The 115,343-nt window shown below is 48.8% G+C and carries 93 protein-coding genes (2 of these 93 running past the window's edge); 84 read left to right on the top strand and 9 right to left on the bottom strand.

Translation table 11 applies throughout. The features are described from left to right. Positions 1-354: the start of an aminotransferase class I/II-fold pyridoxal phosphate-dependent enzyme gene (locus tag DW769_RS03750; RefSeq protein WP_118749980.1), read on the bottom strand. Its footprint begins 1,182 nt before the window's first position; the window shows 354 of its 1,536 coding nt (coding positions 1-354); the start codon lies at positions 352-354; its stop codon lies off the left edge, out of view. A gap of 309 nt (positions 355-663) precedes the next feature. Here DW769_RS03750 and DW769_RS03745 point away from each other — a divergent pair, with 309 nt between their 5' ends. Further along, a complete protein-coding gene (locus tag DW769_RS03745; RefSeq protein WP_158579788.1) occupies positions 664-1,986 on the top strand; it encodes an APC family permease in 1,323 nt (440 codons plus the stop codon). 22 nt (positions 1,987-2,008) lie between these two features. Further along, complete coding sequence (locus tag DW769_RS03740) at positions 2,009-3,388, top strand: MATE family efflux transporter (protein ID WP_118749978.1); 1,380 nt, start codon at positions 2,009-2,011, stop codon at positions 3,386-3,388. Positions 3,389-3,564: 176 nt separating this feature from the next. On the opposite strand, the gene DW769_RS03735 is transcribed toward DW769_RS03740, so the two are convergent. After that, positions 3,565-3,969 (bottom strand): ACT domain-containing protein, encoded by a 405-nt coding sequence (locus tag DW769_RS03735; protein WP_022461391.1) that lies wholly within the window; start codon positions 3,967-3,969, stop codon positions 3,565-3,567. Between the two features lie 321 nt (positions 3,970-4,290). Between DW769_RS03735 and DW769_RS03730 the strand changes: the two genes are divergently transcribed. The 3 genes from DW769_RS03730 to glgD all read left to right on the top strand — a co-directional run bounded on the left by DW769_RS03730 (position 4,291) and on the right by glgD (position 9,550). Continuing rightward, positions 4,291-6,906 carry a glycoside hydrolase family 3 protein gene (locus DW769_RS03730; protein WP_118749977.1) on the top strand — a complete coding sequence of 872 codons (2,616 nt, stop codon included), beginning with the start codon at positions 4,291-4,293 and terminating at the stop codon, positions 6,904-6,906. Positions 6,907-7,205: 299 nt separating this feature from the next. After that, positions 7,206-8,414, top strand: a complete 1,209-nt coding sequence (locus tag DW769_RS03725; protein WP_118666484.1) for a glucose-1-phosphate adenylyltransferase — start codon at positions 7,206-7,208, stop codon at positions 8,412-8,414. Then, the gene (glgD, locus tag DW769_RS03720) at positions 8,408-9,550 is read left to right on the top strand and encodes a glucose-1-phosphate adenylyltransferase subunit GlgD (protein WP_117801747.1); all 1,143 of its coding nucleotides are present in this window, start codon (positions 8,408-8,410) and stop codon (positions 9,548-9,550) included. The genes DW769_RS03725 and glgD overlap by 7 nt, the downstream gene beginning before the upstream one ends. 231 nt (positions 9,551-9,781) lie before the next feature. On the opposite strand, the gene DW769_RS03715 is transcribed toward glgD, so the two are convergent. Next, positions 9,782-11,545 (bottom strand): Na/Pi cotransporter family protein, encoded by a 1,764-nt coding sequence (locus tag DW769_RS03715; protein ID WP_118600565.1) that lies wholly within the window; start codon positions 11,543-11,545, stop codon positions 9,782-9,784. Between the two features lie 283 nt (positions 11,546-11,828). Continuing rightward, on the bottom strand, positions 11,829-12,257 hold the full coding sequence (locus DW769_RS03710; protein ID WP_022461386.1) for a hypothetical protein: 429 nt from the start codon (positions 12,255-12,257) through the stop codon (positions 11,829-11,831). A gap of 180 nt (positions 12,258-12,437) precedes the next feature. Between DW769_RS03710 and DW769_RS03705 the strand changes: the two genes are divergently transcribed. The 11 genes from DW769_RS03705 to DW769_RS03655 all read left to right on the top strand — a co-directional run bounded on the left by DW769_RS03705 (position 12,438) and on the right by DW769_RS03655 (position 24,346). Continuing rightward, a complete protein-coding gene (locus tag DW769_RS03705; RefSeq protein ID WP_118749985.1) occupies positions 12,438-13,871 on the top strand; it encodes a glycoside hydrolase family 32 protein in 1,434 nt (477 codons plus the stop codon). Positions 13,872-13,875: 4 nt separating this feature from the next. Next, entirely contained in the window at positions 13,876-15,294 is a 1,419-nt protein-coding gene (locus tag DW769_RS03700; protein WP_118749976.1) for a GH32 C-terminal domain-containing protein, read from the top strand. A 190-nt stretch (positions 15,295-15,484) separates the two neighbouring features. Beyond that, positions 15,485-16,360 (top strand): methionyl aminopeptidase, encoded by an 876-nt coding sequence (locus tag DW769_RS03695; RefSeq protein ID WP_022461385.1) that lies wholly within the window; start codon positions 15,485-15,487, stop codon positions 16,358-16,360. Positions 16,361-16,449: 89 nt separating this feature from the next. Continuing rightward, positions 16,450-17,358, top strand: a complete 909-nt coding sequence (locus tag DW769_RS03690) for a radical SAM protein (RefSeq protein WP_242991110.1) — start codon at positions 16,450-16,452, stop codon at positions 17,356-17,358. A 136-nt stretch (positions 17,359-17,494) separates the two neighbouring features. Beyond that, a complete protein-coding gene (locus DW769_RS03685) occupies positions 17,495-18,697 on the top strand; it encodes a class I SAM-dependent rRNA methyltransferase (RefSeq protein ID WP_118749975.1) in 1,203 nt (400 codons plus the stop codon). Positions 18,698-18,812: 115 nt separating this feature from the next. Next, entirely contained in the window at positions 18,813-18,989 is a 177-nt protein-coding gene (locus DW769_RS03680) for a DUF6472 family protein (protein ID WP_226906373.1), read from the top strand. Positions 18,990-19,067: 78 nt separating this feature from the next. After that, positions 19,068-19,589, top strand: a complete 522-nt coding sequence (locus tag DW769_RS03675) for a nitroreductase family protein (protein WP_022461381.1) — start codon at positions 19,068-19,070, stop codon at positions 19,587-19,589. Between the two features lie 135 nt (positions 19,590-19,724). Further along, positions 19,725-20,396, top strand: a complete 672-nt coding sequence (locus DW769_RS03670; RefSeq protein WP_117509267.1) for a response regulator transcription factor — start codon at positions 19,725-19,727, stop codon at positions 20,394-20,396. 23 nt (positions 20,397-20,419) lie between these two features. Further along, positions 20,420-21,439, top strand: a complete 1,020-nt coding sequence (locus DW769_RS03665; protein ID WP_199688469.1) for a sensor histidine kinase — start codon at positions 20,420-20,422, stop codon at positions 21,437-21,439. 146 nt (positions 21,440-21,585) lie between these two features. Continuing rightward, complete coding sequence (locus tag DW769_RS03660; RefSeq protein ID WP_055219485.1) at positions 21,586-22,353, top strand: ABC transporter ATP-binding protein; 768 nt, start codon at positions 21,586-21,588, stop codon at positions 22,351-22,353. Next, positions 22,346-24,346, top strand: coding sequence for an ABC transporter permease (locus DW769_RS03655; RefSeq protein WP_118749974.1), 2,001 nt, complete (start codon positions 22,346-22,348; stop codon positions 24,344-24,346). The genes DW769_RS03660 and DW769_RS03655 overlap by 8 nt, the downstream gene beginning before the upstream one ends. A 117-nt stretch (positions 24,347-24,463) precedes the next feature. Here DW769_RS03655 and DW769_RS17165 read toward each other — a convergent pair whose 3' ends face one another. Then, positions 24,464-25,003: an FKBP-type peptidyl-prolyl cis-trans isomerase gene (locus tag DW769_RS17165; protein WP_330425650.1), complete on the bottom strand. Its 540-nt coding sequence runs from the start codon at positions 25,001-25,003 to the stop codon at positions 24,464-24,466. A 327-nt stretch (positions 25,004-25,330) separates the two neighbouring features. Between DW769_RS17165 and DW769_RS03645 the strand changes: the two genes are divergently transcribed. From DW769_RS03645 to DW769_RS03600, 10 genes are all read left to right on the top strand, one after another. After that, positions 25,331-26,803 (top strand): vWA domain-containing protein, encoded by a 1,473-nt coding sequence (locus DW769_RS03645; protein WP_118749973.1) that lies wholly within the window; start codon positions 25,331-25,333, stop codon positions 26,801-26,803. Positions 26,804-26,890: 87 nt separating this feature from the next. Then, on the top strand, positions 26,891-28,330 hold the full coding sequence (locus DW769_RS03640; RefSeq protein WP_118749972.1) for an ATP-binding protein: 1,440 nt from the start codon (positions 26,891-26,893) through the stop codon (positions 28,328-28,330). A 105-nt stretch (positions 28,331-28,435) separates the two neighbouring features. Continuing rightward, a complete protein-coding gene (gene truA, locus DW769_RS03635) occupies positions 28,436-29,173 on the top strand; it encodes a tRNA pseudouridine(38-40) synthase TruA (RefSeq protein WP_117509425.1) in 738 nt (245 codons plus the stop codon). 106 nt (positions 29,174-29,279) lie between these two features. After that, positions 29,280-30,608, top strand: coding sequence for an electron transport complex subunit RsxC (rsxC, locus tag DW769_RS03630; RefSeq protein WP_118749971.1), 1,329 nt, complete (start codon positions 29,280-29,282; stop codon positions 30,606-30,608). A gap of 13 nt (positions 30,609-30,621) precedes the next feature. Then, positions 30,622-31,578 (top strand): RnfABCDGE type electron transport complex subunit D, encoded by a 957-nt coding sequence (locus tag DW769_RS03625; protein ID WP_118749970.1) that lies wholly within the window; start codon positions 30,622-30,624, stop codon positions 31,576-31,578. Further along, positions 31,575-32,213, top strand: coding sequence for an FMN-binding protein (locus DW769_RS03620; RefSeq protein WP_118749969.1), 639 nt, complete (start codon positions 31,575-31,577; stop codon positions 32,211-32,213). The genes DW769_RS03625 and DW769_RS03620 overlap by 4 nt, the downstream gene beginning before the upstream one ends. Continuing rightward, positions 32,210-32,914 carry an electron transport complex subunit RsxE gene (gene rsxE / locus DW769_RS03615; RefSeq protein ID WP_118749968.1) on the top strand — a complete coding sequence of 235 codons (705 nt, stop codon included), beginning with the start codon at positions 32,210-32,212 and terminating at the stop codon, positions 32,912-32,914. The genes DW769_RS03620 and rsxE overlap by 4 nt, the downstream gene beginning before the upstream one ends. Continuing rightward, a complete protein-coding gene (rsxA, locus tag DW769_RS03610) occupies positions 32,911-33,486 on the top strand; it encodes an electron transport complex subunit RsxA (RefSeq protein WP_118749967.1) in 576 nt (191 codons plus the stop codon). Before rsxE ends, rsxA begins: the two co-directional genes overlap by 4 nt. A 13-nt stretch (positions 33,487-33,499) precedes the next feature. Then, a complete protein-coding gene (locus DW769_RS03605; RefSeq protein ID WP_118640218.1) occupies positions 33,500-34,294 on the top strand; it encodes an RnfABCDGE type electron transport complex subunit B in 795 nt (264 codons plus the stop codon). Between the two features lie 191 nt (positions 34,295-34,485). Further along, entirely contained in the window at positions 34,486-34,986 is a 501-nt protein-coding gene (locus DW769_RS03600; protein ID WP_022461366.1) for a heme-degrading domain-containing protein, read from the top strand. A gap of 113 nt (positions 34,987-35,099) precedes the next feature. Here DW769_RS03600 and DW769_RS03595 read toward each other — a convergent pair whose 3' ends face one another. Further along, entirely contained in the window at positions 35,100-35,990 is an 891-nt protein-coding gene (locus DW769_RS03595) for an RluA family pseudouridine synthase (RefSeq protein ID WP_055219470.1), read from the bottom strand. A gap of 257 nt (positions 35,991-36,247) precedes the next feature. On the opposite strand from DW769_RS03595, the gene ftsH reads away from it, so the two are divergent. The 37 genes from ftsH to DW769_RS03405 all read left to right on the top strand — a co-directional run bounded on the left by ftsH (position 36,248) and on the right by DW769_RS03405 (position 83,712). Continuing rightward, positions 36,248-38,107: an ATP-dependent zinc metalloprotease FtsH gene (gene ftsH / locus DW769_RS03590; protein WP_117509257.1), complete on the top strand. Its 1,860-nt coding sequence runs from the start codon at positions 36,248-36,250 to the stop codon at positions 38,105-38,107. 219 nt (positions 38,108-38,326) lie between these two features. Then, positions 38,327-40,024, top strand: coding sequence for a hypothetical protein (locus DW769_RS16355; RefSeq protein WP_158579787.1), 1,698 nt, complete (start codon positions 38,327-38,329; stop codon positions 40,022-40,024). A 61-nt stretch (positions 40,025-40,085) separates the two neighbouring features. Continuing rightward, a complete protein-coding gene (locus DW769_RS16350) occupies positions 40,086-40,478 on the top strand; it encodes a TIGR04086 family membrane protein (RefSeq protein ID WP_158554962.1) in 393 nt (130 codons plus the stop codon). A gap of 133 nt (positions 40,479-40,611) precedes the next feature. Then, the gene (scfA, locus tag DW769_RS03580) at positions 40,612-40,752 is read left to right on the top strand and encodes a six-cysteine ranthipeptide SCIFF (RefSeq protein WP_022461131.1); all 141 of its coding nucleotides are present in this window, start codon (positions 40,612-40,614) and stop codon (positions 40,750-40,752) included. Between the two features lie 116 nt (positions 40,753-40,868). Next, positions 40,869-42,227, top strand: coding sequence for a thioether cross-link-forming SCIFF peptide maturase (gene scfB, locus DW769_RS03575; RefSeq protein WP_117509255.1), 1,359 nt, complete (start codon positions 40,869-40,871; stop codon positions 42,225-42,227). A 24-nt stretch (positions 42,228-42,251) separates the two neighbouring features. Continuing rightward, a complete protein-coding gene (secD, locus tag DW769_RS03570) occupies positions 42,252-44,531 on the top strand; it encodes a protein translocase subunit SecD (RefSeq protein ID WP_117509424.1) in 2,280 nt (759 codons plus the stop codon). Positions 44,532-44,610: 79 nt separating this feature from the next. Next, positions 44,611-46,335, top strand: coding sequence for a single-stranded-DNA-specific exonuclease RecJ (recJ, locus tag DW769_RS03565; RefSeq protein ID WP_117509254.1), 1,725 nt, complete (start codon positions 44,611-44,613; stop codon positions 46,333-46,335). 131 nt (positions 46,336-46,466) lie between these two features. Then, positions 46,467-46,991 carry an adenine phosphoribosyltransferase gene (locus DW769_RS03560; RefSeq protein ID WP_117509253.1) on the top strand — a complete coding sequence of 175 codons (525 nt, stop codon included), beginning with the start codon at positions 46,467-46,469 and terminating at the stop codon, positions 46,989-46,991. Positions 46,992-47,038: 47 nt separating this feature from the next. Beyond that, positions 47,039-49,336 carry a RelA/SpoT family protein gene (locus DW769_RS03555; RefSeq protein ID WP_117509252.1) on the top strand — a complete coding sequence of 766 codons (2,298 nt, stop codon included), beginning with the start codon at positions 47,039-47,041 and terminating at the stop codon, positions 49,334-49,336. Positions 49,337-49,351: 15 nt separating this feature from the next. Beyond that, a complete protein-coding gene (locus DW769_RS03550; protein ID WP_243105418.1) occupies positions 49,352-49,975 on the top strand; it encodes an MBL fold metallo-hydrolase in 624 nt (207 codons plus the stop codon). Next, on the top strand, positions 49,947-51,446 hold the full coding sequence (gene hemZ, locus DW769_RS03545) for a coproporphyrinogen dehydrogenase HemZ (protein ID WP_117804366.1): 1,500 nt from the start codon (positions 49,947-49,949) through the stop codon (positions 51,444-51,446). The genes DW769_RS03550 and hemZ overlap by 29 nt, the downstream gene beginning before the upstream one ends. Beyond that, positions 51,443-52,123 (top strand): HD-GYP domain-containing protein, encoded by a 681-nt coding sequence (locus DW769_RS03540; RefSeq protein WP_117804367.1) that lies wholly within the window; start codon positions 51,443-51,445, stop codon positions 52,121-52,123. The genes hemZ and DW769_RS03540 overlap by 4 nt, the downstream gene beginning before the upstream one ends. Beyond that, positions 52,056-53,312, top strand: coding sequence for a histidine--tRNA ligase (hisS, locus tag DW769_RS03535; protein WP_055227609.1), 1,257 nt, complete (start codon positions 52,056-52,058; stop codon positions 53,310-53,312). Before DW769_RS03540 ends, hisS begins: the two co-directional genes overlap by 68 nt. A 92-nt stretch (positions 53,313-53,404) precedes the next feature. Beyond that, positions 53,405-55,213, top strand: coding sequence for an aspartate--tRNA ligase (gene aspS, locus DW769_RS03530; RefSeq protein ID WP_055227607.1), 1,809 nt, complete (start codon positions 53,405-53,407; stop codon positions 55,211-55,213). A 223-nt stretch (positions 55,214-55,436) separates the two neighbouring features. Next, positions 55,437-55,700, top strand: coding sequence for a hypothetical protein (locus DW769_RS03525; protein WP_022461142.1), 264 nt, complete (start codon positions 55,437-55,439; stop codon positions 55,698-55,700). Between the two features lie 222 nt (positions 55,701-55,922). Beyond that, a complete protein-coding gene (locus tag DW769_RS03520) occupies positions 55,923-57,353 on the top strand; it encodes an efflux RND transporter periplasmic adaptor subunit (RefSeq protein WP_118595166.1) in 1,431 nt (476 codons plus the stop codon). After that, entirely contained in the window at positions 57,350-58,033 is a 684-nt protein-coding gene (locus DW769_RS03515) for an ABC transporter ATP-binding protein (protein ID WP_022461144.1), read from the top strand. The genes DW769_RS03520 and DW769_RS03515 overlap by 4 nt, the downstream gene beginning before the upstream one ends. Beyond that, positions 58,030-60,426 (top strand): efflux RND transporter periplasmic adaptor subunit, encoded by a 2,397-nt coding sequence (locus DW769_RS03510; RefSeq protein ID WP_118749966.1) that lies wholly within the window; start codon positions 58,030-58,032, stop codon positions 60,424-60,426. The genes DW769_RS03515 and DW769_RS03510 overlap by 4 nt, the downstream gene beginning before the upstream one ends. An 11-nt stretch (positions 60,427-60,437) precedes the next feature. Beyond that, positions 60,438-61,688: an ABC transporter permease gene (locus DW769_RS03505; RefSeq protein WP_117760814.1), complete on the top strand. Its 1,251-nt coding sequence runs from the start codon at positions 60,438-60,440 to the stop codon at positions 61,686-61,688. Positions 61,689-61,963: 275 nt separating this feature from the next. Further along, a complete protein-coding gene (locus DW769_RS03500; protein WP_022461147.1) occupies positions 61,964-62,431 on the top strand; it encodes a CBS domain-containing protein in 468 nt (155 codons plus the stop codon). Between the two features lie 22 nt (positions 62,432-62,453). Then, entirely contained in the window at positions 62,454-64,220 is a 1,767-nt protein-coding gene (gene argS / locus DW769_RS03495) for an arginine--tRNA ligase (protein ID WP_022461148.1), read from the top strand. A 142-nt stretch (positions 64,221-64,362) separates the two neighbouring features. Further along, positions 64,363-65,970: a serine/threonine protein kinase gene (locus DW769_RS03490; RefSeq protein ID WP_118749965.1), complete on the top strand. Its 1,608-nt coding sequence runs from the start codon at positions 64,363-64,365 to the stop codon at positions 65,968-65,970. Beyond that, a complete protein-coding gene (locus DW769_RS03485; RefSeq protein ID WP_118749964.1) occupies positions 65,967-67,418 on the top strand; it encodes a hypothetical protein in 1,452 nt (483 codons plus the stop codon). The genes DW769_RS03490 and DW769_RS03485 overlap by 4 nt, the downstream gene beginning before the upstream one ends. Positions 67,419-67,508: 90 nt before the next feature. Beyond that, positions 67,509-69,128, top strand: a complete 1,620-nt coding sequence (locus tag DW769_RS17160; RefSeq protein WP_118749963.1) for an HAD hydrolase-like protein — start codon at positions 67,509-67,511, stop codon at positions 69,126-69,128. A gap of 178 nt (positions 69,129-69,306) precedes the next feature. Then, positions 69,307-70,038 (top strand): 30S ribosomal protein S2, encoded by a 732-nt coding sequence (rpsB, locus tag DW769_RS03475; RefSeq protein ID WP_022461152.1) that lies wholly within the window; start codon positions 69,307-69,309, stop codon positions 70,036-70,038. Positions 70,039-70,158: 120 nt separating this feature from the next. Next, entirely contained in the window at positions 70,159-71,097 is a 939-nt protein-coding gene (gene tsf, locus DW769_RS03470; RefSeq protein WP_022461153.1) for a translation elongation factor Ts, read from the top strand. Positions 71,098-71,351: 254 nt separating this feature from the next. Continuing rightward, positions 71,352-73,031, top strand: coding sequence for an FMN-binding protein (locus DW769_RS03460; protein ID WP_022461155.1), 1,680 nt, complete (start codon positions 71,352-71,354; stop codon positions 73,029-73,031). 175 nt (positions 73,032-73,206) lie between these two features. After that, positions 73,207-73,614 carry a hypothetical protein gene (locus DW769_RS16765; protein WP_243105417.1) on the top strand — a complete coding sequence of 136 codons (408 nt, stop codon included), beginning with the start codon at positions 73,207-73,209 and terminating at the stop codon, positions 73,612-73,614. 157 nt (positions 73,615-73,771) lie between these two features. Beyond that, positions 73,772-76,510 carry a translation factor GTPase family protein gene (locus tag DW769_RS03445; protein WP_118595169.1) on the top strand — a complete coding sequence of 913 codons (2,739 nt, stop codon included), beginning with the start codon at positions 73,772-73,774 and terminating at the stop codon, positions 76,508-76,510. A gap of 1 nt (position 76,511) precedes the next feature. Beyond that, the gene (locus DW769_RS03440; RefSeq protein ID WP_055219430.1) at positions 76,512-77,216 is read left to right on the top strand and encodes an IspD/TarI family cytidylyltransferase; all 705 of its coding nucleotides are present in this window, start codon (positions 76,512-76,514) and stop codon (positions 77,214-77,216) included. Further along, positions 77,213-78,226 carry a galactitol-1-phosphate 5-dehydrogenase gene (locus DW769_RS03435; protein WP_118595170.1) on the top strand — a complete coding sequence of 338 codons (1,014 nt, stop codon included), beginning with the start codon at positions 77,213-77,215 and terminating at the stop codon, positions 78,224-78,226. Before DW769_RS03440 ends, DW769_RS03435 begins: the two co-directional genes overlap by 4 nt. Positions 78,227-78,232: 6 nt before the next feature. After that, positions 78,233-78,904 carry a ribulose-phosphate 3-epimerase gene (locus tag DW769_RS03430; RefSeq protein WP_118595171.1) on the top strand — a complete coding sequence of 224 codons (672 nt, stop codon included), beginning with the start codon at positions 78,233-78,235 and terminating at the stop codon, positions 78,902-78,904. 80 nt (positions 78,905-78,984) lie between these two features. Further along, entirely contained in the window at positions 78,985-79,545 is a 561-nt protein-coding gene (locus DW769_RS03425; RefSeq protein ID WP_055219426.1) for a manganese efflux pump, read from the top strand. A 139-nt stretch (positions 79,546-79,684) separates the two neighbouring features. Continuing rightward, a complete protein-coding gene (locus DW769_RS03420) occupies positions 79,685-80,449 on the top strand; it encodes a glycosyltransferase family 2 protein (protein ID WP_117804423.1) in 765 nt (254 codons plus the stop codon). After that, entirely contained in the window at positions 80,449-81,846 is a 1,398-nt protein-coding gene (locus tag DW769_RS03415) for a sugar transferase (protein ID WP_118595172.1), read from the top strand. Before DW769_RS03420 ends, DW769_RS03415 begins: the two co-directional genes overlap by 1 nt. Then, positions 81,839-82,714 (top strand): LicD family protein, encoded by an 876-nt coding sequence (locus DW769_RS03410; protein WP_118741696.1) that lies wholly within the window; start codon positions 81,839-81,841, stop codon positions 82,712-82,714. Before DW769_RS03415 ends, DW769_RS03410 begins: the two co-directional genes overlap by 8 nt. Positions 82,715-82,731: 17 nt before the next feature. Then, positions 82,732-83,712: a glycosyltransferase family 2 protein gene (locus tag DW769_RS03405; RefSeq protein WP_055219419.1), complete on the top strand. Its 981-nt coding sequence runs from the start codon at positions 82,732-82,734 to the stop codon at positions 83,710-83,712. 58 nt (positions 83,713-83,770) lie between these two features. Here the strand turns inward: DW769_RS03405 and DW769_RS03400 are convergent, their stop codons facing one another. Continuing rightward, positions 83,771-86,017 carry a hypothetical protein gene (locus tag DW769_RS03400; RefSeq protein WP_158578799.1) on the bottom strand — a complete coding sequence of 749 codons (2,247 nt, stop codon included), beginning with the start codon at positions 86,015-86,017 and terminating at the stop codon, positions 83,771-83,773. A gap of 199 nt (positions 86,018-86,216) precedes the next feature. Between DW769_RS03400 and DW769_RS03395 the strand changes: the two genes are divergently transcribed. From DW769_RS03395 to DW769_RS03375, 5 genes are all read left to right on the top strand, one after another. Next, positions 86,217-87,284 carry a DUF6077 domain-containing protein gene (locus DW769_RS03395; protein ID WP_118595175.1) on the top strand — a complete coding sequence of 356 codons (1,068 nt, stop codon included), beginning with the start codon at positions 86,217-86,219 and terminating at the stop codon, positions 87,282-87,284. 12 nt (positions 87,285-87,296) lie between these two features. Beyond that, on the top strand, positions 87,297-88,133 hold the full coding sequence (locus DW769_RS03390) for a hypothetical protein (protein WP_118595176.1): 837 nt from the start codon (positions 87,297-87,299) through the stop codon (positions 88,131-88,133). Positions 88,134-88,149: 16 nt separating this feature from the next. Next, a complete protein-coding gene (locus DW769_RS03385; RefSeq protein ID WP_055265337.1) occupies positions 88,150-88,500 on the top strand; it encodes an EamA family transporter in 351 nt (116 codons plus the stop codon). Next, a complete protein-coding gene (locus tag DW769_RS03380; protein WP_022462983.1) occupies positions 88,493-88,831 on the top strand; it encodes an EamA family transporter in 339 nt (112 codons plus the stop codon). Before DW769_RS03385 ends, DW769_RS03380 begins: the two co-directional genes overlap by 8 nt. Before the next feature lie 95 nt (positions 88,832-88,926). After that, on the top strand, positions 88,927-90,057 hold the full coding sequence (locus DW769_RS03375) for an acyltransferase family protein (RefSeq protein WP_055227568.1): 1,131 nt from the start codon (positions 88,927-88,929) through the stop codon (positions 90,055-90,057). A gap of 117 nt (positions 90,058-90,174) precedes the next feature. Here the strand turns inward: DW769_RS03375 and DW769_RS03370 are convergent, their stop codons facing one another. Continuing rightward, the gene (locus tag DW769_RS03370) at positions 90,175-92,124 is read right to left on the bottom strand and encodes a sulfatase-like hydrolase/transferase (RefSeq protein ID WP_243001857.1); all 1,950 of its coding nucleotides are present in this window, start codon (positions 92,122-92,124) and stop codon (positions 90,175-90,177) included. Between the two features lie 305 nt (positions 92,125-92,429). Here DW769_RS03370 and rfbC point away from each other — a divergent pair, with 305 nt between their 5' ends. From rfbC to DW769_RS03325, 9 genes are read left to right on the top strand one after another with little or no spacing between them, the layout of a single operon-like run. Then, positions 92,430-92,990, top strand: a complete 561-nt coding sequence (rfbC, locus tag DW769_RS03365; protein WP_022462980.1) for a dTDP-4-dehydrorhamnose 3,5-epimerase — start codon at positions 92,430-92,432, stop codon at positions 92,988-92,990. Positions 92,991-93,006: 16 nt separating this feature from the next. Beyond that, positions 93,007-93,807, top strand: a complete 801-nt coding sequence (locus DW769_RS03360; RefSeq protein ID WP_117801716.1) for an ABC transporter permease — start codon at positions 93,007-93,009, stop codon at positions 93,805-93,807. A gap of 9 nt (positions 93,808-93,816) precedes the next feature. After that, positions 93,817-95,148, top strand: a complete 1,332-nt coding sequence (locus DW769_RS03355; protein ID WP_117801715.1) for an ABC transporter ATP-binding protein — start codon at positions 93,817-93,819, stop codon at positions 95,146-95,148. A 28-nt stretch (positions 95,149-95,176) separates the two neighbouring features. Further along, entirely contained in the window at positions 95,177-96,100 is a 924-nt protein-coding gene (locus DW769_RS03350) for a class I SAM-dependent methyltransferase (protein WP_055227563.1), read from the top strand. 4 nt (positions 96,101-96,104) lie between these two features. After that, a complete protein-coding gene (locus DW769_RS03345; RefSeq protein ID WP_117804383.1) occupies positions 96,105-97,481 on the top strand; it encodes a hypothetical protein in 1,377 nt (458 codons plus the stop codon). A gap of 2 nt (positions 97,482-97,483) precedes the next feature. After that, the gene (locus DW769_RS03340) at positions 97,484-98,455 is read left to right on the top strand and encodes a glycosyltransferase family 2 protein (protein WP_022462975.1); all 972 of its coding nucleotides are present in this window, start codon (positions 97,484-97,486) and stop codon (positions 98,453-98,455) included. An 18-nt stretch (positions 98,456-98,473) separates the two neighbouring features. Next, the gene (locus DW769_RS03335; protein ID WP_227093573.1) at positions 98,474-99,715 is read left to right on the top strand and encodes a rhamnosyltransferase WsaF family glycosyltransferase; all 1,242 of its coding nucleotides are present in this window, start codon (positions 98,474-98,476) and stop codon (positions 99,713-99,715) included. Next, complete coding sequence (locus DW769_RS03330; protein WP_117509230.1) at positions 99,696-101,129, top strand: ArnT family glycosyltransferase; 1,434 nt, start codon at positions 99,696-99,698, stop codon at positions 101,127-101,129. Before DW769_RS03335 ends, DW769_RS03330 begins: the two co-directional genes overlap by 20 nt. Positions 101,130-101,159: 30 nt before the next feature. Then, positions 101,160-103,364 (top strand): glycosyltransferase, encoded by a 2,205-nt coding sequence (locus DW769_RS03325; RefSeq protein ID WP_055265468.1) that lies wholly within the window; start codon positions 101,160-101,162, stop codon positions 103,362-103,364. 194 nt (positions 103,365-103,558) lie between these two features. On the opposite strand, the gene DW769_RS03320 is transcribed toward DW769_RS03325, so the two are convergent. Further along, positions 103,559-104,866 (bottom strand): D-alanyl-D-alanine carboxypeptidase family protein, encoded by a 1,308-nt coding sequence (locus DW769_RS03320; protein WP_118640230.1) that lies wholly within the window; start codon positions 104,864-104,866, stop codon positions 103,559-103,561. 251 nt (positions 104,867-105,117) lie between these two features. On the opposite strand from DW769_RS03320, the gene DW769_RS03315 reads away from it, so the two are divergent. The 7 genes from DW769_RS03315 to DW769_RS03285 all read left to right on the top strand — a co-directional run. Beyond that, positions 105,118-106,953, top strand: coding sequence for a glycosyltransferase family 2 protein (locus tag DW769_RS03315; protein ID WP_055219403.1), 1,836 nt, complete (start codon positions 105,118-105,120; stop codon positions 106,951-106,953). Then, entirely contained in the window at positions 106,941-107,915 is a 975-nt protein-coding gene (locus DW769_RS03310) for a glycosyltransferase family 2 protein (protein ID WP_117801713.1), read from the top strand. Before DW769_RS03315 ends, DW769_RS03310 begins: the two co-directional genes overlap by 13 nt. Before the next feature lie 150 nt (positions 107,916-108,065). After that, positions 108,066-109,475: an undecaprenyl-phosphate glucose phosphotransferase gene (locus tag DW769_RS03305; RefSeq protein WP_117801712.1), complete on the top strand. Its 1,410-nt coding sequence runs from the start codon at positions 108,066-108,068 to the stop codon at positions 109,473-109,475. Between the two features lie 18 nt (positions 109,476-109,493). Continuing rightward, positions 109,494-110,690: an LCP family protein gene (locus tag DW769_RS03300; protein ID WP_117801711.1), complete on the top strand. Its 1,197-nt coding sequence runs from the start codon at positions 109,494-109,496 to the stop codon at positions 110,688-110,690. A 22-nt stretch (positions 110,691-110,712) separates the two neighbouring features. After that, positions 110,713-111,666 (top strand): glycosyltransferase family 2 protein, encoded by a 954-nt coding sequence (locus DW769_RS03295; RefSeq protein ID WP_118595184.1) that lies wholly within the window; start codon positions 110,713-110,715, stop codon positions 111,664-111,666. Between the two features lie 173 nt (positions 111,667-111,839). Continuing rightward, positions 111,840-113,666, top strand: a complete 1,827-nt coding sequence (glmS, locus tag DW769_RS03290) for a glutamine--fructose-6-phosphate transaminase (isomerizing) (RefSeq protein ID WP_118749962.1) — start codon at positions 111,840-111,842, stop codon at positions 113,664-113,666. 145 nt (positions 113,667-113,811) lie between these two features. Next, a protein-coding gene (locus tag DW769_RS03285) for a trypsin-like peptidase domain-containing protein (protein WP_118749961.1) crosses the window boundary here: on the top strand, positions 113,812-115,343 show its 5' portion. 190 nt of this gene lie beyond the right edge of the window; only the first 1,532 of its 1,722 coding nucleotides appear in the window; it begins with the start codon at positions 113,812-113,814; its stop codon lies off the right edge, out of view.

Genomic DNA, 115,343 nt, shown 5'->3' with positions numbered 1-115,343 from the left:
GTCTAGTTTCGATGATTTTTTAAATTCTCGCATAGGGGAACCTCCTGTTTTTGTCTGGAAAAGGGAAGCGGCAGATGGATCAGAACAAGATTCTGTCGAATCAGAAACCGTATCTGCCGTATAGTTTACTGTGGAATCTTTTGCAAGCAGCCAGTCGGGATCGACCTGGAGCACATCGGCCAGAAAGTGAAGAATGTCGGAGCGCGGAACCGTTTTTCCGCTGACATACTGGCTGACATGGCTTTTCCCAAGCTTCACACCGCGCCGCTGGGCCGCTCGGATCAAATCGACCTGCTTGAACTGTTTCGCCTGCATGGCCAGTTTCAGACGGTCGGAAAAGGTTTCATTTGTCATAGAAAATCTCCTTAAGATAGAATACAAAATAAAAAAAAGTTCAAAACTGTACTTATTGTAGCATGGACAAGAAAAAAGTTCAATAGAAAAACTGAAATTTGTAAAAATGTTAAAAAGTTCAAAATTAAAGCGAAACAAGTTCAATTATAATATTGTCTATTCTGTACAGGTAAAGCGTTAAACCTTGCGCATTTTGCAAATTGACAAACGATGAGATTTCGGTAGAATAAAAAATAGGATGCTATGCGTTTCTGTTGGGATCCGCCAACAGAAACGAGAGTACATTGGGAGAAAAAGGGAGGAAAATGTATGGGGGAAGGTCATAAAAAATTGAATATTTCCGACTGTATGGGACTTGCGATCGGACAGATCATCGGTTCAGGCATCATGGTACTGACAGGAATCGTCATCGGTCTGACAGGACATGGCATTGCCGCAGCGTTTATTTTAGGCGCCGTGCTTGCCATTATCACCTGTGCACCGTTTATTATCCTGACGTCCGCAATCCCGTCATCAGGCGCCGGATTTACCTATATCCGACGTTTGCTGGGCGAAAAAGCCGGATTTATGTACATTGCGATGTTTGTCTTAAGCCAGGTTCTGATCGCAACGTACGCGAAAGGCTTTGCAAGCTATTTCTGCTCGATTTTTCCGCAGTTTGGCGAGTCGGCTGTCGCAATGGCAGCACTTGTTATCTGCACCGCCATCAATCTTATCGGACTGAAATCGAGCGCACTGGTGCAAAAGGGCATGGTTGTGCTGCTGCTTTTGAGCCTGTTCTTATTTATTGTATTCGGACTGCCCAAAGTAAGCTGGGATGCTCTGAAACCGACGGTATCCAACCTGATGCCGAACGGTCCGAAGAACTTTTTCACAGGTGTAGCACTTTTGAGTTTTGCGTGCGGAGGCGCAAAATTCGTTGCGGAGAACGGTGATGATATCGTGGAGCCGTCCCGCACGATTCCAAAGGTTATCGTGCTTTCCACGAGTATCGTTGCTGTATTCTACGTGCTGATCGGTATCGTGGCAGGCGGCGTGCTTCCGGTCGAAACGGTCGCATTTCAGAACCTGACGCTTGTCGCGCAGGAGATTTTTCCAACCTGGCTGTACCTGTTCTTCGTGTTCGGCGGTGCTGTATTTGCACTGCTCACCACCCTGAATGGAACCTTGAGCTGGGTGACGCGAGGACTGCAGGCGGCCGCAAAACAGGGCTGGCTGCCGGAAAAAACTGCGGAGGAGAATAAAAACGGTGTTCCGGTGATCCTTCTGATGGTCTTTTTCCTGATGGGCGCTATTCCGATCCTTACGGGAATGGATCTGACATTGATTTCAAACATGGGTGTCGGAACCGATATGGTGACGGAGTTTATGGTGCTGCTGGCCTGCTGGCGTCTGCCGGATATCTTCCCGGAAGAGTATCAGAAGTCTGCGTTTTGCATGAAAAAGCGGACACTTCACATTCTGCTGTTTTTCATCGGCATTCTGATGATCGGAACCTCGTATGTCAATCTGTCGGATCTTACCGTTCCAGCGGCGATCGCATGCGGCATCTATATTCTGGTGATGTTTGTTTACACGCAGGTCCGATATCCGTATGTGAAGGCAAAACAGGAAAAGAAAGAAAACAGATAAAGAAGAGAAATGGAGAAGAAACATGAGGGCAACAACAAAAGAGCAGGGCTTTTACAGCCAGATTTTTAAGCTGGTTCTGCCGATTGTGATTCAGAATCTTTTAAGCGCGGCAGTCAACTCTGCCGATGTCGTGATGCTGAACTACGTGGGACAGTCCGCTATTTCCGCGGTATCCCTGGCATCCAACTATGCAAATGTATTATTTATGGTTTATTACGGACTGGGAACAGGAGCAACACTTCTGTGTGCCCAGTACTTTGGAAAGGGCAATATGCGCGCAATTCAGACTGTCGAGGGAATCGCACTTCGATTCTCTGTCATCATCTCCGTTGTTGTGGCAGGAATTGCTTTTACCATGCCACAGATGATGATGCGTCTGTTTACAGATAATGCGGAGCTGATCCGGATCGGTGCTTCGTATCTGCGCGTCATGGGTGTGACCTACCTGTGCTGGGGTATTACGGAGATCTATCTTGCGGTGCTTCGAAGCCTCGGCCGTGTGACGATCAGCATGGCGATGAATATGATGGCATTCGCACTGAACGTATTTTTCAACGCATGCTTCATTTTTGGCCTCTTCGGATTTCCGAAGCTTGGAGCAACCGGTGTTGCAATCGCAACGGCGATGTCGCGTGTCATTGAACTGATCGGCTGCGTGATTGTGTCGATTATGAGTAAGGATATCAAGCTCGATCTGCGGTACATGTTCATCCGCAACAAGCTGCTGTTTTCCGATTTTGTGAAGCTGTCACTTCCGGCGCTTGGAAATGATCTTTCCTGGGGCGTTGCATTTTCGATGTATTCTGTGATCCTGGGGCATCTGGGAAGCGATGCGGTAGCGGCAAACTCGCTCGTTGTCGTTGTAAGAAATATCGGAACTGTGCTGTGCTTTGGTGTGGCAAGTGCGGGCGGTATTCTGCTTGGAAATGTTATGGGAGAAGGAAATCTGGAAAAGGCGAAGGAATATGCGTCTAAACTGCTGAAGCTGACGGTTGTTACCGGAGCTGTGGGCGGACTGGTTGTACTGGGTATCACGCCGTTTGTACAAAAGTTTGCTTCTTTAAATGAGACCGCGATGCATTATCTGAAATATATGCTGCTGATCAACACCTATTATATTATGGGGACGGCCGTCAATACAACGCTGATTGCCGGAGTATTCCGTGCCGGAGGTGACACAAAGTTCGGATTGATCTGTGATACCATTGATATGTGGTGTTACGCAGTGCCGCTTGGATTTATTGCAGCGTTTGTCTTCAAGCTTCCGGTTCTCTGGGTTTATTTCCTGCTGTGCACAGATGAGTTTGTAAAATGGCCGTGGGTTCTGAAACGGTATAAGAGCGGACTGTGGGCAAAAAACATTACGCGGGATCATCTGTTTGAGGATGAAGAAAAAGAATAGATGATATAGAAAAAGACATCTGCAGAGGTGAAAAATCACTTCGTCAGATGTCTTTTTCAAACACGCTCTAACTGTGCTGCAAGAGTCAAAGAAACAACAGCGGAAAGTCAGAATGGTTATAGCATAGCGGATCGGAAACGGGTATGATCAGACCGTAAAAGGATAGTGCAAAAGTTTTAAAGAACGGTATATCCTTTGCTCTTTAAGCTTGCTTCTGTCTCGTACACATCAGGTACATGGAACACCATGATCGGGCAGCCGGACTCGCGGTTGAAAGAGAGATAGATATAGTCGATGTCGATATTTGTCTCAAGCAGTGTTTTCAGAAGGGAATTTAAGTTACCCGGCTGATCAACTACCTCGACACCGAGTACATCCGTCTGGCGTGTCATGTAACCGGCAGCCTGAAGCGCCTGCTCTGCTTTATCCGGATCGGAAACGACCATGCGGACAATGCCGTACTCTGCGCTGTCGTTGTTGACAGAACCTAAAATATTGACGTCGTTTTCAAACAGAATCTGTGTGATCTGCTGCATCGTGCCTTTTTTATTTTCTGCGAAAATAGAAAGTTGTTTTAACATAATGGGGCCTCCTAAAATTGATCTCTGATTCCATTATACTGCCAAAATCAAACGCGTCAACGAATTTTGTAAAAGAAGACGAAAAAAAGGTAAAAAAGCGTATCGTTTACAGAAAATCAATAGAATAAAAACATCAATATAAAAAAATAAAAAAAGAAATCAATGAGCGAAAAAAAGACAGAAAAGTCGGATAATAAGAGAAAATGCACAAAATACAAATAAAATATGAGAAAACGGGTGAAAAAACTTTTGCATAATGACGAAAAATGCGTTACAATAAAAGCGCTATATGTGAATTTATTATTGGGAGGTATTAGAATTATGGCAACATTTTATGCATCAAAAACAGGAGAAGTATCTGCTAGAGAAAAAGAACATTCCGCGCTGGTACGTGAACTGGCCGGTGAGTGTATGACACTTCTTGAAAACGACGGAACCCTGCCGCTTGCCGGTGCAGGAAAAGTCGCAGTTTATGGTAACGGCGTCCGCCACACGGTAAAAGGGGGTACCGGTTCCGGAGACGTTAACACAAGAACGGTTGTTACGATCGAACAGGGCTTAAAAGAGGCCGGCTTTGAAATTCTGACTGGTAAATGGCTCGATGAATATGACAAAGTGCTTGCAGATGCGCAGGCTGCATATCAGGCAGAGCTGGCAAAAAAAGCAGAGGAGCTTCACGTTCCGATTTTTGCTGTTATGTTCTCGGAAGTATTTGCACAGCCTGACGTGCCGGTAATTACCGAAAAAGAGGACACCGATACCGCTATCTATGTTCTGTCAAGAAACTCCGGTGAAGGTGCAGACCGCTATAACAGAGCATGCGATTATCTGCTCGGCGAAAACGAGCTCGCTGACATTGCCTATCTGGCAGAGCATTATGAGAAAACAGTTTTAATTTTGAATATTGCGAACCTTGTAGACACCACAGAGTTAAAGAAAATCAAAGGACTGAATGCAATTCTTCTTGCAGGACAGGCCGGAAATGCAACCGGAAACATCGTTGCAGACGTTGTTCTCGGAAAGAGCATCCCATCCGGAAAGCTGACTGATACATGGGCTGCTTCCTATGAAGACTATCCGTCCTCAAAAAATTTCAGCCACAACAACGGCGACACCAACGATGAGTATTACAGCGACGGCATTTATGTCGGCTACCGTTATTTTGACACCTTCAACGTAACCCCGAACTACTGCTTCGGCTACGGCAAAGGCTATACCGATTTTGAGATGGAAGTAAAGGGCGTGGAGGCAGACGCCAAGAACGTTACCGTTACCGCATCCGTAAAGAACATTGGTGATACATTCGCCGGAAAAGAAGTCGTACAGGTTTACTATTCCGCACCGGAGGGAACGATTGAGAAACCGTATCAGGAGCTTGGCGGCTTCGGAAAATCCGATCTGCTCTCGCCGGGTGAGTCCCAGACGATTACCATTTCCTTCCCGACGAGATCTATGGCTTCCTACGATGAGAAAAAAGCAGCATGGGTACTCGAGGCAGGAACGTATTACATCCGTGTCGGCAACAGCTCCAGAACAACGAAAGTGGCAGCAGCCCTAAATCTCAAAGAGACCGTTGTTACGGTTCAGGGAAAGAACCTCTTCCCGGCAGATGACGCTCCACAGGAACTCTCCAAAGCAGGCGTAACACCGTACAGCTATGAAGGTGAGGCAGAAGAAAAAGCAGCTGCAAAACAGATCGATATCTGCAGCAAATGCATCAAGACGGAGACTGTTGTCTACAGTGAGACGCCGGAAGCATTCCCGGCTTATGAGGGAGAGAAGCTGACAGCGGCAGATGTAAAGAGCGGAAAAGCGACGTTAAAAGATCTCGTATCGCAGCTGACCGTAGAGGAGATGGCTGCCGTCTGCAATGGTACTGCAGACGGACTTGGCCAGGAAGGATTTATCGGATCTTCTTCCGATATGGCGCCTGGAGCAGCGGGAGATACAACTTCCATTCTTCTTGAGGACAGAGGTATTTACAATACGATTCTTGCAGACGGTCCGGCCGGTCTTCGTCTGATTCCGCACTTTGTCGTTGATGCAGACGGAAAGATGGTATCCTCCGGAAATCCTCTGGAAGATGCGTTTAACAAAAATGAAATCGAAGTTCCGGAAGGCGGCACGGAGTATTTCCAGTACTGCACCGCAATCCCGGTAGCAGCGCTTCTTGCGCAATCGTGGAACATGGATCTGATCCGGAAATGCGGTGATATCGTCGGAAAAGAGATGGAAGAATTCCACATTTCCGTATGGCTGGCGCCTGGCATGAATATTCACAGAAATCCGCTTTGCGGAAGAAATTTCGAGTACTACTCGGAAGATCCGCTGGTGGCAGGTATGTGTGCCGCAGCCGATACCAGAGGAATCCAGTCCCATGCCGGAATCGGAACCAGTATCAAGCACTTTGCAGCCAACAACCAGGAAGATAACCGTATGTACGTCAATGAGCACATCAGCGAGCGCGCAATGCGTGAAATCTATCTGAAGGGCTTTGAAATCGCAGTCAAGACAGCACAGCCGATGACGATCATGTCTTCCTACAACCTGGTAAACGGTGTGCATACTGCCAACAGCCACGACCTCCTGACCGCAGCAGCAAGAGATGAGTGGGGCTTCGCAGGCTATGTCATGACCGACTGGGGAACCTCAGAGGACATGAGCGGATTGTTCGCTTACAAATATAACCTGAAATATGGACATTCCACTTCAAGAGAGTGTGTTCTTGCAGGAAACGATCTGCAGATGCCTGGCCAGCAAGGAAACCGTCAGGAAATTGTAGCATCTGTTGCAGACGGAACTCTGCCGCTTGGACAGCTTCAGACCTGTGCATACCGCATTCTGAATGTTGTTCTGCAGTCCCTCGCCTATGATGACTGCAAACCATACGGTGATCAGTTCGATCTCGAAGAGGCAGTTACCGTTACAAAAGCATAAAAAATCAAAAAACATAGAAGCAGCCCCGCAGACCTTTACCATAAGGCTTTGCGGGGCTGCTTTTTGTACGGTCAAAGGAGCAAGGCTGTGACTGCAAGAGATAAGCGATTTCCGCAATCTGCAAGCCCAGCTTGGTGGCATAAAATGTAAAAAGCTCACGAAAGAACTGTAAAACTGGAGAAAAATACAGAATAAAATCGGTAAAAAAATAAAAAATAGTGAAAAATGCACAAAAAGATTGTCCATAGAGCAAATAGTGTGTTATAATGAATGCATCTATTAAAACAGGGGGATAGATTATGGCAAAAGAAATGATAGCAATGCTTCTTGCCGGAGGTCAGGGATCTCGCCTTTATGCGCTGACCGAGAAGCTTGCAAAACCGGCAGTTCCATTTGGCGGAAAATATAGAATCATCGATTTCCCACTTTCTAACTGCGTAAATTCCGGAATTGATACCGTAGGTATTCTGACACAGTATCAGCCAATGGTGTTAAATGAGTACATAGGAAACGGCCAGCCGTGGGATCTGGACCGCCTCCATGGAGGTGTTCACGTGCTGCCTCCTTATCAGAAAGCCTCAGGTTCTGACTGGTATAAAGGAACTGCAAATGCCATCTACCAGAATATTCCATTCATCGAGAGCTACGATCCGGAGTACGTCATCATCCTTTCCGGAGACCAGATCTGCAAACAGGACTACAGCGATTTCCTCCGCTTCCATAAGGAAAAGGGGGCAGAGTTCAGCGTTGCGGTTATGGAAGTACCGTGGGAGGAAGCATCCCGTTTCGGACTTATGGTAGCAGATGAAAATGACAAAATCACCGAGTTTCAGGAAAAACCAAAACAGCCGAAATCCAATCTGGCATCCATGGGTATCTACATTTTTAACTGGGATATCCTGAAAAAATATCTGATTGAGGACGAGGCAGACCCGAATTCTTCGAATGATTTCGGAAACAACATCATCCCGAATCTTTTAAAAGACGGACGCAATATGTACGCTTATCACTTCAGCGGATACTGGAAAGATGTAGGAACCATCTCCTCCTTGTGGGAGGCAAACATGGAAATCCTCGATCCGGAACACAGCGGAATCAACCTGTTTGACAATAACTGGAAGATTTACAGCCGAAACAGCGGAAAAACAGGCCATAAGATCACCGAAACCGCTGTTGTGGAAAACTGTATGATCACCGATGGCTGCCGTATTGCAGGTCATGTCAAACATTCGATTCTGTTCTCCGGCGTAAAAATCGCAGAGGGCGCAGAAGTAGAAGATGCCGTTATCATGGGAGGAACCGTGATCGAATCCGGAGCAGTCGTGAAACACTGTATTGTTGCGGAAAACGTTGTGATTGGCCAGAATGCCGTGGTAGGAGAAATGCCGCATGACGGTGAAAAAGGTGTTGCCACCATCGGATCCGGAATCCATATCGGTGAGCGTGCCAAAGTAGGACCAAATGCAATGGTAAATGCAAATGTAAAGGATGGTGAAGAAGAATGGTAAACGCAAATGCAGATGCACTGGGCATCATTTTCCCAAACAGTTATGATGAGCAGGTACCGGATCTGGTAAACGAGCGTCTGATGGCCTCCATTCCTTTTGCCAGCCGTTACCGCATGGTGGACTTTATTTTATCCAGCATGGTAAACTGCGGAATCGGAAATGTATCCATTATCGTCCGCAAAAATTACCATTCGCTGATGGATCATCTCGGCTCCGGACGTGAGTGGGATCTCGCCAGAAAAAAAGGCGGCTTAAACATTGTTCCGCCTTATTCCGAGAAGAAAATTCAGGTGTATTCCGGAAGAGTGGAAGCACTGGCAAATGTTCTCGATTTTCTGAAATGGCAGAAAGAAAAATATGTTGTTATGGCGGACACCAACATTGCCTGCAATTTTGATTTCAAAGAGATGCTGAATCAGCATATCGAAAGCGGCGCAGATGTTACTGCAGCTTATACCAAGCAGCCGATTCCGGAAGGCGTCAGAAGCTCTTACGAGAAAACCAATTATCTGCACTACACCTTCTCCATGGCAGGACAGAAGATCAGCAAGATCTTTGTAAACTCGGAGGAAAACGGAGTACAGAATGTATCGATGAATATCTACGTGATGGAGCGTCAGCTTCTGATCGACGAAATCAAAAAAGGCTTTGTCCTTGGAAATAAATTCTTTGAGCGTGATGTCCTGGCACCGCAAACGGAGAAACTGAACATTCAGGGATATGAGTTTACCGGTTATCAGGCAAGAATTGATGATATGAAGAGCTATTTCGATGAGAACATGAAGCTCTTAAAAGATGAGAATCTCGATAGTCTCTTCTCCGGCAACCCGATCTATACCAAAGTCCGCGACGACAATCCGACCCGTTATATCAACGGATCAAAAGCGAAAAACGTGATGGTAGCAGACGGCTGTGTGATCGAAGGCGAAATCGAAAACAGCATTTTGTTCCGTGGTGTCAAGGTAGCCAAGGGAGCAAAAGTAAAGAACTGCATTCTGATGCAGGATACTGTGATTGAAGCAGGCGCTGAGATTGAGTACGTTGTTTCTGATAAATACGTTACGGTATCTGAAGGAAAACAGCTCAAAGGAACCGATTCCTTCCCGGTATTTATTGCGAAGGATCAGGTGGTATAAAGAAAAGAATAGAATGAAATAGAATGAAATAGAAATACCGACTGCCAATGTAGAATATATCAATATTGATGGACAGTCGGTATTTTTTGGAAAAATTCAGAGAAAAATAGTAGATTGAGTAATGCATCTGTGATATGGTAATAAAACAAAACCGTGACAGCCTAAGGAAGGGAAGATTCTTACCATAAAAATTCCCGGTTGTACAGCTTATGGTTACAGTACAGTCTGTTTTTAGGCTTTCAGCGTTGGCAGCTGATACTGTTTTTTCAGCTCTTTATATTCTGTCTCAAATTCTTCTTCTTTCTTTAATGCATGCAGATACTCATGTGTATCGAAGGATCCGCTGTGGATCTGGCTGACGCAGACGGCGATGTTGGAGCAGTGGTCGGAAATCCGTTCAAAGTCGGTCATAACATCGGAAAGGATAAAACCAAGCTCGATCGTGCATTTTCCACTCTGGAGCCGTTCGATGTGGTGGTTCTTCAGGCTGGAATTCAGGCTGTCAATCACCTGCTCGAGTGGTTCCACTTCATTTGCTTTTTTTACATCCTCATTGTTGAAAACGGAGAAGGTCAGGCTGACAATATCTTTGACTGCTTTTCCATAAACAGCAAGCTCTGCGGCTCCGTCAGAAGAGAACTGCAGGTTCTTGTCATGCATCTCTCTTGCAGCTTTCATGATGTTGACGGTGTGATCGGAAATTCGTTCGAAATCGCCGATGCAGTGCAGAATCATGGAAAGTGTCTGGCTGTCCTTCGGGGAAAGCTTTTCGCTGGAAAGCTTCACCAGATATGTGCCGAGGGCATCTTCAAAATGATCCACCTTTTTCTCAAGAATATCTACATTTTCCGCATCCGCCTCGTTGTAGGAGGCCATCAGGTCAACAGAAGTAACAAGGCCGGTTTCGGTCAGTTCTGCCATTTTTGCGGCTGCAACTTTACACTGCTGCAGAGCAAAAGCCGGGCTGTCGAGGAAACGGGTATCGAGCATCTGAACAGCTTCGTCTGCTTTTTCTTCCGGTCCGTCCGGAATGGTCAGTTTCGCAAGTTTGACCAGTCCGTCTGCAAACGGGAACAGGATCAGTGTTGCGAAAATATTGAAGCCGGAGTGAACGATTGCGATGCCGGCTGCATTTGCCGAGGTTTCCAGGAATGGAAAATGTACAAAGGCATTGATTCCATAGAAGAGAACCAGGAAAAGAACAGTACCGATAATGTTAAAATAAAGGTGAACCATTGCAGTACGGCGTGCATTGCGGCTTGTACCGATGGAGGAGAGCAATGCGGTGATACATGTACCGATATTCTGTCCCATGATGATCGGGATCGCTACGGCGTAGCTGACGGAACCGGTTGCGCAGAGTGCCTGGAGAATACCGACAGAAGCAGAGGAACTCTGGATCACGGCGGTCAGAATGGTTCCGGCAAGAACACCGAGCACCGGAATTGAGAATTTTACGAGAAGTCCCGTGAATTCCGGTACATCTGCGAGCGGTGATACAGCGCTGCTCATGGTGTGCATACCAAACATCAGAATGGAAAAACCGGTTAACAGGGTACCGACATTTTTCTTTTTATCGCTCTTTGCCAGCATCAGCATAAAAACGCCGATGATTGCAAGAATGGGGGAAAAGGACGACGGGTTCAGCATTTTAATGAATACATTGTCGCCCTGAATGCCGGTAAGACTTAAGATCCAGGAAGTGATGGTGGTACCGATATTGGCGCCCATGATGATGCCGACTGCCTGGTTCAGCTTCATGATGCCGGAGTTTACGAATCCGACAACCATAACAGTAGTTGCAGAAGAGGACTGGATAACTGCGGTAACACCGGCACCTAAAAGAACTGCCATAATCCGCTTTGATGTCAGCTTTTCCAGCAGGTATTCCAGTTTACCGCCGGAAAGTTTGGTCAGGCCATCGCCCATGGCACTCATGCCGTATAAGAACATGGCAAGGCCACCGACAAAGGATAACACTCCAAAAATGTCCATAATTTCTCCCTTTACGTAATTTTCTTTTTCTTTTCGTGGTTTTAACAATAGATACACGTTTTGCAGGTCTTACTCGAGAAAAAACCTACATTTAGAAGATAACACATCTAAAAACAGTTTTGTGTTAAATGTATGTAAAGTTTGTAAAACGGTCAAAACAACTCAAAATCCGGTGCGGCACTGTTTTGTGCCGGTACCGGATCGTTTCTCGATTCCTTTGCATCCGAAAGAAGCTGCCACTCGCAGGATCTGCAGATGCGGGTAGTTTGGCTGAATATGATTTTCATAAGAAATCTTTTAACTTTTCCATGTTGTATTCTTCAAATTTTCGCAGCTTATCCATCAGATCCCGGATTTTGGGATCCGCGTCCTCATACTGGCGGTACTTCTGGATTGCCTCGACGATGCCCATGCTGCTTCCGGTAATCAGCATGCTGGCAATGTGTGAGACGGACGGATCCGTCATAGTCTGCAGGTTTATCATAAAATACGTGCGTGCTTTTTCCATTATGCCAAGGCCTTTTTCATCGTAGCCGTGTTCATTCAGCAGCTCCTTTGCCGCCTGATGAAATTCCTCATAGCCCTGAAACTGGGTTTTCAGATGTTCTTTTAAGTCTTTGTCCTCAACGACTCCAATGAGCTGCCGGATCGTGTCGACACCCATCTGGGAGTTCTGGTAAATAAAGTTTAAAAGCTCTGCATCTCCACTCATCGTGCATCTTCCTTTCTTACTTTCTTTGGTGGTTTCATGAAAAAGTATTGCCGGAAATCGGGGCAAATATACCTGATTTTAATTGTAATTTTACAGGGAAAAAAGTATAATAAAAGCATCGGAAAAAGAGTACGAAAAAGCGGGAAAAACCGCAGAAAAACAGAAAGGAGAAGAAAAAATATGCAGTTATTTTATACCCCGCAGCATGCTCGTGTCGGCGATGTGATTCCTTATTATGAAGATGGGAAATTCCACCTTTTTTATCTGAAAAACTGGAATCCATATTTCGGCAGCGACAGGAAAGACGGCTGGCATCTGCTAAACACAAAAGATATGGTGCATTACGGGCCGGAGACGGCGATTGGGATTCTGGGAGGAACGGGATCTGTCATCAAGGCAGATGGGATTTACCATTTATATTACTGCGTCTTTGAACAGAATCCGCAGCGGCAGTACGTCTGCCACGCGACGAGCCGTGATCTGGACAGTTGGACGAAACACGAAGAAGAAACATTCGGACCGGACGAAACGATCTATCTGCCGACCGACTGGCACGATCCATACGTGTTCTGGAATGAGGAAGAAAACTGCTGGTGGATGCTGCTGTGCGCGCAGAGCCAGGGAAAAACAGGCCGCCGCGGCTGTGTAGGCTTATGTAAATCTGCCGATCTTCACCACTGGGAGTGCTGTGAGCCGCTGTATGCACCGCATGCGAGCATGGCTGCGTACGAGTGCCCGGACATGTTTTACGAAAACGGCTGGTGGTATCTGATCTTTTCACAGTTCACAGACCGTTTCCAGACCATTTACCGCATGAGCCGTTCCTGCCATGGACCGTGGAAACGCCCGAAAACAGATTCCTTTGACGGTCGTGCGTTCTACGCGGCAAAAAGCTGCGGGGATGGAAACCACCGGTATCTGTTCGGCTGGAATCCGACAAGGACACAGAATACCTGGAATTTCGACCCGGATCCGAACCACGAGGGATACGATTACAAAACATATGACTGGGGCGGTACGCTGATTCCGCATGAAATTTATGCACGGGAGGACGGCACACTGGCGGTAAGACCAAATCCGGCGCTGAAAGAGGTTCTGACCATTCAAAATGACGTAAAGTGGGCACCGATGAACGGCGCGTGGGAGATTGGTGAAACATCTGCCGTTGTTGATACGCCGTATGCTTATGCGTCTGCACTCAGTGAAAACGATGTTCCGCATCAGGGCTGTCTGGCATTTGATTTCACGTTTTCGGAAGGAACAGAGCGTTTTGCCGTGGCACTGCAGGTGGATGAGGAGTTTGCGAGAGGCTACTATTTCTACTTAGATCCGAAGCGGCAGCGTCTGGAGTACAAGAGCGCAATCCGTATGCATGAGCAGGGCGGATGGACGTTCCAGTACGATGTCGAGCTGGAGCGGCCGCTGGAACTGATTCCGGGGAAAACGTATTCCATGGAAATTTATATCGATGAGTCTGTGATGGAAGTCTATGTGGGCGGAACAACGGCTCTCAGTGTGCGCGCGTATGACTTGCACGACCGGAAGTTTGGTCTTGCTGTATCTGACGGAAAGGTGCGCTTTGAAAATATTCAATTGACAACGATGGGAGGGTGAGCGGATGAGTCTTTATTTTCGACCGGAAAAGGCAGTGCTGGGTGATGTGATCCCCTATTATGACAATGGTGTTTTTAAACCGTTTTATCTTCGCAATTACCGTGCGAACCGGGATGAACAGCATCAGGACAGCTGGGTGATGCTGAGCACGACAGATCATATTCATTATACGGAGCATGATACAAAAATTGTGGGCGGCACGGGTTCTGTGATCAAAGTGGATGGCCTGTATCACATGTTTTACTGTACCTTTCAGAAGCTGCCAGAGAAGAACTACATGAATCACGCCGTCAGCACCGATCTGGATGTGTGGACGGAAATCCCGGAGGACCGCTTCGCATCGGATGATGTGATCTATGAGCCGATCCACTGGAGGGATCCGTTTGTTTTCTGGAGTGAGGAGGAAAACTGCTGGTGGATGATTTTTGCGGCGCAGAAAAAAGGAAAAACGACGAGGAGAGGCTGTGTGGGTCTGTGCAAATCGAAGGATCTGCATCACTGGGACTACTGCGAGCCGTTCTATGCTCCGATGAATGCACAGTGTGCGTTTGAGTGCCCTGACTTTTTCCGGATGGGAGACTGGTATTATCTCGTCTTTTCTTCGTATGCGGACCGCTATCAGACGATGTACCGGAAGAGCAGAAGTCCGTATGGACCGTGGCAGACGCCGGAAATTGATACGTTCGACACGCGTGCTTTTTATGCGGCAAAGACGGGAAGTGATGGCGTTCACCGATACGTTTACGGCTGGAATCCGACAAGAGAAGTCAACGAGCACAATTTTGATCCGCCGGGATATCCCGGAAAAGACTGTAATACATGGGACTGGGGCGGCAGTCTGGTGGTGCATGAGCTGTGGCAGGATGAGAATGGCGATCTTTTTGTGAAGCCGATTCCACAGGTGCTGGAAGCCGTGGGATGGGAAGAACCGCTTCAGATGCAGGCACTGACAGGAGAGTGGAAGCTGGAAAAGAACCAGGCAGAGGTTGATGCACCGTACGATTTTGGTGCGCTGCTGCTGAATCCGGTGGGGGAAACGAGCCGTCTTTCCTTTGACGTCGAAGTGGACGGGGATTGTCCGAGCGTTGGAATTGCCGTGCATGTCGAAGAAACATTTACGGTCGGTTATTATCTTCTGATTGATTTTGGCCGCCGCCGGATCGAGTTTAAATCCGGAGTCCGCATGACAGAGCGGGGCGGACAGATGTTCCCATATGAGGTGGAACTGGAACGGCCGCTGCCGATGTCGACAGGAAAAAGTTTTCATGTCGATGTGATTGCAGACGGTACGATTCTGGAAGCTTATGTGGATGGCAAAATTGCGCTTGGAACACGGATGTATGATCAGACGGGCGGATGCTTCGGGCTGTATGCATCGGATGGGAAAGCGGTATTTCGGGATATAAAAGTTTTTCACGCATGATAACCTTACTGCACACGCCGTCCGCATGCGGAATCCGGCGGAGGGTCTCTTTTGAGAGAGTTATTCATTTGGGAACTTTTGCTTGCAGTTTTGCCGGAGTGTGGTAAAGTAGTAGAGGAGTTATATGAATTTCAGCGGGGGACAGAAAATCGGATCTGTCATTCCGCGTTCAGAAAGAGGATAGAACATTATGCTGAAAAAAATTGGAAGAAATGATCCCTGCTGGTGCGGCAGCGGGAAGAAGTACAAAGACTGCCATCTGGCGCTGGATGAGAAAATCAATTCTTATAAATTAAAGGGATGGAAAATTCCGCCGAAGAAAATTATCAAAAGACCGGATCAGATCGATGGGATTCGTGAAAGCGGTCTTGTCAATATTGCAGTTCTGGATTATGTGGCCGAAAACATTCATGCAGGCATGAGTACGGAAGACATCGACCGTCTGGTCGCAGAAAAGACAAAAGAACTCGGCGGAATTGCAGCACCGCTGAATTATGAAGGCTTTCCGAAGAGCGTGTGTACCTCCATCAACGATGCGGTATGCCATGGAATTCCGAACGAAGAGGAAATTCTGCAGGACGGAGATATCATCAATGTTGATGTTTCTACCATTTATAAAGGATATTTTTCCGACTCTTCCCGTATGTTTTGTATCGGTGAGGTAGACGATGTTTCAAAGAAGCTGGTGGAAGATACGTTAAAAGCCGTACAGCTCGGACTCTCCGAAGTACGTCCGTTTAACCGGCTTGGCAATGTCGGCGCGGTGATCAATGAATTTGCCCAGAGCCAGGGCTATAAAGTTGTCCGTGACATCGGTGGCCATGGCGTCGGTCTGGAGTTTCACGAGGATCCGTTCGTCAGCTATGTCACAAGACGAGATACCGGAATGCTGCTCGTACCGGGCATGGTATTCACCATTGAGCCGATGATCAATCTCGGAACGGATGAGATCTTCATCGACTCCGACAACGACTGGACTGTCTACACTGAGGACGGCGCACCGTCAGCCCAGTGGGAGGTTACGGTTGCGGTAACAGAAGATGGATATGAAATTCTGGCATATTAATTGACGCATAGAAATATGAAAGCTGTGTCTGTGGAAGAACTATTTTCCGGAGACACGGCTTTTTTCTAAAGAGAAAAGGGAGAAATACGATGCAGGATTTGGAACTGGAGATGAGCCGGTGCCGGGTTTGTCCGCGGAAGTGCGGAGCGGACCGGGAGCATGGAAAGACGGGATATTGTAAGGCGCCCTCCGGGGTTGCGGCGGCGCGGGCGGCGCTGCATTTCTGGGAGGAGCCGTGTATTTCCGGGACGACGGGGTCAGGGACGGTTTTCTTTTCCGGGTGCAATCTGCGGTGTGTCTACTGTCAGAACCATCATATTGCGGAGATGGAAAGCGGAAAAGTGATTTCGATCGGGCGGCTTTCGGATATTTTTCTGGAACTGCAGGCACAGAATGCAAACAATATCAATCTTGTGACACCAAGCCACTACGTGCTGCAGATCCGGGAGGCACTTTTTCAGGCAAAGAAAAAGGGACTTACCGTGCCGGTTGTGTATAACTGCGGCGGGTATGAGAGCGTGGAAGCCCTGCAGGCCCTGGATGGGCTGATCGATATTTATCTGACAGATTTTAAGTATATGGACTCCTCCCTTGCAAAAGTGTACTCGCGGGCAGAAGATTACCCGGAAACAGCAAAACGGGCGCTGGCGGAAATGGTGCGTCAGACAGGAGAGGCTGTATTCGATGAGAATGGTCTGATGAAAAAAGGTGTGATTGTGCGCCATTTATTGCTGCCCGGTGCTGTAAAAAATGCAAAAGCTGTGGTAAAATACGTCTATGAGACGTACGGCGATACCGTCTGGCTGAGCCTCATGAGCCAGTACACGCCGCTTCCGCAGGTGGAAAACATAAGTCCGCTGAACCGGAAAACGACAAAGCGGGAGTATGAGCGTCTGCTGGACTATACGTTTTCCCTCGGCGTCACCAACGCCTTTTTACAGGAAGGCCCGGTGGCCGAGGAGAGCTTCATTCCGGAGTTTGACGGAAGAGGAATCTGACGTTATAGTTCACTCGTGCAAAAAGGAGCTGTGCAGCAGCAAAAAGCGCTGGAAGCGCGGTTTTGTGAATGCAAGCAAAACACATTTGTCTATGATTAGATATGACTAACTATATTGTTTTAAGGAGGAAAAACTTTTGAGCAACGCAGTTGTAACACTGAAAAAAGGAGAGGGCCGCGCCTTAAAGCAGGGCGGAGCCTGGATTTTTGATAATGAGATCGCTTCGATTTTAGGAGCATATGAAAACGGAGATATCGTGCTGGTGCGCGACTTCGACGGATACCCGATGGGACGAGGTTTCATCAACGAGCATTCCAAAATCCGCATCCGTATGATGACAAGAAATATCGACCAGGAAATCGATGAAGCATTTTTGAGAAAAAGAGTGCAGGATGCTTGGGAATACCGCAAAAAAGTGACAGACACATCAAGCTGCCGCCTGATCTTTGGCGAGGCAGACTTCCTGCCGGGACTCGTAGTGGATAAATTCTCCGATGTGCTGGTCGTTCAGTCACTGGCACTTGGTATCGACAAAATGAAAATGACGATTATCCGCCTGTTGGAGGAGGTTCTGGCAGCTGACGGGGTTAAGATCCGCGGCGTGTTTGAGCGAAGTGATGCAAAAGTGCGTGAGCAGGAGGGCATGGAGCGTGTGAAAGGATTTCTCTCCGAGCCGTTTGACACCAGCGTGGAAATCGTCGAGAATGGTGTCCACTATCTCGTCGATGTCAAGGACGGCCAGAAAACTGGTTTCTTCCTGGATCAGAAATACAACCGTCTGGCTGTGCAGAAGCTCTGCAAGGACGCGAGAGTGCTCGACTGCTTTACCCATACCGGGTCGTTTGCACTGAATGCGGCATATGCAGGAGCAAAGGAAGTTATCGGCGTTGATGCATCAGAGCTCGGTGTAGAGCAGGCACGGAAAAACGCAGCCTTAAATGGTCTGGAAAACGTAGCATCTTTCGTGTGCGAGGATGTCTTTGAACTGTTGCCGCGTCTTGAAAAAGAGGGAGAAAAATTCGACGTCGTTATCCTTGACCCGCCGGCCTTCACAAAATCAAGAAACTCTATCAAAAACGCAATCAAGGGATATCGTGAAATCAATCTGCGCGGCATGAAACTGGTCAAAGACGGTGGCTATCTGTGCACCTGTTCGTGTTCCCACTTTATGGACTACGAACTCTTTACAAAAACCATCAACCAGGCGGCTCACAACGTCCACAAACGTCTCCGTCAGGTAGAATACCGCACCCAGGCTCCGGATCACCCAATTCTGTGGGCGGCGGATGAGTCCTATTACCTGAAGTTCTACACTTTCCAGGTTGTGGATGAAAAATAGAAATTCTTCCTCTGCCGGAAGCGCCGAAACGGAAAAGCGAAGTGTAAGAAATGGGAGGAATTGCCATATGATAGAACCAACACCCCATGCACAAAAGAAAAAGCACTCCCGCCAGATGGCCACAAGCTGTGAGTCGTGCGGTAATTTTGTGTATGATGAGGATTATGAGTGCTACACCTGCGAGGTGGATCTCGATGAGGATGAGATGGCACGTTTTCTGCAGGATAAATTTTACAACTGTCCGTACTACCAGCTCGGCGACGAGTATCGGATTGTGCGGAAACAGATGTAGGCAGGCAATGCGTCCGGTATACAAAGCTGCGGCGTTTGCGATAAAATACATATATAAAAGAACAGGAGGATTTTTACCATGAACAACGAAGTATTAAATGCAATCAAAACAAGAAGAAGCATCCGCAAATACAAAGCGGAGCAGATTACCGATGAGCAGCTCGATGCAATTCTGGAGGCCGGAACGTATGCGGCAACCGGCATGGGAAAACAGTCGCCGGTGATTGTTGTGGTACAGAAACCGGAGCTGATTGCAAAGCTTTCGAAAATGAATGCGGCTGTTATGGGTACAACATCCGATCCGTTCTACGGCGCTCCGACCGTTCTGATTGTGCTTGCTGACCCGGAGCGCGGAACTTATGTGGAGGACGGCTCTCTTGTCATGGGAAATCTGATGCTGGCAGCACATGCCGTTGGTGTGGATTCCTGCTGGATCCATCGTGCAAAAGAAGAGTTCGCGAGCCCGGAGGGAAAAGCCCTCTTAAAAGAGTGGGGACTTTCCGAAAATTATGTTGGCATCGGCCACTGCATCCTCGGCTATCGCGACTGTGAGTACCCGGAGGCAAAAGAAAGAAAAGCAGATTATATTGTAAGAGTATAATTATCTGCGAAAACGGCTCCGGGAGCGGCTGTGCGTTGAAAACACCCGCCCGGAGTCTATATTTTTAACCGAATCAAGCAAGTAGCGAAGCGGATTGCGAATATCCGCTTTGCTAGAGACAACAGAGGAACAGCCATGTATCGAATTATGATTGTAGAAGATGATGAAGTCATCGCCCGCGCCGTGCAGCAGAGCCTGGTTTCCTGGGGCATGGATGCGTTCTGCGTACAGGATTTTTCCAGTGTTCTCGCTGAATTTGCCGTGAAAAATCCGCAATTAGTGCTGATGGACATTCATCTTCCCTTTTTTAACGGATTTCACTGGTGCCAGGAGATTCGAAAAGTCTCTAAAGTGCCGGTGATTTTTCTTTCTTCTGCATCGGACAACATGAACATCATTATGGCCGTTAATATGGGCGGCGATGACTTTATCGCGAAGCCGTTTGATTTAAGTGTCCTGACCGCCAAAGTCCAGGCGATGCTCCGCCGCACCTACGAATTTGCCGGAGAAACGAATTTCCTCGAGCACCGCGGTGCCATGCTCGATACGGGAAGTGGTGTGCTGAATTACCGGGGAAAGCGGATTGAGCTGACAAAAAATGAGTGGCGCATTCTGCAGTCCCTTCTCGAAAATAAAGGAAAAGCCGTCAGCCGCGATATGCTGATGATGCATCTGTGGGAGTCGGACAGCTTTATAGATGACAACACGCTGACCGTCAACGTCACGCGCCTGCGGAAAAAACTGGAGGAGGCAGGACTTACAGACTTTATCCAGACGAAAAAGGGTGTCGGCTACCTGATCGCATGACGGAAGCAGAACAGGAGAAAAGGATGGAACAACAGAAAGAGGGAATCCGGCAGGAGTTTATGCTTCTTAACTGGTATTTGAAAGAGCATCTTGCATCGGCCGTGCGGATTGCCGCTTTTATAGGAGTATTTTCACTCCTCTGTTTTCTGCGCAATGTGCCGCAGGATGTCACCGTTTATATGATCGTGCTGATGGCTGCTGTCGGAGCCACAGGTTTTTGCTTTCATTATGGGAAGTACCGGAAACATCATCTGGTCTTAGCACTCCTTGCCGCCGAACCGCAGGGCAAAACAGAAGCGCTTCCGGAGGCGGACGGGCTTCTGGCGCGGGATTACCAGCAGATCATCGCATCCTACGAGCGGCAGTTTCAGGAAGAACAGATTAAGATGGAGCAGAAATACCGCGATATGATGGAGTATTACACGATGTGGACCCATCAGATCAAAACGCCGATTGCGGCGATGCGGCTGCTTCTGCAGGAGGAGGATACGCCGCTTTCGCGTGAAATGCAGAGCGAACTTTTCCAGACGGAGCAGTATGTGCAGATGGCGCTGCAGTACCTGCGCATGGAAAAAATGACATCGGATCTTGTCTTTGCAAGGTACGATTTGGATGCGCTGATCCGCCAGGCTGTGCGGAAATATGCTCCGCTTTTTATCCGCCGGAAGATTATCCTTTCCTACGAGCCGGTGCACTGCGAGGTGCTGACAGATGAAAAATGGCTCGTCTTTGTGCTGGAGCAGATTCTGTCAAATGCGCTGAAATACACGAAAAGTGGAAGCATTCACATCTATCTGTCACCGGATGCACCAAAAACGCTGGTGATTGAGGACACCGGCATCGGTATTGCGCCGGAGGATCTGCCGCGGATTTTCGAAAAAGGCTACACGGGCTGCAACGGCCGCGCAGACAAGCGGTCAACGGGCATCGGACTGTATCTGTGCCGCCAGATCATGGAGAAACTTTCGCATACCATCCGCATCGAGTCGGAGATGGGAGTGGGAACGAAGGTGTATCTTGGGCTGGATACCGTATCCCTGTAGTACATAGAGAGCTTCGCCGGGAATCTTACAGAAATGTAAGGTTGCCGGTCTTTTTGTAAGATGATCCTAAGGCAGAAGAGGGCGCGGACGGGTATAATAAGCCTTGTCAATTAAGAAAACAGTTCAGACAGAAAGGAAAATGTGACATGGCAATTCTGGAAGTAGAACATCTGAAAAAAACATATACCACGCGCCTTGGCAGCAACCGGGTGGAAGCGTTGAAAGACGTTAATTTTACAGTGGAACGGGGCGAATTTGTTGCAATCATGGGCGAATCGGGAAGCGGAAAAACGACGCTTCTGAACCTGCTCGCAGCACTAGACAAGCCAACCGGCGGACAGGTGCGGTTAAATGGAAAGAATCTCGGCGAATTAAAGGAGAAGGAGATTGCCGGATTCCGCCGCGAAAATTTAGGTTTCGTGTTCCAGGACTTCAACCTGCTCGATACCTTTTCCCTGCGTGACAACATTTATTTGCCGCTCGTGCTGGAAGGAAAAAAATACGAGGAGATGAGTCTTCGGGCAGAGCCGATTGCGAAAAAACTCGGCATCACCCAGATCCTCAATAAATACCCATATGAGGTGTCCGGCGGACAGAAGCAGCGTGCAGCCGTTGCGCGTGCGCTGATTACCAATCCGGAGCTGGTTCTTGCGGATGAGCCTTCCGGCGCGCTTGATTCCCATGCAGCGGATGGCCTCATGAAACTGTTCGGGGAGATCAACGAGGAGGGCCAGACGATTGTTATGGTAACGCACAGTGTGAAGGCGGCCTGCTCGGCGAAGCGTGTGCTGTTCATCAAGGATGGCGAGGTCTTCCACCAGCTGTATCGCGGTTCTTTAGGGCGCGATGAGATGTATCAGAAGATCTCCGATACGCTGACAATTCTTGCGACGGGTGGTGAACGGGATGAATAATCTGCTGTATGCCAGACTGGCAAAAACAAATTTGAGCAAAAACCGTCAGAATATTCTTCCGTATCTGCTGTCATGCATCGGCACGGTGGTGATGTTTTTTATCATGGATACACTGGCGCAGGGAAGTGGCTTTGATTCCATGATCGGAAAAGATACGATCCTGACAGTGATGGGGATGGGAACCTATATCATTGGCCTGTTCGCGGTGATTTTTCTGATTTACAGCAACAGTTTTCTGGCAAAAAGAAGAAAAAAAGAGTTCGGTCTGTTCCAGATTCTCGGCATGGAGAAAAAGCATCTGGCGAAGATCCTCTTTTTTGAGAGTCTGTATCTGTGGGCGGCATCGCTTGGAATCGGTATTCTGCTCGGTGTGTTGCTGTACCGCCTGCTGTTTCTGGTGCTGATGAAGCTGACCGGACTGAACGGAACAATTGGTTTTGCGTTCAGTGCAAAAGCCATGGGAAGTACGATGCTGCTGTTCGGCCTGACTTTTGTGATCAATTTTCTCTTAAGCCTTCGCCAGATCCACGTCTCACAGCCGGTCGAACTGCTGCACGGCGGCGCGCAGGGTGAGCGGGAACCGAAAACGAAGCTTTTGACGGCGGTTCTTGGATTCATGCTTCTTGGTGTTGGCTATTATCTGGCTCTGACCAGCCAATCCTCGATGGACGCACTTGATAAGTTTTTTAATGCAATCGCCTTGGTTATGGTGGGAACGTACTGCCTGTTTTCTGCTGGAAGTATTGCATTTTTGAAAATTCTGAAGAAAAACAAGAATTACTATTACCAGACACGCCATTTTACAAGCATTTCGGGCATGCTGTACCGCATGAAGCAAAATGCGGTCGGTCTTGCGAATATCTGTATTCTGTCAACGGGTGTGCTTCTGGTTATCTCCATCAGCACATGTTTGTGGACGGGAATTGAGGAGGTTACCTATACGCGGTTTCCACATCAGATTTCGATCGAAGCAAATACTGGCGTGAGCGGCATTATGAAGACGGTGGAACCGGTCAGTCAGAAGATGATAGAGAAAGTGAAAACTGGGATTGATCAGCATCTGGAAGAAAAGCAGCTCAGAAAAAAGTATGAAAGTGATCAGAGATACTATGTTATGCTTGCTGCTGTAGATAGAAACAAAGTAGAAAAAACACAGTCAGATGATGCTGCGGCGAGCACACTGATAAAAATCATGGAAGAGTCGGAGTACAATCAGGTAACCGGCGAACAGGTAGAGCTGGAACCAGGGCAGGCTCTGGTTTTTCAGGCAAAACAGAAAAATTATGGATATGACACGATTGAACTGGGAAATCAGATGTATGAAGTAAAAAAATGGAATACCAATAAAAAATCGTACATTCTGGATGAGAAGACGCAGGTGTATGAGACAATGACGGTGGTGACGCGGAACCATGAAGCAAAGGAAGCGTATGCGGCTGTGCAGGGAAAGGAGCCAGAAGGATACAGTTGGGAATATGCTCTGGATCTTATCGGGGATGCCGGCGAACAGATCACTGTTGGAGATGAGATTGAGACGATACTGACGGAATCATCTTTTAACGGATGGGTGGAAGTGCGCGAAAAAGAGCGCAATACGGTTTACAGTCTGTATGGTTCACTTCTGTTTTTAGGTGTTTTCGTCGGCGCGCTGTTTTTGATGGGTGCTGTTATGATTATCTATTACAAGCAGGTTTCAGAAGGCTTCGATGACCGAAAAAGGTTCCAGCTTATGCAGAAGGTCGGCATGAGCCGCAAAGAAATCCGTCAGACGATTCAGTCACAGGTGGTAACGGTCTTTTTCATGCCGCTCGCGGTGGCCGTGGTGCATACAATGGTAGCGTTTCCATTGACCAAGCGTATCATGGCAATGCTGAATTTCCCGGACAGCAATCTGTTTCTGGCTGCAACAGCAATTACGATTGCGGCGTTTGCCGTGGTTTACCTGATCGTCTATGTGCTGACGGCGCGGGCGTATTACAAAATTGTGGAATAAAAAGATGTACTTTTTTTAAAACATCAGCGCGGCTTTGAAAAAAACTTAACAAAAAACGATGAGAAAAAGACATCCGGCGCAGACGGAAAATCTGTGGAGGATGTCTTTTTTGCTGTTCTATTTATAAATGCCGTTGACGGTAACTTTGAAAAGAGCTTCTTTTCCGTTGAGTTCGTCTTTTCCATAGTCTTCCGGGAAAGTGACGGTTACATCTACGCTGTCGCCCGGGTGATGACCGATGAGCTGTTCTTCAAAGTCATCGATGTAAGTATGAGAACCGATCACAAGATCAGCGCCGTTTCCTTTTGTGTTTCCTCCCTGGAATTCCACGCCGTCAATGGAGCCGACATAGTCGATATTGACGGTATCACCGTCCTCAATGGTGAGGGAAGTGTCGGTCTGCAAAGAGGCAGAAGCCGAAGTGGAGGCTGATGAGGCGGATGCGGCCGATGAGGCTGTGGAGGTATCCTCCGAGGCACTTTTGACAGAGAGTCGTTTGGAATCGAGTACGCTGGCAATAATAAGGCCGACGATCACAACGACAATCAGAGCTGGTCCGGCCCAGCTCCAGATCTTTTTGTAATGCGCTACTTTCGCTTCGTGCTCCCGCTCTTTGGCACGCCGTTCCCTGGCAGCTTTTCTGTTTTCTTTGTTCATAAAAAGGATCTCCTTTGCGCTTTTACGACTGCAATCGTATTTTATAATATCAAGTATATCATAAAAATATGGTAAAAGTGTGAAAAAAATAACACGATCCAACATTGTCAATGCTCAAAAATGACGATATAATGAGTGCAAGTGAGTCAAATGAAAATTTATTTTCAGTTGACGAACGACGAATGTCGCTTACGCGGCAGCGTAAGATTGAGTGCAAGTGAGTCAAATGAAAATTTATTTTCAATTGACGAACGACGAATGCCGCTTACGCGATAGCGTAAGATTGAGTGCAAGTGAGCCAACGCGGCGAGTAAGGGAGTGAATAAAATGGATGACTGGAGTAGTTTCAGAACGACGACATCCGAACAGCAGCGCCTCCGGGCTGCACTTTCCGGCTTTTGTGAATTGCAGGATCTTCCGGAAGAACAGCGAGCCGCATATACCGCATACCTGCGGAAACGCATCCGTCCCGCTGTCGAAATGCTGATTCGTGAGGATGATTTTTCAAAGCTGGAACGTATTCTGCAGACTGGATGGCTGTCCGATGCAGACCGAAAACGTTTTCTCAACCTTGCTGCCGACCAGCAGAAATGGCAGGCCTTCCGCATTCTCCTGAACCGGAGCTCACAGGATCCGATGCAGGAGAATACGGAAAGCAGAAAAACAGAAGCTGCGATTCAAAAAGAAAAGCCTACAAAAGAAAAAGAAGCGCTGGCGCTCCGGCTTTTCGAAGAAGCCCGCAAAAACCTCTGCTGGCTGTACCCGGAACTTGGTGAAGCGATTCTTTTCTTTCAGCATCAGCCATCCGACAGGACAAAAGCCATCACATCCGACGGTCATACGATATATTTTAACTCCGATTTTGTACTCCGTATGTGTACCGAAAATTCATCGTTCCTCAAGGAAGGCTATCAGCATCTGCTGCTGGAATGCATCCGCCGGTTTGGAAAAGAAACACCGGAGCCGGAAAAAGAAGAACAGTCCCCGGTTTCATGGCTGATGCCGGAAAAAGAAGAACAGTCTCCGGTTTCATGGCTGGTGCCGGGAAAAGAGCCGGAACTTATCGAGTCTTTTCAATCAGTCTGGAAACGTGCTTCCCGCAAGTTGGAGGAAAACTACGGCACCGGCGGCCTGCGGCGAGGTCAGAACTGCGGTGGGAAAAAAGAAACTCTGTCCGGGATCGAAAAAAGAGCGTACGATTACCGCCGCTTTCTGAAACGCTTTACCGTTACCCGCGAGGAAATGGAGCTGGATCTCGACAGCTTCGATCCAGTCGCTTACCATTATGGGCTTATGTATTACGGAAATTTCCCTTTCATCGAGCCGCCGGAGACGCGCGAGGGAAACCGTCTCGAAGAGCTGGTTATCGCGATCGACACATCCGGTTCGTGCAAAAGAGAAATTGTAGCAAAATTTCTCGTTGAGACGCGCAGCATTCTTGAAGAAAAAGAAAACTTCTTTTCTCGATGGAACGTCTGCCTGATCCAGTGCGACAGCTTCGTGCAGGATGTCACGATGATCCATTCCCCGAAAGAATGGGAAGCTTACCGTGAAACAATTACCATCAAGGGCCGAGGCGGAACCGATTTCCGTCCTGTCTTTCAGAAAGTGGAAGAGTTGCGGGAACAGCACGTATTCCGAAACTTAAAAGCGTTGATCTATTTTACCGACGGAGACGGAATTTATCCCGAACAAAAGCCCGATTACGAGACGGCATTCGTCTTTGTCAGACAGACCGAAAAAATGAATCTTGTCCCCAAATGGGCAAAAAAACTGCTGACAGAAGAATGTACTCTTTGAACACAACTGACAAAAAAGCATCTCGCAAAATCAAAAACAGAAAGATTTCGAGAGTACATAAAGAGTGCACAAGATAAGAGAGAACATATGAACATACAAGAAGCAAAAGAGACAATTGAAAAAGCCCTGCGCGCATACTTTGCAAGAGATGAAATTGGTTTTCCGCTGGTTCCGCTCCGGCAGCAGCGTCCCATTCTCCTGATCGGCCCGCCGGGCATCGGAAAAACGGCAATTATGGAGCAGATCGCAGAAGAGTGCGGTGTGGGGCTTGTCGCCTACACGATGACACACCATACGCGTCAGAGTGCCATGGGCCTTCCGGAGATCTGCACACGTGGAATCGAAGGGAAAATGGTACATACAACGGAATACACGATGAGCGAGATCATCGCCTCGATCTATGACTGCATGGAGCAGACCGGAAAGAAGCGGGGTATCCTCTTTCTCGATGAAATTAACTGCGTCTCCGAGACCCTCGCTCCGGTAATGCTGCAGCTTTTGCAGGACAAAAAATTCGGCAATCAGCACATCCCGGATGACTGGCTGATCGTGGCCGCCGGAAATCCGCCGGAATATAATAAATCTGTGCGGGAATTTGATGTGGCAACGCTTGACCGTGTGCGGAAGATCGAGGTGCTTCCCGAGCTTTCCGTGTGGCTTTCCTATGCAGAGAAAAATCAGATCCACAGCGCCGTGACAACGTACCTTATGGCACACAGTGACCATTTTTATTCTGTTTCGCAGGAAGCGGATGAGAAGCGTTTTGTGACAGCACGCGGCTGGGAGGATTTGTCGGCAGTGCTGAAAAGTTATGAAATCCTGCATTTTCCGGTCGACGAAGCACTGATCGGACAATATTTGCAGGAAGAAAAGACGGCGGAGGAATTCAGCTCGTACTACAGGATTTACGAAAAATATGGACAGGATTACGGTGTAGAGGAGATTCTGACCGGTGCATTTTCCGGAAAAATCATGGCAGAAAAACAGAAGATGGCGGCAAATGGTTCCGCAGAAGAGCGATCTGTACTGCTGTCTCTGTTTCATGCGGCACTTCAGAAAGAGGCATCCGGCTGCCAGAAGCAGGAGCACACGGCAAAGGAGCTCTCCGAGTGCTTTCGCCAGTTTACCGGGCTTTGCAGGCAGAAAAAAGATGAGACATACGCATCCTGGCTACAACAGAAAGAGCAGGGATTTGCAGTGTGCAAACAGCAGGGACTGCTGAAAAAGGGCGAGGAAGAAACGAATGCGCGGGTCTTGAAAAAGTTAAAAAAACTCGAGGAGACCGCTAAAAAATGTCGCAAAACCGATTCAGATCAGATGAAAGAGCTTTTTGAAACGGTATGTGAACTGGAACAGGAAAAAGTGGAGAAGGAAGTAAAGGATGTGAAACTGCAGATCCGCCGTGCTGCTGAATTTTTACAGAACAGCTTTCCGGGCGGAGCAGAAGTGGTGCTGTTTGAAGCAAATCTGGCGCGAAGTCAAGCGTTACGGAGCTTTTTGATTGAGAAAAGCATGGATGCCGAATGATAAGCGGCCACTTTGGAAAGAAGAAAATGGTTCTGAAAAGCCCATTTCTGGAGAAAAATGATTTGAAAGGAAGAGGAAGAACAGGACAGAGGAAGGAAGAAAAAGATGAATTATAAAATGATCCTGCAGTACGATGGCACGCGCTATAACGGCTGGCAGAAGCAGGGAAATACGGACAACACGATTCAGGGCAAGCTCGAAACGCTGCTGTCCAGAATCGCAGGAGAGCCGGTGGAGATCCACGGCGCGGGCAGAACCGATGCCGGCGTCCATGCGGCGGGACAGGTCGCAAATGCAAAGTTCCATACGGATCTATCCGATGAAGAACTTCTGCAGACAATCAACCATTATCTGCCGGAAGACATCGAAGTCACCAGCCTCGCGCGGATGCCGGAGCGCTTCCACAGCCGTCTGAATGCGGTGGACAAAACATACGAATACCGTATCGTGATCGATGGCAGAAAGCATGTTTTCGAGCGGAAATACGTGTATTTTCCGGAAGCACCGCTCGATGTGGAAAAAATGAAAGAAGCATCGAAAGCGTTTATCGGAACGTATGATTTCAGGAGCTTCTGTGCCAACAAACGTATGAAAAAATCGACAGTACGGACGATTACCGGAATTGATTTCTGCGAGAAAGACGGGATTCTTATCATTTCCTATACCGGAACCGGTTTTCTGTACCACATGGTGCGGATCCTGACCGGAACACTTGTGGAGGCCGGGATGGGAAAACGGGATATCGCATCAATGATGGAGCTTCTCAAAGCAAAAAATCGCGAAAGTGCGGGTTTTCTTGCACCGGCATGCGGACTCCTGTTAAAAGAAGTCCGATATGAATAACCGAAATAATCAGGGCAATGCACCAGCCTTTTTTGCATAAAAAACCGAAAAAAGGCTGTGAATTGATAAATGCAGCATAGAAAAGAGAAAGGATGAGGTGAAAAGCATGTTTCAGAAGAAAAGAAATACTTTTCATGGCGGCGTTCACCCGTACGAGGGAAAAGAGCTCTCCAAGGACAAACCGATTGTCAAAGCGCAGCCGGGCAACTTATTGTATTACGCAGTGTCACAGCACATCGGAGCGCCTGCTGTGCCGACCGTACAAAAAGGCGACCATGTAAAAGCGGGACAGAAAATCGCAGAAGCGGGAGGATTTGTTTCGGCTCCTGTTTACGCATCGGTTTCCGGCATGGTAAAAGGAATTGAGAAAAAAGTTTCCGCGGCCGGTTCTCCGGTGGACTGCATCGTTGTGGAGAACGATGGGATGTATGAAAAAGAAGCATTTGAGGAGTGCCCTCATTGGGAAAAACTCGACGCAGATACGATCCGGAAGAAGATCAAAGAAGCCGGAATCGTCGGAATGGGAGGTGCGGGTTTCCCGACACACGTCAAGGTATCACCGAAAGATCCGTCAGCGATTGACCACATTCTTGTCAACGGTGCCGAGTGCGAACCATATCTGACAAGCGACTACCGCAGAATGATCGAGAAGCCGGAAAAGGTGATCGGAGGTTTAAAAATTATGCTGCATATGTTCCCGAGGGCAAAGGGAGTCATCTGCATTGAAGACAACAAACCGGACTGTATCGTGAAGTTCCGTGAGCTGCTGCTTCCGGAGGATAACATTGAGGTTCTGGAACTTAAAACGAAATACCCGCAGGGTGCCGAGCGTATGCTGATCTATGCAGCAACGGGGCGAAAGGTAAATTCCTCCATGCTGCCGGCGGACGCGGGCTGTATCGTGGACAACATCGACACCGTAACCGCTATTTACCAGGCAGTCCGCTTCGGCGAACCGCTGATGAGCCGTATCGTTACCGTGACAGGAGATGCCGTACAGAATCCGTGCAACTTTGAAGTGCCGGTCGGCATGCTCTTATCCGAACTTTTAGAGCAGGCAGGTGGTCTGAAAAACGAGGCATCCAAGATCATCTGCGGCGGTCCGATGATGGGAAAAGCCCTGTTTACAATGGAGGTTCCTGTAACCAAGACAACATCTGCACTGACCTGCCTCACCGAGGATGAAGTATCTGCGCTGGCACCATCTGCCTGCATCAACTGCGGACGTTGCGTTTCCGTCTGTCCGGGTCAGATTCTTCCGGCCCGCCTTTCCGTTTTTGCGGAGCACGGAGAGGAAGAGAAGTTCCTGAAATACGGCGGAATGGAGTGCTGTGAATGTGGCTGTTGTTCCTTTATCTGCCCGGCAAGACGTCCGCTGACGCAGGAAATCAGCTCAATGCGTAAAGTGCTTCTGGCAAAGAGAAAGAAGAAATAGGGGGATCTTACATATGAATGGATTATTACACGTATCATCTTCCCCACACGCGCGGTCCAAGGTGACGACAGACAAAATCATGTTTGCCGTCCTGCTTGCCCTTGCCCCGGCAGCCTGCGTGGGAGTCTGGAATTTCGGCCTTCGGGCACTGCTTTTGATTGTGATTTCGATGGCAGTCTGTCCCCTGACGGAATATCTGTATGAAAAAGGAATGAAGAAACCGGTGACGATTGCCGACGGCAGTGCACTGGTAACCGGCCTTCTGCTGGCCATGAACATGCCGGTGCAGGCGCCTCTTTGGATGCCGGTGATCGGCGGTGTGTTTGCAATTCTCGTCGTAAAACAGCTTTTCGGCGGTCTTGGCCAGAACATTATGAACCCGGCGCTTGCAGGAAGATGTTTCCTTTTGATTTCCTTCCCGGGTCATATGACAAACTTCGCTGCCCCGGCAGCCGCACACCTCGTGGATACCGTATCCGGTGCGACACCGCTCGCCGCAGCAAAAGCAGGAGAGCAAGTGAATCTGCTGTCTATGTTCCTTGGAAATACGACCGGAACGATCGGTGAGACTTCCGCACTGGCACTTCTGCTTGGCGGCATCTTCCTTGTCTGCATTCATGTGATCGACCTCAATATTCCGCTCATCTACATTGGAACAGAGCTTTTATTTGCCCTGATTTTCGGCGGCCACGGTTTTGATATCAATTTCCTTGGCGCGCATCTTTTTGGCGGTGGTCTGATGCTTGGCGCATGGTTCATGGCAACCGATTACGTTACCCGCCCGATCACAAAGAAGGGACAGTATATCTACGCGGTCATTTTAGGACTTCTGACTGGCGTATTCCGTATCTTTGGAAATTCGGCAGAGGGCGTTTCCTATGCCATCATCTTTACCAACCTTCTGGTTCCGCTTATTGAGCGCGTGACCGTGCCGGTTGGATTCGGAAGAGGAGGCAAGAAGAAAGCATGAATAAAATAGTAAAAAATGCACTGATTCTTGCGGCGATTACGCTGATCGCCGGCCTGCTTCTCGGTGCGGCCCACCAGGTAACCTTAGAGCCGATCCAGAAACAGCAGGAAAAAGAAAAACAGGAATCCTGCCAGAACGTATTCCCGGAGGCAGTTTCCTTTGAAGAAGTAACAATGAGCGATGCAGAACAGGCAGAGCTTACGGCAGCACTGATCGGCCACGGTTTTGAAGCACAGACGATTGACGAACTGCTGCTTGCAAAAGACGCATCCGGCGCGACGATCGGCCTGGTTGAGATCATCTCCACAACCGAAGGCTATGGCGGCGGCATGCAGTTCTCGATGGGAATTGCATCGGACGGAACGACAAAGGGAATCTCTTTCCTGTCACTTTCCGAGACGGCCGGCCTTGGTATGCGTGCCGACACAGACGATTTCAAGAATCAGTTCAAGGATAAAAATGTAGAAGCATTCTCCTACACAAAATCCGGCGCATCCGCGGATGATGAAATCGATGCGCTGAGCGGAGCAACTCTGACAACGAACGCTGTAACAAACGGTGTCAATGCAGGAATCTGCTGTTTTAACTACTGCAGTGAATCCGGTCTGCTTTCCGGAGAGGGAGGGAACTCATGAGAAAAGATACGCCGCTGGAACGGCTTTATAATGGTATCATAAAAGAAAACCCGACCTTCGTCATGATGCTGGGTATGTGTCCGACGCTTGCGGTTACCACTTCTGCAAAGAACGGTATCGGCATGGGCCTTGCGACGATGGTCATCCTGACCGCCTCCAACCTGATGATTTCCCTGCTTCGGAAAATCATCCCGGACGGCGTGCGTATGCCAGCATACATCGTTGTTGTGGCATCGTTTGTAACCATCGTGGAATTTTTGATGGAAGGTTTTATTCCGGCACTCTATTCCGCCCTTGGCATCTACATCCCGCTGATCGTTGTAAACTGTATCATCCTGGGACGCGCCGAGGCATATGCTGGAAAACATGGTCCGATCCCGTCTTTATTTGATGGTATCGGCATGGGCCTTGGATTTACCGTCGGCCTGACCCTGATCGGTATGTTTCGTGAGCTGATCGGAGCCGGAACCCTGTTCGGTATCCAGGTAATGCCGAGTGCTTACGAGCCGGTCAACATCTTCATCATGGCGCCGGGTGCATTCCTTGTGCTGGCAATGCTCGTTGCGATGCAGAACCGCATCAAACGCCAGAAGTCAGAGAGAACCGGAAAACCGGCAGTCCCGGCAGAAGAGACCGGCTGTATGGCATGCGCCAATAAGGCATACTGCCAGGCTGTGAAAGGAAAGGAGGAAGCGAAATGAAAGAACTGATTTTAATTGCGATCGGTGCGGCGCTGGTGAACAACGTTGTCTTAAGCCAGTTCCTCGGCATCTGTGCTTTCCTCGGTGTTTCCAAAAAGATGGATACGGCGGCCGGTATGGGCGGAGCGGTTATTTTTGTCCTCACGATTTCTTCATTTGTGACAGGTCTGATTTACAAATTTATCCTGGCACCGGCAGAACTTGATTATCTGAAAACGATCGTTTTCATTCTTGTCATCGCGGCGCTGGTACAGCTCGTTGAGATGTTCCTGAAAAAGACGATTCCGTCTCTGTACCGAGCGCTCGGCGTTTACCTTCCGCTGATTACAACAAACTGCGCGGTACTCGGTGTGGCACTCATCAACGTACAGAAGGATTACACGATTCTGCAGGGTACGGTTTACGGTCTGGCAACCGCAATCGGCTTTACAATTGCCATGGTGCTGATGGCCGGCCTGCGGGAAAAGATGGAGTACAACGATATCCCGGAGTCATTCAAAGGAATGCCGATCGTTCTTCTTACGGCTATGCTGATGTCAATGGCATTTATGGGATTTTCCGGAATGATCTAGGAGGGATGAAGAGATGAATGGTATTTTAGCAGCCACCCTGATGGTGGGTGGAACCGGCCTTTTGATTGGTATTCTCCTTGGAATTGCCGGAAAGAAGTTTTATGTGGAAGTGGACGAGCGCGAGACGAAGGTCCGTGAAGCGCTGCCGGGCAACAACTGCGGCGGCTGCGGTTACCCGGGCTGTGACGGAGCGGCGGCTGCAGTGGTAAAGGGTGAAGCCCCGATTTCGGTCTGTCCGGTCGGCGGAGCGCCGGTTGCGGCAGCGATCGGTGCCATTATGGGACAGGAAGCCGGAGCACAGGAGCGCAGAAAAGCAGTGGTACGGTGCGCCGGTACGTGTGACGTGGCAAAGAACAAGTATGAATACACGGGTGCAAGGGACTGCTCCTACGCTGGTTTTGTACCGGGCGGCGGTCCGAAGAGCTGCGGAAACGGATGTCTTGGTTTTGGAAACTGCGTGAAGGCATGTAAGTTTGATGCGATCCATATTGAAAACGGCATTGCCGTTGTGGACGGCGAAGCGTGCAAGGCATGCGGTGCCTGCGTGAAGGCCTGTCCGAGAAATCTGATCGACCTGATTCCGTATGAGCAGAAGATCACGGTGAAATGCCGCTCAACCGAGAAGGGCAAGGCGGTGATGGCAGCATGTGAGATCGGCTGTATCGGATGTAAGAAGTGCGAGAAGAACTGCCCGTCGGATGCAATTCACGTTGTGGACCAGCGCGCCGAGATCGACCCGGCAAAATGTACAGGCTGCGGCCTCTGCGCGGAGAACTGCCCGCGGAAGTGTATTATGGTAGAAAAATAAAAATGAGAAATTCCATGCTGTGGGAGGGAACTTCTGCGGCGTGGAATTTTTGCTTTTCGGTGATATCGTGTTAGCCAATGCCGGGGGTGGCTGGCTTGACTTGAATTTGGGAAAATGATAAACTGAAAGTCAGAAAACGAGGGGCGAAAAGCTAAAAAAATATAAAATGGCAGAAAGGACGGGGCAAAAGTATGACAATGACAATGGATGAACTGATGAAAGTGCTCGATATGCAGGAGGATATTCTGCAGTTTACGCATTTTACAAATGCAGACGCATGGGAACTGGGAACGATGATCCTGATGGAGGCAAGACGGCGCGGAGCGCAGGTTGGCATCATGATCCGCAGAAGCAATGGAGAAGTTGTATTCCAGTATTGTGATAACGGCATTACGCCGCACAATGTGGAGCTGATGAGACGGAAGAGCAATTCGGTGCTTCTGACGGAGCGGAGTTCGCTGCAGCTCTACATGGCAGCGACGAATGCGCCGGAGAGCGTAAAACAGATGGTACTGGACCCGAAGGAATACGCAATGCTGGGCGGAGGTTTTCCGATCTGCGTGGAAGAAGTCGGCGTTGTGGCAACCGTAGCAGTGTCCGGCATGGGACAGGTTTCGGATCATGATGTGATTGTGAAATGCATCAGCAAATATTTGCATATCGATGAAGTACCGAGAATCAGAACTGTATGAAAATGATGATTGAAACTAAATTTTGTGTATGATACAATGTCACCGGCAAAAAGACATGACAGTTTCATCAGGGACAACAAAACCCCCGTGAGCGGCAACTCACGGGGGGTGGTTTATGTCAGCAGGTTTTGCATATCTTCCGGCAGTGGTGCGTGGAAGTTTAAGGGTTCTCCGGTGATCGGATGGACGAAGGAGAGCGATGCAGAGTGAAGTGCCTGGCGGGGGAAAGTGCCGGGAGTTTTGTTGTAGAGGGTATCGCCGAGCAGCGGATGGCCGATGTAAGCCATGTGGACGCGGATCTGGTGGGTGCGGCCGGTTTCGAGATTGAGTTCGAGATGGGAGAAAACGGAGCAGTGCGCGAGGGTGCGGTAATGGGTTACGGAGCGCTCGCCGGAGGCAAAGTCGACGGTGCGCTGGATGAGGGAGCCGTTGAGGCGGGCGATCGGTGCGTCGATGGTGCCGGATGCAGCGGTTTCGCCGAGGGCGAAGGCCTGATACGTGCGGTGGATTTCGCGGGAGCGCATGGCCTGGGAGAGAACGGCGGCGCTTAAGGCGTGCTTGGCGAGCACGATAAGGCCGGTGGTGTCGCGGTCGAGGCGGTTGATGCAGCGGTAGACGAAGGGTTCACCTTTCTGTTCAAAATACCATGCAATGCCGTTTGCCAGCGTATTTTCATAATTTCCAATCGACGGATGAATCGGCGTATCAGCGGGTTTATCCACAACGAGGATGTCGTCATCCTCATACACAACCGAAAACGGAACCGGCCGCGGCAGAATTCCGTCGGAGGGTTCTGTTTCGACAAGGTGCGTTTCGATCACATCCCCGGCGTGCACGGCCTGGCTCGTCCAGGCGCGGACGCCGTTTCGGAAAATGCCGTCCTCTGTGCGTTTTAAGCCCGTAATAATATGGCGCGAATATCCATGCCGGCGGAGAAACCATTCCACAGTCAGATTTTCCCGTTCCTCCTCCGGCGAAACCACATATGTAAACCTGTGTCCCATACACAAAACCTCCGTTTCTATAGCTTTTTTATCGAATGAACCCCGTCATTTCGGGGCAAAATTTCAAAAAGAGACTTTCCCAGTCTTTCGCAAGTATAGCCGAAAACAGATGGAAAAGCAAGAAACTTACCTTTCTATAGCGAAAATATAAAAAAGTATAAAAGTTTCATGAAATGTCAGAATTTGATTGATTTTAGCGAAAGAAAAGTTTATGCTACTAAAAAAGAAAGAAAATCAAGAAACAGGAGGGGATACAGATGAAACAGGTGCAAAAACCGAAAAAACCCATAATTTTTTATTATGTGATTGCGCTGATCGTCATTCTGCTGTTAAATCTTCTGCTTTTCCCGAGACTTCTCGAGCCAAAAGTAACAGAAGTTGATTACGGAAAATTTTTGCAGATGGTAGATAACAACGAAATCAGCGAAGTCCAGATCCAGTCAAATGAGATTATTTTCAGCGACAAATCAAGCCCGGCGAATTATTATAAGACGGGTGTGATGAATGATTACAAGCTGGTAGATCGTTTATATGAGGCAGGTATTACCGAATTCGGAACGCCGATCATAGAGCAGATGTCGCCACTCATGGAATTTCTTTTAACATGGGTAATACCGATCGTTGTGATGGTTGCGCTCGGACAGTGGCTGATGAAACGCATGACGAGCAAGATGATGGGCGGCATGGGAAATGCGATGAGCTTTGGAAAGAGCAACGCCAAGGTTTATGTACAGTCCGAAACCGGCATTAAATTTGCAGATGTTGCCGGAGAGGATGAGGCAAAAGAAATTTTACAGGAGATTGTTGACTTCCTGCATAATCCCAAAAAATATGAAGAAATTGGTGCAAAAATGCCGAAAGGAGCACTGCTTGTCGGCCCTCCAGGAACCGGTAAAACGCTGCTTGCAAAGGCAGTAGCCGGAGAGGCAAATGTTCCGTTCTTCTCCATTTCCGGTTCTGAGTTTGTCGAGATGTTCGTCGGCATGGGAGCTGCGAAGGTGCGTGACCTGTTCCAGCAGGCAAATGAGAAAGCACCGTGTATCGTCTTTATCGATGAGATCGATACCGTCGGCAAAAAACGTGACGGCGGCGGATTCTCCGGAAACGACGAGCGTGAGCAGACCCTGAACCAGCTGCTTGCCGAGATGGATGGATTCGATGGAAAGAAAGGCGTTGTCATTCTGGCAGCGACGAACCGTCCGGATTCCCTGGACCCGGCACTTCTTCGTCCGGGCCGTTTCGACCGCCGTGTGCCGGTTGAACTGCCTGACTTAAAAGGCCGTGAGGAAATCCTGAAAGTCCATGCGAAAAACATCCGCGTGGGCGACAATGTCGATTACAATGCGATCGCACGTATGGCATCCGGTGCTTCTGGTGCAGAACTTGCCAATATGATCAACGAGGCAGCACTCCGTGCCGTCCGTGATGGAAGAAAATTCGTCACCCAGGCGGATCTGGAGGAGAGCGTTGAGGTTGTCATCGCCGGATACCAGAAGAAGAATAAGATCATGACCGACAAAGAGAAACTGATCGTTTCCTACCACGAGGTCGGCCATGCACTCGTCGCAGCACTGCAGAGCCATTCCGCTCCAGTTACGAAGATCACCATTATCCCGCGTACGTCCGGCGCCCTCGGCTATACGATGCAGGTGGATGAAGATGAGCACAACCTGATGAGCCGTGAAGAGCTGGAAAACAAGATTGCAACCCTGACCGGCGGCCGTGTGGCAGAGGATCTGGTGTTCCATTCCATCACGACAGGTGCTTCGAACGATATCGAGCAGGCAACGAAGGTGGCAAGAGCCATGATCACCCGCTTCGGTATGAACGAGGAATTTGGTATGGTTGCATTTGAGACGGTAACGAACCAGTACCTCGGCGGTGACACTTCCCTGGCATGCTCCGAATCGACAGCAGCACAGATTGATGAGAAGGTTGTTGCAGCAGTCAGAAAACAGTACGACAAAGCAGAGCAGCTCTTAAAAGATAACATGCCGAAACTCCACGAGCTGGCAAAATATCTGTATGAGAAAGAGACGATCACAGGTGATGAGTTTATGGAAATCCTGAATTTATCCCCGGATCAGCTCACGACAACGAGAATGGAAACAAACTAAAAAGCGATAAAAGCAGATGAGAATCCCGCGTTACTGTTCACCCAGCAGTGAAACACTTGCTGTTTCACTGCGTAAGAAAGTGATTCACGAATCCCGCGTTTCAAGGCGACTTCAGCCTTGCGCGGGATTCTTTCTTGTGCTATAATGCTGTAATGCGAAATTATGACACAAAAAGACAGATTTTTTAGGATAGACCAAGAGAACATAAGGAGAAACGCAATGAAGAAAAAACAGGCATGGAAAGTGATGGGTGCTGTCCTTGCGGGCACACTGGTATTTTCCGATGCAGTTCCGCTCCGTGCCAGCGCATCGGCAGGAACGGAAAAAAGCGCAGTACAGAACGAAACTGTCTCCGGAACGGAGAACGGTACAGAGACAAAACGGGCAGCCGTTTATGTGAATCTGAAAACCGGCGATGATACGGCAGACGGTACAACGGCAGAGACAGCAGTAAAAACCGTGGAAAAAGCACAGGAGCTTCTTGCAGTTGCAGCGGCAGAACTGCAGGCGGACGGGAAAACAACCGAAAAAAACACTGCTGCAGATACCAGCAAAACGGCAGCGGAGGAAGCAGCAGAAAAATATCTGGTATTCGTCGGAATGGATGAAAAAGAGCTGGAAACGTATCGAAAGAAACAGCAGAAAACAGACTTCAGGGGAAGAGTAACAGATACCGTTTTTGCGGCAGATGAAATCGTGGTGACAGAAGCCGGATATGAGGCTGTTCTGGCAGCAGAAAAAGCAAAAGAAACGGTTTCGGAAACACCAACGCTTGCGCCAGGCGAGTCTCTGGCACCGGATGCGGCAGAAGATACCGTAACACCAACTCCGGGTCCGACGGAAACGCCGGATGCAGAGCCAACCGCAGAACCAACGGTGACCCCGGACGCAGAACCGACGGAAACGCCGGACGCAGAGCCGACCGTAACGCCGGCGGAGGAACCAACGGCAACTCCGACACCGGATGCGGACAACGGAGAAGATACAGGGGATACACCAACGGCAGCGCCGACACCGGATGCGGAACCGACCGTAACGCCGGAAGTAACTCCGACGACAGCACCGGGCGAGAATACCGATGACAGTGAAAATCCGGAGAATCCGGAAACTCCGGCAGAAGATCCAACCGTGACACCTGCCCCGGATGATACAGCAAAAGACGATCCTGCAGCAGATGATACAAACCAGGACGATACAAACCAGGATAACCAGAACGGAACGGGAAATGATGCATCATCGGACCAGTGGAAACAGGATGAAAATCTGGATGACCTTGTAAAAGATGAAATTCAGAAAGAAAACGAAACCGTAAAAAATTTCGATGAAATTTCCAATCCATCCGGTACGGACAGCACAGAAGACGGCTATCTGATCTCCAATGTCTCTCTTTTGATCCAGCCGGTGGCAGTAAGTCTGTCCAGAAGCCTTGTATCAGAGGAGCAGACGAAAACAGCAGAAGCTGAGACGGCGGACGAAGGCGAGCATGAACTGCTTGCAGCTGCAGAGCAGAAATCCAACCTGAGTGCAGGTGAAATGACAGCAAGTGCAGCCGATGACGTAAGTACGCTGCGTGCCGCAGGAACGATCCTTGTAGGACCGGACAACTACGGAACGAATAAGACATCCACTCCGACTCCGACAGCCACACCGTCGAAGAGCAGCAGTAACAACAGCTCTTCCAATTCCAGTACCGGAAGCACAAAGATTCCGCAGAAGAAGACACAGACCACTGTAAGCATCCGCAGCATCCCGGTCAACACCGGCGATGAGACGATGGTGCTTCCGCTGGCGATCAGCTCCGCACTTTCTGCAGCCGTTATGTTCTGCATGGCATTCCTTCAGATGCAGGCGAAACGCGCAAAGAGCATGGCCGCATGGCTGGAATTCAAAAAGAATCATCCGTTTGACGAAGAATAAAGAAACAGGCATATCCGGAAAAGCCATTCCATACATTTACAGTATGGGAGGGCTTTTTCTTATGGAAGAAAAGAAAACATGGGCGGTGGGTGCGGGCAGCGGGATCAGCTGGCTGAAGGCTCTTCTCGTTTCCTATCTGATCTCGGTGCTTCTTCTTTTGCTGCTGTCTTTCCTGCTCTGGAAATTTTCCTGGAAGGAAAGCTGGGTGCAGGCGGGCATTGTGGTGATCTATCTGGCATCAAGCTTTTCCGGCGGAAGAATGGCAGGAAACATGGCGGGAAAACGGCGGTTTCTCTGGGGCATCTGCTTTGGAATCGTGTATTTTGCCATTCTGATCATCGTCTCCGCAGTCTTCCTGCCGGGCGGATTTGCCGGAGCCGGAAGACTTCTGTGGGCGGCAGCAGTCTGTGCCGTCGGCGGAATGGCAGGCGGAATGACGGCACACGGCAGATAAAAGCGGACAAAACAGAACATTTTTTCAAAAAACAGACTTTTAAATTTGAAAAACCTATGCTATAATGGGAAGAGCTAATGGCCGAAGACTATAAAAAAGTCGCGCGTCAACTACAATGAAGGAGGAATGTGCCATGAAACACATCAAAACTTTAAATACAAAAAGCTTACAGAACACTGTAAAAAAAGGTGGATGCGGTGAGTGCCAGACATCCTGCCAGTCCGCATGTAAGACTTCTTGCACCGTAGGCAACCAGAGCTGCGAGCATAAGTAAAAGTAATCCATAAGGACGAGTAAAAGGTGTTCCCAGAACCGGTTTCGCCGGATTTGGGAACATTCTTTTTGCCAGGCACATCAAAAAAAGAGAGAGTTATAGAAAGGAATACCACAGTGATACATTTATATAAAAGCAATGGCTTCAACATGGTGCTGGACGTCAACAGCGGCTCCGTCCATGTTGTGGATGACTGCGTATACGATGTCCTTTCCTGCATGAACGAAGGAAAAAATGCAGAAGAGGCAGCAGAGGCGCTTAGCAGTAAATATGCCGAGCAGGACATCACCGAAGCCAGAGAAGAAATTCAGGAACTTACAGATAACGGCATGCTCTTTACAAAAGACATTTACGAAAACGCAATTGATCAGTTTTCCAACCGTCCGACCGTCGTAAAAGCACTCTGCCTCCACATTGCACACGACTGCAACCTTGCCTGTCGTTACTGCTTCGCAGAAGAGGGCGAGTATCACGGAAGACGTGCACTGATGTCCCTGGAAGTCGGCAAAAAAGCGCTTGATTTCCTGATCGCAAACTCCGGCAGCAGAAGAAACCTCGAGGTAGATTTCTTCGGCGGTGAACCGCTGATGAACTGGGATGTTGTAAAACAGCTCGTAGCCTACGGAAGAGAACAGGAGAAGTTACATAACAAGAACTTCCGTTTCACCCTGACCACCAACGGTGTTCTCTTAAACGACGAGGTCATGGAGTTCTGCAATAAAGAGATGGGCAACGTCGTATTAAGTATCGACGGAAGAAAAGAAGTTCACGATCACATGCGTCCGTTCCGCAAAGGTGCCGGAAGCTACGATCTGATCGTGCCGAAATTCCAGAAATTCGCTGAGCTTCGTCATCAGGATAAATACTATGTGCGCGGAACCTTCACGCATTACAACACAGACTTTGCAGCTGATGTTCTCCATCTGGCAGACCTCGGCTTCAAGCAGATCTCGGTTGAGCCTGTTGTAGCGCCTCCGACCGAGGACTATGCGATCCGTGAGGAAGACCTTCCGGTGATCTTCGAACAGTACGACATTCTGGCAAGAGAGATGATCAAGAGAGAAAAAGAAGGAAGAGGCTTCAATTTCTTCCACTTTATGATCGATCTGACCGGCGGACCATGTGTTTATAAACGTCTTTCCGGCTGCGGTTCCGGAACCGAGTACCTTGCGGTAACACCGTGGGGCGATTTCTATCCGTGCCACCAGTTCGTAGGACAGGAAGATTTCTGCCTTGGAAATGTTTACGAAGGCGTGAAAAAGACAGAAACGGTCAACGAATTCAAAAAATGCAACGTTTATTCCAAAAAGGAGTGCAGCCAGTGCTTTGCACGGTTCTACTGCAGCGGCGGATGCGCGGCAAACTCCTACAACTTCACAGGTAAGATCAACGATGTTTACGAGATCGGCTGTAAGATGCAGCAGAAGCGGATCGAGTGCGCATTGATGATAAAGGCAGCTCTGGCCGAAGATTAAAGAAAAGAGGAAAATCGCGACATGATGAAAAAGAAACAGAGTATCATCGCGCTCGTCCTGGCAGCCATTGTAACAGTGCTTCTTGGATGGACGATGATCAAAGGATGGGGTCCTACCGGAACCGGTTCGATGAAGAACATCAACCTGGGTCTGGATCTGTCCGGCGGTGTCAGCATTACCTACCAGGCCGTAAAGGACAACCCGACAGACGAAGAAATGTCAGATACCCGCTACAAGCTGGAACAGCGTGCGCAGCAGTACAGCGAAGAGGCACAGGTATATCTGCAGGGCGACAACCGTATCACCATTGAAATCCCGGGTGCAACCGATGCAACCACCATTCTGGAAGAGATGGGTAAACCGGGAAGCCTGTATTTCATCAAACAGACCAACGATGACGGAACAGAAAACTACACCTACGACAGCTCGACCGGCGAGTACGTTCTGAACGGAAAAACTATCGAAGAGCTCGAGGAGGACGGCTCCGTCGTTCTGACCGGTAAAGATGTGGAGAGCGCAGAAGCCATGCATCAGCAGAACTCCACCACAAAAGCAACCGAGAGCGTCGTTCAGCTGAAAATGACCGACGAAGGAAAACAGAAATTTGCAGACGCAACCCAGGAAGCCTACAGCGCAGGAAAGAGCATCGGTATCTATTATGATGAAAAATTCGTCAGTGTACCGAGTGTAAACGCTGTGATTTCCGATGGTACTGCAGTCATCTCCGGCGGAAACATGGACTGGGATGAAGCAACCAGCCTGGCATCCACCCTCCGTATCGGTTCCCTTTCCCTGAAACTTGAGGAGATCAACTCCAGCGTCGTTGGAGCACAGCTTGGATCTGCAGCTGTTTCCACCAGCGTAAAAGCGGGAGCGATCGGCATTGTACTGATTATCCTTTTCCTTGCAATCGTATATCGCCTGCCTGGTATTGCTGCCGGATGGGCACTGCTCATCTATGTTGAGCTGAATCTGATTGCTTTAAATGCATTTGACCTGACATTGACCCTGCCTGGTATCGCAGGTGTTATCCTGTCGATCGGTATGGCGGTCGATGCGAACGTTATCATTTATGCCCGTATCGAGGAGGAGATCGGTGCCGGAAAGACGGTTCATGCGGCAATCCGCGACGGATTCAAGAAGGCAGCTTCTGCCATCCTGGACGGAAACGTGACGACCTTGATTGCAGCAGCTGTTCTGTATGCGCTTGCGAGCGGAAGTGTCCGCGGATTCGCCATGACACTTGCTCTTGGTATTGTTCTTTCCATGTTCAGCGCCATGGTTGTTTCCAGACTGCTGGTCAACAGCCTGTACGGTATGGGACTGAAGGATGCGAAATACTACGGAACCAAGAAAGAGCGCAAGGGATTTCCATTTGTGGAAAAGAGAAAGATCTTCTTCACGATCTCCTGCATTCTGCTGCTTGCCGTTCCAGCCAGCATGATTTTCATGCATCAGACAAAGGGAAGCGCACTGAACTTCGGCCTTGACTTCAAGGGCGGTACTTCCATCAACGTTCCGTTCAACGAGGATTACTCCATCGAAGAGCTGGACAAAGAGGTAGAGCCGGTTGTGGAAGGCGTGACAAAAGATTCCAATATTCAGATGACAAAGGTTGTCGGAGGCAACAATGTCATCATCAAAACACGTTCTCTGACTCTGGAAGAGCGTGAGCAGGTTTACCAGGCAATGGCAGACAATTTCGGTGTCGATACTTCTGAAATCACTTTCGACAACATTTCTTCTACTGTAAGTAAAGAAATGAGCCAGAATGCGATGAAAGCAGTTATCATCGCTGTAGTCTGCATGCTGCTGTACATCTGGATCCGTTTCCGCGACATCCGTTTCGCATCGAGTGCCATCCTTGCACTGATGCACGATATCGCCATTGTATTCGGATTCTATGTGGTATCCCGTATTTCGGTCGGCAGCACCTTTATCGCGTGTATGCTGACGATCCTCGGCTATTCCATCAACAGTACGATCGTCATCTTCGACCGTATCCGTGAGAATCTGCCGGAGTTAAAGAGAGAGCCGATCGAGTCCCTGGTTGACCGCTGCATCACGGACACCCTGACCCGAAGCATTTACAGTTCCCTCACCACCTTTATCACCATCTTTGTTCTGTTCGTGATGGGAGTTTCTTCCATCCGCGACTTTGCAGCACCTCTGATGGTTGGTATCGTATGCGGAGCTTACACTTCTGTCTGCATCACAGGTGCCCTGTGGTATGTGATGAAGCACGTTGGAAAAAACAAATATGTGCCGTCCAAAGCAGTACAGAATAAGACAAAAAATAAATAAAAGCAGCAAAAACCATAAAAAGAGAAACGCCGGACCGGAAAAGTCCGGCGTTTCCTGCTAACAGGAAAGAGGAGAACATATGAAGAAAGAACGCTGGGTAGTTTCGGCAAAACGCGCCGATTTCCAGGCAATTGCGGACCGGTTCGGCATCGATCCCGTCATCGCCCGCCTGATCCGGAACCGGGATGTGACCGGGGAGAAAGAGATCGAAGAGTATCTCTTCGGTGATCTGGAGCAGCTCCACGATCCGCTGCTGATGAAGGATATGGAGCGCGCGGCAGATCTGATCGCAGAAAAAATTCGGGAGAAAAAGCCGATCCGCATCATCGGGGACTACGACATCGACGGTGTTACGGCAACGTATATTCTGCTGACCGGATTAAAAGATCTCGGTGCCGATGCGGATGTGCGTATCCCGGACCGGATTGCAGACGGATACGGCTTAAATGAGCATCTTGTGCAGTTTGCCGCGGATGAGGGGCGGGACACGATCGTCACCTGTGACAACGGCATCGCGGCGGGCAGTCAGATCCGTCTGGCAAAAGAACTTGGCATGACGGTTGTTGTGACGGACCACCACGAGGTTCCGTTTGAGGAGGATGAAAACGGAGAACGCCGCTACATCCTGCCGCCAGCGGACGCGGTTGTCAATCCGAAACAGAAAGACTGTTCCTATCCGTTTCCGGGCCTCTGCGGTGCGGCCGTCGCATGGAAACTGATCCAGACGATGGAGGCAAAAGCAGGTATTCCAAAGGAGCACAGCTTCCGCTTTCTGGAATTTGTCGCCATTGCGACGATCGGTGATGTGATGGATCTGCAGGGAGAAAACCGGATTTTTGTAAAAGCCGGCCTTCGGGCGCTCCATAAAACGCAGAACCTCGGCCTGCAGGAGCTGATCCGTGTGCAGGGCATCGAGGCGGAAAACGTGACACCGTATCACATCGGCTTCGTTCTCGGCCCGTGCATCAACGCATCGGGACGGCTTGACACGGCGGAGCATTCGTTAAAACTGCTCTGCGCAAAGACACGTGAGGAGGCCGCAAAGCTTGCCGGGGACTTGAAAGACCTGAATGAAAGCCGCAAAGAGCTGACGCGCCAGGGTGAGGCGAAAGCAATCGAGCTCGTGGAAACCTCCCCGCTGCAGAACGACAAAGTCCTCGTCGTCTATCTGCCGGACTGCCACGAGAGCCTTGCCGGAATCATCGCAGGTCGCCTGCGGGAGCACTTCCACAAACCATCCTTCGTACTCACCAGAAGTGAGGAGGGCGTCAAGGGCTCCGGCCGCTCGATCGAAGCGTATTCGATGTATGAGGAGCTCTGCAAATGCAAAGAACTGATGACGAAATTCGGCGGCCACCCGATGGCTGCGGGCCTTTCCCTCGCAGGAGAGGAGATGATCGAACCGTTCCGCCGGGCACTGAACGATAATTCCACGCTGACGGAAGAGGATTTCGTCGAAAAAGTTGTGATCGATGTGCCGATGCCGATCACCTACATCACCAAAAATCTGATCCGCCAGTTAAGTCTCTTGGAGCCGTTCGGAAAAGGCAACACGAAACCGCTGTTCGCACAGAAAGGACTGACTGTATTAAATTACCGCATTTTTGGAAAGAATAGAAACGTGGTGAAAGTACAGCTTGCCGATGCGGGCGGATACCAGATGGATGGTGTCTATTTCGGCGAGGGAGAAGCGTTCGCCGCATACGTGGATGCACATCCGACCCTCTCGGTAGCGTACTATCCGTCGATCGATACGTGGAACGGACGCGACAAATTACAGATCAATATCCAGAGTTATTTTTAAAGATGCAGAAAAGCCGCAAATACCTGATTTTTCTGCCCTGTTTTCTATCGGAAACAAAATTGACGCAGAAGAATATTGATGCTATACTGTAAGGTGAATTGTCAAACCTTGACGAAACGGAGGAATATTTTATGAAAAAAGTAGAGGATTACGTAAGAAGTATTCCGGATTTCCCGGAACCGGGTATTATTTTCAGAGATGTAACGAGTATCCTGCAGGACGCAGACGGACTGCAGCTTGCCATAGATGAGATGCAGCATTTTGTAGAAGAAGTAGACTGTGATGTAATCTGCGGAACCGAGTCCCGCGGCTTCATTTTCGGTATGCCGATTGCTTACAATCTGCACAAACCGTTCGTGCCGATCCGTAAAAAAGGAAAACTTCCTCTGGAGACCATCGAGGAGAGCTATGACCTGGAGTACGGCAGCGCAACGATCGAGATGCACAAAGACTCCATCAAACCGGGCCAGAAGGTAGTCATCATCGACGATCTGATTGCAACCGGCGGTACCGTGGAGGCTTGTGCAAAAATGATCGAGCGCCTCGGCGGCGAAGTAACCAGAATCGTGTTCCTGATGGAGCTTGCCGGCTTAAAAGGACGCGAAAAACTGGCAAAATATGATGTAAAATCTGTCATCCGTTACGATGGCAAATAACGTATCCAACGAAACGCAGGGGTTAATCATGAGAGCGGAGGATACATATGGAAGAAGAGAAAAGAATCAGTGAAGAAGAATTAAAGAAGGATGTGGCGGCGGCAGAAGCCAGAATCCGCAAGACGGACGATTTTACAAGTCCGGAGGAATTATACGGGGAATTGATCGCTTCTGTGAAAAAATATCATCCATCGGACGATATTTCCCTGATCGAAAAAGCATACCGCGTGGCAGCGGATGCACATAAGGACCAGAAAAGAAAGAGCGGGGAACCGTACATCATCCATCCGCTCTGTGTGGCAATTATCCTGGCAGATCTGGAGCTCGACAAGGAGTCGATCGCGGCAGGCCTTCTGCACGACGTTGTCGAAGATACCGTCATGACCGAAGAAGAGCTGACCGAGGAGTTCGGCCCGGAGGTGTCCCTGATTGTAAGCGGTGTCACGAAGCTGGCACAGCTGAAATATTCTGCGGATAAGGTCGAGGAGCAGGCAGAAAACCTGAGAAAGATGTTCCTTGCGATGGCAAAGGATATCCGTGTTATTCTGGTAAAACTGGCGGACCGTCTGCACAACATGCGGACCGCACAGTACTGGTCGCCGGAGACGCAGAAGAAAAAAGCGCGTGAGACGATGGATATTTATGCCCCGATCGCACAGCGCCTCGGTATTTCCAAGATCAAGGTCGAACTCGATGACCTTTCTCTGAAATATCTGGAGCCGGATGCGTACTATGAACTGGTGCAGAAGGTCAGCATGAAGCGGGAGCAGCGGCAGGAGTTTGTCGATGCGATCGTAAAAGAGGTGACCCGTCATATCCACCAGGCCGGCATTGAGGCAGATGTCAACGGACGAATCAAGCACTTTTTCAGCATCTACAAAAAGATGGTCAACCAGCATAAGACGCTGGATCAGATCTATGACCTCTTTGCGGTCCGCATCATCGTGGAATCCGTCAAAGACTGCTATGCAGCGCTCGGTGTCATCCATGAAATGTACACGCCGATCCCGGGCCGTTTCAAAGATTACATTGCGATGCCGAAGCCAAACCGTTACCAGTCCCTGCATACAACCCTGATCGGACCGAACGGACAGCCGTTTGAGATTCAGATCCGTACTTATGAGATGCACCGGATTGCAGAATACGGTATCGCTGCACACTGGAAATACAAAGAGGCCTCCGACGGCAAGAAACCGGGACCGGAGCAGGAAGAGGAAAAACTGACCTGGCTGCGCCAGATTCTGGAGTGGCAGCAGGACATGGCGGACAACCATGAGTTCATGAACCTCTTAAAGAGCGATCTCGACCTGTTTGCCGACAATGTTTACTGTTTCAGCCCGGCGGGCGATGTCAAAACGCTTCCGGTCGGCTCCTGTGCCATCGACTTTGCTTATTCCGTCCACAGTGCGGTCGGCAACAAGATGGTCGGAGCGAGGGTCAACGGAAAACTCGTGCCGATCGAGACGGAACTTCACAACGGAGACCGCGTCGAGATCATCACCTCGCAGAACTCCAAGGGACCGAGCCGCGACTGGCTGAAAATTGCGAAGAGTTCCCAGGCAAAGAGCCGCATCAACCAGTGGTTCCGCCAGCAGAACAAGACGGACAACATCGTCAAAGGCAAGGAAATGCTCACCAGCTATGCAAAGCTGAAGGGCAAAAACCTTGGAATCTATACGAAACCGATGTACGAAGAGGCTGTCATGAGAAAGTACGGCTTCCGCGACTGGGATTCCGTTCTTGCGGCCATCGGCCACGGCGGCTTAAAAGAGGGCCAGGTCCTCAACAAGCTGATTGAGACGTACGAAAAGCAGCATAAAAAAGAGATCACCGACGAGCAGGTGCTCGAGGCGGCATCTGGAGAGAAAGTTCTGCCGGTTGGAAAGAGCAAGGGCGGCATCGTCGTGCGCGGTATCCACGATGTGGCAGTTCGCTTCTCAAAATGCTGCAATCCGATCCCGGGCGATGAGATCGTGGGCTTTGTCACAAGAGGACGCGGCGTGACCATTCACCGCACCGACTGTGTCAATGTCCTGAATCTGCCGGAATCTGAGCGGGTGCGCCTCATTGATGCTGAATGGCAGGCAGAGGACAACGGCGGCTCTCTCTATACCGTGGAGATCAGCGTTTACGCAAACAACCGTACCGGTCTTCTGGTGGATATCTCCAAGATCTTTACCGAGCGGAAGATCGACCTTGCGGCGATGAACGTGAGAACGAGCAAGCAGGGAACGGCTTCCATCGATGTGACGTTCGACGTGCACAACAACGAAGAGCTGAACAGCATCATCGAGAAGGTGCGCCAGGTGGAGAGCGTGATTGATATTCAGAGATCGAGAGGATAAAAAGGAGAAAAGCGTATGATAAAGGTAAATTACCGGGCACTTGGAATGCTCTCGACAAACTGCTACGTTGTGGAAAATCCGGACAGCCAGAAGGTGCTGATCGTGGACCCGGGCGATTCGCCGCTGGAGATTGCACGCCAGATCGACGAGATTGACGGCGACCCGGAGGCTATTTTGCTGACTCATGGCCATTTCGACCATATGCTGGCAGCGGATGCGTTGCGGAAAAAATACCATATTCCGGTCTATGTCCATGAAAAGGAGCAGCACCTTCTGGGGGATGCAAGGGAAAATCTTTCCGGCCTCTGGAGCGCGCCGTACACGATGCAGGCAGACAAAACGGTAAAAGAGGGCGATATTCTGCATCTGGCGGATTTTAAAATCCATGTGCTTGCAACACCAGGCCATACGGCAGGAGGCGTCTGCTATTATATTCCGGCAGAAAAAGCACTTTTTTCCGGCGATACGCTGTTTTGCGAATCATATGGAAGATACGATTTCCCGACATCCTCCGGAAGAGATCTGATTGCATCGGTCAAACGCCTGTTAAAAGAGCTTCCCGGGGATGTGACTGTGTATCCGGGCCACAACGATGAAACTACGATTGAACATGAAAAGAGGTACAATCCCCTTGCTTAATATCAGCCTTTGTTTTAACAGAAAAGATTTTGAATACGATGTGTATTCCCTGATCAAGGCATTCTATCCCGGCTGCGAGATCACCTCGTGGTACGAAGAGGATGGAGCGCCGGACGGGGAATTTGCATATTATGATAAGATCCTGTACGCGGCAGACCAGATCTGCTTTTCCATAGAAAATGAGAAGCACGAAGAGCTTTCTGCCGCGTGTGAGGCGGTGGAATATGAAAAAGACCGCCACGAAACGAAAAATGTCCTGAAACGGATGGTCTATCGCACGCTCTCGAAAGTGAGCGGAAAAGAACTTCCGTGGGGCGATCTCACCGGCATCCGTCCGACGAAAATTCCGATGAAGATGCTGGAAGAGGGCAAAACAAATGTAGAGATTGCGAAATACATGCGCGAGACCTACTACACCAGCCCGGAAAAGACGGCACTTGCAATCACGATTGCCAACCGGGAAAAGGATATTTTAAAGACGATCGACTACGAGCACGGCTACAGCCTGTACATCGGCATTCCATTCTGTCCGAGCATCTGTCTGTACTGTTCCTTCGGTTCCCATGTGTTAAGCCGCTGGGCCCATATGGTAGATCCGTATCTGGATGCGCTGATCAAAGAGCTGACCTTCATCAGCGAGCGTATGAAAGACTATACACTTGATACGATCTACATCGGAGGCGGAACGCCGACGACGCTGAATGCAGCACAGATGGAACGTCTGCTTTCGAAGGTGACAGAGCTCTTCCCGATGGATCAGGTGCAGGAGTTTACCGTGGAGGCAGGACGGCCGGATACGATCCATGAGGAGGTCTTAAAGGCCATCCGCAAATTCCCGGTGACTCGTATTTCGATTAACCCGCAGACGATGAACCAGGAGACACTGGATCTGATCGGACGCCATCATACGGTGGAGGAGATTGAAGAGAAGTTCCGCATGGCGCGTGACCTTGGTTTCGACAACATCAACATGGATCTGATCGTTGGTCTGCCGGGCGAGGACAGGGAAAAAGTGGCGCATACCCTGGAAAAAGTGGAGGCGCTGAACCCGGATTCCCTGACGGTCCATTCCCTTGCATTGAAGCGTGCGACGAGACTCAATTTGTTCAAAGACAAATATCAGGAAATCTCGTTTGAAAATTCCGCTGAGATCATGAAAATGACGATGGACAGCGCACATCGCATGGAGATGGGGCCGTATTACATGTACCGCCAGAAAAATATGGCGGGAAACTTTGAGAATGTAGGTTATTCCCGGGAAGGAAAGGCCGGTATTTACAACATTCTCATTATGGAAGAAAAACAGTCCATTCTGGCTGCAGGAGCCGGAGCATCCACGAAATTCGTGTTTGACCACGGAGAGCGCATTGAGCGGGTGGAAAATGTGAAGGATCTGAAAAATTATGTGGAGCGTATCGATGAGATGATCGAGAGAAAGCGTATCGGAATGGAGAAGTATCTGCCAAAATGAAAAAAAAATCCAGTCAGCAGCTTCACATGCTGCGATATACCCTGACCGAACAGCTCATCCACGGCATGGAAGTGAGTAATCTGGCTTACGATCTTGCGCGGGAACTGGGGTATGAAAAAGAAATTTGCTATGAGCTTGCAAAAGCGGGCGTTCTCCACGACATCGGAAAGGTTGTCCTGGAGAATTACGTAGAAGAACAGGATACGCTCGTTGTCGAGGAGATGCGCTTTGTGCGGACCCATCCCACACTGGGATATGAGCTGCTGCAGGGACGCGGATACTCCGATTTTGTGCTGGAGAGCATTCTGTACCACCATGAAAATTATGACGGAACAGGATATCCTGCGAATCTGGCAGGAGAAAAGATTCCGTTTGGGGCGCGTATTTTGCGTATCTGCGATGTGTACTGCGCACTGACCTCCGACCGCCCGTACCGGAGCGCGTTTACGCAGGAACAGGCGATGGAGCTTATGGCAGAAGAAGTCAAAAATTTCGATCTGAAAATGTTCCTGGCATTTCAGAGAGTGATCCACAGCGGCAGCCGGAAAGCGATCGAGCTTTCTGATGTCGATGAATTGATCCAGGAAATCATAAAGGAGAAAACAGAAAATGGCATTAAAGAAGAAACCGGTTACCGGAATGAAAGATATTTTACCGAAAGAAATGGCAATCCGTGACTACGTGATCCGTCTGATCAAGGAAACTTACGGAACCTTCGGCTTTACCTCCATGGAGACCCCATGCGTGGAGCACATCGAAAACCTGAACAGCAAACAGGGCGGCGAGAATGAGAAACTGATTTTCAAGATCTTAAAAAGAGGAGAGAAGCTGAAACTCGAGACCGCTGAGAAAGAAAACGATCTCGTAGACAGCGGCCTGCGTTATGACCTGACCGTTCCGCTCTGCCGTTACTATTCCAACAACGCAAACGAGCTTCCGTCCCCGTTCAAAGCACTTCAGATGGGAAATGTATGGCGTGCAGACCGTCCGCAGAGAGGAAGATACCGCCAGTTCATGCAGTGCGATATCGATATCCTCGGCGAGCCGACCAACCTCGCAGAGATTGAGCTGATCCTTGCTACCACCACACTGCTTGGAAAACTGGACTTCAAGAACTTTACGATCCGTATCAATGACCGCCGTATCTTAAAAGCAATGGCAGCCTACAGCGGATTCCCGGAGGAGTCCTATGACACCGTATTTATTATCCTCGATAAGATGGATAAAATCGGTTTTGAGGGCGTTGCCAAAGAGCTCGAGGAAGCCGGCTTTGCAAAAGAGTCCGTAGAGAAATACCTGAAAATGTTCGAGGAGATCACCCCGGATACCGCAGGCGTAGAGTACTGCCGTGAGAAACTTGAGGGATTCCTTGACAAAGAGTACGCAGACGGCCTGAAGACCATCATCGACAGTGTCAATGCCGTGAAGACCGCAGAATTCAAGATCGCTTTCGATCCGACTCTGGTGCGCGGAATGTCCTACTACACCGGACCGATCTTCGAGATCGCTATGGATGAGTACGGCGGATCTGTCGGAGGCGGCGGACGCTACGATGAAATGATCGGAAAATTCACCGGAAACCAGACCTGCGCATGCGGATTCTCCATCGGATTTGAGCGTATCGTTATGCTTCTGCTTGAGAGAGATTACCAGATCCCGGGCGCGCAGAAGAAAAAAGCGTACCTGATCGAGAAAAACATGCCGGCAGAGGGAATGCAGAAGATCATTCAGCAGGCGACAAAAGAGAGAAGTGAAGGCACGGCCATCAACATCGCCGTGATGAAGAAGAACAAGAAATTCCAGAAAGAGCAGCTTGCCAGCGAGGGCTACACTGAGATCGAAGAATTTTTTGTTGACAAAATGTAAGGAATATCCAATAATAGTAATCGCATGAAAAAACGATGTGCTGCGGATGCAGATTCTTTGTGTCCGCAGTTCCAAATAGGAGGAACAAGAAAATGGCTGAATCCATGAAAGGCCTGAAGAGAACCTGCCGCTGTGCGGAAGTCACAAAAGCAGATATCGGAAAAAAAGTAACCCTGATGGGCTGGGTACAGAAGAGCCGTAATAAAGGCGGAATTATTTTCGTCGATCTGCGTGACAGAAGCGGTATTATGCAGATTATCTTTGAGAACGGCCCGATCAGTGAGGAAGGTTTTGAGAAAGCAGCAAAACTGCGCAGCGAGTTCGTCATCGCCGTAGAAGGTGAAGTTATGGCCCGCTCCGGTGCTGTCAATGAAAATCTGGCAACAGGAGAGCTCGAAGTAAAGGCTGAGTCCTTACGCATTCTTTCCGAGGCAGAAACCCCGCCGTTCCCGATCGAGGAGGATTCCAAGACGAGAGAAGAGCTCCGTCTGAAATACCGTTACCTGGATCTGCGCCGCCCGGACATCCAGAGAAACCTGATCATGAGAAGCAAAGTGGCAATGCTCACCCGTGAGTTCATGTCCAAAGAAGGCTTCCTTGAGATCGAAACCCCGATGCTGACGAAATCCACACCGGAAGGCGCCAGAGATTACTTGGTACCGAGCCGTGTTCATCCAGGCAGCTTCTACGCACTGCCGCAGTCTCCGCAGCTGTTCAAACAGCTTCTGATGTGCTCCGGCTATGACCGTTATATCCAGATCGTAAAATGTTTCCGTGACGAGGACCTGCGTGCCGACCGTCAGCCGGAGTTCACCCAGATCGATATGGAGCTTGCTTTCGTTGATGTAGACGATGTTATCGATGTCAATGAGAGACTGCTGGCACACCTGTTCAAAGAGGTGCTCGGCGTTGAGGTACAGCTCCCGATCCAGAGAATGACCTGGAAAGAGGCTATGAACCGTTTCGGTTCCGACAAACCGGACCTGCGTTTCGGTATGGAGCTGGTTGATGTTTCCGAGACCGTAAAAGATACCGAGTTTGTTGTATTTAAGGGCGCGCTTGAAAACGGCGGTTCTGTCCGCGGTATTAACGCAAAGGGACAGGGCGCAATGCCGAGAAAGAAAATCGACAAGCTCGTTGAGTTTGCGAAAGGTTACGGTGCAAAAGGTCTTGCATACATTGCAATCCATGAGGATGGAAGCTGGAAATCTTCCTTCTCCAAATTTATGACAGAGGAGCAGATGGAAGCCCTCATCAAAGCCATGGACGGACAGGCTGGAGACCTTCTTCTCTTCGCAGCAGACCGCAACAAGATTGTTTGGAACGTTCTTGGCGCACTTCGTCTGGAACTGGCAGAGCAGATGGGACTGCTCGACAAGAACGAGTACCGTTTCGTATGGATTACCGAGTTCCCGCTTCTGGAGTGGTCCGATGAGGAGAACCGTTTCACCGCAATGCATCACCCGTTCACCATGCCGATGGACGAGGATCTGCCGCTTCTGGACACCGATCCGGGCGCAGTTCGTGCAAAAGCTTACGATATCGTCCTGAACGGCACTGAGATCGGAGGAGGAAGCGTTCGTATTCACCAGAACGATGTGCAGGAGAAGATGTTTGAGATGCTTGGTTTCACAAAGGAACAGGCACATGAGCGATTTGGTTTCCTTCTGGATGCTTTCAAATACGGAGTTCCGCCTCACGCCGGACTGGCTTACGGACTGGACCGTCTCGTTATGCTGATGGCAAAAGAGGACAGCATCCGCGACGTCATCGCATTCCCGAAGGTAAAAGATGCTTCCTGTCTGATGACCGAGGCTCCGTCACCGGTTGACGCAGTACAGCTGGAAGAGCTTGGTCTTGAGGTTGAGCCGCAGGCTGAGGAAGAGACAATAGAAGAGTAAAGAAAATTTTGTAATTTACAGGACAGACAATTTTGCAGAAGTGCAGCGTTGTCTGTCCTTTTTTAGGTTTCACTCGATCGGTGTAAAGAAAAACTTAAGAAATTCTTCCACGTCTTCCCCGTTGTTTTGCTGGAAAAAAGTGCTACAATATGGTTTGTAAGAAAGATACGGAAACATCCACAGCAAGTGGAACACATAGAGAAAAAGACAAGGAGGGATCACGATGTTAGTTACATTAGTCATGCTGGCAACCTGTTTTGGTCTGCTCTGCGGAATTGGAATTTTATTTGGGATCGTCGGACTGCTGCTGAAATTTGGAGGAAAAGTCCTCGGCGCATGCGCCACTATTCTTCTCCCGATCGGCGTGATCTGGCTTGGATTTAAAATCGTGTTCGCCGTCGTTCCGCTTCTGTTCAAACTGGTCTGTGCAGCGCTGATCTGTTATCTCGTATACCGCATTCTGCGGGAGATGAAACTTGTAGCATAAAAAATAAAATCTAACAGATTCGAAAGAAAACCTGCTTTCCGTCATAAACACGGAGGCAGGTTTTTAATGACAAAAACAAAAATCTATTTTCAGAAAAAGCCAGTATTTGCTAAAAAAAGAGTAAGGAAAAAGTAAGAAAACAAAAAACAAAATGTGATACGATAGAACTAACTTGGGAAAGCAGAAAATTAATTTGTAAAATAGAAAAGTGGGAGGAAGCATATGAAGAAAAAAGTAATCGCGATTGTGTGTGCAGTCGCAGTGCTTGCGGCAGCCGGAGGGGGAGTGACATGGCATTTCCTTGGAAACGGTACAAAAGAGGACGATAACGTCGTCTATGTCAATACTGTAAAAGCCCTGACCAATCTGGGAACCGGAAATGGAATGGAAAACCGCTATGCCGGTGTTGTGGAGTCGGAAAATACCTGGAAGGTAGAGAAAAACAGCGAGAAAAAGGTAAAGGAAGTTTATGTGGAAGTCGGTCAGGAGGTTCAGGTCGGAACACCGCTGTTCTCCTACGATACCGAGAAATTCCAGAGTGACCTCGAGCAGGCGCAGCTGGATCTGGAACGCATAAACAATGAACTTTCAAGTATGAATACCAATATCAACCAGCTTTACAAAGACAAAAAGCAGGCATCAAAAGACCAGCAGGCAAGCATCACACTGGAAATTCAGGAAGCGGAGCTGGATTTAAAGAAAAAAGAATATGAAGGAAAATCAAAACAGGCGGAGATTGATAAATTAAACGATAACATCACCAATGCGACCGTGATCAGCGAAATCGCCGGTGTTGTAAAATCAATCAACAACGATGACAGCAGCGCCGGCGCTTACTCCGGTGACAACTCCGACAATTCCTTCCTGACCGTTCTTGCAACGGGAGATTTCCGTGTAAAAGGCCAGATCAATGAACAGAATATGAGCGACGGTTCGATTACTGAAGGAAGCCAGGTGATCGTGCATTCTCGTGTAGATGAGAATCAGACCTGGACTGGAACTGTGACAAAGATTGATCGGGAAAATGCACGGACAGGAAGCAATAACGTTTACAGCAGTTCAGGAGACGGTATGACGCAGTCAAGCAACTATCCGTTTTATGTGCAGCTCGACGGAACGAACGGCCTGATGCTCGGCCAGCACGTTTACGTAGAGCCGGATATCGGCCAGCAGGAAGTCAAAACAGGAATCTGGCTGTCCGATTACTTTATCAACGATGTCGACAGCAACCCTTACGTCTGGGCCGATGATGGAAACGGCAAACTGGAAAAACGAAGCGTAACGCTGGGAACATACGATGAAAATATGATGGAATATCAGATCACTGATGGTCTCAAAGAGGAGGATGCCATCACCTTCCCGGAGGATGGACTGGAAGAGGGCATGAAGACCGTCGTTAGTACCGATGGTTCGCTGGGACAGAGCAATCCGGCCGGCGGCGAGGATGACGGTATGCTTGACAACGACGATGGAATGGTCGACGACGGTATGACGCAGGATGAAAACGGCATGGTCGACAATACCATGGACGGCGCAGAGTACAGCGGTGAGGAAGATACAACGAACGTGATCGGCGGCGCCGACAATGGTGAGGCAGAACCGGCAGACACACAGGAAGCCGGATCAGCAGATGACGGGGAGGTGCAGCCGTGATTCTGGAATTAGAGAATATCTGTAAAGAATATATGCAGGGCAAAATCCCGGTTCCGGTTCTGAAAAACATCAACTTCTCCATGGAAGAAGGCGAGTACGTTGCGATCATGGGTCCTTCCGGTTCCGGAAAAACAACACTGATGAATATTGTCGGCTGCCTCGACCAGGCGACGAGCGGACGGTTGATCCTCGACGGACAGGACATCAGCAAATGCAGTGACAATCAGATGTCGGACATCCGCCTGCAGAAAATCGGCTTTGTCTTCCAGAACTTCCAACTCCTTGCAAGACAGAGCGCAATGGAAAATGTATGCCTGCCGTTGACGTACGCGGGCGTGCCGAAAAAAGAGAGAAGAGAGCGGGCAGCGATTGCCCTCGAGCGGGTGGGGCTCGGCGACCGTATGAGTTTCAAACCGACCCAGCTCTCCGGCGGACAGAAACAGCGTGTGGCGATTGCAAGAGCGATTGTCAACCATCCGAAAATTCTGCTGGCTGATGAGCCGACCGGAGCACTCGACTCCCATTCCGGCGAGCAGGTCATGGAGCTGTTCCAGAGCCTGAACGACGAGGGCGTCAGCATCTTGATGATTACACATGACGCGGAGATCGCATCGATGGCACAGCGCACCGTGGAGATCCGCGACGGAATGATGAAATCGAAGGAGGTGGCTGAAACATGAAAAAAGGAAAAGCAGCAAAGAAAGCCGCGATTGCAGTTGTGACCGCAGTTGCCGTGGGCGGTGTCAGTGTCGGCGGTTATTACGGCATCCGCCAGGCGCAGAAGACGACCGTAAAAGTGTATCCGGTCAGTGACTTTACGAGTGGTTACTGGGGAGACAGCATGAACATGGAAGGCCAGATCACCTCGACGGCTTCCCAGAACATCTATCTTTCCGACAGCCAGACCATTTCCCAGGTTCTCGTCAAAGAGGGCGATGTGGTAAATGCCGGAGACACGCTGATGACATACGATACCAGCATGATCGAGCTGGATCTGGAAACGCAGCAGTTACAGCTTGCACAGACAAAGCTGAAAATCCAGCAGAGTGAAAAAGAACTGGAAAAGCTGAAAAAGACAAAACCGGTATCGGATACGCCGCTGAATCCGGTGGAGCCGGATTTCCCGGATTTCCCGGATTTTCCAGATGAACCCATCGATCCGGATTTCCCGGACGAACCGATTCCGACCCCAGAACCGGAGCCGACGTACGAGGATGCTGTTCTGTACAGCAGTACGAATAAGCTTGTATTTGGTTCCAAACCATACAAAGGAGAAGGAACGCAGGAAGACCCATACACCTATCTCTGCGCACCGGGAACAGTCCTAACAGGCGGATTCCTGAATCAGATGGCAGGATACGCGGATGAAAAGGGAACGAAAAAAGAAGAGGACAGCGAAGGATACTGGTTTCGCCTGGAGATTCATGAGGAAAACAAAGCCGCAGAGGCGCTGGAAACCGTGTGGGAGCAGGATGGAACGAAGATTGCGAAAGCATACGAGACTTCGTATGAAGCAGTCCTGAGTCTGAAAGAATCCGAATCGGTGGATGCACCGGAAATAAAAATCACCACGCCGCTTGCCAACACAGAGGTGGCAGAGGGCGGCGAGCTGAAGCTGAAAATCGGAATCAATGAGAAGAAAGATACCGAAGAGAAGCCGGATGAGAAAGCCGACGATAAAACGGATGATAGAACCGAGAGTCCGTCCGAGGACGATGTGACACAGCCGGGTGAAGCCGGAAATGGAAGCGGTGAGGCAGACGATTCCACGGAAAACACCGAAACGGATGTCACTTACACATACGTCTGGAAACACAACGGAAAGACAATCGACGGAGATTTTAAGGATACTTACACAAAAGAAAACATCACAAAAGAGGATGCCGGAATCTATACAGTAGAAGTGACAGCGAAAAATGACAAGGGTACTTCCATGGCAGTCAGCACTGCAAATGTGGCGGTAAAAGAAGGAACGATTACCCCGACACCAAGTGTAACTCCGACCCCGAGCGTTACGCCGGGACCGAGTGTAACTCCAGAGCCGACCGTCAGCCCGGAACCAAGTACAACACCGATTCCGACCACAGAGCCGGTTCCAACAGAAACTCCGGTGCCGAGCGAGACCCCAGTTCCGACGGAAACGCCGACGCCGACCGAAGCCCCGGCAGAACCGGAAGCGGAACCGCAGAGCGAAGATGCGCCGGAAGCAGTGCAGACGACAGCAAAAACCGTATTCTACGGTGAAAAAGCATCGGTACAGTCCCTCTTTACATCATCCACAGGAAGCAGCGCAAATAACAATACTTCTTCCGGTGATGATACCCAGATGACCTACACAAAAGATGAATTGAAAAAAGCCATCAGCGAAAAAGAAAGCCAGATCCGTAATCTGAAGCTGGATCAGAAGGAAGAGGAACTCAAAGTCAAAAATACGCAGAAATCCCTGGATTCCCAGACCGTAAAAGCGACGATCAGCGGTGTGGTAAAGAAGGTTGGAAATGCAGAAAACCCGTCCAACGACGGAAGCGCCTTTATCCAGGTCAGTGGAAACGAAGGTCTGTACGTGCGCGGCTACTTAAGCGAGACGTATCTCGATCAGGTAAAAGTCGGCGATGAACTCAACGTGACTTCTTGGTCTTCGGGTGCTTTTGCAGCGGCAACCGTAACCGAGATTTCTCCGTACCCGACAACAAGCTACATGTCGTACAGCGAGACACCAGCCTCCTTCTATCCGTTCACAGCCGTTATCCCGGAAGGCGGAGAAGGTTTTGAAAACGGTGACTGGATCGAGATTGCAATCACTGTCGGAAACGATGTAGAAAACGGCAACGGCCTGTACGTCAGCAAAGAATTCATCCGCGAGGAAAACGGACAGAAATTCGTTTATATCCGGGATGAAAATGATAAATTAAAGAAACAGAATGTGGTAACCGGAAAACTTCTGTGGGGCAGTTATTACGAAGTGAAGAGCGGTCTTTCCGAAGAGGATTACATTGCATTTCCGTACGGCAAAACCGTGGTGGAAGGCGCAGACACGAAGGAATCCAGTTCATCGGATTATTACAACAGTTAAGGAGGCGCATTATGTTAGAAAATGTAAGACTTTCCTTTCAGGGAATCTGGTCACACAAAATGCGTTCCTTCCTGACGATGCTGGGTATTATCATCGGAATTGCGTCGATCATCTCAATTGTCTCCACGATCAAGGGAACGAATGAGCAGATCAAACAGAACCTGATCGGAGCTGGAAACAACAACGTGACCGTCAGCTTAAAGCAGGGCGACGGTGATTACTGGATGGACAACGGACTGCCAAGCGGCGTGTCGAAACTGTCCGGTGATCAGAAAAAGCGGATCCGCGAGCAGGATCAGGTGGAAAATGCATCGTTTTACACCGAAAGAACGTATGTGAGCGGCATCGCAAAAGGAAACACAACACTGGACAGTGCGAAGGCGCTTGGAGTGGATGAAAATTATCTGTCGACGTGCGGATATCAGATTTATCAGGGACGCGGCTTTGTGGAGAGCGATTTCTCGAAGACCCACAAAGTTGTCCTCCTCGACGATACCGCAGTGCTGACACTCTTCCCGGATGAGTCGCCGGTCGGCAAAACGATCGAGATCATGGGAGAGCCGTTCACGGTGATCGGCGTGATCAAAAAAGCCGATTCGTTCCAGCCGGTCATCAATTCCAGAGATGACTACTATACGTACAATCAGGAATCCTATCCGCTGGTGCTGATGCCGGATGTCTGCTGGCCGATCGTATTCCAGTATGATGAACCGGAAAATGCCGTTGTGATGGCAAAAACGACCGAGGATATGAGCACGGTGGGAAAGACAACAGCGGATATCATGAACGAATCCGTGACCAATACAACTGATTCTCTTTCCTATCAGGCAGAGGATCTGCTGGAGAAAGCAAAGAGTCTGCAGGAGTTAGGCCAGAGCACGAACCAGCAGCTGATCTGGATCGCGAGCATTTCGCTTCTGGTCGGCGGTATCGGTGTTATGAATATTATGCTGGTATCTGTAACGGAACGTACAAGCGAGATCGGCCTGAAAAAGGCGATCGGAGCAAGAAAACGCAGAATTCTGTTCCAGTTCCTGACCGAGGCGGCGGTGCTCACCAGCATCGGCGGACTGCTCGGCGTGCTGGGCGGCATTATCATGGCACAGGTGATTTCGAGGGTATCGCAGACGCCTGTGGCGATCAGTATTCCGGCAATCATTTTCTCCGTGGTCTTCTCCATGGTGATCGGTATCGTATTCGGACTGCTGCCGTCGGTAAAAGCAGCGAACCTGAATCCGATCGATGCGCTGCGAAGAGAATAGAACAAAAAAGAGTTGAAAAATCCGTGCGGGTACAGCGTAGGTGCTGGATCCGTGCGGATTTTTTGTGCGGCGTGTGCGGATGAAACTTAAGATCTTTACTTTTTGCGGAAAGTCGGTTATACTGGAAAATAAGCGCAATTTGCGGCGCAGCAAAGAGGCATTCGAGTTTCGGATTCGGTATGTTTATGAAAATATAAGAAAGATTCAAAGACATTTCACATTCGTTTATGGTATAATCAAACAAGAGTATGACCAACGAAAAGGAGTATACGCGAATGAATATTTTGTTTTTTATCACACCGAAAAGTGAAACGGCTTATCTGTATGACGACTGCTCACTTCGGCAGGCCATCGAGAAGATCGAATATCATAAATACACGGCGGTTCCGGTACTGAACAAAAAGGGCTGCTACGTGGGAACACTGACGGAAGGAGATCTGCTCCGCATCATAAAAGAACGGTATCTGCTGAATTACCATGAAGCAGAGGATATCCCGCTCTGGCAGGTTCCAAAACGGTGGAATTATGAGTCCGTCAACATCAACAGCAACATCGAGGACCTGATCGAGATGTCCATGCGGCAGAATTTCGTTCCAGTTGTGGATGACGAGGGAATCTTCATCGGCATCATCCGAAGAAGAGATATCATCCAGTACTGTTATCAGAAAAGCGGCATCAAAGAAGAGGAAGAAGCCCGGCGCAGCGCGCGGAAACAAAACGCAGAACAGATGATTCTGCAGTAAAGAAGAAATTGAGGGAAACATTATGAAAAAACTGATCGATCTTATCCAGGAAGAGCTGGTAAAAGCCTTTACCGCTGCGGAGATGGACCCGTCCTATGCAAGGGTTTCCGTTTCCAACCGCCCGGATCTGTGCGAATACCAGTGCAACGGCGCAATGGCAGCTGCAAAAGCATACCACAAAGCACCGATCCAGCTGGCTGAAGCAGTTGTAGAAAAAGTGACCGATCACAGCGTGATCGGTGAAATTGAAGCCGTAAAACCGGGATTCATCAACCTGAAAATCAACCCGGAATTTCTGGCAGATTATCTTTCCAAAATGCAGAACGACGAAGATCTTTCTGTAGAGAAAGCAAAAAATCCGAAAACCATCATCGTAGATTACGGCGGAGCAAACGTGGCAAAACCGCTTCACGTCGGCCATCTCCGTTCCGCGATCATCGGGGAAAGCATTAAGCGTATGGGACGCTTCATGGGCCACAACATGATCGGTGACGTTCATCTTGGAGACTGGGGTCTGCAGATGGGACTGATCATCACCGAGCTGCAGGAGCGCCATCCGGAGCTTGTTTATTTTGATGAGTCCTTTACGGGAGAGTACCCGGAGGAAGCACCGTTTACGATCAGCGAGCTCGAGGAGATTTATCCTTGCGCAAGCGGCAAATCGAAAGAGGACGAGGACTATAAGAAACGTGCACTCGAGGCAACGAGAGAGCTGCAGCAGGGCAGAAGAGGATATCGTGCGATCTGGAAACACATTATGAACGTTTCTGTTGCCGATCTGAAAAAGAACTATGGAAACCTCGACGTTCATTTCGATCTGTGGATGGGTGAGTCCGATGCACAGGAGTACATTCCAGACATGGTAGATTACCTGAAAGACAATGGTTATGCACATTATGACCAGGGCGCACTCGTTGTTGATGTCAAAGAAGAGACAGACACAAAAGAGATCCCGCCGTGCATGATCTTAAAATCCGATGGGGCAGCTCTGTATGATACGACAGACCTGGCAACCATCATCCAGCGTATGAAACTGTACAAGCCGGACGAGATCTGCTATCTGGCAGACAAACGTCAGGAGCTTCACTTCGTACAGTGTTTCCGCTGTGCAAGAAAAGCAAAACTGGTGAATGATGATACCGTTCTTTCCTTTATCGGCTTTGGTACCATGAACGGAAAAGACGGAAAACCGTTCAAGACCCGTGAGGGCGGCGTTATGCGTCTGGAGCGTCTGATCGGCGAGATCAACGATGAGATGTATCAGAAGATCGTGGAGAACCGCAGCGTAAAAGATACGGATGCAAGAGGAACGGCACAGATTGTCGGACTGTCTGCTATTAAATACGGTGACCTGTCCAACCAGGCATCGAAAGATTATGTATTCGATGTTGAGAGATTTACTTCCTTCGAGGGAAACACCGGTCCGTACATCCTGTACACGATCGTTCGTACAAAATCCATCCTCGGAAAATATAAAGAAGAGGGAAATGAACTGAAGAAAGGCGCACTTCTGGCACCGAAGAGCGACAGCGAGAAAGCTCTGATGCTTTCCGTATCCCGTTTCAACGGCGTTGTGGAGAACGCATTCGAGGAGAAAGCACCGCATAAGATCTGTGCTTATATCTACGAGCTTGCAAACGAGTTCAACCATTTCTACCACGAGACCAAGATCTTAAGTGAGCAGGATGAGGCAAGAAAAGCATCTTACCTGGCACTGCTGGATCTTGTCCGCGAGGTACTTGAGACCTGCATCGACCTGCTGGGATTCTCGGCACCGGAACGGATGTAAGATTCGTCAAGAGGGAAAAAATAGATAAAAAACAGGCGATTTTTTTGGCAGCCGTCGGCTTCTGTAGTTCTTGCGGAAACGGCGGCTGTTGTGTTATACTTACATCACGATTTTTCATCCGCTTGGACATTCGTCCTGAAAAATCGATTCTATATTACTCTATCGAAGAGCCATTCGGCTCAATTTATATCCATGTACAAAAACAGAATATCGGACTGACAAACACTTTGACGTAAAAAGAGGAGGCGGGATCATTGGAAAAGTAGAACTTCCGGGAGGGAAGTATCGCCTGCTGTCAGTGCTCGGAAGAGGGGCAACGTCTGTCGTTTATCTTGCAGAGAAAACTGGATCCGGAAAGCGGTATGCAGTCAAGGTAAGTATATGTGACAGGAAAAAACTGCGCCGGGAAGCGTTTCTTTTACAGAAGTTTTCATATCCCGGGATTCCCTGTGCGGTGGAACTTCTGGAAAGTGGGACAAAAAGCTTTCTGGTGATGGAAGCTGTAAACGGAAAATCTATCGGACAGCGTATGCGTAAGGGAGAACGGTTTTCCAGCCGGGAAATTCTGAAAACGGGAATTGCCCTGAGCGGGATTCTCTGTTATCTCCATGCACAGAACCCGCCGGTTTTCTACCGGGATCTGAAGCCGGACAACGTGATGATAACAGAGTGTGGTGAAATATACCTTGTGGATTTCGGTGCAGCCGGAACAGAAGAAACGGGTGTGGAAGTCCGTTATGGAACCCGCGGTTATGCAGCGCCGGAGCAGTATGACGGGAAGTGTGACGCCCGTTCTGATCTTTATGCACTCGGCGCACTGCTTGCGGCAATGGCGAAGCATGCGAAAAAGCGGCAGAAAAGAGGACTCTGGCGGGTGATGGAAAAGTGTATGCAGAAAAAGCCGGAGGAACGGTATGCGTCTGCCGGAGAAGTCAAAAAGGCACTGCGGCGGCTGGAAAGAAAGCAAAAAGGCAGGAAGACTCTGCGGATCTTTGCAGTTTTTGCTTTTCTGACAGGAGGAGCGGCTGCAGTTGCCAGCAGGATGCCATGGGGGCAGTTTCCGGCGGCAGACGAATGGGAGGAGCAGGGAGATCTCTGGTTCTGCGGAAATCCGGTGGAAGAAGGCAGTCTGCCGAACTACCAGAAAGCGCGGGAAGCGTTCTTAAAGGCAGACCATCTCAGTCAGGCGGGGCGTGTGGAGCAGGAACTTGTGGAATACTGTCTGGCGGATGATGCGGCAAGGGAAAAAATGCAGATGGCGCCATTGCTGGCTGAATTTTATGATGACACGCAGCAGGAGCCGGAAAAAGAAAAACGCTGCCGCAGATATCTTGCTGTTGCAGGAATGTATTTCAGTTTTTCCGAAGAACTGGCGCGTGAAAATGACATAGACGCCATGCGGAAAGGAATCGAAGTGCTGGAAAAGGCCGCAGGCGAGAATATGGAGGGGCAGTGGGAGGCGGTTATCTGGCAGAGACTGGCGGATGCGTGCTATCTTGGCGGAAAATCCGGGGATGGGGAAAGAGAACAGGACTGGTGCCAGGAGAGCTTTCTCTATTACGAACGGCTTCTGTGCAGCAGACAGGATGGAAACCGGCGGAAAAATCTGCTCAGGGCCGCAGAGCTGGCACTTCAGTTCGACATGCAGGAAAAAGCAGAGCAGTACCTCAACGAGGCAGCAGAAATTCTGGGAATGGAGGAGGACATTTTTTATCAGCAGATCAGAAAAAGATGGGAGGAAGCAGGATGAGAAAAAAGACCATATGCGCAATGATGACAGGATTCCTGGCCGTCCAGGGAATCGAAGTCCACGCGGAGACACAGCAGACGACAGGCGAGGCCGCAAGTGCGGTGGAAAGCGTGGAATTAGAAGCTGAAATCATCGAGAACAGTGATGTGACAGATGCAGACGGGAAAGCCGGACCGGAGGAACTGCTGCCGGACGAAAAGTCAGAAGAAGAACCGCCTATAGAAGAGAAACCAGAGAAGGAACCAGAGCCGCCGGAAGAGAAAACAGATTCGGCAGAGACCGGAAAGAAAGAGAAAGAGAAAGAAGGAGAAGAAAAAATGCTTCCCCCGACGGTAATTCCGGATCCGGAGAAAGAACCAGCGGAAAGGTGGGAAGAAGAGGAGGAAGAAATTTCGGAAGATTCAGAATCGGGGAAGCCAGAAGAATTGCCGGAGGCAGGAGATATGGGTTCCGGGGAATCGGAATCAGAGGAAGGATGTGAAGAAACAGATACAAAAGAATCAGAGACAGAAGAGTCAGATTCGGAGAGAACGGATTTTGGAGAAATGGACACAGAAAAACCAGATTATGAAGATGCAGGTTCAGAAAAATCCGGAACGGAAAATTTGATGCCAGAAGATCCGGAACCGGAAAAGCCTGATATGGAAGAAACGAAGCAGGAATCTCCGTCAACCGAAAAAGAGTCAGAAAATCAAACCTCGGAAACAAAAGCACCAGAAAAAGAGGAGCCTACCGTAATGCCAGATGCCGGAAAGTCAAACACAGAAAAGCAGGAACAAACGGAGCCCGGGCAATCGTCTCCGGAGAAAGAAGAACTCAAAACAGACGAACAGCTGCCCGTTGCTGCAGCCACGCCCGAGGAGGTGACCCAAGATCCAGATGATACTCCGCTACAAACAGAAGAAAGCAGTCCTCCGCCTGCCGAAACTCCATCTGAGAGTGCCGGGGAGGAGCCATCTCAAATACCGCCGCAGATCATCGCCGATTTCATATTATCACAGATAGCAGACGAAGATTTCGAAGCGCCGAACCCCCTGATTATCCGCCCGGCCGACACCAGCGTCGAAATAGATCCCGGTTATACCCCGGAAATTCTGCTCGAGGGAGCCGCCGACACGGCTGAAATTCTTTCCTGCATGGTAAATGGCTTCGAAGCCGAATACGAATGGAAAGAAAACAAAATCTGTCTGAAAGCCGAGAGCCTTTCCGAAGGCTACAACCGCATCACTGTAAAAGTGCGTGGCGCAGACGGCATTGTACGAACCATGAAACCGTGGGAAGTCAACGTGAAACCAAAAACTTCCACACTTGTCAGCCAAAGAACCAGCCAGAAACCAAAAGGAATCCGCCTCTGGCAGTCCCTGAGGCGCCTCTGGAACCTGATTCGTGCCATTGCCGAAATTCAGAATCAGACCACCCGCTATCTGCGTGCACTCTGCAGAAAATAGCCTGATCCGGTTTTGTTTGTATTTCTAATTTCGATATGCTAGAATAAAAGACATGTCATACGATAAAAAAGTAAAAGAGGAAATAAGAGTATGTCAGATATGATATTATTTGATCTGGACGGAACCCTGACCGATTCCGGTCCTGGAATTACAAGATGCGTACAGTATGCGCTGGCATCCTTTGGCATCGAAGAGCCGGATCTGGAAAAACTGAACTGTTACGTGGGGCCGCCGCTTCTGGAATCTTTCATGAATTTTGCAGGCCTTGGCTGCGAAGAAGCACAGCAGGCCATCACAAAATACCGGGAGCGGTACGAGGCAGAGGGCATTTTTGAAAATGAAGTATACGAGGGAATCCCGGAGGTTCTGGCGTATCTGAAAGAGAAGGGAAAAATTCTGGCGGTAGCATCGTCCAAACCGGAAAAATACGTGGAGCAGATCCTGGAGCATTTCGAAATCAGAAAGTATTTTACCGTAGTAACCGGTTCAGAAATGAACGAAACCAGAACCGACAAAGGAGAAGTCATCGCAGAGACGCTGCGCCGACTCGGAGCAGAAGACAGCCGTTCCGACGTGGTGATGGTTGGTGACAGAAGCTATGACGTAATCGGGGCAAGAGAAAACGGACTGCTCTGTGTCGGCGTATCGTATGGGTACGGCGGAAGAGAAGAACTCGAGGCAGCAGGTGCCGCAAAGGTATGTGATACACCGGAAGAACTGAAACTGCTGGCGGAGGATCCGAAAGAAGAGAAGAAAAGACGCGACCGCATCAAAAAAATGAAGCCGGAGCGTATCCCGTGGCTGACAAGAGGAGAAAGTGGAACAGGAATCTTTGCGCCGAAAGAGAAAAAAGCAGAGAATGTAAAAGAAAAAAGGACAGCGAAAACAGAGCCAAAAACGGAGGAAATCGTAATTCCTATCCAGCGGAAGCTATGGCGTCTTTTAAAACCGCTTCTGACGTACGAACTGTTTCTGATCGGAGCAACCGTACTTCTGGCGCTGATCCTGATGACGTTTACGACCGGCGGTTATCTGGAAGAGCGTATGCACGCGACATCCGTTCTTGCATCAGCAATCGGCAGTCTGGCGGCGATCCCGGTTCTCTGGAAACAGTACAAAAAAGATGAAGGCATGTTCCCGAAACCGGAAAAACGGTGGAGTGCGGCAGAGGCAGCCGCCTGTATTCTGCTGGTTATGACCTTCGGCCATCTCCTGAATACTGTAATGAACGTGACCGGCTTTACCAGAATCTTTTCCGGCTATCAGGACATGGCATCAAAGATTTATGAAGGACAGAACCCGCTGCTTCTGATCCTGTCCGTCGGTGTGCTGAGCGCGGCCGCAGAGGAAATTGTTTTCCGCGGCATGATTTACCGCAGGGCAAAAGATTTCTGGGGAACCGGCTGGGGCATCGCAGCATCATGTCTGCTGTTCGGTGCATATCACGGCAATGTGACGCAGTTTGTCTATGCAGCCGTGGTAAGTGTGCTTCTGATCCTTATTTATGAGCGGTGCGGAACACTCCTTGCCCCGGTTCTTGCGCACATGGCAGAAAATATCTGGGGACTTTACCGGAGCCAGTTCGTATCCTGGATGACCCAAAAAGCGCCGGCAGGTGCATGGATGTTCATCTTTTTGGAAGCGGTAATCTGCGCCGGAACGTTCTGGTATCTGTTTTTAAAGGATAAACAGGGAAAAACACAAAAATAACAGAAAAAAACCGCAGAATCCGCGAAAAAAATGCTTGTCATGAAAAAAACTCTGTGATACAATCTTACTGTTGCACAATAAGCACCCATGCGGTACCAAGGATGGTGCCTGTTTTTTGAAAAACAGGTTCCAAGGTGAAAAAACATGGGGAAGAATAAAACCATAAGGAGATAAAACAATGAGCGTAATTTCAATGAAACAGTTACTGGAAGCCGGTGTTCATTTCGGACATCAGACAAGAAGATGGAATCCTAAAATGGCTCCGTACATCTACACAGAGCGTAATGGTATCTACATCATCGACCTGCAGAAATCTGTAGGAATGGTAGATGACGCATACAAAGCTGTTGCAGACATCGCAGCAGACGGCGGCACAATCCTTTTCGTAGGAACCAAAAAACAGGCTCAGGACGCTATCGCTGTTGAGGCAGAGCGCTGCGGAATGTACTATGTAAACGAGAGATGGCTCGGCGGTATGCTGACCAACTTCAAAACCATCCAGAGCCGTATTGCAAGACTGAAAGCAATCGAGACCATGGAGCAGGATGGCACCTTCGAAGTTCTTCCGAAAAAAGAAGTCATTGAGTTAAAGAAAGAGCTTGCAAAACTGCAGAAAAACCTTGGCGGTATCAAAGAAATGAAGAGACTGCCGGACGCTATCTTCGTAGTAGATCCGAAAAAAGAGAGAATCTGCGTACAGGAAGCTCATACACTGGGAATTCCGCTGATCGGTATCTGCGATACCAACTGCGATCCGGAAGAGCTTGACTATGTAATTCCGGGTAATGACGACGCTATCCGTGCCGTAAAACTGATCGTTTCTAAAATGGCAGACGCAGTTATCGAGGCAAAACAGGGCGAGGCTGAGGAAGCTGCATACGAAGAAGCAGCAGAGACAGACGCTGAATAATTTACGCGAAGTAATGAACTGGGGGGAACTTGAAATTCAGGTTCCCTTCGGCGAATCTCACAATAGCAGACCGGCATGAAGATGCAGTCTGCTGAATCACGTATACGGAGGAATAAAACAATGGCTATTACAGCAGCAATGGTAAAAGAGTTAAGAGAAGTAAGCGGTGCTGGTATGATGGACTGCAAGAAAGCTCTTACAGCTACCGAAGGTGATATGGACAAAGCAATGGAGTTCCTGAGAGAAAAAGGACTTGCTACTGCTCAGAAAAAAGCTGGCAGAATCGCAGCTGAGGGTATCGTTATGCTGAACGTATCCGAGGATGGAAAGAAAGCTGTCGCTGTAGAAGTAAACGCTGAGACAGACTTCGTTGCAAAGAACGAGAAATTCCGTGGCTATGTAGCACAGGTTGCAGAGCAGGCTATGGATACAACTGCAGCAGACGTAGAAGGATTCCTGGCAGAGCCTTGGAAATTCGATACCAACGAGACCGTTGGCGAAGAGCTGGCTCATCAGATCGCTACCATCGGCGAGAACATGAACATCCGTCGTTTCCAGCAGGTAAAAGAGGAGAACGGTTTCGTTGCTTCTTATACTCATATGGGCGGTAAAATCGGTGTTCTGGTTGACGTTGAGACAGATGTTGTAAACGATGACCTCAAAGAGATGGCTAAAAACGTTGCAATGCAGATTGCAGCTCTTCGTCCGCAGTACACAAACCGCGACGAAGTAAGCGCTGATTATATCGCACATGAGAAAGAAATCCTCATGGCTCAGATTCAGAACGACCCGAAAGAGTCCCAGAAACCGGAAAAAGTTATCCAGGGAATGATCCAGGGCCGTATCAACAAAGAGCTCAAAGAGATCTGCCTGCTTGATCAGGTATACGTAAAAGCAGAAGACGGAAAACAGTCCGTAGCTCAGTACGTAGCACAGGTTGCAAAAGCAAACAACGCAACCGTAGCAGTAAAAGGCTTCGTTCGTTTCGAGACCGGTGAAGGAATCGAGAAGAAAGAAGAGAACTTTGCTGAGGAAGTTGCTAAACAGATGAACGCATAATTCAACTGTGAATTTGTAAAAATAACGCAAAAATATAAAACCCTCATAAATGTGCAGAAAATACACGATTTATGAGGGTTTTTTACTGTCACAGGCAGTATCCATCGGAAATGCAGTAAGTGCCCTGAAGGATACCGTCCCCGGAGATTTCTCGGCAATGAATCTTTCGGAGATTTGTGAATTAATCCAGGAACATAAATCGAATGGTCCGGTAATGGAGATGAAACGTTAAACATAAGAAAAGAGGAACAAATTTGAAAAAACAAGACAAAAGAAACTGGCCGAAAGCAGTGATTCAGATCCTTTCTTTCCTGCTGATCCCGGGCTTGTTTGAGGCGCAGTTTTCTGCGGTTGGGACGATTATTTCCGCAGTTTATCAGGGGACGGTTTCGTGGGAACGGATCAGGTATTCGGTATGGATGGTGCTGGCGACGGTTCCGGCGGTGATTATTGTGGGACGGTTTTTCTGCGGATATTTCTGCAGCTTCGGGGCTGTGCAGGATTTTCTGTGGTTTGCAGGAAATAAGCTGAAAAAGCGGTTTCGAAAAGCAGGTGCGAAAAACCTGCATTCAAATTCAAAGAAGAGTGGAAGAAATGTTCCAACAGGCTGGATCAAATATGGTGTGCTCCTGTTCTGGGCAGTCTTCGTATGGAGCGGTATGATAAAATGGAACATCGCAGGGCCGTGGCAGGTGTTTGGACAGTACAGTTCTATCGGACACTGGCCGGGCGTGAAGCCGATGTTTTCGATTGGCGGTGCGCTGATTCTGGTGATTTTCGTCGGATCCGTCTTAATCCAGCGCTTTTTCTGCCGGTATCTCTGTCCCATGGGAGCCATCTACAGCCTGATTTCCAGATGTACGCTGTTAAAAATTGTAAAACCGCGGAGCAAATGCGGAAGCTGCCGTCTCTGTACTGCAAAATGTACCATGGGAATTGATCTGACAGAAAAAGAGCAGACGGCAGGCGGCGAGTGTATTGGATGCGGGGTATGTATAAACGGATGTCTGAAGAACAATGCACACTGGAAGTACCGATACAGCGTGTGGATCGGTGTCGGGGTGACCTGCCTTACGATTGCAGCGTCACAGTTCCTGATCCGGAGCGAGAGCGGTTCCGTTGGTAAGACAGCAGGTGATGCGGCCATTGATACGGCAGAACAGAATCTGGACAGCAGATTCCAGGACGGCACTTATTCCGGAAGTGGAGAAGGCTACCGCGGAACCGTGACCGTTTCCGTAAAAGTGGAACAGGGAACGATAACCGGACTGACGATAGAGAACGCCGAGGATGATCAGACATATCTGGACAGAGCAAAGTCAGGAATCTTTTCGGAAATCATGAAAAAACAGAGTGCCGAGGAGATAGATACCGTTTCCGGCGCCACCTATAGCAGTAAAGGGTTGATTGAGGCCACTCAAAATGCGTTAAAAGAAGCCGCCGGAGATGAGAATACTGTACAGGAAAATACAGCATCTGAATCGACGGATACAACGGAAGAAAAACAGGCATTCCTGGACGCCGGCCGTTTCCACGACCTGAAAGACGGCATCTGCACGGGTACCGCCGATGCCTTCCGCGGGGATGTCGAAGTGCAGGTAACGGTAGAAAACCAGAAAGTGACCGACATCTCCATCCTTTCCTACTGCGACACCGAGGAATACTTTTTCCGTGCAGCGCCTTACGTGATAGGGCAGATGAAAGAAGAACAGAGCCTTAACATCGACGCCTTGAGCGGTGCCACCTACAGCAGCAACGGTATCATTCACGCCACCGCCAATGCACTCGAAATCCCGGAAGACGAATATGCACCGCGTCCTGGCCGGGATCTGGCACATAAGCAGAAAGAGCACGGTCATATTGTAAAACATACGATCGAGAGCCAGGAGCAGTATGAAGAAAAAGTAAAAGAATACGAAGACGCACAGAATTAAAAAACAAAAATAATCTCAAAATAAGCACTGTAAATACATCCATCTGTATTTGCAGTGCTTTTCTGCTGTAACAGAACCCCGCCCGACTGCATCAAAAATATAAAAAATTTAACAATCATTTGATATAGACCTTATAGGAACAGGATAGCAGTTAAAATACAAATGTGCTACAATCGTGATTGTAGTAAAAAATATTCTGAAAGAAATGGCAGGAACAGCAAAAATACAGCGGTTAGGCTGGAGTCTGGAATGGATGCAGCGCATATCTGAAAAAGGAAACGAAAACCTGGGACAGCTGGGATATACGGATCATTCGCAGAAACACTGTATGCAGGTTGCCCATCATGCAGAGTACGGTACACTTCTTGCAAATGAACTTTTAAAAGAAACGGATATGACGTTGGAAGACAGAGTAACCATCGTTCCTCGGTTCTGCAGTTATTGCAGCTGTAAAACTGGCAGGCGGAACGATCAACGTGGCGGTTGCATGCCTGGCGATTTTATTTGCACTGGGATTTGTTTTCCTGAAAATTGCAGATCGGCAGCCGATGGCGGGGGAGAGATAAAACAGAACATAGCATAAAAAATCTCAAAGCAGGAGAGAAATCCGCTTTGAGATTTTTTGCGTTTCACTCCGGGGTTCCGCAATGAGAGGTTTTGTGGTACAATAAGCAGTGAGTCGGGCCGCAGGGGATGAGGGGGCCTGAAAAATATGAATCATACAGACAGGATGAAACAAAATGGAAAAAACCAAAAAACTGGCGGTAGGCATTTTAGCGCATGTCGATGCGGGAAAGACGACGCTGGCAGAGGGAATTTTATATAAAACAGGCCAGATCCGGAAAGCCGGAAGAGTGGATCACAAGGACGCCTTTCTGGACACGGAGGAACTGGAAAAAGCAAGGGGCATCACGATCTTTTCCAAACAGGCCGTGCTGAAGCTGAACGAGACGGAGGTCACACTCCTTGACACGCCGGGCCATGTGGATTTCTCGGCGGAGATGGAGCGCACTTTACAGGTCATGGACTATGCGGTTCTTCTGATCAGCGGTGCGGACGGCGTGCAGGGGCATGTGGAAACCCTGTGGCGGCTGCTCGCGCGGTATGAGATCCCGGTCTTTCTCTTTATCAACAAGATGGATCAGCCAGGCACGGATGCGGAAAAACTGCTGGAAGAACTGCAGAGCCGTCTCTCAGAGCACTGCCTGAATTTCTCGCAGGATCTCCAGAACGCAGAATTGCTGGAAGAACTCGCCATGTGTGATGAGGACGTGCTGGAGCAGTATCTGGAAACGGGAAGCGTGGAAGAAGACCAGATCCGCACGATGATCGCAGAGCGGAAGGTTTTTCCGTGCTGCTTTGGCTCTGCACTCAAGATGGAGGGCGTGACGGAATTTCTGAAAATTCTGGACCGGTTTACAAAAACGCCGGAGTACGGCGGGGATTTTGGCGCGCGCGTTTTTAAGATTTCAAGGGACACGGCAGGAAACCGTCTGACGCATCTGAAAATCACGGGCGGCGTGCTGAAGGTGAAGCAGATGCTCGGCGAAGAAAAGGCAGACCAGATCCGTATTTATTCCGGTGCGGGCTATACGATGGTACAGGAAGCACCGGCGGGGACGATCTGTGCCGTAACGGGACTGAACAGCACTTTCTCCGGTCAGGGCATCGGCAACGAAACCGAGGCGGAAAAACCGGTGCTGGAGCCGGTGCTGACGTACCGCATCGAGCTTCCGCCGGACTGCGATGTCCATCAGATGCTTGGAAAACTGCGCCAGTTAGAAGAAGAAATCCCGGAGCTCCACATTGTCTGGAATGAGCGCCTCGCGGAAATCCATGCGCAGGTCATGGGTGAGGTGCAGATCGAGATCTTAAAGAGTCTGATCCACGAGCGTTTCGGCGAATGGGTGGAATTCGGAGCCGGAAATATTGTATACAAAGAGACGATCCGCAGTACCGTGGAGGGTGTCGGCCATTTCGAGCCGCTGCGCCATTATGCGGAAGTTCATTTGCTACTGGAGCCGGCAGAACCGGGCAGCGGACTGCAGATTGGAACCGTCTGCAGCGAGGACACCCTGGACCGCAACTGGCAGCGTCTGATCCTCACACATCTGCTGGAGCGGAAGCATCCCGGCGTGCTGACCGGGTCGGAGATTACTGATATGAAAATCACGCTGGTCAAGGGCCGTGCGCACATTAAGCACACCGAGGGCGGCGACTTCCGCCAGGCGACGTACCGTGCGGTGCGGCAGGGGCTGAAAAAAGCAGAATCCGTTCTGCTGGAGCCGGTCTATGCGTTCCGTCTGGAAATTCCGTCGGAATCGACGGGACGGGCGCTGAACGATATCCAGCGGATGTACGGCAGCTTTGAACCGCCGGAAATGGAAGGCGATATGACAGTGATTACCGGAACCGCACCGGTTGTGACGATGCGGGATTATCAGAAAGAAGTAACTGCTTACAGCCGGGGACGCGGAAGAGTGTTCTGTACCTTAAAAGGATATGAGCCGTGTCACAACGAGGAGGAAGTGATTGCCTCCATCGGCTACGATTCCGAGGCGGATGTGGAAAATCCGACGGGTTCTGTGTTCTGTGCCAACGGGGCAGGCTTTGTCGTTCCATGGAATGAAGTGGAAGACCATATGCATCTGGAATACACGCTGGAAAATCCGGAAGAAGAAAGCGATTCAGCCGAATCTGCGGCAGACCGGAGCGGCGGAGTATCCTCTGTGCAGAAAGCAAAAAAAGCATCCGACCGCGTGCCGATGGCAGCTTCCCTGCAGGAGGCAAAGGAGCTGGAAGAAATCTTTACGAGGACATACGGCAAAGTGGAGCGGAAGCGCGCCGGTTTCGAGCGGCGGACACGTCCGGTCACCTCGTCATCCGGCATCGGGGATCCCAAATATGCAAAATCAAACCGCCCGAAGGAGCCGCAGGAGGAATATCTGCTGGTGGACGGCTATAACGTTATTTTTGCATGGGATGATTTAAATGAGCTGGCGAGGTATAATATTGAGAGCGCCAGAGGAAAGCTGATGGACATCCTGTCAAATTATCAGGGATATAAAAAAATGACGCTGATTCTTGTCTTTGATGCCTACAAAGTAAAAGGCAACCAGGGTGAGGTCGGCATGTACCATAATATTCATGTCGTTTATACGAAAGAGGCGGAGACGGCTGACCAGTACATCGAGAAAACGGTTCACAGGATCGGCCACAACGGCAACGTAACGGTGGCTTCCTCGGACGGTCTCGAGCAGATCATCATTATGGGAGCGGGCGCGCATCGTCTCTCCGCACGGGATCTGCGCACCGAGATTGAACATACAAACGGCCAGATCCGGGAAAACTATCTGGAGAAAGAACAGAAAACGAAGTCGTACCTGCTGGAGAACGCCTCTGGAGAACTGGGAGACTTTTTAAAAGAGCTGGAAGAAGAGCGAAAAAAAGAGAGTAAAAAGAGCAAAGGAAAGGCTTAAGATGAATTACGCAATCATATTATCGGGGGGAATCGGAACGAGAATGCAGATGGGGGATTTTCCGAAGCAGTATTTGGAAGTGGAAAAGAAACCGATTCTGCTGTATACGCTGGAGCAGTTTCAGAAAAGCAGTGCCGTTGAGAAAATCGTCATCGTGGCGGCAGATGCCTGGAGAGAGAAGATCCGCGGATGGATGGAAGAAGACGGGATTACGAAATTTCTCGCCTTTGCGGATGCCGGGGATACGCGGCAGGAATCCATTCATAATGGCCTTACCGTCTGCATGGAGGATTCCGTATCGGAGAACGACGGTGTGATCATCCACGACGGCGTGCGGCCTCTGGTGAGCGAACAGCTGATTGGCGACTGCCTTGCGGCGCTTGCCGATCATGAGGGCTGTATGCCGGTGCTGCCGATGAAGGACACGATCTATCAGAGCAGCGACGGAACGAAAATTGACCATCTGCTGGAGCGCAGCACGCTGTTTGCCGGTCAGGCGCCGGAAGCCTTCCGGCTGCATCCGTACGCGAAGATCAACCGGGAAGCATCGAAAGAGGAGCTGTCCCTCACAAGGGGAACGAGTGAAATTGCCTACCGCCATGGAATGGATGTGGCGATGATCCCAGGGGATGAGCGGAACTTTAAGATTACAACAAGGAGCGACCTGGAGCGTTTCTGTACGATTGTGGAAGGAGAAACGAAATGAGAGCATACGAGCTGCATGGAGTCAATGATTTAAGAAGGGAAGACATCGAAAAACCGGAAATCCCATCCGGCTGGGTTCTGGTGCAGGTAAAGGCATCAGGAATCTGCAGCTCCGATATTCCGCGGATTTTCACAAACGGAACATACCATTTTCCAACGATTCCGGGTCACGAGTTTTCAGGCGTGGTTGCCGCATACGGCGAGGGTGTGCCGGAAGAGCGAGTTGGAAAACGGGTCGGCATTTTCCCGCTGATCCCATGCCGCACCTGCCCGCAGTGCCGGCAGAAAAAATATGAGATGTGCGAACACTACGATTACCTCGGCTCGCGCCGGGACGGCGGCTTTGCGGAATACGTGGCCGTGCCGGACTGGAACCTGATGGAGCTGCCGGAAAACGTCAGCTTCCGCGAGGCAGCAATGCTGGAGCCGCTCTCTGTGGCGCTTCATGCGGTGAAACGAAGCGGTGTGAAGCCGGGCGATACCGCAGCAGTGATCGGAACGGGCATGATCGGTTTTGCAGCGGCAGCGTGGGCGAAAGCGCTCGGCGCCGAAACCGTTTTTGTGATTGGACGGGGCGAAGCAAAACGTGCGATCGCAGAACAGATCCCGGGCATCTCATATGTGACGGAAGAGGAGAGTAAAGCGATTCAGGCGGATGTTGTAGTAGAAGCGGTCGGAACGCCGCAGGCCGTTTCCGGTGCAGTTCTTCTTGCAAGACCGGGCGGAAGCATCGTGCTGATGGGAAATCCATCGGGCGATCTTGCGATGGAAAAGAACGTGTACTGGCGCATCCTGCGCAAACAGCTGAACCTGATGGGAACGTGGAATTCTTCTTATGAAAAAGATGAAGCCTGCGACTGGACGGAGGCACTCGATGCGCTTTCGAAGAAGAAAATCCCGGCACAGGCGCTGATCACGCACTGTTTCCCGTCCGAAAAGCTGATGGACGGACTGGAACTGATGAAAAATCATAAAGAGCCATACTGCAAAGTAATGGTTTCATGGGAGTAGAAAAATATGAGAAAAAGTCAGATATCGGCATCCATGATGTGCTCAAACCTTGTGGATCTGCAGGCGACGATCGATGTATTTGAAAAAGAAAAAGTCGAATATCTCCATATTGATGTGATGGACGGCGAGTTCGTTCCGAACTTCGGCCTTGGCGTCGACTACATCCGCGGACTGCGGGAACTGACGAGTATTCCGCTCGATCTTCATCTGATGATTAAAGACCCGGAGTACAAGCTGCCGTGGATCGGCATTTACAAAGAGGACATCGTGACGATTCATTATGAGAGCACTTTCCAGGTGCAGCGCGCGCTCGATTACCTCGTGCCGTACGGCTGCAAGCGGTTCCTCGCGATCAACCCGGCGACACCGATCGGGCAGATCGAGGAAGTGCTTGATTATATCGACGGCGTCAATCTTCTGATGGTGAATCCGGGCTTTGCCGGACAGAAAATTGTGCCGAGTACGCTGCGCAAGGCGGAAAAGCTGCAGAAATTTCTGCAGGAGATGCACCGGGAGGACATCATTTTAGAAGTGGACGGAAACATTACGAAGGAGCACGGCGCGACGCTGCGTTCCTTTGGAGCCAGCATTTTTGTGGCGGGAACTTCGAGCATTTTCTGCACCAATGTATCGCACTTCGGAGAAAAAATCCGGGAATTCCGGAAAGCAGTGGAATAAGAAAAAGAACTGCCTTCCCGGGATGCACGGTTTGAAAAACAGACGAATACTGTAAAGTGAGAAATGACGGAGCGTGTCATATGGTAGAATTGCTTCTGCTTGCTGCGGCGCTCTCAGCCGATAACTTTGCAGTAAGCATCGGATATGGAAGCAGCAATACGAGAATTTCACCCGGCATGACGGCGCTGCTGAATCTGTTTTGCAGTGCTGCCCTGGTTGCTTCCGCGCAGTTTGGAAAAAGATTTCTGCAGTCCGCAGGACCGGAATGGGGAACCAGAGTGGGTGCGGGCTGCTTTTTTCTTATGGGAACGCTGAAAATTTTCGAAGAACTGAGAAAACGCAGAAGAAAAAAGCAGGGAAAACCAGAAGCAAGACTGGAACATCTGGAAAAACAGCTCCACCCACTGGAATTTGGCCTGCTGGCGGTTTCGATGTCGGTGGATGGAATTGTCTCCGGCGTCTTTGCCGCGGATCTTCCGGTGACAGGAGGACAGATCTTTTTTGCCTCCTTCGCGGTCGGAATGGCGGCGATGTATGCCGGAACTGCCATCGGAAAAAAGACGGGGCAGAAAAACGGCGGAAACGGAGCACTGTTCGGAGGAATTCTGTTCTATTTACTGGCGTTTTTAAAGCTCACATAGAATTACATGTAAGAAAGAAAAACCAGCAGATCCCGGCGCAAAATTGACAAGCCCGTGCAGATATGCTATAAAAGTAGGAGGTTTGCTGCTGGAAAATTTAAAAAACAGATGCAGCAGACAAAGTAAGAGAGGAAAATACATGATTTCAGTAGTAATCCCTTCGTACAACGGTGCAGAAACACTGTTTCAGGCAATCGACTCAGTCCTTTGCCAGACAACAAAAACCCCGCTGGAAATCCTGGTGATCGACGACCATTCCACGGACGATACGATGGAAAAGATGGGGCGTTACGGAGAAAATGACCGGGTACGGTATATCCGGAATGAGACAAACAAAGGAGCATCCGCATCCAGAAACCGCGGTGTACAGCTCGCAAAGGGCGATTACATTGCCTTTCTGGACGCGGATGATTACTGGGATCCCGAAAAACTGGAAAAGCAGGAAAAAGCCCTTGCAAAGACCGGTGATGTGCTCTGCTGTACGGGTCGGGAGCTGATTTACGATCAGGAACCGGAAAAGCAGAAGATTTTTTCTGTCCCGGAGCGGATCACCTACAAAATGCTACTGCGCGGCAACGTGATCGGCTGCTCGTCGGTACTGGCCAAAAGAAGCGTTCTGCTGGAATTCCCGATGGAAAAGGACGAGTGCCACGAGGATTATCTGGACTGGCTGCGGATCCTGAAAAAATACGGGACAGCCTGCGGTGTGGATGAGCCTTTGCTGAAATACCGGCTGTCCAGCACAGGAAAATCGGGGAATAAACTGCATTCTGCAGGAATGACTTACCGTGTTTACCGCGAGCTGGGAATGGGAACGTTCCGCTCCCTGTACTGTTTTGCGTGCTATGCCGTAAACGGTGTGCGGAAGTATTACGGTAAGGGCAAAAAGAGAGGAAGAGATTGATGAACTATAAAAACAGGGAACAGTACAAACATCTGATGCGTGTCCTGGCGGTCGCGGCGATTGTGCTTCTGGAATGCGCTGTTTTTTCTGTGTTCTGGGACAGATACTATGCGAGCCACCTGTGGCTGGAGCCGTTCTGGGATAAGGGAAATCAGATTATCGTCGTGATCTACGGCATTTTTCTTCTGGTTTTCATGTACATTTACGGCGGCATGAAGATCGGCTACATGAAGGGAAGCAGCATCATCTATTCCCAGATGATGACGGCATTCTGTGCCAATGCGCTGATGTATCTGCAGATTATCCTGCTGTGGCGCCACCTGCCGTACATTCTGCCGATGGTCGGCATGACACTCGTGGACTTTGCGCTGGCAGGCATTGTATCCTGGCTTTTTGAGAAGACGTTTGCGCGTCTCTTTCCGCCAAGAGAGGTGCTTCTGATTTACGGTGAATACCCGATGGAAAGCCTGGAGCTGAAGATGAACCAGCGGCCGGACAAGTATATTGTAGCACATAAGGTGAGCGTGGAAGTGGGAGAGAAAGAGCTCTGCCGCCAGATTGACGCATACGGTCAGGAGGGCGTGATCCTGGGCGATCTTCATTCGGAGCTGCGCAACCGTCTGCTGAAATATTGCTATGCGAAAGAAATCCGTGTCTATCTGACGCCGAAGCTGTCGGATATTATGGTACGGAAAGCGGAAGCGCTCCATATTTTCGATACACCGCTTCTGCTCGCGCGAAACAGTGGTCTTTCGTTTGATCAGAGATTCTGCAAGCGCCTGCTGGATCTGCTCGTATCGACGATTCTTCTTGTGATCACGTCGCCGATTATGCTGATCGCAGCGCTCTGCATCAAGCTGTATGACCATGGCCCAGTGTTCTTTAAACAGAAACGTCTCACGATCGGCGGAAAAAAATTCTATGTCTACAAATTCCGAAGCATGATCGTGGATGCCGAAAAAGACGGCGTAGCCCGCCTGGCAACGAAGAACGACAGCCGCATTACGCCGGTCGGAAAGGTGATCCGCGCGACGAGAATTGATGAGCTGCCGCAGCTTCTGAACATTTTCAAGGGCGATATGAGCGTCGTCGGACCGCGCCCGGAGCGGCCGGAGATTGCAAAGGAATATGAGGAATCGATTCCGGAGTTTGCTTACCGTCTGAAAGTAAAGGCAGGCCTTACCGGCTACGCCCAGATTTACGGAAAGTACAACACGACCGCATACGACAAGTTGAAGCTGGATCTGATGTACATAGAGAGCTATTCGATTTTAGAGGATCTGAAGCTGATTCTTGCAACCTTTAAGATTGTCTTCACAAAGGAGAGCACAGAAGGGCTCGAGGAAGGACAGACGATCAGCCTGAACGCGAAGGAAGAGGAGAAAAAAGATGTTTAATACCGAGGACGAAATTCTGCGCCGGCTGCAGGAAAAAAATCTGGAAATGGCCGTTATGTTTTACCACTGGTGCCAGAGAAATCATCTGACCTGTTATCTCTGCGGCGGCGGCTGTATCGGTGCAATCCGCCACGGCGGCTTTATTCCGTGGGACGATGATCTCGACTTTTTCATGCCGCGGAAAGATTACGAGAAGTTCCTGAAAATCTGGGATACGCAGGAGGAGAGTAAAATCTACAAGCTCGAGTACCCGAAAGAGGGCTTCTGCAATGCGCACACGTTTGCGAACATCCGCGACAGCCGCACCACGCAGGTGAAAAAGGAGCAGGTCGATATGGATCTCTGCCACGGCGTTGCGCTTGATATTCTCCCGATCGAGGGCTATGCACCGGGAAACCTTGCGCGGAAATGGCAGGTGATCGAGGGAAAGATTTTCCAGCTCTTCTGCACGCAGGTTATTCCGACCAAAGAACGCCACGGCGCGTTTATGCATTACCTGGGAACGATTCTGCTGGCGCTGGCTCCGACGCAGAAGATGCGGTACCGGATCTGGAAGCAGGCAGAGAACTATATTACAAAATTTGATATCGACAGCCCACGGGTGGACGGCATCACCGAGATGTGCGCACCGCAGGCGATTCTCCGGAAATATCCGAAAAAGATTTTTGCATCGGCGATGGAGGTTCCGTTCGAGAATGAGCGCCTGCCGATTCCGGTCGGATATGACACATATCTGCGCATGGCGTTCGGCGATTATATGAAACTGCCGCCGAAAGAACAGCAGAAAGGGCACCACGATGCGGCGTTTCTGGATCTCGATCATCCGTATGAGCAGTATAAGGGGATACACTACTGCTGTAAGAAATAAAGAAAGAGGATAAAACAATGCCGGAAATTTCAATCATTACCCCGGTGTATCAGGCAGAAAAATTTTTAAAAAAATGTGTGGATTCCATTCTCTCCCAGTCTTTTACGGACTGGGAGCTGCTTCTTGTAGATGATGGAAGCACCGACAAGAGCAGTGAAATCTGCCGGACATACGCAGAACAGGATGCGCGGATCCGTTATCACCAAAAAGAGAACGGCGGCGTCAGTTCGGCGCGGAATGCGGGCGTTGCGCTTGCAGAGGGGCGTTATATCACGTTTGTGGACAGCGACGATTTCGCAGCGGAGGATCTTCTGGAAACACTGTATCGTCTGGCGGAAAAATATGATGCCGAAATGAGTATCTGCCGCGGATACGATCTCTATGAAGGAAGGCCGGTGCCGGATCTGAAACAGGAGGGAATCGAATCTGTGACCGACAGCGAGGAGGGACTGCGCCAGGTGATGAAGGCGCGCGTGTTCGGCGTGATGCCGTGGGGCAAGCTGTATCGGAGAGAGATTTTCGAGGGCGTTGTCTATCCGGAGAAAACAATCGCCGAGGATGCATACGTCATCGTTCCGTTAATGGAGCACTGCCGGAAGGTGGCCTTTTCCACAGCACAGAAATACTATTATGTGCACCGGCGCGAAAGCCTCACGACAAGCGGTTTTCGCTGGTCAGATCTGGGTTCGGTGGAAGTATGGGATCATAATCAGAATGTCGTGGAAGAACGCCACCCGGCGCTGAAAAAAGAAGCAGGTGTGCGCTGCTGCTGGGCGCGGTTTTTCGTGCTGGACAAGCTGATGCTGTTGGAAACCATGGACGCGGAGAAAAAGGCGCTTGCGAAGAGGCTGGCAAAAGAGCTTAAAAAGCATCCGCTTCTGGTACTGGAAGGCGATCACTTCACGAATGGGCGGAAAATCGCCTATCTGACCCTGTTTCTGGGAACCGGAATTTACCGGCAGTGCGTTCGTGCACTGTTCCGGAAAAGAAATTTATAAAAAATGCGGCAGAAACGAATGAGATTTTCGTTTCTGCCGCATTTTTATATGGATTTTTCTAGCTTTCTTTTTCGGAAAGCAGAACACCGTTTTTATCAAACACATACGTTGTTCCGTCAATTTTTTTCGTCCCGGTGACGCATCCGCCCCAGCTCTGGAAATAATATGTTTTTCCGTCAATTTCTGCCCAGCCGGTCTGCATGGAAGCATCATCGTTGAAGTAATACCAGTTGTTTTTATAATAGAACCACTGCGATTTTCTCGCACCGCCCCAGCTGTAGGTAAAGTACCAGACACCGTCCCGGATCACCCATTGGTTTGCCGGCATGACGCCGTTTTCATCAACAAAATAAAGATTGTTATCATACGTAAAGGCTTCATCCGTTTTCCGTGTACAGTCCTCATTAATATAATAGTATTTATTCTGAAGCAGCAGCCAGCCTTCGTGTGCGGCACCGCCCCAGCTTCTGAGATAATAATAGTTTCCATCCCATTTCAGCCACTGGTTCTGATACATTTTTCCGCTCTTATTTACAAAGTAGAGATTGTTGTCATACAGGAAACTTTCGTTCTGCTTTAGGGAACCGTCCGCATTCATAAAATACCAGGCGCCATCGATCTGATACCAGCCATTGGTTACGCAGGAATATTTCTGTACATAATACCAGGCACCGTCATGGTACAGCCAGGTGCTGCCGGAAATACCGCCCCAGGAAAGAAATTTGACGCGGTAACCGTTTAAGGTAAGTGTCGTATTGCGTGCGGCACCTCCCCATGTGTAAAAATAGTACATCGTTTTGGTCTCCGGATCAGCGTGCCATCCGGACGAATACATAATACCGGTATCCTTGGCGAGATAGTACCAGTTGTTGCTGATAAACTGCCATCCGGTCTGCATCTCACCGCTGCCGGAAAAATAATAGTAATCTCCATCAAGCAGAAGCCAGCCTGTTGCCATAACGCCGTCCGCGCCGAGGTAATACGTTTTGTGGTCGAGGGTGAGCCAGCCGGTATACGGTGTTTCATCATCGTTGTAGTAATACCATTTTCCATCCCGTTTTATCCAGCCGATGACGTGGCGTTCGTTTGTGATCACGCCGTTTTCATCGGAGGTATATTCGATGCCCGTTTCTGTGTCGCGCCAGGAAGTGGAGCATACGAGAAGATGGCTGCTGTCTGCATAATATTTCTGTCCGCCGCGGGTGAAAAATCCGCTGTACGGGATGCCGTCATGATAAGCAACGAGCTTGGAAGAACGGCCGCGGTAAATTTCATAGGTATCATCCACGTTGGAAGTGACCGCGGAACCGGAAAAGTCAGCAATGACTGCCGGAAGATCGCCGGAATATTCTGTCGTGGAAAATACGCGCAGCCCCAGAGAGGTCAGGGTCTCGACGGTATCGTTATCCATAATACGGAAGTCACCGGTCTGGATAAAATATTCCGGGTTGACGGCAGCAAGATAGTCTGCATCGACAGCATTCGGATATCCGTGATGATTGGAAGTCATCAGATCAATGCTGTACAGCCCGTAGTTCGAAACAATCCGGCTGGCATCGCCCTCGACGTCGTCGATATCGCTCGTCAGAAAAGCGCGGTGGTCGTTTGCGGAGGCAATTACACCAAGACAGAACTGGTTGGCGTCCTCTTTTGGACTTGTGAGATAATCTTCCTCGTAGTTGACAATCTGGATCTGGAAATTTCCAAAAGCAAAATCAGGAGATCCTTCTTCTGCGGAGGCGGCACCGGGATTCAGATGCTGGATCAGGGTCACACCTTCAGTCTCTTCTACAGCAGTAAGAAGCTGGTCGTAGACATAAAGATTGTCCCAGAGACGCGCAGTATTATAGATATAACTGTCATCATACGGGAGCAGATAAACCCGGTCGGGGGAATACAGCCGCACGATGGTATCGCCGGTTCCAATATGGTCGCTGTGCGGATGTGTTGCAACATAAAACTGCAGATTATCGGAGGTGACACCGAGGGAGTCCAGGTAGGAGAGTACCTCATCGTCGTAGCCGGTCGACGTTGTGATGCCGCTGCGCAGCGGATAACGCGGATCAGATCCGTCAGGGTAATCCCAGTCCTCGCCGGAGTCTACCATGCCGAAAATTTTCTGGCCATTATCGTCTACACTTTCCAGAACGATGGCATTGGAGCCGCTGTCGAGTGTCAGAATGTGAATTTTTGCTGTAGTATCAGCCGCATGTGTGTTTTCCGGGGTGAGAAAAAGAAAAGCAGCGGCAAGGGATGCCGCGCCAATGGAAAACATGGATCTGCGGGTATGCCGGGAAAAAGGCATATCAATGGCTCCTTTCGTAACATATATCATTAAAACAAAAAGTAAAACAGCCGGGTGGAAAATAAGCGCTCAACATCACAATTATACAAAATTTCAGGGAAAAGTCAATGTTTATTAGAATTTCGATTACTTGACGCAGACAGGGCATCATGTTAGAATGAGTGGGATTGGGAATGTAAGGAAAAGAAAGGAACCAAACATGATTACCTTATTAAAAATGCCGGCACTGTTTCTGGGAATGCTCGCAGTGTTCTGCTGCCTGGGTTCTTTTTTTATCAGAGAAAACAGGTATGAGAGCGGACATCTGGGTGAAACTGTGCTGTTTGGCTTTATTGCATATTACTTCTTATTTGAACTGATTTCTGTGCCGATGATGGTGCTCGGTGCAAAGCTGCATCTGCTCGCATGGGTATGGGCTGCTGTTGTGGCTGTCCTTGTAATTGCTTCCATCTGTCTTCATCTGGGAATGTGGAGAGAGTGGGGAAAAAGAAGCGGCGGTTTCTGGAGAGGAAAGACGGCGGCTTTTTATGTGATGCTGGTGCTGATTGGAATCCAGCTGTATTTTGTTGCTGCACTGCAGGAAAACGGCAGTGCGGATGCAGCGTATTATGTGGGAAGTGTGACAACGAACCTTGCGACAGATTCCATCAGTAGCTTTGACCCATATACAGGAAAAGCACTGGATTTTTTTAACATCCGTTATGTGTTCAGCATGTATCCGGCAGCAAATGCAGTACTGTGCCGTTTAACGGGCCTTCATCCGCTCGTAGTGACGAAGGTGATTCTCTGTATGATGACGGTAGTTTTAAGTTATCTCGTCTATGCACAGATCGGAAAGGCGCTGTTAAAAGAAAAACAGATGGTATGGGTGCTCCTGTGCTTTATTAGTGTTGTGAATCTGAATTTTCATACGATCTTTTCAAATGCGTCGTTCCTACTGACGAGGGGATACGAGGGAAAGGCCGTATTGTGCAATATCATCCTCCCGTTTCTGTTTTATCTTGGCCTGCGCATGTATCAGGAGAAAAACGGAAAGAGAGTCTGGCTGCTGTTTTTCATGACAGGCGTCGCTGCGATTGACCTTACGATGTCATCCATGATGACCGTACCGGTGGCCATGAGTGCTGTGATTCTGCCGAATCTTGTGCGGAAAAAACGCTGGGGAAAGAGCGGGCTCTATCTGCTTGCTGTGCTGCCGTGTGTGCTGGTGCTTGGGGTCTATCTCCTTGGTGTGCGCGGTATCCTGCAGATTCCGGTTGTGCGGTAGAAAGGAGAAAATGTGGGCGGAATAAATCTGAATGAGAGCGGCCTCGATTTTGTGAGACAGGTCTTTGTGACGTTTGGAGGAAACACAACCGTACTGACGCTGTTTCTGCTGTCGGTGCTGTATCTCGCTTTAAAAGGAAAAAAGGAAGAGCGGTATGTGTTCGTAACAACCGCTGTTTTTCTGGCCTTTACGGTATACAATCCATTTGCGGTGAAATATATCCTGGGAAAACTTGGAATGGTCAATGTCTATTACCGGTTTTTCTGGATTCTGCCGATGGTACTGACCATCGGATATGCCTGCACGAAAGTTGTGGGCGGGCAGAAAAAAGGCTGGAGACGGTATCTGACCGCGGCTGCGCTGGCAGCGGTCATCTGTTTTGGCGGAAATTCCGTACTGGCTGGCGGACTGCCGAAGGTACCGGATAACCAGTACAAGATGCCAGATGATCTTCTGGCCGTCTGTACGGTGCTGCACGAAGAAGCGGGAGAGGGAACCGTAAGAGTTGTCTTTGAACCGGATTTCAACCTGATCGTGCGGCAGTATGATGCTTCGTTTGAACTGGTTCTGGATCGCGATATGGTTCTGACCTATCAGGGCTCCAATACGGTATCAACCGATGCACTGACCGAGCAGGAAATTGAAGACGAAACAAAGATCCTTCAGATTATCACACAGATGGATCTGTCGCTGGATCAGAAAGAATTTTACAGAAGTCTTAGGGAAATGAATGCAGAGTATATTGTACTTTCGAGCAGTTCAGCGGCAGTATCCTATGTGGAAACAGCGGGGTGCATCCCGGTAAGAGAAGTAGAAGGGCATATCATTTTCCGCGTGGAAGAAAAGTAAGAAGGAGGACTTGTTTTTGAATAAGGCAAAAGATTATATTCAGCTGCACCTGAATATCCTGCTGTTTTCTCTGACGAGTGTGTTCTCGAAAGCAGCATCGGTTCAGCTGAACCGGGGAGGAATCAAAAATCCTCTATTATATGTATTTTTATTTCTGATGGTTGCAAACTGTGGCATTTACGCTATTGCATGGCAGAAGGTAATCAAAAAATTCTCTTTGTCAACCGCATATGCAAACCGCAGCGTCTATCTGATCTGGTCCCAGATCTGGGCCGTGCTCATTTTTCATGAAAATCTGACGGTAAAAAATATCATCGGCCTTCTGATTGTGCTGGTGGGAGTTATGGTGGTGCAGCGATATGAATAAATATATGATTTTAATGCTGATCTGTACAATGTTTTCAGCAGTATCACAGATTCTGCTGAAACAAAGCGCCAACGAGGAGCATGCATCTGCACTTCGCGAGTATCTGAACTGGCGCGTGATTGTGGCGTATCTGATTTTTGGCAGTGTACTTCTTTTAAATACGTATGCCTACACACAGGTAGATTTGAAATACGGTCCGGTGTTGGATACCTTTACGTACGTCTTTGTCCTGCTGCTTTCCTTTGGCGTTTTGAAAGAAAAGGTATCAAAAGGAAAGCTGATTGGGAATCTGATTATTATCCTGGGAGTACTGGTGTATACATTGCCGTAAAACGTTCCGATGATGGAAAGAAAGCGATATCAGCTAAGCAGTCCTTGTCCTTTGAAATAGGGGGTCTGCGTACAACAAACGAACGGCTTTTGATTATGAATAAGAAAAAAATAGATTATCGTTTTAAGATATTATATGCTGTGGCGATTCTGATGGTTGTTGCGGGACATTGTGATGGTGGTGGAATTTCTTTGGACTTTGCGCAATGGTTTCCGTATGAGGGAATCCATCTGGCGCTGTTTACTTTTTGTTCAGGATATTTTTTTAAAGATGCAGCACTGAAACGACCGGGGAGATATGTCTGTAAAAAGCTTCGTACCCTGATACTTCCAATGTATGGGTATACGATTGCGTATGGGCTGCTTGTCAGGTTATTACATCGGTGGGGCTTTCAAATCGGTGGAAAATTTAATTTGCACAATATTCTGATTTCACCTTTAAACGATGGGCATCAGTTTGTCCTTAATATGGCCGGCTGGTATATTGTGCCCTTGTTTATGGTAGAAATATTAAATTGTATGATTCGGGCATTTTTTAAGCGAAAAGGATGGCAGATACCGGAATGGATATTTTTTGCAGGGGCAGTACTTATTGGAATGGGTGGCAATTTTTTGGCGATTATGGAATATCGCACCAGCTGGTGGCTGACAGTGGTCAGAATTCTGTATTTTGCTCCGTTTTATGCAATGGGTATTTTTTATAAAAAGATACTGGAGAAATATGTGGACAGGATTCCATCTGTAGTGTATTTTGCGATTGTGTTTGCTGCAAAACTTATGATTTTTCTTCATTATAAAACTAGGTTGGCTTATACGCCAGCGTGGTGCAATGACTTTAATCAAGGACCGGTCATGCCAATTATTATTGGTTTTTTGGGAATTGCACTTTGGATGCGGATTGCAACGATAATGGAACCAGTATTTGGAAGAAAAAAGTGGATTAATCTTCTTGCAGACAACACATTTTCGATTATGGAAAATCAGTTTTTGGGTTTTTTACTTGTAAAAGTTGCTTTCGGAACAATTGCGAATGGCACAAAGCTGTTTTTGAAGTTTGACTGGTCAAGATGTAAAAGTGATATTTGGTGGTATTATATGCCGAAGGACGTAGAACAGACAAAAATTCTGTATTTATTAGCAGCGATTTTTGTTGCCTTACTGATCCAGTGGATCCTTACACAGGTGAAAAAAATGGGAAAAAACATATTTTTGTACGTAAGACAATAGTTAAGCGTATACTGCTTTAAATATTTTGCAAAATAAAAATCCCGCAGAAAAAGAAATGAAAACTTTTTCTGCGGGATTTTATTTTATATTGCATAGATCTGAATCGTTATCAAATTTTTATTGATAATCGATAGGAGACAGGTTGTGAGGATCATCTTCCGCAGAAGAGCCTAGATGTCTGATGGTTTTGGAATTATCCTCATTTTCAGAGAAATCGTCCTCATCTATTCCAGAAGAAGAACTTTCGACTGTGGAATCCAAATCGTTTTCTGTAAAAGAAGAAGCGGAGGAAATGTCACTTACCGAAGTGGAGTCGGGTGTTTCCTCTTCCAATTCAGGATTTGTATCGCAAGGACCCTCGATGAGATGGTAATCCGACTCGGAAAAATGATACCATTTCCCATCCTCAAGCTTTTGCCAGCCGGAAACCGCGTGGCCGTCCTTATCAATAAAATAAGACTGCTTACCGTCAGCCCAGAGCTGATGTGGATTGTAAGTTACCCATTCGTTATTGGCAAATCGATCTTCTTCCTTAATATAAAATTTCTGATATTCGCCATCGCCGACCCAGACGGGGGTAAGATCAGCATCAAGTTCATCGAAGAATCGGGAGCCCATAGAGAGCTGGCGATTCAGTTCATCGAAGCCAAGTTCTTCGGCAAGTGTAGGCTTGTCTGAAAAAAGATTCGTACCAAGTCCAAGACGGTCACCGTCAATGACAGCTCCAAGGCTTGCGAGAGTAGTTGGGAACATATCCATCGTGGTGAAAATCCGATTTTTTTCATGAACCGGAAGAATGGGTGAATTTAAAATAGCGTTATAAGTAGAACGTTGATAATCTTCATCGATGTTTTCACAAAAATCAGAGTCCATGGTCAGATGATCACCGGAAAGAATTATAGTCGTGTTTTCATAAAAAGGCTGTTCCTTGATCCAGTCTATAAACTCACTGACACGGGAACTGGAGCAGTCAATCACCATACCGTAGTGGTCATCTCCGTACTGCTTTTCATCACACTCGTCACATTTGTAGCCGTCCTCGAAGTGGGTGGCAACAGTCAGCATACTGAAGTTGAACGGTTCGTCATTCTTGGAAATCTCCGTCAGTTTATCTTTTGCATACTCAAACAGTTTGGCATCTTCATAGCCCCACCACTGGTAGTAGCCTTCCGGGATCAGTCCCTCGCTGATCGCCCAGTAGTAATCGTCAATTTCATAATCACCGTGCGAAGTGAAGTAATTCTTCCGTCCGCCGAATGCGGCATCGGAACCCATCATAAAGTACTGTTTGTAGCCGGCTTCATTGAGAACGTCGCCAAGTGTTGAAAGCTGCGGAAAAAAGCTGTCCTGATAAGCCATCTCATTGCCTTGAATCGAAAGCTTCAGCGGAAGACCGGAAGTCTGTGCAAAGAGACCGCCCATGGTCCAGGTGGTTCCGGTTGTCGGATAAGCGCCGCCCAGCTTGTCGGAGTTGGAAAAATTGATATTGTCCAGGGCAAGATTAGTCAGGGCGGGAATAAAATTGTGGTCGTAAGCACCGCCGTCTTTTTTATCAGAATAGGTGCTTTCCATTGATTCCAGATAAATATAGATCAGATTCCGTTTCTTTTCCGGGAATGTAATCGTTGTCTGGGACGGATTGACGTAATTATCTTCGATCAAAGTGCTGTAGCTGTTCTGAATGTGCAGGTAAGTATCGATATCCAGCGTCGTCCAGACATTATAAAGAGAATAGGAAGAAAGAGCGATTCCCAGGGCAATGCAGATGCAACCGAGAATGATTTCCACTTTCTTCCGATGGCGCAGGATAATAAAAAGCGCGATCAGAATAGCAAGAACGGCAAAAGAGATCATGCCGCAGGACCAGACGTAACTCCAGAGCACATCCTTGCTGGTACCCTCAAGGGGTGCCTTTAAGTGATAAACAAGTTCTTCCATATCAAGATGCGCCCAGGTCGCGAGCATCCAGCGGGAAGACGTAAAAAGAAGGATCCCAAGGAATCCTAACAGAACGGAAAGAATGGAAAAAAGTATCTTTCCAACATGCTGTACTTTTTTGCGAGACACAGTAAATAACCTCCAGTTTTCTTTAGTGTTTTATAATAGGTAACAAACAGGTAGCGTTAGGTATAAAATATAACTGGGAACTTACGATATTATAACAGAAACTTTACGAAAAAAATAGTATTTTCTTAAAAAATACGAGTGGAAAATGAAAATCCGGGAATTTACATAAAAAGCGGCGGGGCGGGCGTGAAAATGGGTTCTTGAGTTTCTCAGAAAAGAATGGTATAATAGCAAAGATTGTAGACACAAAAGAGGTCAAAAAAAGATCTGTTCACATTTTTGTGGAGAAGAGAAAGGAAAGAAAAATGGGAAAAATTAAAGTAGAATCTTGTGAAATTGAAGGATTAAAAGTAATTACCCCAACCGTATTCGGCGATGAGCGCGGATATTTTATGGAGACATACAATTACAATGATTTTAAAGAAGCCGGCATTGATGTCCAGTTCGTACAGGATAACCAGTCTGCATCCAAAAAAGGTGTCCTGCGCGGACTTCACTTCCAGATCAATTACCCGCAGGACAAACTGGTACGCGTGGTAAACGGTGAAGTATTCGATGTTGCAGTTGACCTTCGCGAGGGATCCAAAACCTACGGAAAATGGTTCGGCGTGCTGCTTTCAGCAGAAAACAAGAAACAGTTCTTTATTCCGAAGAATTTTGCACACGGATTTATCGTACTCTCTGACTACGCAGAATTTGCTTATAAATGTACGGATTTCTATCATCCAAACGATGAAGGCGGTCTGTATTTTGACGATCCGGAGATCGGCGTGGAGTGGCCGATGCCGGAAGGAATGACAAAAGAAGATCTGATTATTTCGGAAAAAGATCATAAATGGGGCGGAATTAAGGATTTAAAGAAATAAGGAGTAAAAAACATTTATGAACGTATTCAAAGAACTTTATCAGAACCGGAAACTGATCTGGAAACTGTCGAAAAATGATTTCCGCAACAAATTTGCCGGAGCGTATTTTGGCATCGTATGGGCATTCATTCAGCCGATGGTGACGGTTGCTGTTTATTTTGTCGTGTTTCAGCTCGGACTGCGTGTACAGCCAGCTGCCACTGGATATCCGTATATCTGCTGGCTGGTTTCCGGTATTATTCCGTGGTTCTTCTTTTCTGATGCACTGCCAAGTGCGTCAAATTGTCTGCTGGAATACAGTTACCTGGTAAAGAAGGTTGTGTTTAAGATCAGTGTGCTTCCAATTGTGAAGGTGATTTCTTCCCTGTTTGTACATCTGTTCTTTATTGTGTTTGCTATTTTGATTTTTGCACTGATGGGAAAACTTCCGCCGGTTCAGATTATCCAGATCGGGTACTATACCTTTGCGGTGATCAGTCTCGTCGTTGTACTTTCCTATCTGACCTGTTCCATCACACCGTTTTTCCGCGATTTCGGCCAGATTATCAATGTAATTCTGAATGTCGGCATGTGGGCAACCCCGATTTTGTGGGATACCACAACAATTCCGAATATTCCGAACTGGCTGAACAGCCTTCTGAAGCTGAATCCTCTGTACTATATTGTCCAGGGATATCGTGACAGCTTTATGAATGGACTCTGGTTCTTCGAGCATCCATGGCACACCCTTTACTTCTGGGCTTTTGTGCTTATGGCAGGACTAATCAGTTCCAAAGTGTTCAAGCGCCTCCGGGTTCATTTCTCAGATGTATTATAGGAGGATGGAATGAGCACAGAAAATACAGAAACAGTAATTTCAATTAACCATGTCAGCAAGGTCTACAAGCTGTTTGAAAAGCCGATGGACCGTCTGAAAGAATCGCTTTCACTGACACATAAAAACTATCACACCGATCATTTTGCGCTGGAGGATATCTCGCTCGAGGTGCACAAAGGCGAGTGTGTCGGTATCATTGGAACGAACGGTTCCGGAAAATCCACACTGCTGAAAATCGTCACAGGTGTCTTAAACCCGACGAGCGGAAACGTGGAGTTAAAGGGAAGAGTCAGTGCCATTCTGGAACTGGGTGCAGGCTTTAACATGGAGTATACCGGTATTGAGAACATTTTCCTGAACGGAACGATGCTTGGCTATACCGAGGAGGAGATGAAGGCAAAGCTCGACGATATCATTGCGTTTGCAGAGATCGGTGACTTTATCAATCAGCCGGTTAAGACGTATTCCAGCGGTATGTTTGCCCGCCTTGCCTTCGCGGTTGCGATCAATGTGGATCCGGATATTCTGATTGTCGATGAGGCCTTAAGCGTCGGAGACATTTTCTTCCAGTCCAAGTGTTACCGGAAATTTAACGATCTGAAAGAAGCAGGAAAAACGATCCTTTTCGTTTCCCACGATATGGGCAGCGTCATCAAGTACTGTGAGAGATGTCTTCTGATTAACAAAGGAAAACAGGTGATGGTTGGAAAATCGTCGGAGGCAGTCGATGTCTACAAGAAGATTCTTGCCAACCAGTACGATGACGAGACAAAAGAAGAGGAAGAGACCGAAGAGAGTGCAGAACAGACCGAAGAGAGAACCGAAGCAGATGCATCCGGTGCCGTATCGGCAGAAAAGCCGAAAAAAGGCCTCTGGAGAGAACGCCTGATTGCGAATGCGCAGCTGGTAGAGTATGGAGACAAGGCTGCGGAGATCGTGGACTTTGCGATTATCGACCACAAAGGTATGATTACATCTTCTGTGGATAAAAACCAGAGATTCCGCATCAAGATGAAAATCAAGTTCCATGAAACGATGGAGCATCCGATTTTTGCCTTTTCGATCAAAGACCGGAAGGGAACGGAGATTACCGGAACGAATACGGCGCTGGAGGATTACACAAAAGATGTGGTGGAAGCAGGAAAGACCGTCACGGTATGCTTTGACCAGATCATGCCGCTGCAGAGCGGACAGTATCTGATGTCGTTTGGATGTACCAGCTACCATCTGGAAGAGCTGGTGATCCACCACAGACTGTACGATGCTTGCTTCCTGGAAGTCTTCTCCATGAAAGACACCGTAGGATTTTTTGATATGAACTCTACCGTGACCTACGAGTAGGATGCGGAGGATAAACGACGGGGGTTATATGAAAGAAACAATAGGAAATGTTCTTTTGAACCTGGATTATTATGACGGCGAAGATGCTTACAGCGACGGCAGCATTGAGGACCGGCTGCTGGAGATCGTCAAGACGACACCGAAAGAGGATTACCAGAAGGTAATCCTCACAGAAAAAAGCTGGCCGATTTTTTATCACCTTTCTCCAGAACGGGAAAATATTCTGGACTGGTATGAGTGGAAAGACGATGCTTCCGTATTTGAAGTCGGAGCCGGCTGCGGAGCCATTTCCGGCGTGCTCTGCAGAAATGCAAAGCGGGTAGTGGCAAACGATCTGTCGAAGCGGCGCAGTACGATCAATGCCTACAAAAATCAGGATGCGTCCAACCTGGAGATTATGGTTGGAAACTTTAATGTTGTTGCAGAAAAAATGGAAGAACGCTTCGATTACGTGACACTGATCGGTGTTCTGGAGTATGCAAAAAGCTATATTGGAAAGGATAATCCGTATCCGGAATATCTGGAAAAGATCAATCGTCTCTTAAAACCGGGCGGAAAAATCCTGATTGCGATTGAGAACCGTCTGGGACTGAAGTATTTTGCCGGCTGCAGGGAAGACCATGTGGGCCGGGAATTTGTCGGAATTGAAGGATATCCGGGGATTGATTTTGTCGAGACATTCAGCAAACCGGAGCTGGAGCAGATGCTGCAGGAAAACGGTTTTTCGAAGTTTAAGTTTTATTATCCCTATCCGGATTACAAATTTCCGGCGGTCATTTATTCGGATGAATATCTGCCGAAGCCGGGTGAATTGAGAAAAAATCAGCGGAATTTTGATGCTGACAGGATCACACTTTTTGACGAAGGCAAAGCATTTGACGGAATCCTGAAGTCCGGTCTGTTTCCGGTTTTTTCCAATTCCTTTCTGATTGAAGTGGAGAAAAAGGAGTAAACGTATGAGGAAAGTTCTGTATACGAAATTTTCGAGAGAACGTCGGAACGAATTTCAGATTATGACCCGGATTACAGAAGAGGATGGGATCCGGCGTGTGTGGAAGCTTCCGCTGCAGAAAGAGGGAGAACTCCACATCCGGCATATGTATGAAAACTATAGAAAGCTGGAGCATCTGTACACCTATGCGGGCGTACAGATCTGCCCATGCGAACTGGATGAAGAAAAATGCGCGCTTGCATTTCCTTTTGTAGAAGGGGAAAGTTTGGAAACGCGCATTTCCCGTCATGGAAAAGAAAAAGATTTTGCATCGCTGAAAAAGGATTATGAACTGCTGTATCAGATCATTGCATCGGCAAAAGGGCAGAAATCCTTTGTGGAAACCGATGCGTTCTGTGAGGTGTTCGGCCATCCGGCATTGAAAGAAGGACTTGCCGCAGCGGAGATTTCCAATATTGACATGATTCCGGGCAACCTTCTTCTGGATGGAGAAAAGGTCTGGGTGGCAGACTACGAGTGGGTATTCCCGTTTGCCGTACCGATTGCATTTATCTATGCGCGGAGCGTCTTTTTACAGGAGGCGGCGAGTGCACTGACGAAGGAAGAGCAGGAAGAACTGTACGCCATTGGCGGTATTTCCATGGAAGAGATTCCGGTATACTACCATATGGAAGAGTGCTTCCAGGAATTCGCGGCCGGAAAGGGTGAGCCAAATGCGCTCGCCACGTTCTATGGAAAACTGCACCGGCACAATTATCCGCTTTCTATCTGGGAAAAAGAAAAAATGATGTACCCGGTTGTGCTCACCGAAACAGCACCGGAGGAGAGAGAACTCTATTATGAGGACTGCTTCGGCTTGGATGAGCAGAAGGTGATGATGCTTGAAAAGGCAGACGCGGACGGAGAGCTTTCCCTTCAGCTGATGCAAGAGGGGGCTGTCATTAAAATCCGTTCTCTCGCGGGCGTATGCAGCGATGGAAAGACGGAACGTATCGCTTTTTCGCACAACGCCGAGCTTGAGATTATCGACGACTATTATTTCCTTGGAACGCCGGTTCTGAAATTCCGGAATGCCGGTTATGAACAGATCCGGATTGATTACCGGATTTACTACAAAGGCGATGGCGTTACGTCCCAGTTTATTCAATATATCCGTCAGAATAAAGATCTGAGGGATGAACTGAATGGGGAGATTTATCGGAAAGGCCAGCTGCAGGCAGAAATCGAAGCAGAAAAAGCGGCACTTGCACACAGGGAAGAAGAACTCCAGGAAACGAGAAAACAGAAGCAGTTTCTGGAGGAAGAGCTGGAGCGGATGCGCCAGCGTAAGGTTGTGCGTATGGCAGATAAAGTGCAGCATGTGATAAAAAGGAGTAAATAACTATGGATGTATCCATTGTCATTCCTACCAAAAATGGTGGGCATCTGTTTGAAAAAGTGCTGGATGCCGTTTTCAAACAGAAGACAGAGTATGAATATGAAGTAATTTGTGTGGATTCCGGGTCAAAGGACGGAACGCTCGATGTGATCCGCAAATATCCATGCCGTTTGTTTCAGATTGAGCCGTCCGAATTTGGACATGGAAAAACGAGAAACTATGGTGCTTCCAAAGGAAATGGAACGTATATCATCTTTATTACGCAGGATGCGCTTCCGGCGACCGATACCTGGCTGCAGAATTTCATTGATGCCATGAAGATGGACCCGGAAATCGTGGGAGGATTCGGGATTCATTATCCGTATCCGGACTGCAATCTGCTTGACAAGCGTGATCTGGACGGCCATTTTAAAGGATTTGGAGAAACTAATACGATTTTCCACCTTGATGATCCGGAACGCTACGAAAGAGAAGAGGGATACCGCCATTATCTGGCGTTTTTCTCCGACAATAACTCCTGTATCCGAAGAGATATTTTTGAAAAATATCCGTATGAGGATGTCAACTTTGCCGAGGATCAGATCTGGGCGAGAAAGATGATTGAACTCGGATTCAAAAAAGTATACTGCCCGTATGCACCGGTATATCATTCCCACAATTTCAAACTCAGAACGTATTTCAAACGGTATTATGATGAGCAGAAGGGATTATATGAAGTTCATCAGTATATGATTGCACAGAAATGGACGCAGCTTCCGGGCATGCTGTACCGTCAGGTGAGAGGGGACTGCGTGTATATCCGTCAGCAGCCGCTCAGTAAAAAAGAGAAAATCCACTGGGCATTTTATTCCCTGTTTCGCAATTTTGACCGCTTTGTGGGCGGCTATCTCGGCGGAAAATACCATCTGTATTCCAAACGGAAACAACAGTTCCTGGATCGTCACATTTCGCAGCAGTACGATCAGAGACATGCATAGAAGAAAGGAAAAAGAAACGTGAAAAAACCAAATGTAGCATACCGTGCGTTACGGTATCTGAAGAATCATGGATTAAAAGAAACGATTGAGCGCGCAAAACAGGGCAATGAGCCGGCTGTACCGCCGAAGAACAACGTCATCGGATTTTACAGATTTGTCGTAGACAACGATCCGATCCCGTTCAATCAAAAAGAGTATGAGAAACATAAAAACGACAAGAAAAAGATCCTGAATTGGGTTGTACCGGAAATGGGACCTGGTTCCGGCGGTCATACCACCATTTTCCGTTTTATTTCCAACCTGGAGCGCCTCGGTTTCCACAGTAGAGTTTATCTCTACATGTCCCCGAATTTTCAGGATAATGCGTCCATCCGCAAATTCCTAAAAGAGTACTTCCCGCTTCTTGTGCCGGAAGTAGAAGTTTACTGCGATGTATCCCAGATGAAATTTGCACATGCAACCGTAGCAACCTCCTGGACCACCGCTTACTACGTAAGAAAATTCCAGAATACGATTTCGAAGTTTTACTTCGTACAGGATTTCGAGCCGCATTTCTATGCACACGGTTCGGAGTATGAGTTTGCAGAGAACACGTACAAGATGGGATTCCGAGGAATCACAGCAGGAGACTGGCTGCGGGATATCATGAGAAATGAATACGGCATGCAGGCAGACAGCTTCCATTTCTCCTACGATGACAAGGTATATCAGCCGAAGGAAAAGCAGGACAACGAGAAGAGAGTTTTCTTCTATGCCCGCCCGGTTACCCCGAGACGTGATTTTGAGCTCGGTATGCTGGCACTCAATGAGCTGTGCCGCAGAATGCCGGAGATCGAGGTTGTTTTCGCGGGATGGGATGTCAGCGGCTATGAGATTCCGTTCAAACACAGAAATTTAGGTATCGTAACACCGCAGGTGCTGGCAGATTCCTATGCGATCTGTGATATGTGCCTTGTTATTTCGAATACCAACCTTTCCCTCGTACCGTTCGAGGTTATGGCCTGCAACTCGGTCGCTGTCTGCTCCAAGGGTGCAAACAGCAGTTGGATGGTAAATGAGGAAAACTCCATTCTGGTTGACTATGATCCGATCCAGATCGCAGATAGAATGGAATATTACTTCAACCACCCGGATGAGCTGGCTACAATCCGCAAAAAGGGAATGGATTTCGTAAAGGGAACCTCCTGGTACAAAGAAGCCGAAAAAGTTTACGCAAGTATGCTAAAAGGAATTGAGGAAGATGAGAAAAAACTGCAGTAAGGATGTGAGCAGAGAACGCAGAATCGAGATTCTGTTTGTATTCGGCGTATTCCTGTTTTACTTTTTGTGGTCCTGTACGCAGCGATACAATTTCTCGTCGGATGAATCAATGCGGTATCAGATTCCACAGTTCATTTATGAATATGGGAAGCTTCCGCGGGGTGACGAACCGCTGATTCGGAATGAGGATTGGGGGATTTCCTATGCATTCAATCCGATTCTCTCCTATATGGCATCTGCAGTTTTGATGAAGGGGATGAGCCTGTTTTCCACGGATGAGTGGATGCTGCTCATTTCCGCCCGTTTTGTAAATGTTCTGCTGGGAGCGCTTACTGCCTGGGTGGTCTTAAAGACGGCAAAGCTGTTGTTTCCAAGACGCTACGCATGGATGTTTACGACTCTGGTGGTTTTCCTGCCGGGCAATGTGATTTTATATTCCTATGTCAACTGCGACGCGCTTGCAATGTGTTCGACGGCCATTATCTTTTATTCCTGGGTAAAGGCGTACAAAGAGGGATGGAGCTGGACCACGTGTGCGGTATCGGCCGTTGGAATGGGAATCTGTTTCTTGTCGTATTACAATGCGTATGGATTTATTCTGATGACGTTTTTCTACTTTGTGGGAACGATGCTGACGGACCAGTCGAAACCGGTCAAAGAACGATGGAAAGAAATGATCCAAAAAGGTCTTTTTATTTTGGTGATCGTCTGTGTCATTGCTCTGTGGTGGTTTATTCGAAATGCTATTCTCTATGGAGGAGATTTTCTGGGACGCCAGGCATCGAGCGCAAGCGCGGAACTGTATGCAAGATACCAGTACAAGCCGTCGCACAGCAAGACCTTCCAGAAAAAAGGAGGCTCCATGTTGCATATGATCTTCTATAAGCCGAGTTTTCTGGAACATGACTGGCTGGTAACAGTGCTGTACAGCTTTGTCGGCGCGTTTGGCTACAATAAGATTTATCTTTCCACGATGATTATTGTTCCGTACCTCTGCTGTCTTCTTGTCGGTCTCATTCTGATGCGGAACTGTTGCCAGAGAGACTTTTTCTTCTGGAATGCAGACGGCACGCAGACGGCTCTTACCGGAAAAACGAAGAGAAAATGGAGTAAACTGGGATGGTTTACCTGGGCTAATGTGTTTGCCTTGCTGATCCCGAATTATCTGAATGCGTATTACTCCTACAGTTCTGATTTTCAGCCGCAGGGACGATACAGCATGCCGATGCTGATTCCGCTGATGTATTTCGTGACGAAGGGTGTGCAGGCGTTCCTGAAACGGGAGAAAAAACTACAGAAGTATGAAAAATTGTTCTGTATTCTGGTCTGTGTGGCGGCAGCGGCATTAGCGGCATTTACTTGGGCGAGAATCATCTATCCGATGTACTTGCAGAACTACTACGGATTGCGGTAAGCGGAACAGAGAAAGAAAGCGGTGAAACGTTTGGAAAAAATTTCAGTGCTGACAGCAAAATTAAAAAAAGCTGTTGCAGAAGAAGGAATCGGCGGTCTGGCTGGGCGTACGAAAGGGTACCTTGCGCGGGCAAAAAAAGAAAAAGAGTTTCAGAGAGAAAAATCCCGGGTCTACCGGGATATTCTCTTTATCAGTGGCTGCAATGAACAGCTGCCGCATCCACACCGGTACCGCGTGGTGCATCAGATGGAGCAGCTGGAGGCAGGCGGATATACGTGTGATACGGTTTATTTTCAGGAGCTGAAGCCCTGGATGGTACGTTGCTACGGCGCGTTCGTGATTTTCCGCTGCCCGATGACGGACACCCTGCGGGAATTTGCCACAATGGCAAAGCAGATGAACAAGCCTCTGTGGTACGATGTGGATGATCTTGTGATCGATACGAAATACACCGATCAGATTCCGTTTCTCGACCGGATGCAGCCGGAAGAACGGCAGGCATACGATCAGAATGTCCGAAACATGGGCGAGCTGCTTTCCCTCTGCGATGCGGCGGTTACGACGACAGCGGCGCTGGCAGAAGAACTGAAGCAGTACGTACCGGAGGTGCTGATCAACCGCAACTGTGCGTCAGATGAGATGCTGCTACTGTCCGAGGCGGTGTTAAAAGAAAAACAGAAAAAGAACGAAGCAGATGGAACGGCGAAAAAAGTACGCCTTGGCTATTTCAGCGGCAGTGCGACGCATCTGGACGACATCGAGATGATCGTTCCGGTGCTGAAACAGCTGCTTGGCAAAAATCCGAACCTGGAACTCCTCATCGTGGGAATTCTGGAACTCCCGGTGGAGCTGAAACTGTTTGCTTCCCAGATCCAGATGGAGGGCTTTGTCGATTACCAAAAACTGCCGGAGCGGATTGCGTCGGTGGATATCAACTTGGCTCCGCTTACCGATACGATTTTTAACCGTGCGAAATCGGAAAATAAATGGGTGGAAGCGGCTCTGGTGCAGACTGTGACAGCAGCCAGCAATCTCGGCGCTTTTGCTGAGATGGTACAGGATGGAGAAGACGGCGTACTCTGCCGAGACGAAGCGGAGTGGTTGGAAAAACTGCAGTGGCTGATCGACGACGAACCGGCACGAAAAGCCATTGCCGGACGGGCATATGGCCGGTGCAGCCGCGAGTGTGTCACAATCTTTCATGCCACCGGGATTTGCGAGTGGGTGGAGCGCCACTGGAATCTACGCTGTGCCTTTGTGCTTCCAGCGATGGAGATCAGCGGAGGCATCCGCGTTGCACTTCTTCATGCGGAAATGCTGGTAAAAGCAGGAGCGCAGGTCAGCCTCTTTACTCTGGAAGGGGAGGCGGAGTGGTATCATGAGGGTGATTTCCATTTTCCGGTGCTGTCGGCCGAGCGAGAGAAACTGCAGGGAACGCTGGATCTTGCGGTAGCGACGATGTGGAATACCGCAGAGTTCGTCGAACAGTCCAGCAAGATCCGAAAGAAAAAATATCTGGTGCAGAATTTTGAAGTTGGATTTTATCCGCCGGGAAGCCCGTACCGGATCGCAACTTCGGCGACTTACCGGATGAGGAGCCCGATGGAGTACGTAACCATTTCCAAATGGTGTCAGAACTGGCTGCGGGAGGAATACCATACCGAAGCAGCCTATCTTCCGAACGGCATCGATCCGTCCTTCTATCCGAAACGGGGGCGGGATCTGCAGGGAAAAATTCGGATTCTGATCGAGGGAGACTGCAGCGCGGAGCATAAAAACGTGGACGAGAGCTTCCGTATCGTGGAACAGCTGGATTTGGAAAAATTCGAGATCTGGTACATGTCCTACAATGGAAATCCGAAATCCTGGTACCGCGTGGACCGCTTTTTACACCGGGTTCCATATGAAAAAACACCGGAAGTCTATGCGGCGTGTGATATCCTGCTGAAAACAAGCCTGCTGGAAAGCTTTTCCTATCCGCCGCTTGAGATGATGGCGTCCGGCGGCTACGTCGTTGCTGTGCCGAACGGTGGCAATCTGGAATACCTGAAAGATGGGGAAAACTGTATTCTCTATCCGCAGGGAAATCTCGCGGAGGCAAAAGCGGCGATTGAGCGTATTCTGACAGATGCGGAACTGAGGAAAAAACTGGATACGGGAGCAGAAGAGACGGTAAAGGAAAGAAACTGGAAAAGAATCGAACCACAGATTTTAGAACAGTATCTTGGAAAATAAATAAGCAACAAAAAGGGCTGTCGCACTAGCAAATATTTCTGGCGGTAGCTCTGCGTTATACCCAAATGGCATCGAAATCGGTTGCGTTTTCGATGCCATTCTTTACTTCTTATAGGAAAGTTCGACTTCCGTCGAACTCTTGAATCAGGATCACCCGTTGGACGGGAGGTCCTGATTGCTTATAAATTAGAAGATCAGTGCCGTTTGTTTCGGTTATTGCGGCGTCTGTTTCTGCGTTTCCGTCTCTTTCTCGCGTTGTTGATCACGACAATGATCAGAATCAGAAAAGCGACACCGTTCAGGCCAAGCAGAATATAGAGCAGTGTGGAGAGAAAAGAAATTTTCTTGGTTTCTTCCGGTGTTGGAATATCTGTGCTGTCGGTTTCTTCTGATGAATCGGAGGAAACCGAAGAACTGTCGGAAACAGTACATGGAGCGGAAACCTCGGCTGTTCCGATGAAGTGATCATCGAAAAAATACTGGCGGGTGTACGGTTCCTCAACGGAAGCGCCGTCCGGATCGGTGTAGGTTGCAGTTTCAATTTTCGCATTCTTTGGAAGCGTTACCACACCGGAAAGACTTTCCTTTTTTGCGTTCTTCAGGGTATAATGTGTAAAATTATCATAACCGAAATCAAGTACGGTACGGGTATCGTTGATATAATCGAGGTTATCACAGGTTAAAACAACGCAGACCAGCGTCATATTGCCTCGCTTGGCAGCGGTAACGAGTGTGTTGTGTGCCTCATCGGTATAACCGGTCTTTCCGGCGAAAGCACCCTTGTATCCCCACTGACCGTCCTGGAACAGCAATGCGTGGTGGTTCTGAAGATCACGCGGTGTCGAGGTCATATTGGTCGGCTGAATTGTGTAGGTCAGATCGGACTCGATGCGGCAGAAGGTCTCGTTTTTGATGCACTCCTGCATAATGAGTGCCATATCGTGTGCACTGGTGTAGTGGTTCGGATCTGGCAGACCGTTTGCATTGACAAAATGGGTATTCGTGCAACCAAGTGCAGCGGCGCGTTCGTTCATCATGGCGGCGAAACCTTCCTCGCTTCCGGCAATGTCGATGGCAAGCTGTGTGCAGACCTCATTTGCCGAGGCAAGAAGAATCGCGTGAAGAGCATCCTCCACTGTGATCGTTTCGCCAAGCTGAACGTTGATGCGGGCATTTCCCGGAATGGATTCGCTGACAGCATGTTCGCCGAAGGTAACGGTGTCGGTCATCTGCTTGTTTTCAATGATCAGCAGAGCCGTCAGAATCTTGGTGATGCTGGCAGGATAGCGCTGCTCGTCCATGTTTTTATCGTATAAAACAGCACCAGTATCGGCATCGAGTAAACAGACAGCGCCGGAATTGTTTTCCGGTCCTTCGGGCCAGGTGGTGACTGTTTTTTTATCGGTTGTGGCAAAAATCGTCTGCGGGAGGCAGGACGCGGCAAAAACAAAAGCAAGCAACAGGCATAAAAATGTGCGGGCTGCAGAATTCTTTCTAATCATAACTCACTCCTTCTGATCCAGCGGGTACAGCTGCATAAGACTGTCCGGGCAGCGGATCTCTCTAAAATGTATTAGACACACTTTTATTATTATAACATAAAGCGAGCAGGGAAGAAACACATAATTTCTTAATATTTTCAGTCGGGATTTGCAAAATGCAGTAAAATAGAGTATAATGCGAACGAGTTCATACGGAAAAAACAAAAAACCTGAAAAACAAAAACCCCAAGGAGTTAAAAAAAGTGTCAGATATGAAATGGCTCCGTTTTATACGGAAATTGAAACCTTACAACATACAGAAGGGACTGCGTTACCTGAAACATTATGGCCCAAAGGAATTCCTGATCCGTCTTTCGGAGAGGATGGAGCCGGAGGAGGTTCCGTACGGACCGTGGCGGGAGCAGTACTGCGCAAAAGAGGAGGACCTGGCGTGTCAGAAAAATCATAAATTTTCTTATTGTCCGAAGATCAGCGTTGTTGTTCCGGCTTACCGTACGCCGGAAATTTTTCTGCGTCAGATGATCGAATCCCTGGAAAAACAGAGTTATGAAAACTGGGAACTGGTGATCGGAAATGCCAGCCCGGAGGATGAGACGATGGCGCGCATCCTGAAAGAGTATACCGGAAAAGATCCGCGCGTAAAGAACGTTCCGATTCCGGAAAATATCGGCATTGCAGAGAATACAAATGCAGCGCTTGCCGCAGCAGCGGGAAATTTCGTCGGTTTTATGGATCACGACGATCTGCTTGCGCCGGATGCACTCTTTGAAATTGCCATCCGTCTGGAAAAAGATCCGTCCATCGATGCTTTTTATACCGATGAGGACAAGGTACGGACCGATCTGTCCGAGTATTTCCAGCCGCATTTCAAACCGGATTTCAATCTGGATCTGCTGCGGTCAAACAATTATATCTGCCATTTCTTCGTTGTACGGCGGGAGATTGCGGAGAAAACCGGCGGCCTTCGTCCGGAATACAATGGGGCGCAGGATTATGATTATATCTTCCGCTGCACGGAAATGGCGGGAAAAATTGTACACATTCCGAGAGTTTTATATCACTGGAGGGTCCACAGCGCTTCCACCGCAGACAATCCGGCAAGCAAGCTGTACGCGTATGAGGCCGGAAAAAAGGCAATTGAGGGAAACCTTGCGCGCTGCGGCGAAGAGGGAACCGTCACACTGCGTTCGGATTATGGCTTCTACGATGTAGATTATAAACTGCGGGGAACGCCTCTGGTTTCGATTCTGATCCCGAACAAGGATCAGGCCGATACGTTACGCACCTGTCTGGAATCCATTAAGAAGAAGTGCATGTATCCATCCTATGAGATTCTGATTATTGAGAACAACAGCACTGAGGAAGCAACGTTTTCCTATTACAAAGAACTCGAAGCACAGGGCATCCGTGTCCTGAAGTATCCAAAACAGGGCTTTAACTATTCTGCGATCAATAATTTCGGCGTCAAAGAGGCAAAGGGAGAGTATCTCCTGTTTCTCAATAACGATATGGAAATTATTACACCCGATTTTATGGAAAAGATGGTGTCCAATCTGCAAAGACCGCAGATCGGGGCGGTCGGCGCGAAGCTGTATTACCCGGACAACACGGTGCAGCATGCGGGTATCATCATCGGTATCGGCGGCATTGCGGGCCACGCCTTTTTAGGACTGGCGCGCGGAAGAAGCGGCTACCTGCATAAGGCATCGCTCCAGATGAATGTGAGTGCGGTGACAGCAGCGTGCATGATGATGAAAAAAGAGGTTTTTGAGGAGGTCGGCGGCTTTGAAGAAGAACTGTCCGTCGCTTTCAATGATGTTGATCTGTGCCTGCGCATTGGAAAAGCAGGTTATAAAATCGTATACAATCCGCACGTGGAGCTGTACCATTATGAATCGAAATCCAGGGGAGCAGAGGATGACGAGAAGAAGGTGCGCCGCTTCCAGTCGGAAATCGAATTTATGCGCAGCCGCTGGATTGGGCTGTTAAAGGCAGGAGATCCCTGCTACAATCCAAATTTAACACTGGCATCGTGGAACTATGGACTGCGTGCCGACGGCAGGGGAGTAAAACCATGGACAAAGTAGCAGTTGTAATACCAAATTATAATGGATACCGGTATCTGGAGACGTGTTTTGCAGCGCTTGCAAAGCAGACCTTTACCGAATTTACCACATATTTCGTGGACAATGGTTCACAGGATGAGAGCTGTGCGTTTCTCCGGGAACACTACCCGGAGACGAAAATCATCCAGCTCGATGATAACTATGGCTTCAGCCGTGCGGTCAACGAAGGCATCCGCCGGTCGACAGAGCCGTATGTGATCCTTTTAAACAACGACACCGAAGTGTTCCCGGACTTTGTCGAGCGCCTTTATGAGGGAATCTGCAAAAGAAAAAATGCGTTTGCATGCAGCGCAAAGCTGATTTCCTATCAGGAGCGTGATAAAATCGACGATGCGGGAAATTACTATAATATGCTGGGATGGGCGTTCGCAAGAGGAAAAGGAAAATCGGTCAGTGAATTTGAAACGTCCGACCGGATTTTTGCAGCCTGCGCCGGAGCAGCGATCTACCGCCGGGAATTTCTGGAAAAGACCGGACTTTTTGACGAAGAACATTTTGCTTATCTGGAAGATACCGACATCGGCTATCGTGCGCGGCTTTTGGGCTACGAGAACTGGTATGAGCCGTCCGCGAAGGTTTACCACGTCGGAAGCGGAACGAGCGGCTCCCGGTATAACCTCTTTAAAATCCGTTATTCTTCCAGGAATAATATTTATCTGATCTATAAAAATATGCCGGTTTTACAGATTTTGCTTAACCTGCCGGCCTTTATCCTCGGCTTTTCGGCAAAACTGGTCTTTTTTGCATCGAAGGGATACGGAAAAGAATATCTGGCAGGAATCAAGAATGGTTTTTTCATCTGCCGGAAGCCGGAAAACAGAGCAAAAAAGATCCGTTTCGAGTGGAAGCGCCTCGGCACGTATTTTGTCATCGAATGGGAGCTTTTTATCAATGTGTTCCGGAGATTTCTGGAGAGGGCATAAGGATTCTTTCAAAAGATTACGAAAAAGTTAAAAAGTTTACGGAAATAAGAAGAATGTTAGAAAAATATGATTGCTCTTTTTTGAAACTTATTGTATAGTTAGGGGTAGGGAATTTTTAAATCCCGAAAAAAACAGATAAGGTGAACGAATTTGATCAACGATAATCAGAAATATTTTGACCGGATGCACGTTCTGATCGATGCCCTGGTGCTCGCACTTTCCTATGTACTGTCCTGGTACTGCTATGTGCGGCTGGGTGTTATGAATAATCATCCGGAGAGGGGAATTCTGCCGCCGGCGACGTATATGATGGCACTGCTCTATATCGTGCCCGGCTATCTGCTGCTTTACTATGCATTCAATCTCTATGCATCCAAGCGTTTTCAGGGAAGACGTCTGGAATTTGCCAATATCTTAAAAGCGAATACGGTTGGATTTCTGGTCTGGCTGGCCAGCCTTTACATGGTGCGCCAGGTTCACTTTTCCCGTGGTATGCTCTGCATCTTCTTTGTGCTGAATGTGACACTGGAAACGATCGTAAGAAATCTGATCCACTATATCTTAAGCAATATGTGGAAACACGGCCGCAACCAGAAGCAGATTCTGATGGTCGGCTACAGCCGTGCGACCGAGGAATACATTGACCGGATCATTGCAAACCCGGAGTGGGGCTATCTCGTCCGCGGAATCCTCGATGACCATGTCAAAGCGGGAACGATGTACCGCGGTGTCAAGGTTCTTGGAAGAATCAACAATCTTTCAGTCATTCTGCCGGAAAACAAACTGGATGAAATTGCCATTACCCTTGGCCTGAACGAATACTTCCGCCTGGAGGAGATCGTTGCCATGTGTGAAAAATCCGGCGTACATACCCAGTTTGTGCCGGATTACCACAACATCATTCCGACAAAGCCGTACACAGAAGACCTGCAGGGACTTCCTGTCATCAATATCCGCTATGTGCCGCTTTCCAACACGTTCAACGCGATGCTGAAACGGATTGTGGATATTTTCGGCGCGCTCGTGGCGATCATTCTGTTCTCACCGGTGATGCTGTTTTCCTGCATCATGATCAAGCTGACCTCACCGGGTCCGCTGATCTACCGTCAGACACGCGTCGGACTGCACAACAAACCGTTTGAAATGTACAAGTTCCGTTCGATGGAAGTTCAGACGGAGGAGAAAGAAAAGAAGGCATGGACCGTGAAGAATGATCCGCGTGTGACGGGATTTGGAAAATTCATGCGCCATACCAGCATTGATGAGCTTCCACAGCTCTTTAACATCTTAAAAGGAGATATGAGCCTGGTCGGACCGCGGCCGGAGCGACCTTTCTTTGTGGAAAAATTCCGGGAGGAAATCCCGCGTTATATGGTAAAACATCAGGTGCGTCCCGGTCTTACGGGGTGGGCACAGGTGAATGGATACCGGGGAGACACTTCCATCCGAAAGCGTATTGACTGTGATCTGTATTATATTGAAAACTGGACGCTGGGACTTGATTTTAAAATTCTGTTCCTGACCTTTTTCAAAGGATTTGTGAATAAAAACGCTTACTAAAAGATAAGGGGAAAAGAGATGTCGAAGAAGAATTACAAAAAGAGCAGAAAATACAAAAAAATGCGCCGCAGAAAAATAATTTTCGGAATTGAAATCACCGTTCTGCTGATTCTTTCCGGAATTCTGTTCGTCTACGCATGGATCAACCGTTCGATGGATAAGATGAATCAGGATACGCTGGACAGCTCCCAGATTCAGATCAACAGTGAAGTAAAGGCAAATACCGATCTCTCACAGATGTCCGGTACACAGGTCATCGCGCTGGTCGGCGTGGATGCCAGAGGTGTGAAAGGCTCCGAGCTGGCAGAAAGCATGAACAGTGACACTATTATTCTCTGTTGTATTGATCACGACAAGCAGGAAATCCGTATGGTGTCGATTATGCGTGACACCTGGATGAATATGGCGAAATATACCGATGAATATTATGAGTTTGACAAAGCCAATTCCGCATACAACCGCGGCGGCCCGGAGAGTATGCTCTCCATGCTGAATACAAACCTTGACCTTGCACTGACCGATTACGTTACCGTAAACTTCAAGGCACTCGCCGATGCGATTGATGTCTTGGGCGGTCTCGACATCGAGATGACAAATGCAGAGTGTGTTCATGCAAACAACTACAACAGAGAGGTATCGGAAGCACAGGGCGTAGAGTATGAAGCTATTCCGTATGATGAGGACCTTGGGGATGATTACAGCGAAGTACGTCATGTCAGCGGTGCACTTGCAACCTCCTATGCGCGGATCCGTTACGGCGGCGGCGACGATGCGAAACGTACGAGCCGTCAGCGAATCGTCATCAATCTCATGGTACAGAAGATTAAACAGAATCCGACCAAGATTCCGGAGATTCTGGATAAAGTGATGGGAAATGTCAGCACCAGTCTTACCAAAAACGAAATTCTGGAGCTTGGCATGCATGCGGTAACGTACAAAATGGGAACATCTTATGCATATCCGTTCCAGCTGTGTTATGGAGAAAATGTAGAAAGCGCACTTGGTGTTGATGTCGTAATTCCGGTTACACTGGAACACAATGTAAAGGAACTGCACGCTTATCTGTATCCGACGATGAGCTATGATCCATCTGCAGCCGTGATAGAGTACAGTGACTATATTGCAAGAAAGAGCGGCTACGATGATGATATGATTGAGTATGTACTGAATCAGGGACCGGGCGCTGCAACAGATTCTGTGGTAGCAGGAGATTAAAATACAGGGAGAATACGACAAGATGAGTCAATATACCGTTGATGTCATGATACCAACGTATAAACCAGGGCAGGAGTTCGCAGAACTTCTGCCCCGCCTTTTAAAACAGACTTACCCGATCCGTTCGATCCGGGTCGTGAATACGGGGAAAAAGTTCTGGAATCCGGCGTGGGAGCAGCTTTCAGACAAGATTATGGTGGAGCATATTCAGCCGAGCGAGTTCGACCACGGCGGAACCAGAAGGGCAATGGCGGAGAGCTCCGATGCGGATCTTCTGCTTTTTATGACCCAGGATGCCATGCCGTACGATAATGCGTGCGTGGAACATCTGGTGGAAAAATTTTCACTGCCGCATGTGAAGGCGGCCTATGCGCGGCAGCTTCCGCGGGATGACTGCCGTACACTGGAACGGTTTACGAGAGGCTTTAACTATCCGGACGAGAGTGATATCAAGGATGCCGGTGATCTGCCAAAACTTGGTGTTAAGACTTTTTTCTGTTCCAATGTCTGTGCAATGTATGACCGCAGGACATATGAAGAGCTGGGTGGATTTGTAGAAAGCACCTTGTTTAACGAAGATATGATCTATGCCGGGCATCTTGTGCAGGCGGGCTATGCGATTGCCTATGCGGCAGATGCGAAGGTGGTACATTCCCACAATTACGGTTGTCTGGCACAGCTTCACCGCAATTTCGACCTCGGTGTATCCCAGGCACAGCATCCGGAGATCTTTGATGCGTATCCGTCTGAGAGTGAGGGAATCCGTATGGTGAAAAAATCGGCATCCTACGTCTGCGAAATTCATAAGCCGTGGCTGCTCGTCACGTTATTCTTTCAAAGCGGATTCAAATATGTGGGCTACTTCCTCGGAAAACGATACAAAAGCCTTCCGGACAGTGTAATCCGCTGGTGTACCTCAAACAAAACATGGTGGGAATATCACGGAAAGATACGAAAAAAACGAAATAGAAGATAAGTGAAAGTAAAAAACAAAAATAAAAAGATCTTGTAAGTAAATACGAAATGCTCCATAAGGTTGACAGAGAACGGAGCAGCGTGGTAAAAAAGTAAAGAACAAGAAATTAGAAGGCGGCATAACCTGAAAACAGAACAAGGGTGCCGCCTTTTACTGTTAGGAGGAAAAAATCTATGTGTGGAATTGTTGGATATATTGGAACCTGCCAGGCTGCCCCGGTGCTGCTGGACGGATTGTCAAAGCTGGAGTACCGCGGATACGATTCGGCCGGAATTGCTGTATACGATGGAAACAAAATTCAGATGCAGAAAGCAATGGGCCGTCTGAAGGTGCTTGAGGAAATGACACAAAATGGAGCGACACTTCCGGGTACCGTAGGAATCGGACATACGAGATGGGCAACGCATGGGGCACCTTCCGATCTGAATGCACATCCGCATTTCAATAAAGACCACTCGATTGTCGTTGTACACAATGGAATTATTGAGAATTATCTGAAATTAAAGAAAAAACTGATGTCCAAAGGATATGAGTTCCTTTCGGAGACAGATACCGAGGTAATTGCCCATATGCTGGATTACTATTATAACGGCGATCCGCTTGCAACGATCACAAAGGTTATGCACCGTATGGAGGGATCGTATGCACTGGGTATCCTGTTCCGCGACCATCCGGATGAGGTGTATGCGGTCCGTAAAGACAGCCCGCTGATCGTTGGTACAAGTAAGAGCGGAAACCTGATTGCATCCGACGTTCCGGCTGTACTGAAATATACAAGAGATGTCTATTTTCTGGAAAATGAGGAGATTGTCAAGCTGACCCGAGACGGCCTTCATTTTTACAATATCGATGAGGAGGAGCTGCAAAAGGAGCCTACGCACATCGAATGGGATATGAATGCCGCAGAGAAAGGCGGCTATGAGCATTTTATGCTGAAAGAGATGCATGAGCAGCCAAAAGCCGTAAAAGATACGCTGACCCCACGCATCAAGAATGGTGACGTAGTGATCGAGGAGCTTGGCATGACGGACGAAGAGATCCGTACAATCAGCAAGATCTTTATCGTTGCCTGCGGTTCCGCATACCACACCGGTGTAACCGCAAAATACATCTTCGAAAAGCTGGCAAGAATCCCGGTTGAGGTAGATCTGGCAAGCGAATTCCGCTACTGTGATCCGATTCTGCCGGAAAATACGCTCGTGGTCATCGTCAGCCAGTCGGGTGAGACGGCCGATACCCTCGCGGCTCTCCGCCTTGCAAAAGAAAAGGGCGTGCGTACCCTTGGCATCGTAAACGTAGTTGGAAGTTCGATTGCAAGAGAGGCAGACAATGTCATGTACACCTGGGCCGGTCCGGAGATCGCTGTTGCGACAACGAAAGCGTACAGCACACAGCTTATCGCGCAGTATCTTCTGGCGATGAAGTTTGCCAAAGTACGCGGAACCGTTTCGCAGAATGACTTCGATGCAATGATCCAGAGCCTTGAGCGCCTGCCGGAGCAGATTTCCCTGCTGCTGTCCCACAAGGAGAACGTACAGCGTTTTGCCAACCGTTATCTTGCGGCAGAACACGTCTTTTTCATCGGACGCGGCATCGACTATGCAATCTCGATGGAGGGCTCCCTGAAGCTGAAAGAGATTTCCTACATCCATTCCGAGGCGTATGCAGCCGGTGAGCTGAAACACGGAACCATTTCCCTGATTGAGGACGGACGCCTTGTCGTAGCCGTGCTGACCCAGCCGGAGCTCTACAAGAAAACGATCAGCAATATTCAGGAAGTGAAGACACGAGGCGCGTTTGTCATGGCGGTAACGACCGTTGGCAATACAGAAGTGGAAAAAGTAGCCGACTACGTAGTTTACCTGCCGGAGACAAATCCGGTTTTTGCAAATTCCCTGGCAATCATTCCACTGCAGCTCTTTGGCTACTACGTATCGATCGGCAGAGGCCTCGATGTGGATAAACCGAGAAACTTGGCGAAATCCGTTACGGTAGAATAAAAACCGCAGCATAAAATTCCTCTTTTTTCAAAATTATCACAGTTTCAACACAATTCTAACGTACAATAGGCAGTAGAAAATGAAGAAAGAAATAAGAGCACTGTGTATTGGTGCCTGAGATAGAAAAGAGAAAGAGGGATCAGCCATGAGTGAAGAATTTAAAAAAGAAGAAATAAATGGTGAGGCAGCAGAGGAAACCAAAGCTGCAGAGCATACAGAAGAAGTAAAAGCAGAAACGACAGCAGAGCAGAGTGCAGCAGAGACGGAAAAACCGCAGGAAACCGCAGAAGCGCCGAAGGCGGAAGAAAAGAAAACGACAACCTACAGCTGGGTGAATCCGAAAATCAGCGGAAAGACCGGCGAGGAGAATAACAGCGCTTCCTACACCGGAAAACCGGACCCGTCGGAGGCAAAGGCAGAGCAGACATCTTCTGCAAAGACAGAACATTATCAGTACCAGTCACAGACACAGAGTGCTCCGAAGCAGGAAAAACCACAGTTTTCTGCCGTTCCGCAGCCGCAGGATCACAAAAAGAAAGCGAAAAAACCAATGTCAGCCGCAAAAAAATTGGGCATGACACTTGCCATGGCAGCGTGCTTCGGACTCGTGGCAGGCGGTGTTTTCATTGGGACTGCAGCAGTCGGTACGAAAGTGATCGGTACAGCAACAGAGCAGAAGCAGGAAGTTACAATTCCGACGACCACCACAACAACGGCAGCAGACAGCAGTGATACCTCCGATACCGTAAAAGCAACCGGCGAGATGTCCGTGAAAGATGTTGCATCGAGTGCGATGCCGTCTCTGGTAGCAATTTCTACGACAACGGTGGAAGAAGTTGAGACATTCTTCGGAACCACAAGCCAGGAAGTTCCTGCAAGCGGAACCGGAGTTATTGTCGGACAGAACGACGATGAGCTCCTGATTGCGACAAACAACCACGTTGTCAGCGGTGCAACGTCTCTTTCCGTCAGCTTTATCGACGATGAGACGGTAGAAGGCCAGATCAAAGGTACCGATGCGGACAATGACCTTGCTGTTGTTGCAGTAAAACTTTCCGACATCAAGGACGAGACAAAGAGCCAGATCAAAATTGCCGTGATGGGAAATTCCGATGACCTTGAGGTCGGTGATCAGGTTGTGGCAATCGGAAATGCACTGGGAACCGGCCAGTCCCTGACGAGCGGATATATCAGTGCAAAAGACCGTACGATCTCCAGTCAGGATGAGAGTACCGGCGAGACGATTACTTCTGAGGGACTGATCCAGACCGATGCAGCCATCAACCCTGGAAACAGCGGCGGCGCCCTTCTGAACATGAACGGTGAGCTGATCGGCATTAACGAAGCAAAATACAGCTCCACACAGGTCGAGGGCATGGGCTTTGCGATCCCGATTTCGAAAGCGGAGCCGATTCTGCAGAACCTGATGAACCTGACAACAAGATACAAAGTCAGCGATGATGAGGCCGCTTATATCGGAATCAACATGGCAGATGTCAGCGCAGATGTTTCCCAGAACTACGGTATTCCGACCGGTGTCTGCATCATGAGCGTTGTGGACGGCAGCCCGGCAGCCGATGCGGGCTTCAAGAAAGGCGATGTTATCACCACGTTTGATGGAAGAAGCATCTCGAACGCCAAAGGCTTAAAAGAGACACTGACCTATTATGCGGCAGG

Source organism: Blautia sp. AM29-29, from assembly GCF_003480555.1.
In the GTDB taxonomy this organism is placed as follows: Bacteria; Bacillota; Clostridia; order Lachnospirales; family Lachnospiraceae; genus Fusicatenibacter; species Fusicatenibacter saccharivorans.
Note: the sequence above shows the minus strand (reverse complement) of the source record. Positions and strands in the feature narration are given on the sequence as shown.

What these genes read in the sequence shown, in the direction of transcription:
- DW769_RS03380 (WP_022462983.1), top strand. Translation starts at nt 88,493, where the DNA reads ATGAATAAATATATGATTTTAATGCTGATCTGTACAATGTTTTCAGCA.
- DW769_RS03435 (WP_118595170.1), top strand. Translation starts at nt 77,213, where the DNA reads ATGAGAGCATACGAGCTGCATGGAGTCAATGATTTAAGAAGGGAAGAC.
- DW769_RS03600 (WP_022461366.1), top strand. Translation starts at nt 34,486, where the DNA reads ATGACAATGACAATGGATGAACTGATGAAAGTGCTCGATATGCAGGAG.
- DW769_RS03645 (WP_118749973.1), top strand. Translation starts at nt 25,331, where the DNA reads ATGGATGACTGGAGTAGTTTCAGAACGACGACATCCGAACAGCAGCGC.
- DW769_RS03540 (WP_117804367.1), top strand. Translation starts at nt 51,443, where the DNA reads ATGAAAAAAAAATCCAGTCAGCAGCTTCACATGCTGCGATATACCCTG.
- DW769_RS03340 (WP_022462975.1), top strand. Translation starts at nt 97,484, where the DNA reads ATGGATGTATCCATTGTCATTCCTACCAAAAATGGTGGGCATCTGTTT.
- DW769_RS03680 (WP_226906373.1), top strand. Translation starts at nt 18,813, where the DNA reads ATGGCCACAAGCTGTGAGTCGTGCGGTAATTTTGTGTATGATGAGGAT.
- DW769_RS03675 (WP_022461381.1), top strand. Translation starts at nt 19,068, where the DNA reads ATGAACAACGAAGTATTAAATGCAATCAAAACAAGAAGAAGCATCCGC.
- DW769_RS03415 (WP_118595172.1), top strand. Translation starts at nt 80,449, where the DNA reads ATGAACTATAAAAACAGGGAACAGTACAAACATCTGATGCGTGTCCTG.
- DW769_RS03710 (WP_022461386.1), bottom strand. Translation starts at nt 12,257, where the DNA reads ATGAGTGGAGATGCAGAGCTTTTAAACTTTATTTACCAGAACTCCCAG.
- DW769_RS03425 (WP_055219426.1), top strand. Translation starts at nt 78,985, where the DNA reads ATGGTAGAATTGCTTCTGCTTGCTGCGGCGCTCTCAGCCGATAACTTT.
- rsxE (WP_118749968.1), top strand. Translation starts at nt 32,210, where the DNA reads ATGAGAAAAGATACGCCGCTGGAACGGCTTTATAATGGTATCATAAAA.
- DW769_RS03485 (WP_118749964.1), top strand. Translation starts at nt 65,967, where the DNA reads ATGAGAAAAAAGACCATATGCGCAATGATGACAGGATTCCTGGCCGTC.
- DW769_RS03745 (WP_158579788.1), top strand. Translation starts at nt 664, where the DNA reads ATGGGGGAAGGTCATAAAAAATTGAATATTTCCGACTGTATGGGACTT.
- DW769_RS03360 (WP_117801716.1), top strand. Translation starts at nt 93,007, where the DNA reads ATGAACGTATTCAAAGAACTTTATCAGAACCGGAAACTGATCTGGAAA.
- DW769_RS03700 (WP_118749976.1), top strand. Translation starts at nt 13,876, where the DNA reads ATGAGTCTTTATTTTCGACCGGAAAAGGCAGTGCTGGGTGATGTGATC.
- DW769_RS03595 (WP_055219470.1), bottom strand. Translation starts at nt 35,990, where the DNA reads ATGGGACACAGGTTTACATATGTGGTTTCGCCGGAGGAGGAACGGGAA.
- DW769_RS03505 (WP_117760814.1), top strand. Translation starts at nt 60,438, where the DNA reads ATGTTAGAAAATGTAAGACTTTCCTTTCAGGGAATCTGGTCACACAAA.
- glgD (WP_117801747.1), top strand. Translation starts at nt 8,408, where the DNA reads ATGGTAAACGCAAATGCAGATGCACTGGGCATCATTTTCCCAAACAGT.
- DW769_RS03500 (WP_022461147.1), top strand. Translation starts at nt 61,964, where the DNA reads ATGAATATTTTGTTTTTTATCACACCGAAAAGTGAAACGGCTTATCTG.
- DW769_RS03640 (WP_118749972.1), top strand. Translation starts at nt 26,891, where the DNA reads ATGAACATACAAGAAGCAAAAGAGACAATTGAAAAAGCCCTGCGCGCA.
- scfA (WP_022461131.1), top strand. Translation starts at nt 40,612, where the DNA reads ATGAAACACATCAAAACTTTAAATACAAAAAGCTTACAGAACACTGTA.
- DW769_RS17165 (WP_330425650.1), bottom strand. Translation starts at nt 25,003, where the DNA reads ATGAACAAAGAAAACAGAAAAGCTGCCAGGGAACGGCGTGCCAAAGAG.
- DW769_RS03660 (WP_055219485.1), top strand. Translation starts at nt 21,586, where the DNA reads ATGGCAATTCTGGAAGTAGAACATCTGAAAAAAACATATACCACGCGC.
- truA (WP_117509425.1), top strand. Translation starts at nt 28,436, where the DNA reads ATGAATTATAAAATGATCCTGCAGTACGATGGCACGCGCTATAACGGC.
- DW769_RS03430 (WP_118595171.1), top strand. Translation starts at nt 78,233, where the DNA reads ATGAGAAAAAGTCAGATATCGGCATCCATGATGTGCTCAAACCTTGTG.
- secD (WP_117509424.1), top strand. Translation starts at nt 42,252, where the DNA reads ATGAAAAAGAAACAGAGTATCATCGCGCTCGTCCTGGCAGCCATTGTA.
- DW769_RS16355 (WP_158579787.1), top strand. Translation starts at nt 38,327, where the DNA reads ATGAAGAAAAAACAGGCATGGAAAGTGATGGGTGCTGTCCTTGCGGGC.
- DW769_RS03510 (WP_118749966.1), top strand. Translation starts at nt 58,030, where the DNA reads ATGAAAAAAGGAAAAGCAGCAAAGAAAGCCGCGATTGCAGTTGTGACC.
- DW769_RS03295 (WP_118595184.1), top strand. Translation starts at nt 110,713, where the DNA reads ATGAGTCAATATACCGTTGATGTCATGATACCAACGTATAAACCAGGG.
- DW769_RS16350 (WP_158554962.1), top strand. Translation starts at nt 40,086, where the DNA reads ATGGAAGAAAAGAAAACATGGGCGGTGGGTGCGGGCAGCGGGATCAGC.
- DW769_RS03695 (WP_022461385.1), top strand. Translation starts at nt 15,485, where the DNA reads ATGCTGAAAAAAATTGGAAGAAATGATCCCTGCTGGTGCGGCAGCGGG.
- DW769_RS03320 (WP_118640230.1), bottom strand. Translation starts at nt 104,866, where the DNA reads ATGATTAGAAAGAATTCTGCAGCCCGCACATTTTTATGCCTGTTGCTT.
- hisS (WP_055227609.1), top strand. Translation starts at nt 52,056, where the DNA reads ATGGCATTAAAGAAGAAACCGGTTACCGGAATGAAAGATATTTTACCG.
- DW769_RS03345 (WP_117804383.1), top strand. Translation starts at nt 96,105, where the DNA reads ATGAGGAAAGTTCTGTATACGAAATTTTCGAGAGAACGTCGGAACGAA.
- DW769_RS03665 (WP_199688469.1), top strand. Translation starts at nt 20,420, where the DNA reads ATGGAACAACAGAAAGAGGGAATCCGGCAGGAGTTTATGCTTCTTAAC.
- DW769_RS03355 (WP_117801715.1), top strand. Translation starts at nt 93,817, where the DNA reads ATGAGCACAGAAAATACAGAAACAGTAATTTCAATTAACCATGTCAGC.
- DW769_RS03620 (WP_118749969.1), top strand. Translation starts at nt 31,575, where the DNA reads ATGAATAAAATAGTAAAAAATGCACTGATTCTTGCGGCGATTACGCTG.
- DW769_RS03375 (WP_055227568.1), top strand. Translation starts at nt 88,927, where the DNA reads ATGAATAAGAAAAAAATAGATTATCGTTTTAAGATATTATATGCTGTG.
- DW769_RS03715 (WP_118600565.1), bottom strand. Translation starts at nt 11,545, where the DNA reads ATGGACATTTTTGGAGTGTTATCCTTTGTCGGTGGCCTTGCCATGTTC.
- DW769_RS03310 (WP_117801713.1), top strand. Translation starts at nt 106,941, where the DNA reads ATGGACAAAGTAGCAGTTGTAATACCAAATTATAATGGATACCGGTAT.
- DW769_RS03655 (WP_118749974.1), top strand. Translation starts at nt 22,346, where the DNA reads ATGAATAATCTGCTGTATGCCAGACTGGCAAAAACAAATTTGAGCAAA.
- DW769_RS03300 (WP_117801711.1), top strand. Translation starts at nt 109,494, where the DNA reads ATGTCGAAGAAGAATTACAAAAAGAGCAGAAAATACAAAAAAATGCGC.
- DW769_RS03445 (WP_118595169.1), top strand. Translation starts at nt 73,772, where the DNA reads ATGGAAAAAACCAAAAAACTGGCGGTAGGCATTTTAGCGCATGTCGAT.
- argS (WP_022461148.1), top strand. Translation starts at nt 62,454, where the DNA reads ATGAAAAAACTGATCGATCTTATCCAGGAAGAGCTGGTAAAAGCCTTT.
- DW769_RS17160 (WP_118749963.1), top strand. Translation starts at nt 67,509, where the DNA reads ATGTCAGATATGATATTATTTGATCTGGACGGAACCCTGACCGATTCC.
- DW769_RS03725 (WP_118666484.1), top strand. Translation starts at nt 7,206, where the DNA reads ATGGCAAAAGAAATGATAGCAATGCTTCTTGCCGGAGGTCAGGGATCT.
- DW769_RS03625 (WP_118749970.1), top strand. Translation starts at nt 30,622, where the DNA reads ATGAATGGATTATTACACGTATCATCTTCCCCACACGCGCGGTCCAAG.
- aspS (WP_055227607.1), top strand. Translation starts at nt 53,405, where the DNA reads ATGGCTGAATCCATGAAAGGCCTGAAGAGAACCTGCCGCTGTGCGGAA.
- DW769_RS03400 (WP_158578799.1), bottom strand. Translation starts at nt 86,017, where the DNA reads ATGCCTTTTTCCCGGCATACCCGCAGATCCATGTTTTCCATTGGCGCG.
- rpsB (WP_022461152.1), top strand. Translation starts at nt 69,307, where the DNA reads ATGAGCGTAATTTCAATGAAACAGTTACTGGAAGCCGGTGTTCATTTC.
- DW769_RS03410 (WP_118741696.1), top strand. Translation starts at nt 81,839, where the DNA reads ATGTTTAATACCGAGGACGAAATTCTGCGCCGGCTGCAGGAAAAAAAT.
- hemZ (WP_117804366.1), top strand. Translation starts at nt 49,947, where the DNA reads ATGAAAAGAGGTACAATCCCCTTGCTTAATATCAGCCTTTGTTTTAAC.
- DW769_RS03605 (WP_118640218.1), top strand. Translation starts at nt 33,500, where the DNA reads ATGAATGGTATTTTAGCAGCCACCCTGATGGTGGGTGGAACCGGCCTT.
- rsxC (WP_118749971.1), top strand. Translation starts at nt 29,280, where the DNA reads ATGTTTCAGAAGAAAAGAAATACTTTTCATGGCGGCGTTCACCCGTAC.
- ftsH (WP_117509257.1), top strand. Translation starts at nt 36,248, where the DNA reads ATGAAACAGGTGCAAAAACCGAAAAAACCCATAATTTTTTATTATGTG.
- DW769_RS03350 (WP_055227563.1), top strand. Translation starts at nt 95,177, where the DNA reads ATGAAAGAAACAATAGGAAATGTTCTTTTGAACCTGGATTATTATGAC.
- DW769_RS03395 (WP_118595175.1), top strand. Translation starts at nt 86,217, where the DNA reads ATGATTACCTTATTAAAAATGCCGGCACTGTTTCTGGGAATGCTCGCA.
- DW769_RS03525 (WP_022461142.1), top strand. Translation starts at nt 55,437, where the DNA reads ATGTTAGTTACATTAGTCATGCTGGCAACCTGTTTTGGTCTGCTCTGC.
- DW769_RS03555 (WP_117509252.1), top strand. Translation starts at nt 47,039, where the DNA reads ATGGAAGAAGAGAAAAGAATCAGTGAAGAAGAATTAAAGAAGGATGTG.
- recJ (WP_117509254.1), top strand. Translation starts at nt 44,611, where the DNA reads ATGAAGAAAGAACGCTGGGTAGTTTCGGCAAAACGCGCCGATTTCCAG.
- rfbC (WP_022462980.1), top strand. Translation starts at nt 92,430, where the DNA reads ATGGGAAAAATTAAAGTAGAATCTTGTGAAATTGAAGGATTAAAAGTA.
- DW769_RS03690 (WP_242991110.1), top strand. Translation starts at nt 16,450, where the DNA reads ATGCAGGATTTGGAACTGGAGATGAGCCGGTGCCGGGTTTGTCCGCGG.
- glmS (WP_118749962.1), top strand. Translation starts at nt 111,840, where the DNA reads ATGTGTGGAATTGTTGGATATATTGGAACCTGCCAGGCTGCCCCGGTG.
- DW769_RS03440 (WP_055219430.1), top strand. Translation starts at nt 76,512, where the DNA reads ATGAATTACGCAATCATATTATCGGGGGGAATCGGAACGAGAATGCAG.
- DW769_RS03730 (WP_118749977.1), top strand. Translation starts at nt 4,291, where the DNA reads ATGGCAACATTTTATGCATCAAAAACAGGAGAAGTATCTGCTAGAGAA.
- DW769_RS03735 (WP_022461391.1), bottom strand. Translation starts at nt 3,969, where the DNA reads ATGTTAAAACAACTTTCTATTTTCGCAGAAAATAAAAAAGGCACGATG.
- DW769_RS03705 (WP_118749985.1), top strand. Translation starts at nt 12,438, where the DNA reads ATGCAGTTATTTTATACCCCGCAGCATGCTCGTGTCGGCGATGTGATT.
- DW769_RS03405 (WP_055219419.1), top strand. Translation starts at nt 82,732, where the DNA reads ATGCCGGAAATTTCAATCATTACCCCGGTGTATCAGGCAGAAAAATTT.
- DW769_RS03670 (WP_117509267.1), top strand. Translation starts at nt 19,725, where the DNA reads ATGTATCGAATTATGATTGTAGAAGATGATGAAGTCATCGCCCGCGCC.
- DW769_RS03550 (WP_243105418.1), top strand. Translation starts at nt 49,352, where the DNA reads ATGATAAAGGTAAATTACCGGGCACTTGGAATGCTCTCGACAAACTGC.
- DW769_RS03315 (WP_055219403.1), top strand. Translation starts at nt 105,118, where the DNA reads ATGAAATGGCTCCGTTTTATACGGAAATTGAAACCTTACAACATACAG.
- DW769_RS03740 (WP_118749978.1), top strand. Translation starts at nt 2,009, where the DNA reads ATGAGGGCAACAACAAAAGAGCAGGGCTTTTACAGCCAGATTTTTAAG.
- DW769_RS03330 (WP_117509230.1), top strand. Translation starts at nt 99,696, where the DNA reads ATGAGAAAAAACTGCAGTAAGGATGTGAGCAGAGAACGCAGAATCGAG.
- DW769_RS03520 (WP_118595166.1), top strand. Translation starts at nt 55,923, where the DNA reads ATGAAGAAAAAAGTAATCGCGATTGTGTGTGCAGTCGCAGTGCTTGCG.
- rsxA (WP_118749967.1), top strand. Translation starts at nt 32,911, where the DNA reads ATGAAAGAACTGATTTTAATTGCGATCGGTGCGGCGCTGGTGAACAAC.
- tsf (WP_022461153.1), top strand. Translation starts at nt 70,159, where the DNA reads ATGGCTATTACAGCAGCAATGGTAAAAGAGTTAAGAGAAGTAAGCGGT.
- DW769_RS03560 (WP_117509253.1), top strand. Translation starts at nt 46,467, where the DNA reads ATGAAAAAAGTAGAGGATTACGTAAGAAGTATTCCGGATTTCCCGGAA.
- DW769_RS03420 (WP_117804423.1), top strand. Translation starts at nt 79,685, where the DNA reads ATGATTTCAGTAGTAATCCCTTCGTACAACGGTGCAGAAACACTGTTT.